Origin of the sequence: Synechococcus sp. A10-1-5-1 (assembly GCF_023115425.1) — a bacterium.
GTDB lineage: Bacteria > Cyanobacteriota > Cyanobacteriia > PCC-6307 > Cyanobiaceae > Vulcanococcus.
In genome coordinates this window covers 337,110-447,075 of sequence record NZ_CP096032.1, presented here as the reverse complement: position 1 = coordinate 447,075, position 109,966 = coordinate 337,110, and the positions used below count along the sequence as shown (strand labels likewise).

Sequence of the window (109,966 nt, the reverse complement as noted above, 5' to 3'; positions counted from 1 at the left end):
ATCGAGGTGAAAGGGCTCGAGCTTGTGTTTCCACCAATGGCCCCGTTTGCGGCCAACCAAATAGGGGGACGGCTTGGCCTTGAGCATCAAGCCTTCGGCTCCCTTCTCCCGCGCTTGCTCCCGCAGACTCTCGAGTTCACTCCAAGCCGTCAGGACTGGTGTCTCGGAGAGGCGTAGACGTGAGGCCCCCTCGCTGTCGGCTTCGCTCCAGTCCTTGACGAGTGCTTCCAACTGGCGACGGCGCTCCTGCAGTGGAATCTGGCGTCGATCGCTTCCCTCCACCTCCAAGAGGTCATAGGCCATGAAGGCTGCTGGACACTGCTTTTGCAGCGCTCGGCTGGGGGCCTTGCGCCCGAGCCGCCGCTGCAGGGTGGCAAACGTCTCAGGGGTTTCGGCGTTTGCCTGCCAGATCAGGACTTCCCCATCGAGCACCGTCCCCTGCGGCAGCGACTCAGCGAGGCTGATCAGCTCTGGGAAGGCCTCATTGATGAGGTCTTCTCCGCGGCTCCAGAGGCTGCAGCCACCACTGCGGTGAATCAGCTGACCGCGGATCCCATCCCATTTCCACTCCACTTGCCAGTGATCAGCTGGTGTCTGCTGGATCTGTTCGAGCTCGATCGGGCTGGCGAGAAAAAACGGAAAAGGACGGGCCGCCAGCGCATCGCCATCAGTGGCCGATGCCGTCAGAGCTGCAAAGGTCTCTGCGGATGGAGCAAAGCCACCCATCAAGCGATGGGCAATTAAGGCTTCATCGAGATCGGCGCTCCGTGCCACGCCCCGGGTCACCAGTCCCGTGGACACCCCGACGCGAAAGCCGCCGCTCAGCAACTTGTTGATCAGCAAGAGCTCTGCGTTAGGCAGGCTCTGCCAGCAGCGAATCACCGCGGCCTCCTGCTGCTCCCCCTCGGCTGCTGCGAGTTCTGGCAAGACCTGCACCATCCAGTCACTCAGGCTTCGCTCTGGGCTTCGCTCCACCGGGTCTGACTGCTGCTGACTCCACAGAAGCGAGACCGTCTCAGCGGAATCCCCCACCTGGTTGCTGCAGGCTTCAAACAACCAGTCGGGAAGCGAGAGGGCGTTGAGACAGATCTCCCGCAAGCGCCGACCACTGATCAGGCGTTTGCGGCGTTTTCCCAGCAGTAGGGCCAGGGCCCAGGCGGCATCGGCAGGGGGCGCGCTGCGGAAGTAGGCCTCGAGCGCCTCCAACTTGGCCGTGGTGCTGCTGGTGCCATCGAGTTCGGCAAAGAGCTGGGAGAAGGCCTTCATGGCGCCTCCTCCTCATCGAACCGTTCGGCTTCAAAGGCCCCCTCGAGGGGTTCAGCGTTGATGCCCTCCTCCTCCTTCAGATATCTGGAGAGCACGGCGCTTTGGCCATGGGTCACGTACACCTGCTGGGCTTGGCTCTCCCGCACGGTTCGAAGCAACCCCGTCCAATCGGCGTGATCGCTCATGACGAAACCGCGGCCGTAACCGCGCCGGCGGCGGGCTCCCCGCACCGCCATCCAGCCGCTCACAAAGCCGTTTTGTGCCTTCGCCAGTCGGCTCATCCCTCGGCTGCGATGGGCCGCGGGAGGCGCAATCACCAGGCGACCCGCCAGCGACTCATCCTTGGGTAACGCGGAGAGAGGCATCGTGGGGGGCATGGCGATCCCCGCTTCGCGATAGGGCCCCATCAGTCGATCGACGGCGCCGTGCAGCAGCACTGTGTCCTCGATTCCGAGTTGATGCAGCTCCGCCAGGACCCGCTGCGCCTTGCCAAAGGCATAGGAGAAAAGCACCGATGGCTTGTCTGGCGCAGCTCGCCACCAGGCCAGGATTTGACGGGCCACCTCCGCCCCACTCTCCCAGCGGTAGATCGGCAAGCCGAAGGTCGCTTCGCTGATGAAGACGTCGGCCTGCACCGTTTCAAACGGTGCGCAGCTGGGGTCATGGCAGCGCTTGTAGTCACCGCTGACCAGCCAACTCTCCCCGGCGGCCTCCAGGCGGATCTGGGCCGATCCCAGCACGTGACCGGCGGAGTGAAAGGAGACCCTGGCCTCGCCAATGCGGTTCAGGTCGCCGTAGCCCACCGGCAGCAGGTTGATCTCTGCTCCGAGCCGCTCCCGCAGGATTCCCTCACTGGAGGCCACGGCCCAGTACTCCCCACATCCGGGACGGGCATGGTCCGAATGGGCATGGGTAATCAGGGCCCTGGGGACTGGCCGCCAGGGATCAATCCAGGCACCAGCCGCCGCGCAGTAAAGCCCCTCTGGGGTGAGCTGCAGCAGGCCGCCTGGGGCGAGGGGCATGGGCGCTGGGCGGCGTGATCGGCCTGAATCATGACCACTCACCTTCCAGGAGTGCGTTTTCGCGCTAGCTAAGGGGTAGTCCCCCTCTGCGGATTCGATGGCATTGCAAGCGTTCCGCGATGAGTTGGCGAGTACTGCTGCGGCCTTGGCCGCCCCCGGGACAGGCCTGTTGGCTGCGGACGAATCCACCGGCACCATCGGCAAGCGCTTCGATGCGATTGGCCTGGAGAACAACGAAGAGAATCGGCGTGCCTACCGCACTCTTCTGGCCACCAGCGAGGGCCTTAGCGACCACATCTCCGGTGTGATCCTGTTTGAGGAAACCCTCTTTCAAAACAGCACCACCGAGGCCGGAGGGGCGCCGCTCGTCGACTTATTCAAGGCCCAGGGGATTGTCCCCGGGATCAAGGTGGATCAGGGGGTGGAGCCCTTGGCCGGCGGCTTGAGCGGTGAGACCTGCTGCACGGGTTTGAAGGGTCTTGCAGAGCGGGCTGCTCGTTACTACGAACGGGGGGCACGCTTTGCCAAGTGGCGCGCGGTGCTGCAGATCAGCTCCAACGGCTCGCCGTCTGAGCTCTCGGTCCGTGAGAACGCCTGGGGACTGGCCCGTTATGCCCGGACCGTTCAAGAGCAGGGGTTGGTGCCGATCGTCGAGCCGGAAATCCTGATGGATGGCGACCACGACGTCACCACCACCGCCGCTGTTCAGGAATGGGTGCTCCGCACCACCTATGAGGCTCTGGCTGTCAATGGGGTGTTTCTTGAGGGCAGCCTCTTGAAGCCTTCGATGACCTGCGCCGGGGCGGCCTGCCCGCAGCAGCCCAGTGCTGAGGAGGTGGGGGAATTCACTGTGCGCACCTTGATGCGCACGGTCCCCTCGGCGGTCCCCGCGATCCTCTTCCTGAGTGGGGGACTCAGTGAAGAAGACGCGAGCCTCTGTTTGAACGCAATCAATCAAGTGGCCGGGCCGTCAGCTGCTCCCTGGCATCTCGGCTTCTCCTACGGCCGGGCCCTGCAACATTCGTGTCTCAAGCATTGGGCTGGCCGGGACCTCAAGGCGGGGCAAGCGGCGCTTCTGGCCCGGGCCCGGGCGAATGGGGCCGCCAGCTTGGGCGCCTACATCCCCGGTTCTGAACCGTCGGATGACAGCAGTCTGTTTGTCGCGAACTACAGCTACTGAGCCCTGACTTAGCGGCTCATCTCCAGCATCTTTTGGATCGGAGCAAGGGCCCGCAGGCGCATGGTCTCGTCCATTTCGATGGCGGGGGCCATCTCCGTCAGGCACTGCCAGAGCTTCTCGAGGGTGTTCAGGCGCATGTAGGGGCAGGCGTTGCAGCTGCAGCCATCGGCACCCGGTACCTCGAAGAACTGCTTCTCTGGGACAGCCTTACGCATCTGGTGCAGGATCCCTGGCTCGGTCAGGACGATGAACGTCTGTGCCTCACTGGCTTCGGAACGCCGCAGCAGGGCGCTGGTTGAGCCAATGAAATCGGCGTGATCGAGCAGGTGCTGCTGGCACTCCGGATGGGCCAGCACTTCGGCACTGGGGTGATCGAGTTTCAGCTGCAGCAGGGCCTGCTCACTGAAGGTCTCATGGACGATGCAACTGCCGGGCCAGAGGGTGAGTTCCCGCCCGCTTTGGCTTTGCACCCAGCGCCCCAGGTTTTGATCCGGTGCAAACAAGATCGGTCGATTGGCTGGCAACTGCTTGACCAGATCAACGGCGTTGCTGCTGGTGCAGATCAGGTCGCTCTGGGCTTTCACCGCCGCTGAGCAGTTGATGTAGCTGACCACCAGGTGGTCGGGGTGATCGGCTCGAAACTGGGCGAACCCATCGGCGGGACAGGCATCAGCCAGGGTGCAACCCGCATCCATGTCCGGCAGCAATACGGTCTTGTCTGGACTGAGAATCTTGGCCACTTCGGCCATGAAGTGCACCCCGCAAAAGACGATCACGTCGGCGTCAGTGGCCGCCGCCTTGCGGGAGAGCTCCAGCGAATCGCCGATGAAATCAGCGATGTCTTGAATCTCAGGCTCTTGGTAGTAGTGGGCCAAGATCACGGCATTCCGCTGCCGTTTCAATGCGGCAATGGCCTCCGGCAGGTCCCGGTGGGGTGGGCAACCGGATGAGCTGTGCTGGGCTGCCGCGAAAACCAAGGCTCCGGACCCAAGTGGTGCAGGATGGCGCAAGCCTAGGCACCGCTTGGCCACCCTCCGCATCGCCATCGCTGGAGATCTGCATGGTCAGTGGGATGGCCTGGACGAGGAGGTCTTGTCCCAGCTGGCACCAGACGCCCTCCTGGTGGTTGGCGACCTGAGTGACGGTCAGCAGCTCATCCCAAAGCGGCTGACGCGGCTGCCCCTTCCTTTGGCCTGCATCCTTGGTAACCACGACACCGGTCGTGATGCCAGCGGTCGCACCCTGCAGCGCCAGCTGAATCTTTTGGGTGATCTCCATTGCGGCTGGAGCCTCCGGGAATTGCGCCCACCGGGGTTGGCCGTTGTGGGTGCCCGCCCTGCCAGCGCTGGCGGCGGTCACTACCTCAACCGTGCGGCTGAGGCCGTCTTTGGTCCGGTGAGTTTGGAGGAGTCAGCCGAGCGGATCAGTACGGCGGCCCTGCGCGCAGATCCAAGCTTGCCTCTGGTGCTCCTAGGCCATTCCGGACCGAGTGGCTTGGGGAGCGAGGCGGCCGATCCCTGCGGCCGTGATTGGAAGCATCCCGCCTGCGATTGGGGCGATCAGGATTTGGCCTTAGCGATCGACCGCATTCGCCGGAGTCGTCCCGTCCCACTTGTGGTGTTCGGCCACATGCATCACCGACTCAAACGCGGGCAGGGGGAGCGGCAGAGCTTCTGCAGGGACCGTGCCGGAACGACCTATCTCAATACGGCCTTTGTTCCTCGCCACGGGGAGGACGCCCAGGGCCGTCCCCTCCGGCATTTCAGCTGGGTGGAGTTCCAGGACGGTGTCCTCAAGGAGGTCTCCCATCGCTGGTTCAGCAGCGGGGGTGCGCTCCCCTATCGCCAGACCCTCTTTCGCGCTGAGACGGCCTGACCATGCTGCTGTACGTCTGCATCAGTGGCCATGGATTCGGCCATGGTTCGCGGGTGGCCTCTGTCTTGAGCGCCGTGCACCGCCAGGAGCCGAGCTGGCGCATCGTGCTCTCCACGCCCTTGCCCGCGAAGTTCTTGGCGCTGGCGTTTGCCGAGATCCCTTTTGAGCAGCGTCCGCTGCGCTGGGATGTGGGGGTGATGCAGGCCGATGCTCTGGGGGCTGATCCCTACGCGACCTTGGCCGCCTTGGAGGCCGTTGAGCAGCAGATGCCTGAGCAGATCGAGCAGGAGCTGGCCTGGCTGCAGAAGCAACGGGACTCGGTTCTGGTGCTTGCCGATGTCCCTCCGGCGGCCGCCCGCTTGTCGTCGGCCTTGGAGGCACCGCTGGTGTGGATGGGCAACTTCGGTTGGGACGCCATCTACCGGCCGATGGGTGGGGCTTTTACGGCCTGGGCCGACCGATCCCTCGAGCACTACCGCCAAGGCACGGCCGTGATTCGTTGTCCATTCGCGATGGAGATGGACTGGGGACTTCCCAGCGAGGACATCGGTTTGACCGCTGGTCGGCCGCGCCTGGATCCAGGCCGATTGCGTGACCGATTGGGCCTGACCTCGGCGCTGGAGCGGACTGTTCTGATGGGCTTCGGTGGCTTGGGTCTACAGCTGGATTTCAAGCTTTTTGAGCGCTGGCCCGAGCACCACTTCTTGGTCAGTGATCCAGGGCTGCACTGCGAGGCCGTCAATGTGACCGTGATTCCAGAGGACCTCAGACCCCTGGAGTTGATGCCCCTCTGCAGCCGGGTGATCACCAAGCCCGGTTACAGCACCTTCTGTGAAGCCATGGCCATGGGATTAGGGGTGCACCTGGTCCACCGCGATGGGTTTGCTGAGGCCCAGGTTTTGGAGGAGGCCCTTCAGCGCCATGCCCCCCATCGACTGTTGAGCCGTGGACAACTCGAGCAGGGGGACTGGCAGCTGGATCTCCCCCTGATGCCCGCTTCGGGAGCTGGATTGAGCCCTGATGGGGCTGAGCAGGCAGCTCGTTTCTTAAGCGCCCTGGCGGGCGAATAGGTGCGGATTGACGCAGATTTTCGATTTCTGTTCTTTTTGTGACCGCACATTCAGATCCAACAGTGAATTGAACCGCGCTTCGCAGTTTTTGATGCTTGTGGACGGTTATTGCACTGGCATGAATTACTTGCGTGATTGACGGTTAATTAGGCAATGTCATTGCATCCAATCGATTAGTTGTCTTTTTGACGCCGAATTGATTTCGCGTTTTTGTAGTCAGCTCTTTGATTTGGTGCGCTCGACGCCGCTTTCCATCGGAAAGTCTTGACTTGCGCTGTTCTCTGCTTTTGATGGTTTGTCCGCACAGATCTCCTCGAAGTTGACTGCTCCTTCGAGCTCTGCGCGTTCTCCTCTCTCCCTTTCGGCTGCAGCGTCACTTGGCCTGGGCTTGTCAGCTGTTCTGGCCCCCATGCCGGTGTTGGCCAATGTCGGTCAGTCCAAATTGCAGGCTCCCGAGGCCAGCAAGGTCAGCCTGCTGCCTGCGCTCCCGCCGGTTCCGCGGGCGCCTGTGATGCCTCGCTCCCGCCTGGCCAAGTTGGACGCCAGCGATGGTCAGATCGCCCCTGGTGGTCCCTTCCGTTACGCAATCACCCCAGAGCGCCGGGCTCTGTTGAACACCATTCGCTTTGCCGAAGGCACTTGGGCCCGCGGGGAGGACCTGGGCTACCGCGTGATGTTCGGTGGTGGCCTGATGGGAGGTCTAGATCGCCATCCCGACCGGGTGATCTACTCCGGTCGCTATGCCAGCGCCGCCGCCGGGGCCTACCAATTCATGCCCTTCACCTGGACGATGGCCAGCCGGAAACTGGGTCTGGCCGGATTTGGACCCCACGTTCAGGACCAGGCCGCCATCTTTCTGATTCAGCGCCGCGGTGCCCTCACCTTGGCCGATCGGGGTGAATTCACCCCTGAACTTGCCGCCAAGCTCGCTCCGGAGTGGGCGTCCTTCCCGACCCTGGCTGGCTACAGCTATTACGGCCAGCCGGTCAAGCGTTATGCGGCCTTGAAAGCCTTCTACGAACGGAGCTTGGCCCAATTGAAGGCCGTGGCTGAACCCGCGGTGCCTGTCGTGGAACTCCCGGCTTGCGAGCCGGTGGAGTCCCTTCGCTGTCGCCTGCAGGCTTTGGATCGGATCGGGCCCAAGCCCAAGAGCCTGGGCATCTAGATCAGGGTTCTCTAGCCCTGATCGCCTTCCTTCAGTCGGGTCTTGCCGATCGTGTTCTGGGCGATCAGATACGCAACTGCAATCGCTCCGACAAAGCCCAGGGCGTTTCGGAGCAAGGGCAGGAGATCAGAGGTGCGGGTGATGATCGGCGCAACACCGAAGACCCCAAACAAGATCACCCAGAGCGGTGAGAGCAGCAGAACCCAGGCCCACTCCACTGTGTGTTCCGGTTTACGGGGGTAGGCCGCAAACCCGACGATCAAACCACCAAGGATCGAGGTGGCCAGGGTGAGCAGCCATTGCTCTTGGGGCAGGCCAGGAACCACCTGGCAGCCGCCGATCTCCAGGCACCCTTTAACGGCATGGAGCGAGTCGAGCAGAGCCGCATCCTGACCGTGGTCACGGACGTAGTACTGGTTGCCAAAGCGGGTCTGCAGCTCCACCCAATAGGTGCGGGGCATCAAGGCAAAGAGGGCGTCGCCGACGTTGAAATTCAGCAGGTTGCCGCCGCGCTCGTCCGCGATGAGCAGCAGGGATCGCTCATCGAGGCCCCAGAAGTCCTTCACGGCGAGGCCTGGGGTGCGGTCGTACTGGGTCAGGACCCGCAGCTTCCAGCCACTGACGGCTTCAAAGTCGTTGATCTCAGCTTCCAGAGCAGCCCGCTGGTTGTCGGTGAGGATCTTCGCCAGGTCAATCACCGGGGTCGGGTGATCGGGCAGCAGGTCCGGATTGTCAAAGGCCCAGGCCGGAGCAGCCCCCCAGCCCAGCAACAGCGCCAGGCTGAGGGCTAGGCCCACCAGCCAGCCGCGGAGGGCGGAGGCGCTGTGGGCTGCACGCGGCTCGGTCATGGCACCTGCTTCAGTGGCCAGCATTCTCCCTGAGTCCTCCGCAGCGCCGTGAGTTCTGCTTCGTCCCCTCTGCATGCGGCACCCGACTGGCTGACGGAACGGTTGCAGGCTGCCGGTGGCTGGGTCGTCTTCAGTACCTACATGGACTGGGTTCTGCATGACCCAAGCCATGGGGCCTACGGCGCTGGACGCCTGCAGGTTGGGACCTCGGGAGACTTCGCTACCTCGCCGTCCCTGGGGCCTGACTTTGCGGAGCTCTTGCTGCCTCAGCTCCTGCAGTGGTTCGAGCAGCAGCCAGGCCATGGCCCCATGGCCTTGATCGAGACGGGCCCAGGGGAAGGCCACCTCGCCTTGCAGCTTTCTTCGGCCATTGCACGGGAGGCCCCGGAGCTCCTTGAGCGTCTGGAGTTGGTCCTGGTGGAGCCCAACCCCGGGATGGCGGAGCGTCAGCGCGCCCTCTTGGCAGAGGCGCCCCTGCGCTGCAGCTGGCAGTCCTTTGCCCAGCTCAAGGAGAGGCCCCGTGCCGGCGTGATGCTGGCCCATGAAGTGCTGGATGCCCTGGCGGTTGAGCGGGTGCTCTGGGACGGTCAGTGCTGGCGTCTGCAGGGGGTCTCGCTGGTGGGTTCCTCTGAATTGGAACTCGCGGCTGGTCCCCCGCTCAGCGAATCGCTTCGGCTCGAGCTGGAGGCCCTGATCCCTGGGCCCCAGCGTCCTGCCGGCTGGTGCACGGAGCTGCACGTGGGCGTCGGTCCCTGGCTTGAGCAGGCAGCCTCCTCCCTCAGCCATGGGCAGTTGCTCGTGATCGACTATGCCCATGAGGCTTGGCGCTACTACGCCCTCCAGCGCAGCAATGGCACCCTGATGGCCTACCGCCAGCAGCAGGCCAGTGATGACCCCCTGCAGGAGCCAGGCCAATGGGACCTGACGGCACATCTGTGTCTAGAGACCGTCGAACGTGCCGCCGCTGCCAGCGGCTGGCGTGTGCTCGGACAGCGGCGCCAGGGTGAAGCCCTGCTGGCTTTAGGTCTGGCCCAGCGTTTGCACGCCCTGCAGCAGGGATCACCGGCGGAGTTGGCCGATCTACTCAGTCGCCGCGAAGCCCTGCTGCGCTACGTCGACCCCTCGGCTCTCGGAGATTTTCGTTGGATTGCCCTGCAGCGTTCTGCCGAGGCCATGGCTCAGCCCCTGTTCTTGCAGGATCCGCCCCTGGGCTAGGCGCAGCGAGATAGGGCTGCCAGCACCTGTTCGGGCGCCACGTCACTGCGGATCTCCACGGTGCCGATCGCTGTGGGAAGCACGAAGCGCACGCGGCCATCGCGCACCTTCTTGTCCCCTTGGAGGCAGCGCAGGACCGCCTCTGGCTCGAGCTCGGGCCAGCGCATCGGCAGACCTGCCGCTTTGATGACGGCCCGTTGCCGGCGTTGGTCCTCGGCATTCCAGAGACCCAACTCCAGGCTGAGCTCGCCAGCGGCGACCATGCCGATCCCCACGGCCTCGCCATGGAGATAGGTGCCGTAGCCGCAGAGGGCCTCGACCACGTGGCCGAGGGTGTGCCCGTAATTAAGGATGGCCCGCAGGCCCCCTTCCCGTTCATCCGCTGCGACGACCTTGGCCTTGGCGGCGGCGGAGCGCTCCAGGATGCTGCTCAGCAGGTCTCCAGGCAGGGTCGCCATGGACGCCAAGTGTTCAGCGGCTTCCTCCAGTTCGCGGAAGAGCTCCGGGTCACCGATGACGCCGTACTTGATCACCTCGGCCATCCCAGCGCGGAACTCCCGCTCCGGCAGGGTGGCCAGGGTGGCTGGATCAATCAGGACCAGCTTGGGCTGGTGGAAGGCCCCAATCAGGTTCTTGCCTCCGGGGTGGTTCACGCCGGTTTTGCCTCCGATCGAGGCATCGACCATGGCCAGCAGGGTCGTGGGCACCTGGACCACGGCGATGCCCCGCAGCCAGCTCGCTGCGGCGAAGCCCGCCATGTCACCCACCACGCCCCCGCCGAGGGCGACGATCAAGGACCCCCGCTCCAACTTTTGGGCGAAGGCTGCGTCGTGAATCTGCGCGACGGTGTCTGGGGTCTTCTGGTCTTCCCCGGCCTCGATCACGAGGAGCTCAGCCTCGAAGCCCGCTGCCTGGAGGCTGCCCAAGGCCTTGGCCCCGTAGTGCTGATTCACCACGGGATTGGTCACGATCAGGACCTTGATGCCCGCTTTGATGCCCTGGCCCAGGATCTGCTGGCCGAGGCCCGAGAGCGCTCCGCGTCCGATCACCACGGGATAGGGATTCGCGCTGAGCGCCACCTCGATGGTGCGGATCGCGGCGGCCGTGGCGCTCATGGAACAACCCTGCAGTCGCTAGAGGCTATCCGTCGCTTGTTGCCGTCAGCACCTCCAGCAGTGCTGCGCCGTAGCGCTCCTGTTTGGCGTTGCCGATGCCGCTCACGCCTGCGAGTTCGCTGAGGGATCCGGGACGAAGCGCCGCTAACTCCACCAGGGTCCGGTCATGGAACACCACATAGGGCGGTACGCCCTGCTCACCCGCCTGCTCGCGTCGCCAGCTCTTCAGGGCCGCCAGCAGTGGGTCATCTTCTGCCACGGCCGCATCGCTCGTGATGCTGCGGCGCCGTTGCTCCTTCGCTGGCGGCGGCAGCACCAGATTCAGCTCCCGCTCGCCCCTCAGCAGCGGCTGAACCAGCTCGGGTGGACCGAAACACAGCCCCCCCTTGGCGTCCTCCGGGGAATGGAGGGCCCCAAGACTCACCAGCTGCCGCAGCAGAGCCCGCCACTGGCCCCGGTCCAGTTCCTTGCCGATCCCGTACACACTCAGCTGCTGGTGCCCCAGCGATCGGATGCGCTCGGTGTTGGCGCCGAGCAGCACGTCCACCACGTGGCCCGCTCCGAAGCGTTGGCCGGTCCGATACACAGCCGAAAGCCCTTTCTGCGCCGCGACGCGGCAGTCGCTGCGCTGCTTGGGTTCAAGGCAGCCATCGCAGTTGTTGCAGGGCTCGGCCAGCTCCTCGCCGAAATGGCTGAGCAGCACCTGACGCCGGCAGCCGCTGGCTTCGCTGTAGGCGATTAGGGCCTCGAGCTTCCCGCGCTCGATGCGCTTCTGCTCCTCACTGGCTCCTGAGTCATCGATGAAGCGGCGCAGCTGTGGGATGTCGCCTGCGCCGTGGGCCATCCAGGCCACCGCCGGTAGGCCATCGCGACCCGCCCGACCGGTTTCTTGGTAGTAGGCCTCGAGGCTTTTGGGCAGGTCCACGTGGGCCACAAAGCGCACATCGGGTTTGTCGATCCCCATGCCAAAGGCGATCGTGGCGACCACGACCACGCCGCTGCCAAGGCGGAAGCGCTGCAGGGCCTCCCGCCGTGACTCGGCGTCCATTCCGGCGTGGTAGGCGATGGCATCGATGCCAGCGGCCTTGAGTTCTGCGGCCACGCGGTCCACACGGTTGCGGGAGCGGGCGTAGACAATCCCCGATTCGCCGCGGTGCTCCGCCAGGAACTGCAGCAGCTGCGCATGACCGCCTTGTTTGTGGCGCAGCGTGTAGCGGATGTTGGGCCGATCGAAGCTGGCCAGAAACACCTCGCCCTGCTGCAGCTGCAGGCGCTCGCGGATGTCCAGCTGGGTGCGCGGGTCGGCGGTCGCGGTCAGGGCCAGCCGCGGCACCTGGGGAAAGCGCTTCGCGAGCTGATCGAGTTGGCGGTATTCAGGCCGGAAGTCATGTCCCCACTGCGAGACGCAATGGGCCTCATCGATGGCAAAGAGGGCCAGCGGCATGGATCCCAGTCGCTCCAGCACATCACCGCTGAAGAGTCGCTCCGGCGAGACATAGATCAGATCAAGCTCGCCGTTCCCGAGCTGCCGCCAGATGGTTTGGCTTGCGCCGACCTCGAGGCCGGAATGCAGGGCGGCGGCCGCAACACCGAGTTGCTGCAGCGCTTCCACCTGATCCTGCATCAGGGCGATCAGCGGAGAGACCACCACGGCCAGCCCAGGCGTGCAGAGGGCCGGTACCTGGTAGCAGAGGGATTTGCCGCCGCCGGTGGGCATCAACACCAACCCCGATCCGCCGCCGAGCACATGGCGCACGATCGCCTCTTGCGGGCCGCGGAAGCTGGCGTAGCCGAACACCCGTTGCAGCACCTCCAGCGGATCGCTGCTTGGCTGGGCCGGGCTACTCAGCATGGGGCGACTGGCTGATCGGAAAAGATCCACCACAATGGCGCGATCAAGGCTGGCTGCATGGCTGAGCGTTCCCTCCGTACCGGTGCTTCCTCCGCCACCGCCTGGTCCTTTCTGGCGCCGGCGCTGCTGCTGATTTCCCTCTCGGTGCTGATCCCAGCGGCGATGGCCCTGGTGATGAGCTTCACCCAGACCGGTTTGGACGTCTCTGAACCCCTCCGTTTTGTTGGCCTAGCCAACGTGCGGCGCCTGTTGGCGGATCCGATGTTCTTCAAGGTCCTGGGGACGACCTTGGCCTATCTCTTTGGGGTGGTGCCGCCGGTGGTGCTGGGGGCGCTCGCGTTGGCGGTCCTGGTGAACCGTCAGCTTCCAGGGATCCACTGGTTTCGGGCCGCCTTCTACACCCCGGTGCTGGTCTCGATCGTGGTGGCGGCGATTGCCTTCCGTTGGCTCTACGCCGAGAACGGCTTGATTAATGGATGGCTCGGCACGCTCTTGGGTCCTGGTTTTGAGCCGATTGGCTTCCTCACCAACCCATTGCTGGCGCTTCCGGCCGTGATGCTTGTGACCCTCTGGAAGGGCCTGGGGTATTACATGGTGATCTTCCTGGCCGGTCTCCAGGGGATCCCGGGCGATCTCTATGAGGCCGCGGAGCTCGACGGCAGTGAGGGTTGGCGTAAGCACCTCGACATCACGCTGCCCCTTCTGCGTCCCTACGTCACCTTGGTGGCGGTGATCTCAGCGATTGCGGCCACCAAGGTGTTTGAGGAGGTCTATCTGATGACCCAGGGGGGACCCGCGAACAGCACGAAGACCCTGGTGTATTACGTCTACGACCAGGCCTTCGCCGAGCTGGAGATCAGCTACGCCTGCACGGTTGGTCTGGCCCTGTTCGTGATCGTGCTGCTGTTGTCACTGGTTCGCTTCCTGTTTGCAGGCGATCGCGGCTTGACCTAGTGCATGCGACATTGAACGATTGGAGCTCAAGGCGCATGGGCCCTGCGATCGGCATCGTCGGCGGCGGGCAGTTGGCCTGGATGCTTGCCGAGGCTGCCCAGCGCCGGCAGATCGCCCTGCAGGTTCAAACCCCCTCCACCGATGACCCCGCCGCCGCCTTGGCCGCGGGGGTCGTGGAGGCAGCCGTTCGCGATGTGGCGGGCACGGCGGAGCTGGCGACACGCTGCTCGGCCATCAGCTTTGAGAACGAGTGGATTGATCTGGAGGGCCTGGCGCCACTGGAGGCCCAAGGGGTCCAGTTCGTCCCCAGCTTGAGTGCTCTGCAACCCCTGGTTTGCAAGCGCAACCAGCGGGAGCTACTGCGGCGGTTGAATTTGCCTTCGCCGCGCTGGTTTCCGCTCACCGCGGCCTGCCCGCCAAAGCCAACACCTGCCACGTCCGCTCCGCCCCGGAGCCAAGCGGTGTGCCCCGAGGGATTCAGCTTTCCCTTGATGGCCAAGGCTGCGACCGGCGGTTACGACGGCAAGGGCACCGCGATCCTTCAGGGTCTCGATGACTTGGCGGCCTTAATCGCTCGGGTTGATCCCGAAAACTGGATCGTTGAGGAGTTTGTCGCGTTCGAGCAGGAACTCGCCCTGGTGGCCGCTCGCGATCGCTTCGGTGAGGTGGTCTGTCTGCCGTTGGTTCAAACCCACCAGCATCAGCAGGTCTGTGATTGGGTGCTGGCCCCTGTGGAAGCCAGCCATGCCTTGCAGCAGGCCGCCCGCAACATCGCCGCATCCCTCCTGACCTCCCTGGACTACGTCGGGGTGCTCTCACTGGAGTTTTTCTATGGGCGCCAAGGATTGCTCATCAACGAGCTGGCCCCTCGGACCCACAACTCCGGTCACTATTCGATCGAGGCCAGCAGCTGCAGCCAGTTCGACCTGCAACTGCTCAGCGTGAGCGGTCAGGCCGTACCAGAACCGTCCTTGCAGGTTCCTGGTGCCTTGATGGTCAATCTCTTGGGCTTTGAGCGGCGTTCCGCTGATGACCCCGAGGCGGACTATGGCCGTCAGCGTCACGCTTTGGCGTCCCTGGACGATGCCCACCTTCACTGGTATGGCAAAAGGGGGTCCTCCCTCGGACGGAAGTTGGGCCATTTGACTGTCTTGCTGCGGTCCAGCGAAGCGCAACAACGCCGCCAGGAAGCGATGGAACGTCTGCAGCAGATCCGGGCGATTTGGCCCTTGCCGGAGGAGACAGTGGCTGCCTAGTGGGCCTAAGATTTCGACGGACTGCTGTGTTGGTCACTGCCTTTTACAGTTTTCTGATCTGACTCCCTTTTCGACTTGGGGCGTCTGTCGCGACAGTGCCGTAGACCGGCCTCGTAGCCGGAAACGAATCTTCGCTTTGACTCCCCTTCTGGTTTATCCAGGTCGGAATCTGGGGCAGAACGGCACAGCGGTTCACCCCCTTTGCAGCGCAGTTAATCTCGGGTTTTGTTGGATCCGATTGACTGACAAACTGACTGACACATTGACTGACAGCTGAGTGCCGTCTCGACGGGCTGCAGAGCCTCTCAGGTGGGTCGTTGATGCCTCCCCTAGACGTTCAACGCAGAAGGGGCCATGGGGGCGTTTCGAGACCTTGGGGGTACGAGAAATGGGTTCGGAAATTTTGCCGCGAATTCTGACCCCTTAGCGCTTGCCACCCACTTGCACCCCTGGCCGCTCGCTCGCCTTGGTTGAGAAGCACCCGCTAGGGCTAGACCAGAGGTAGGCAAGGAGAGGCTGATGGAACCACTCACTGACGGCATCCTCATCGCGCTGTTCCTTTGGCAACGGTTGCGATGATCAAGAAAGGGTCCTGGAAAAAGCCAGAACCGACTTGCCACGTGTACATCCGACAAGGCGACGACAAACCCGTGGCGGACTGCTGAGAAACACTCCCTACTACTAAGCAGTTGGTTGGGAGCTGTTGGCGCTACTCGTCTTTTTCGTCCCAACGTGAGCGTCGGTGAGCAGCGCACAGCTCACACCTGCAAGGCAACACAAAGTCGCCACCTATCCAGCAGTTGTAGGGGGTTTTTGGCCACAAAAGGGCTAAATCCTCATCGCTCGGACGGGCACTGAAACTCGTTTCCATTCCCGAAGCTTGCACATAGATCGGCGATCGCGCCGTCGACCTCTATGAACAGGGAGCCGTTGCGTGATAGCACTGGCGTTGCGGCCGAATAGAAGCGGTGGGAGCTGTTTCGCCGAGGCAAGCCTGGACTCACCCCACCTTGACGTGGTCCATTGCCCAACACTCCGTGGCGCCGCCTGAGAACAGGCAAACCATGGTCTGGTCAGGGTCAATGACTCTGTAGGTGGAACCATCCGCGAAGTTCTTGAGCCGTGCGTGCAAGTGGGCAAGATCGTGGTCGGGATGTTCTTCGGTTTGTCTCCAGCCTGTGCTGGTCAGTCTTTCGATGGAAAACACGAGCTTCTCAGTGGAGGGGATGCACAAGGTCGATCGGCGCCACTGACTTGGGTAAAAACAACGGAATCTCCTTGGGATCACGCCATGCACAGCGTCCCAGGAGGTATCGCCTTACACGGAACACTGCATGTAGTGGATACTTATTGGTCCCCAAGGGAAAGAGCCTGGGCAAGCGATATCAGCAACATGCGAACACCTGCAAAACACAAGGTGTTCAGCACGAGCTAAGCGGCACGCTTGTCTTCCCGTGAACCGCCCTTAATCCGTTGATCCACATCTGCTTGCGCCGAACTCTGGTAGTCGATGACCAGGTCACTGCAGCGGCGGGGAAGAGCAAAAAGGTCTGGACAGTCACGCAAAGCGAGTTGGCGCCTCTCTATGTCCGCGACGCTCAATTCAGAGCCTGGCGATGGCATACAGCCAAAGGTCGTAGTGCTGTGGAGATCGTCTCAAGCCTCGATTTACCTGCAAGCAATGTCTCCATTTGCGAATGAAGAAACTACAGGAAAACAACAGCTCATCCCACGCTCCCCTTGAGAATCCGAGTGAATCGTGAATCCCAAAGCAGATCGGTATTTCTCCTATCTCAACATGACGACGAGGCATCGTTATCTCAGGGATACAAGTCCGTCTGCACCATGGCTGTCTTGATCCAAAGCCGCTCCAGCACCGATGAGCCTTGGCAAGACGAGGGCAGCAAAAGAAATCATTTCAAGGCCTACTTGACAGCACTGGCGAAATCACGAGTCACAGGCCGCGTCTATCGACTGGTCACTAGCGACGGAGACGTCCTTGAGCAGATCGGCGAGCCTACCTGCGACGACAAACCTAATCGCAATGCTCAGGTGTACTAGTTCGCTAAAGCTTTAGAGCTGCCAGCTGCAAGCGCCGCCGCTCAAGAGGGACAAGGCGCAGCACGCAAACAATTGCAAAATCCGTATCATCTATATCAAGCTGGTCTCTTTCCGAGGCGGTAGGACTGGCTTCGGTTGCGAAAGTCTTGATGGATCTCCGATTCGTCCCGTCTGAACCAGCTCCAGGAAAAGGAACACTTCAACCTCTGGGGCGCAACGAATACCGCGTATGCGGTCCTGCTGGATGCACTGTCGTAAAGGGCTATGCCAACGCCCTGTACTTGAGCCGAAATGTTCCGGAGGCCGACGCCAACGGCGATGGAGACGAACAACTTCCTCCCTATTGGGGAAGTCGCGACGGGTTCCCCTTGCACTCCTGAACCAACTAAGGCCATAACCGCTGAGGACACGGTCCGAGAGAACCCCGTGATCCGAGACGGGGGAGTGCCAAGCTCCCCCACCTCAACACTCCCCGCTACTGAGCAGTGGGTCGGGGAGCTGTTGGCGCTTTTCGCGAGGCCGGCGGCCCGTTCATGTCAATATTTAGATTCTCTTAAGGGTCTAGACATGAGAAAAGTGGTGTCCCTGGCGGCTTTTCTTGGTTTTGCGCATGGCGTTTCGGCGCTTGCATTTCCATTGATCGTGCCTTCCAATCTTTTGTATACCAGCGAACATAACTTGCAGAGACGAGCTCAAATACTCACGCCAGGTTGGTAGCCGCGACTACATAAAGAGAGGAGAGTGAACCTCCCTTTTTATGGCTCACAACTCGACGCTCCACCAATCTCACGTCAATCCTTGGGCAATCGGTGGTGTCTTTATCGGCGTCTTTGCGCTGGTCTCATTGGCGGTTCAATTGGTCGGTAGCGGCTTGAAGACCACTACAGGCGGGGAGGCCACGGTTAGGAGAATCGGAAACCTCCCTCCATCAGCTCGTCAGGTCATGCAGTACCCATCAGGTGTCCCGACAGGGATTGGCGGCGGCAACGCGGGTGCATCGACAGACCCAGGTCTTGCTCGCTAGTCACCTGCACTTAGGTCAGCGCGTTCATCACTTCGTGCGGAGGTAGCCGCATCTAAGCCGCTGAGCGGCATTTGAGCCGCCGTTGGTATGTATCGGAGCTGCTGCTGGTATGCACACCTCGCCAGCTGCCTGAACTCGTCCTGCGGCGGTCCTCAGTCCCACACAAAACGTTCAGCCGGTTACAAACAGCACATCACCGCTTGAACGGCTGCCGGATGATCACTTCACGGCCTTCGGGTCGGGTAAGGGAGATAGACGAGGCGGGGTGGAATCCGTCTCTTTTTTTGCCTGATTGCTGCTGGATTGCATCAGCAGACGCTGCTGCCATTCCTGCTCCAGCTGGTCGTGGCGGGTAAGAGCGGCTGGGTTCATTGGAAGGTCGCCCAGTAACTGGTGAACGCTGGCACTACCTGCAGTGCTGCCGCCAGCTCATGCGAGCAAACGGACACCCGGTACGGGGGTATCTGGAGTCCTTGCTGGTACGTGAATTGGCCTCAGAAATCTGTGTTTGAACTATTCGTGTTCGTCTCTCGGCTTGAGGGTCATTTGCAGAGATATCGGTCAGTTATTTATTGCATGTCTAATTGCCGCGTTAGCTTCTGCGCCTAACGCGCACCTGGTGCAGCTGTGGTTTTTGCGTTAGTTGCCTGTATGTAGAGATTCCTTATCGATGCCGCACAGCTCACTGCCATGTTGCGCTCATCCGTAATCCAAACGAGAAGGAGATACGCAAAGGAGTCGCAATACCAAGCAGTCAGCACCGGCTCCGATACGACAGCCAACAGAAGATCCATGAGACCCACGCGATACTGCATGTTGGAGCAGATATGAAGGAGATCTATCTCGACAATGCAGTCTTAACAAGTTTGGAATCCATCGCCCTTAGGCTTGGCTCATCGGTGAGCAGGAGATTGGAAACATGTCATGGAGCGAACTTGCGCTTAGCTATGTATTCGTTGGCGGGCTCGTCGTTGGTCTACCTGTGATTTTCTTTGTGATTACTTTTATGCCTGGCTTGATGCGTACTAGCGGTGAAGTTATTGGCACCAAGCAGGAGCTGCCTGAGTGGAAGCACCAAGCTCCACAGCCTGTAGCGACTCACTCAACAGGCGCTACAGGTGTAGCGAAAAATCGGCGAGGGTGGCCTGCTCGCAATTTCGCGAATACACCCTAAGTGCATCACCCCATCATTGATCAAGGCAGTGACCCCTTTCCCCAATCTCCATACCGAAGGTCGGAGCCGCCAATAAAGCGACTGACACCTAAGCCGCTGAAGTGAGCTGTCGCCGATGCAATGTGATGCAAATTGATTCGTGAGGGAAACCTTTCAATGTCCCTCATAAGACCTTTTTGCGGCGTGGCTGCAACGGCTTTTGCGTTTGCAACCCTCCCTTCCGTTAACGCCGAGCCTGCCGTAGCTCAAGGGTCAGCAGAAGATCTGGGCGTGATGAGCATTCAGCTCAAGGACATCGTCAAACCGCAGGTCGGCATCCAAGGTCAAACCCAAGCCGCTGGCACCCCCAACCAAGCAGGTCTGGGTAGCTTCCTTCCACTGGTCGTCGGCAGCAACAGCGTCTTCTTTGCTGATGTCCTGGCGAATGCCAACTTCTCGGACTGGGGTAACAGCAGCAGCATCATCAATACGAAGGTGGCTGGTACCACCATCTCCACCTCATCGCGCCTGGGCTATCGCTGGCTCAATGGTGACCGCAGTTGGATGTATGGACTGAATGCGGGCTATGACACCCGACCAATGAGCACGGGTCCTGCTGATACAGGCATCCCTGTCTATGCCTCACGCACGGCTTTCTTCTAGCAGGCGGCTGTCAATGCAGAAGCGGTAAGCGATAAGTGGGCATTCAATGCTTATGCGCTCATTCCAACGGGTGACACCGAGCAACAGCTCAACACCGTCTATCAAGGCGGTGCACTGGACACCTATGGCTTAGATGCTGGTTACAACCTGACGCCAGGACTAAGAGCCTCTGTTGGTTACTACTACCAAAACGGTGATGAAGGTGCAGCCGATGGCTCTGGTGTCTTGGCTCGCCTCGCTTATGCCATCAACAACGGACTTACGGTTGGCACCAACCTGTCTTATGACAGTGCCTTCAAGTCACGCTTCTCGGCAGACATCAAGTGGCGCTTCAATACGAATGGCGGTCCTGGCAAAGAAACACCAAAAACAAATGCCGCTGTTAGCGCCATAACATCAACGCCTAGCAATAGGGATGTGCGGGTGCACGATACAAATCTTGGTGAGATATTTTTACAATCAATAGGAGCTGGTGGGGGCTGGATAGCTGCTGGTAGTCAATAACACGCATCCTAACCACCCAAAGCCTTTGCAACCGCAGGGGCTTTTTATTTCTTCAGTCACACCCATAAGCCAGCAAATCAGCCTCCAATACCTGGCACCATCGCTATCAACGCAGCTTGACTCATTACTCACACAGCACAACACTCAAAGCGACTGAAGATTGCTCATAATCGAATCTCTGGCGCTACTGGCTGAAAACAAATAATCCAACCACCCAGTCATAGTCAATTCAATCTCCCTTCTATTCACCAGCTCTAACCCAGTAATTCTTTGAAGACTGACCACTAACCGTTCAGGCATTCCATTCCGACTAAATAACCCATAACGGAGACGCTCCTCAGACATGCCTAGAAGCTCCTCTACGTGCGTCAAACCGCTTGCTTAAACCTGCATCATCGGGAGGCTTGGAAGCCTCTCCTGGGTTATTTACGAGGCAGTTAGTTGTTGCTAGCTGCTCCTGCTTGATCTGTCTGAAGCGATTGAGCAGCGCCTTCCGTTGATCGCTTGTGAGTGTGATGTAGATGGGAGTGGAGACAGCAATGCCGCTGGAGTGGATCTCTGTAGGTGAAACCTCTCCGTAGCGACTGATGGTCAGTGCCATTGGGTGTCTCCTTGGTTGAAGTCCAGTTCCAGCTGGATGGGTTTGGTTGGGGAGGGTTGAGGGAGAGTGTCTTCGACCCATCCCAGGTGAATAGATCCATTCTTAGTGATGAGTGTGAGTCGATGGTTGAGAGTTTCTGGTTGGTTGTTCATTTGATTGCGTTTATGTTCTGATAATCCATTCGCTAGCCATTGCTCTGGCTTCACGCTGGCGTCCTTGTTGAATCAGTGATTCGATCCGTGTTCTTGCAGATACTGAGATCTGCCCAGACTGCCAGTAGCGAATGTGTGGTGTGCATTTGTGAGTAATCTGCTTCTTATGCATGAGTGAGTTGCTGGGGTAAGTACTTCCAGTCGTCGACAACCTCGCTGATCTGACTCCAGGTGTACTCAACAGTGCTGAGTACTTCCATCGCTTCTTGGTTGTCCTTGATCATTGACCAGTCAATGCTTTGAACCAAATAGACAAGCTGTTCAGCCAGCTCGGTGGTGGTGGCTTCACGGCTGTCTACGGATGGTTCCAAAGGCATCAGTTCAGCAATGACAGAAGATTCGACTTCTACTTTTGGGCACTCAGAACCTTGAGGAAGTGCTGAGTTCGCCTTCTGATTGGTTCCTGGTTGCCTTCCGCGACCTGATCGTTGGCTTCTGTTCTCTGCTGGGTGCTGCCGCTGGAGCTTCTCAAGGTCTCGTACGGATAGTGGTTTTCCTATCTCGTGGTCGTAGCTACTACGTGCCTTTGCTTGACCTTTGTAATTCATCCTCGCCAGGTGGTACAGAGCTGTTACTCCATGACTATGGAGATAGACGATGTGCTCCTCGTTGTGTGCCTTAGCAGCCTCTGCAGAGTCAAACCAGTCTTGATAGGAATCGGATTGCCTGAACTGATCAGTCAGCTCTGCTGCTACGAACTCCCCTGCTGTGAGGAGCTTGGTGATCTTGGATGGCCTGAAACCAATCTCTTCCAGGCACTGACGCAGTCTCTTCTTAAAGCTTCTGCGTTGCCAAGGCTCCATCGTGATTTGGAAGAACGAAATGACAAGCGTTAGTCCGGCCTTCTCAAAACGTGCTTCGGCGTCATTGGTGTATTGATGAAAGGCTGCCAATTCGCTGACACACTTCTTGCCAGCCAGGTCAACGATTTGCCTTGCCAAGCCTGTGTAGCGGTGGTCGAGGCCGCCATCATCTCGAATTGGATTAATAAGTGTTGGTAAGTCCATTTTTTCAACGTTGAAATCTTTGGTGCCGCCTACTGGTCCCTTGTCCTGGTAGACGGTGATTGTCGATCGAGTGATAAGTACCTATCTGGGTATTTCACGGAGAGTCATCTTGGGTTGTGTTGTCTTAGGTTTTGCCTATAGCACCTATTCTGTTGTCCAGATATGTTCTTTGTCGAGTGATGGATTGCTCCTGTGTTCATTTAGGCTCCATTTCTGGAGTGCACTTAACTGCTTCTCTATACAGTTAACCCGTATATATCTTCAACTGGATGGTGCAAAGTGAAACTCGCCACTAAAAGTGGCTCCGCCTGTAGCTCAGCCCGTTTGAAACACAAAGACTTTCAGTGGTCTTGTCTGGATGACATGGACTCTGCTTCGTCTTCGCTACTGCCTTGGTCGGCAGTTGTTTCAAATGAACTGGCTACAGCCGGAGGCTTCTCTTTGACCTTCCAGTCGGTTCGTTAGTCCCGTCGTAACGCCAAGCGGCATTGCAACGGGCTTCAACTTGGAGAGGGTCCTCACGCCACCTCTCCAGGTGTCGCGGGCAAGCGTTGATTTGGCCGCTGCTAAGGGTGCCTGACGTCCTTAGTGCCTGGGTTCAACGAAACCGCAGAACGAGCTACTCCCCAATGGGCATTCGCAGCTCTGCCTTTCTTTAACCACGTTTCCAGGCGTGGAGTTTTTACGTCTTTGCTTTGACGGTCAGCGGCGACGGCCCAGGAACAGCGAGACGCCCTGAGGCGCCTTCCCTGTATTAGTGCGCCATTGCCCCAGCTCTCCCATTTAGGGCTTTAGCCAGGTGACTTCTCTGTATAAGTCCGCCATTACCCCAGCTCTCCCCTCTCAGGGATTCAGCTAGGGGGCTTCCCTGTATAAGTGTGTCATTAGCCAAGCTCTCCTATTTAGTGCTTTAACCAGGCGTCTCTTCCGTATAAGTGCGCCATTAACCCAGCACTCCCAGTGATGGCTTGAGCCAGATGCCTCCCCTATATAAGTGCGTGTTCGGTTAAACCGCCTGTGGGAACAGGCACTCCAGATTCAGCCTGGAACCACGGTTTCATTCCTCGCCAGGTCTGATTTTTCGACCTGGCTCTTGGAGACTGCTTCGTGGACTGCTCGGAACCCTCTCCTCTAAACGCCCGCTATCAACGCTTTCGCTATTTACGAGGCGGATCTGTCCCTCCCCTATGGGACCGTTACTACTTGTCTTCGTCGACGCCCGCTACTTCCTTCGTCTGTAGAGCCCAGACATCACCTTTCACAGCATCAGTCAATAAGCTCTACGACTTGCCTCAGCTCATCAGCAGTGGGTCTTACGTATTTGGTCGTCACTTCAGACATCCCTGGAACTCGGTGACCAGTCACATAGAAGGCGAAGTATGGGCTCACATTCGCTTTCGCCATCTGTGTCTCGACAATCCGTCTCAGGTCATGGCTGTTAAAGCCATAGCGGTCTTTGAAGCTGTCCCCATATCGATCACCCCAGCTCTCCTCACCTGCCTTGTACTCCTCTGGCCATAGAGGCCCGTCTTGGAACGCCGGAATCGCATTTAGGAGGAACGGCAGCAGGGTCCTGTGAATGGGGATGTGTAGCTCTTGCCCCCCTTTCAGCTTTCTGACCCTGCCCTCCTCCTCGTACTCCACGAAATGGATGAGCTGATTCTCGAGATCAATGTCTTGCTTCCTCAGTCCGCAGACCCCTTGTTTGCGGCAGCCAGTGAATCTTTGGATCAGGTACCTCAGGTCTGAATTCACAGCAGCTCGTTCGTCTGCCTTCGTGATCGTGTTCTTGTCGGGCAGTGAGCGCGGCTTGCTTGTTTCCAGGTTTCTTGCAAGCCCCTCCCAGATGTTGACCTTGGCGAACCCGTGCCGGGTTGCCCATTTCCAGGCAGCGCTTAGGTCTCGGATGTCTTTCGCCACCGTCGACTGCTTCGAGGTTCTCCCTTGTCTGTTGGTCCTGGTGAGGAGATGGCGCTTGTAGTCAGCAGCTGTTTTCTTCTCGACCCGTTCTGGGTACTCCTCTCTTGACCACCCGACAAACCTTTTAAGGACCGTCCTCCAACGCTTCTCAACAAGTGGGCTGACACCCCCTGACGTGACCGTTCTCTCGCTCAGCCACTCCTCCCAATGGTGAAGGCCTGCCTTGAGCGCCTCCGCTTCTTCAACGAGCCTCCTGTCTTTTCTGGAGAGTCTTCCTTCGGTGGGATCTATTGGGTCAGCCGTTGGCCAGACCGCCTCGTTGATCTCAAGCTCGAGTGACTCCTCTGCGCTCAGCTCCAAATCACTCGGCTCGATCCCCTTTGCCTTTTCCTCGGTTTCGATCTGCTGCCATTGACGGAAGCGAGCCCTTAGCTGTCCTTCGGGCGTTTCCTGCTCAAGCCGCTGGAACAGATCTCGAGCCTTGGACTGCTCCTCCCACAGCTTCTGCCGCGCTTCCTGAAGCGTGTCGCCAGCCTTCTTTTGGATGACTGACTTGCCGAGCGTTTTGCGGTGCTTCAGCGGGACTGTGATGTTCGTGTAGAACCCACGCCTGCCTTTGATTTGGATCAACCCAGAGGGCAGGGCCACGCTGGTTGACTGACAAACTGACTGACATATTGACTGACGGGACCATGTTGCAGCAAGCTTTCTTGGCAGGAACTGGGTTCTGGTCTGTCTCTGGTTTATTCAGGTCGGAATCTGGGGCAGAACGGCACAGCGGTTCACCTCTTTGCAGCGCAGTCGATCTCGGACCGGGTCACGTTCTGTCGCAAGTCCAACGGGACCTTGCTCTGTTCATCCCGAGCTCACACGGGATCATTGGAGTGGTGCAGCCCTAAGGCCTCATGAACCGCTTGTCCGCTGTCGTTGGGCTCACGCTGGCGCTGAGCTCTACTCAGGTGTTTCCTGTCATGGCTCAGCAGGTCTCGCAGCCTGGCTATTCCAAGACCAGCGAGTGTTTCAAGGATGAATATCGGGAGGAGTACGTCCCTGGAACCAAGGACTCCCCTGGCTACGTCAAGAAGTGGAGCGAGAAGGTCGAGATCCCCTGCGACTCCCCGACCGCAGTCGAGGGCACCAGCCAAGACCCGACGTCCTCTAAAAAGGTGGACGACAACAGCTGCATTGAAGGCTCGGTCATCGGTGGCCTTCTGGGTGCTGGCGCTGGAGCAGCCCTCTCCCGTGGCAATGGCCGCTGGATCGGGGTTCCTGTGGGAGCCGCAGCTGGTGCCCTGGTCGGCTGCCGAGTGGACGGCGGCTGACGGCTAAATAGGGTGTGAGAGAGGCAGTGAGCGTGACCCCACCCACCCGATCAAGCAACCACGCAAGAGCGGGTCTCCCCCTCACCTTTGAACAATAGTCATCAGCACCACTCCTTCCTTTCCTCGGGGCTGGGTCGCTGAACCGAACTGATTGAGGCTGTTCTCCACCTTTTGCGGATGGGGAGGACCTCTTAGACCGACGGGGCGTCTCTGGGACAGGGACCACTGAACCTCTGGGCGTAGAACACCAGCGTTTTTTTCTTGGCTAAGGGGGTCCCTCTTCCTTCTCTTGTTGTCCTGCGCTACAGCGCGGGAGCGAAAGTCTGCCTAGGTTCTCGCCATGATTTGGCAGCGGATTCGCTCTCTTCTGTCGTCGTCGCCCCGGCTGGAGCGCGATACCCCGCCGTTGCCCAGCGAAGAGATAACGGTTACTTCTCTGCAGACCATCGCCTTCTGGCGCTATCACGCCCGACTCAGTTTTCACACGCCCCTGACCTACCTCAAGCGAGACGGCGAGGTCCGAAGACAGCATCCGCCCGAGCTCCAACCGATGCAGCGCAGTGGCAAGGGATGCGGCGATTGGATTCCCTATCGATTCGATGGCTTTGTCGCCGTGGCTGAACTCAGCTCCGCTCAGATGGAGTGCTGGACCGCAGAGTCAGGCGTCCAACGTGAGCCGAAGCTCAGGCTTCTCATCCGCTTCCGCGAGATCTTCGAGAGCAAGGTCCTGCACGTGGATCAGAAACTCATGCAGATCTATGCCCTGGTTGATCAGGACGGCGCTCGGTCGGTGGCCTCCAGCCTGATGGGCGAGCACTTTCCAGACGATGTCTTTGTAGCTGAGCTGACCACACTGCGAGGTATTGGCCTTCAAAAAGCACTGCACCTTTGGAATGCCGGTCTTCGGACACCAGCCATGGTTCAAGCCGCCTCAGACGCCGAACTACGCGCGATTCGCGGCATCGGTCCCAAACTCATCGCTCAGATTCGTTCCCAAGCAGTGGCCTGAAGATCAGGGAAAAGAAGGTCGCTGCCTTGCTTCCCTCGCCCAACTCATTGCCAGCAAACCCAAGGGCTTCACGTTGATAGGCGGTTTCGTGCAGCGGGCGCCCTTGGCACTGCGTTTGCGGTTGGTTGGTTTTTTGAGTTCCTGGATCTTGGGTTGGGCCCTTAATTCGTTGTTGAGACGGGGTTGATCTGGGGTCATGGTGAAGTCCCAGTTGTTCTCGAAGACTGCCAGTTCTGCATCAGCTGACAAGGGTCTCACCTGTTTCCAGACTTCAGGGGGTCAGAACAGGATCCGCTCGATGACGCAGCGACTGTTAATTGCCCTCGGCTGCAGCCTGGGCTTGTTGGTCTCACCAGTGCTCGCGGAGATCAATCAACCCTCTTCGGCGGAGTCCCAAGAGCACCTCAGCGATTGGGAGCGCAGGGAGCTGGCCCGCCAGCACCGCAAACGCATGGAAGCCAGACGCTGCATTAGTGATTGGAGGCTCGGTCTCTGCAGTCGCTCTTACCGTTAGGGCTTCCTGAGCGAAGCCGCGGTGGGGGATGTCAGCGTCGTCTCAGTTGCGCTGATCGCGGCGGGGCTCAGTGCGACCTGGCTGGTGCTCTTTTACGGCTTCACGCGGACGACCCGTTACGAGAAGGAGCGCACGCAGATGAATCGCGTGCGCCGGCAAGTCATGAAAGCTCTGGCGGAGCGCCGGCCATAGCCGATTGTTGACAGCTCAGCAAAAGCCGGCTAGTACAGGTGTACTTGCGCCGGGTTGATGCCCCCTGTTGCTTCCCCCTACGCCACGTTTCGGGCTTCCGATTGGGTCTGGCCGGCCGCTTCAGTCGTCACGCCCCCATGCCAGGACACGGTTGGCTCCAAGATTCCGTCACGCTCGCGACCAAGCGCTTCCATCGCGACGAAAAAAGTTGGTCGCAAGACCCGATGGTCTTCGTCGATTCAGGGCGACCTTTTCCAGCTCAGCCCCCTTTGCTCCAGTCCCGTGACCACCTCCACCGAGACCAGGCAATTGAGCTTTGGCGGTCTCTCCTGAGGCGAGGTTGGGTTGAGGTGAGCCCCCAATGGGGCCAGGAGCTCGAGGTTTAGCTCACCTCGAAAGGACCTGCTGGATCCGCTCTTCCAGTTCCACAGCGCTCAGCCCTGTCACCACAAACACCTCTTGGGCGCTGCTTCCCCGTCGCGCGACCACTTTCCATCCACCACGAATCGGAATCGAGACCTTCAAGCGCAGCTCTGGTGCCCGTCCCTTGACCCGCGAGATGACCGCCGGAGTGATCGTGTCGATCTCAGGCTCCCGAATCAACTTCTTGAGGCAGGGAATGAGGCCCTCGAGGTAGGTGCTGTGGGTGATGACCAGCCGTCCCATGTCGAGCACCCTAGAAACTCAGACCCCGTAGCCGGATGCCGTCGCCGCTGCTAAAGATGCTGTCCCCTCGTTTTGCCGCATGGCAGGCCAGCAGGCTCCTGAGTTGCGCGAGCAGCTGCGTCAACGGCTCAGTGACGAGCTCGGTGGCGTCGCACAGTTGGTCAGTGTTGAGCGCAGTTCCGACAAGAGTGTCAAAGGTGTGGCGGTCTGTTCCGGCCGAATCCTGTCCTTCGTTTTGGATGCTGAACAGGAGCGTCTGCGGACGTTGCCGATGTTCGAACTGCTGCAACGGCGTTTCGCCTGATTTCCGTCTTCAGCCCCGTTCGACGGGGGCCATGGTCAGGCCCTCTCCGGCGAGGAGCTGGTGGTACAGCTCTGCCTGCTCCAGAGGCCCACTCCAGACCACAGCAGAACCTTGGGAGTCGATTTGATGGGCCAGCTCCCAAGCACGGTCGGAGTTCATGCCAGGAATGTGTCTCACCAGTACATCCACAACATGCTGGAAGGTGTTGTGGTCGTCGTTGAGAACGATGACCCGACCTGTCGGGTAAGGGGCCCGCACCTGTTGACGCTCCATGACGGCCTGGCCACCTGGCGAGGAGCTGATGGAGCGGATGGGTTGCATCTCGAGACAGCCAACAAATCAGATCCAGTTTGGGTCACAGCCCTGGTTACACTGACTCAAACGCTTGTCGCACAACGATGCTGATCACTGTGGGTTGGGCCGCTCTCGCCGCCGTCTTCACCTTCTCGATCGCCATGGTGGTGTGGGGCCGCAACGGCGACGGCACCATCAACTTCTGAGCTTGAGCTTCGGGTCACTCATCCGTGATTGAGTCAATCAATCTCAACAGTGTGCTGGCGGTGACCTCCGCCGCACTGTTGGTTTTTGTCAGTGGTGGAGTGATCTATCTCTCCACAATTGAATGGCGGGACAGGCGTCGTCGCCAACAACCCGTTCAATCCTCCCGCGCCCGCAAGTGACCGGCGAGCCGGGGGTTTTTGAACCTTGGGCCTGGAAGCGTTCCGTCGAGCTGTTGGTCACAGCTCCGGAGTCATCTGATTCTCAGGATTCTGTCCCCTGGACTCCAGGACTGCTCCAGCCCTTGCGGGCGGCCGTTCGGCTGAATCCCTCAAGCCCAGCTGCCTTGGCTGCGGCTGAGGTCCTGATGGCAACGACCAATGCCGCCAGCCTCCAAGAGCAGGCCGATGCCCTGCGGCAAGAGCTGGTGGGTGAGACGGTGACCTACGTGGTGAACCGAAATCTCAATTTCACCAATCACTGTGTACAGCACTGCAGTTTTTGCGCCTTTCGTCGTGATGCCGGTGCAGCTGGTGCCTACTGGCATGGCCGTGAGCTGCTGCAAGGCAAAGCCTCTGAAGCTGCAGCCCTTGGGGCAACCGAACTCTGTATCCAAGGGGGATTGAATCCGCAGGCCCGGACCAATGGTTCGGCCCTCACTTACTACGCCGAGCTTTTGGAGGCCCTGGCCGAGGCAGCACCTGGCTTGCATCTGCATGCGTTTTCACCCCAGGAGCTCCTGTTCATTGCGGAGCAGGACGGGATTCCCCTGCAGGCCGTGCTTGAGCGGCTTCGCGATGCAGGCTTGGCCTCGATCCCGGGCACCGCTGCTGAGGTTTTGAGTGAAGACGTTCGGCGTCAGCTCTGTCCCGAGAAAATCACGGCCCGGCAGTGGTGTGCCGTGATCCTTCAGTGCCATCGCACCGGACTCCCCAGCACCGCCACCTTGATGGCCGGTCACATTGAGACCAGCCGTGACCGTGCTCTTCATCTCCTCACCCTCGTTGCTCTCCAGCAGGAGGCCGAGCGATCCCAGCAGCGTGGTTTTTCCGAGTTTGTTTTGCTCCCCTTTATTGGCGCTCAAGCACCGGCAGCGTTGCGCCATCGCGTGGGACGGGATCAACCGGATCGAGCTGAGATGCTGCGGCTGACAGCTCAGTGTCGACTGCTGTTAGGGCCATGGTTTCCCAACCACCAGCCCAGCTGGGTCAAGCTCACCTTGTCTGGTGCTGCCGAGGCCCTGCGATGGGGCTGCAATGACCTCGGCGGGACGCTGATGGAGGAGAGCATCACCAGCATGGCCGGAGCCGAGGGGGGCACCTGCCAATCGGTTGAGGCCCTCCGTTCAGCTGCGCTTGAAGTGGGTCGGCCGGTGCGAGAGCGCACCACTCTCTACGGATCCTTGGCTTGATGAAGGGCATGCGCGCCACCCTGGGCCTCACCGCTCTGTTGCTCGCGCTACCGGCCTTGGCCTTGTGTCTGTTCCCCAGGGGATCTGCGCTCGGTCTGGATCGGCTTCTGCTTGAGGCGTCCCTCCTTCAAACCCATCGCTCACGCCCGGCCGATCCACCGCCCTCCCTTTGGATAGACCGCCTTGGTTCCCAAGCTGCTCCACTTTGGTCCGCCCGTCAGCAGCTCTGGTGGCAACTCTGGGGGTCCCATGGTTCATCGGGTGCGGTCCTGGTCCTCGAGGCACCCGCCCTATCTCCCTTACCGGCCCATGCCTTCCGCCATCAGCAGCTGACCTTGGTGGCTCCTAATGCCCTGGTTCGCCAACAACTGCAGGAGCGACTGACCTTGGAGCGCCCGTCGTTGCGCGGCCTGGAGCGCCGCTGCGCGCAGCAACTCAAGCGCAGCGATGCCGTCTATTGGAGTGCTGCGGGTTTGTCGTCATTGCTCGGTCCCCTGGCACCCCTGGCCGGCAGCTTGCAGCAGGGTTGCTTAGCCCTCTCCAGTGAAGGGTCCAGACTTCTCTGGAGTGGTGAGGCTGACTCGGCCCGCGGCAGCTTGGCGGCTGCCCCGCGCTTTGCGCCCAGATCCCGCGCGATTCCCCTTTCAGCCCCATCACTGCTTGAGCTTCAGGGGCCGAAGCTTGAACTCTTGCTCCGTGGCCTGCTCAGCAGTGGAGCTTTAAAGCAGGCTCTGGCTGAGCGCTATGGATTAAAGGCGGAGGCCCTGAAGCGGCTCTCTGATAGTCCCTTTGCGTTGCGACTGGTTGCCGTTGAACGGGGTCCCTTCTTGGCCGGCCTTCAAGTGCAACTCCTCCTGCGGGATGGCCGCTCTTTTTGGACGACACCCCTGGCCTCGTTGGAGCAGGCCCTGAAGGATCAGGGGCTGACCGTGGCGACTGGGTCCGGCGATCAACGCCTCTGGAGCCGGGATGGTGCGGCCCAGGGGGGCTGGCGCTGGCTGTCGGATCGTCAGCTACTGCTGTTCTTGGGGCCAGCTCCACGGGATCTCAAGACCGAAGCTTTGGCATCGGAGCAGGGGTGGTCCCTGCGGATTCGGCCGAAGCAGCTTCAGGCCAAGGGTCTGCTCCCCCCCCTGCTGCCATTGGTTGTTCGCCAAGCCCGGCAGCTGGAGTTCACCGGCATGAGCTCCAGTCCAGGCGAGGGGCAAACGGCCCTCAACGGCGAGCTGAAGCTCTAGTCCGCCGACTCGTGTTCGGCTTCAGCGCGTTCACGGCGACGACGCTCAGCGGCCACGGTCTCCTCCATCAGTTCCACCGCCTGGGTCATCTTTTCGATGTTCCCGGCGTAGAGGCTGAGATCCTTGTCGACCCGCGACTTGATCAAGCCCATCGCTTCGCCAATCTCGTGGGCGGCACTGCGGAGTGCCTGAGGATCAATGGCTTCAGCACCCTGGGCCCGTTGGAGAAGGCTGAGCAGACCGACGGCAACCAGCCTGGAGTAGTGGAAGTCTTCCCTTTGGACACCCTGCAACAAGCCGGCAATCGGAGCAGGGGCACCCTCCCCACGGTTGCTTAGCCAACCTTTGACCTCATCGAGGCTGTGGTGACCGACCTGGGTGGCGGCATCCGCTGCCATTTGACGGAAGGCCTCACCATCGAAACCGTTCGCGCTACAGAGCGCCAGGAAGAGCGGTTCACGTTGAGTGTCGGGCTTGTAGCCGTTGGAGAAGCTGTCGAAGACCTGGGTCAGCCCCACTGCGAACAGCCCATCAGGGTGGAAGCCCTTCTGGTGGCTCAGGAGGTGCAGCTCCACCAGCAACTCGTCCACCAAGCGGCGGTAGAGCGGGGCAATGACGTAGGGGAATGCCTTGTGAAAGGCCCGCTTGCTATCGGCAACGGTGAGGCTCGCACTCACGCTGGAACATCCATCAAGTTGGGGCGACCCTAGCTCGCTGAGAACGCTGAACAGGGCACAACCTCAGTAAGATCCGCCTACCTGCAGAACCTCCCAGTGACCATGATCCCGATCGTGATCGAAGAGTCGGGCCGTGGTGAGCGGGCATTCGATATTTATTCCCGTCTTCTGCGGGAGCGCATCGTCTTTTTAGGCGAGCCGGTGACCTCCGAGTCCGCCAACCGGATCGTGGCCCAGCTGCTGTTTTTGGAGGCAGAGGACCCCGAGAAGGACATCTTCCTCTACATCAATTCCCCGGGTGGCTCCGTCTATGACGGCCTGGGCATCTTCGACACGATGCAGCACATCAAGCCCGACGTGCAGACCGTCTGCGTTGGTCTGGCGGCCTCGATGGGTGCCTTCCTGCTTTGTGCTGGCGCCAAGGGCAAGCGCAGCAGCTTGACCCACTCGCGGATCATGATTCACCAGCCCCTGGGTGGTGCCCAGGGCCAGGCCAGTGACATTCGGATCCAGGCCGATGAAATCCTGTATCTCAAGAAGAAGCTGAACCAGGAACTCTCCGATCGCACTGGCCAGCCCCTGAGCCGCATTGAGGACGACACCGACCGGGACTTCTTTATGTCTCCCGCTGAAGCGGTTGAATACGGCTTGATCGACAAGGTGATCGATAAGCGTCCTGTTCGCCCTGTCTGATCGCCGACAAGAAGAACCATGCCCCGCGGCCGCGGTCAACGCAGCGGAGCGGTGGGCGGCCGTGGCCGACCACCAAGTGAACGCCCAAGCAAACTCTGTCCTGTTTGTCAGCGCCCATTCCAGTGGCGTAAGAAGTGGGCTTCAGTTTGGGAGCAGGTGATTTACTGCTCCGATCGCTGTCGCAATCAGGGTCTAGACAGCAAAAAGCCCGCGGGTTAACCGCGGGCTTTGTTGTGAACTGCTTGGTAGCCCTTAGGCCGAAGCCGTTTCAGCAGTGTTGAGCAGAGGAGAAAAACGCTCCTTCTCAGGGACGGTGGTGAATTCGCTGACGATCGCCCGGAATTCATCGCCATCGAGGCTCTCCTTCTCAATCAGGAGTTCCACGACCCGATCCATGCAGGCCCGGTGCTCGGAGACGAGCTTGACGGTCTCTTCGTAGCAGCTCTGGACGATCTTGCGAACGGAGGCGTCAACACGCGCCGCTGTGGCGTCAGAACCATCGCTACGGGTCATCAGATCACGGCCCAAGAAGACTTCCTGGCTACCTGCATCCAGGGAGCATTGACCTAGATCACTCATGCCGAAGCGCGTGACCATCTGGCGTGCAATGGATGCCACCTGCTGGATATCACCGCCTGCACCGGTGGTGACCTCGGCATAACCGAAGACCACATCCTCTGCGGCGCGGCCGCCCAGGGCACCCATGATGCGGGCGCGCAGTTGTGCACGGCTCACCAGCATCTGCTCCTCATCCGGCGAGAACCAGGTCAGTCCCTGAGCTTGGCCGCGGGGAATCAGGGTGACTTTCTGAACAGGATCGTGGGCTTTGACCAGCGTGCCGACGAGGGCGTGTCCGACCTCGTGGTAAGCGATCAGGCGCTTGCTGCGGCCATCGGTCAGAGGCTTGCCCTCCATCCCGGCAATGATGCGATCGACCGCGTCATCGATTTCGGCGAGGCTGGTGGCCTCCTTCCGGCGACGGGCGGTGAGAATCGCAGCCTCATTGAGCAGGTTGGCTAGGTCGGCGCCCGAGAAGCCAGGGGTCCGTCGTGCGATGGCCTCCAGGCTCACGTCATCGGCGAGTTTCTTGTCGCGGCAGTGGACCTTGAGTACTGCCAGTCGACCCTTGATGTCGGGGACATCGACTTGGACCTGTCGGTCGAAACGGCCCGGACGAAGCAGAGCCGAATCAAGAACATCAGCCCGGTTGGTCGCCGCGATGATGATGATCCCGCTGTTGCCCTCGAAGCCGTCCATTTCGGTCAGCAACTGGTTGAGGGTCTGCTCACGCTCGTCGTTGCCACCACCGACACCTGCACCACGTTGACGGCCGACGGCGTCAATCTCGTCAATGAAGATCAGACAGGGGCTGTTCTCCTTGGCACGCTTGAAAAGGTCACGCACGCGGCTGGCGCCAACGCCGACGAACATCTCCACGAACTCCGAGCCGGAGAGGGAGAAGAACGGAACGCCAGCTTCGCCTGCAATGGCTTTGGCGAGCAAAGTTTTACCCGTACCAGGAGGGCCCACCAGCAGCACGCCTTTGGGGATTTTGGCCCCAACCGAAGTGAACCGTTCAGGGGTCTTCAGGAAGGTCACGACCTCCTGGAGGTCTTGCTTGGCTTCCTCAACACCGGCGACGTCGTCGAACATCACACCGGTTTCAGCCTCCATCAGGAAGCGCGCCTTGGTCTTGCCAAATTGCATGGCCTGACCAGGGCCGCCTGGCATGCCGCCGCCACCACGGCGAGACAGCAGCACTAAACCACCAATCAACAGAAGGGGAAAGAGCAGATTGCCAAGCAGGCCGAGTGCCGGAGGCGCCGTGCGGGGGGGGTGGATGTCAAAGCTGATGCCTTGCTCCTTGAGGTTGTTGACCAACTCAGGGGCGAGACCTGGGAGATCCACCCGGAGACGCTGAACGCGGTTGTCCAGGTCCGGATCAACGGCTTCGACGACGGCGGTCCGACCACCATCGAAGATGTCCACGGCTGTCACACGGCCCGCATCGACGTAGTCAATGAAGCGTCCGTAGCTCATTCGAGCCACGGCAGCGTTGCGGGGGGCAACGGTTGTTCCGGAAGAAGGACTCACCCCACCGAAACCACCGCCCAGCACTTGCCAGCCGAGAAAGACGGCGACGCCAATGGGTAGGACCCAGAGGACGATCGTTCGCCAGCGTTGATTCATGGCCGCCTCAGGTGCAGATCTGAATGTTTAACAAGTGTAAAGCGAGCGAGGCCTGTTCTGGGCAGATCTCAGACGGCGCAGCACTTCATTCCTCTCATTCGAGCTGAAGTTCAGGCCGATTTCGGCCACTCAACCTCGAAATCGGTGGTGAGCTCTTCGGCCATAAAGCGCTCGAGCAGCTCAGGACCACCTAAGGAGTGACTCCAGATCTCGATTTCGGAGGCCGCCGGCGCCTCGAAGCCAAGGATTTCCACTGGAAACACCACGCGCTCCAAGAAAAACTGATCGGGTCCGATGCAGCGAAGGATCACCATCCGATCGCCGCGGTTTTGGTACCCACACTGGAGCTGGTTCAAAACCCTTAAGAATTCAGAGGGCCATTCACGCCGCTTTCTCCGACCTGATTTGTCGTCGATGAGACCTCAAAGGATTTTGCGGTTTCTTCTTTCGATTCTCTAAAGATTGCCTGAAATGGCTTTCCTTCAGAGGCTGCGGAGGGCCGTAATTGGGTCAAGTCGTGCAGCCCGCCGCGCTGGCAGCACCCCAAAGACGAGGCCGATAGTTCCCGAGAGGCCCATGGTCACCAGCACGCTGCTGGTGCCAATTGCTGCGGGTAGCGGGGTGATCGCCGCCACGATCGCAATGGCCGAAAGTCCCAGACCACTCCCGATTAATCCCCCCAGGGTGGAGAGCACCAAGGCTTCTACCAAGAACTGAGTCAGCACGTCACTGCTCCGCGCTCCAATCGCCTTGCGCAGGCCGATTTCAGAGGTTCGCTCACTGACCGAGACCAGCATGATGTTCATGATCCCGATGCCACCAACCAGGAGCGAGATCGCGCCAATGGCGCCCAGCATCAAGGTCAGCCCGCCGGTGATGGTGCTCACGATCGACAGGGCATCTTTTTGGGAGCGAACCGCAAAGTCGTCCTCACGAAGAATGTTGTGTCGTTGCCGCAGCAGGTTCGTGATCTGGAACTTGGCCGCACCGGTGCTGGCCTCATCGACGGCCTCCACGCTGATGAAGTTCAGGCTGACTCCGTAGGTGGGATCGCGGCCCGAGAGTTTGCTGACCATGGTGGTCAAGGGGATGTAGGCGGCTTCGTCTTGGTTCTGCCCGAAGACTGCCCCTTTGGGTGCCATCACCCCGATGACTTCAAAGCCCTGATTGCGTATTCGGATGCGCTGTCCGATCGCTGAACCGGATGGAAGAAGCTTTTGCTTAAGGTCGGGGCCGATGACGACCACGTTCCGGGCCCCATCCATGTCCCGCTGGTCGATGAACCGACCGCGTGCAACCTCAAAGCGCCGAACCGTCAGAAATGCGGGATTGATTCCAGAGACGGTGGCGCTGGCACTTTTTGCTCCCGCTTGCAGAACCGCGCTCAGGGTGATCTGTGGGACAACGCGGCGAACGCTCGGGACCTGCTCGGCGATGGCTTCGGCGTCCTCAAGAACCAAGGTCTTGGGGAAATCAATGCCGCGCCGGCGGCTGTCGTTGTTGCCTGGAACCACGAACAGGACATTGGCCCCAAGCGTGTTCAGCTGACCTTCAGCGAGGTTCTGTGCGCCGCGACCAACGCCTACCAAGGTGATCACGGAAGCATTCCCGATCACGATGCCCAGCATGGTGAGTAGCGAGCGCAGGCGATTAGCCCTGAGGGTGGCCAAGGCCATCCCGACGGTCTCACGCATGGGCAGCTTGGCGGGCATTGCCGGAACGGCCAGCTAAGGCCTGTTTTAAACGATGCTCGGGTTCAGCACGGTTCCCTTACCTACAACGCTGACCTTGACCAGGTCGGTCGAGCCGCTGACATCGGCAAAGGTACCGGCGGTTTGGATCACCAGATCACCTTCTTTAAGCAGGTTGGCCTCGGACGCCACTTCCATGGCGCGGTTAAACGTTGCTGCTGCGTTGTCCATGTCAGAAACCACGAGCGGTGTCACGCCCCAGACCAGTTGAAGTTGGGAGGCGACTTTCGTGTCGCTCGTGATGGCGAGGATCGGGGTACTGGGTCGGAACTTGCTGACGTTGCGCGCGGTGGATCCGCTCTTGGTCAGAGGGAGGATGGCGGCCGCCTCCAACTGGCTGGCAATGGAGCTGACGGCGTGGGAGATGGCGTTCGGCACGGTCGAAGCCAACTGACCGTCGCTGCTGCGGCTGGGGTAATCCCGCTCAATCCGACGGGCAATTTGGCTCATGGTGGCCACTGCCTCGACCGGGTAATCCCCCACGGCGCTCTCGTTGGAGAGCATCACGGCGTCGGTGCCATCGAGGATGGCATTAGCTACGTCGCTGACTTCAGCTCGGGTCGGTCTTGGGCAGCTCACCATCGAGTCGAGCATCTGGGTGGCGGTTATCACCGGAATGCCCAAGGTGTTGCACTTGCGAATCAGCTCCTTTTGCAGCAGCGGAACTTCCTCGGCAGGCATCTCCACCCCGAGGTCACCACGAGCCACCATCACGCCGTCGCACATCGGAAGCAGCGAATCCATCTGGTCGATGGCTTCAAACTTTTCGATCTTGGCGACCACCGGTGTGTTGTGGCCGTGGGAGCGAATCAGAGCCTTGATCTCCTCCATGTCCGATGGATTGCGGACGAAGCTCAGGGCGACCCAATCAACCCCTTGGCTGAGGCCGAACTCCAGATCCACCCTGTCCTTGTCGGTCAGTGCACGGATCGAGAGTTGAACGTCTGGGAAATTGACGCCCTTGTTGTTGGAGAGAACTCCGCCAACGGTGACGGTGCAATAAAGAGTATGGGTGGGCTTTTCAACCCGATCGACGACCATCTCCACCCGGCCGTCATCCAGCAAGATTCGGCTGCCGGGAACGACCTCATCAGCCAGCTTGTCGTAGGTGACAGTCGCGATGGTTTGGCAGCACTCGACGTCCCTGGAGGTCAGGGTGAAGGAATCACCCTTGGCAACGGTGATTGGACCGTCTTTAAAACGACCCAGGCGAATTTTCGGTCCCTGAAGGTCCTGCAGGATCCCGATATGAACGCCCATCTCAGCCGCAACTTGGCGGATGGTGGTGATCCGAGCCGCATGCTCGCTGTGATCGCCGTGGGAAAAGTTCAGCCGGAAGGTGGAGGCACCAGCTTCGATCAGACGCCGGAGCTGCTCCGGGGATTCAGTCGCCGGACCGATGGTTGCCACGATCTTGGTGCGACGCGTGAGATCGGGCAGGGCCATTCGGGGGCGCCAAAGGGGTGAAGTGACCCTATCATCGAGGCCCTCCAGCGCTGTTGTACCAATGGATCTCAACGCTTACCAGCAGGGCGCGAGGCAAACGGCGCGCTATCCCAACGTGGGTTCGAACCCCATCTACCCAACCTTGGGTCTGTGCGGAGAGTCCGGCGAGGTGGCCGACAAGGTCAAAAAGGTTCTGCGCGATCGCGGCGGTGAGTTCAGCGCAGAGGTACGGGATGCCCTGAAGCTGGAGCTCGGCGATGTCCTTTGGTATGTCGCTCAGCTGGCGAGCGAGTTGGACTTCAGCCTGGATGAGATTGCGCAGTCCAATCTCGACAAATTGGCCAGTCGCGCCGCCCGTAACGTGATCTCTGGAAGCGGCGACCACCGCTAGAGACCTGGAGCAAGGCTTGATGCAGACGCGCAGATCGGTTTCAAGCCGGATCGCCAGCGCCCTTGCGGGTTTGGCGTTGACGGTTGTGGTGCTCCTCGGCGCTGTTCCCGGGGCGTTCGCTGCTGGCCTAACGGTCCACGACGTGAGCTTGGATCCCTGTCCTGCCGAGGATGTTGGGGCGCAACCTCAGCTCAAACGTCCCAGCGGTGCTAGCTGCTTTGTCTTGCGGGGCAGCGTTGATAACCCTGGGCGAAAGACGGTCTTCGATACCGATGTCTTTGCACAGATCCTGGATGCCAGTGGAGAGCCTGTGCTGCAGAACCGCTCACGGGTGGGCTCGATTGGCGATGTGGAGCAGGGCACCTCGACGTTTGCCCTGCGTCTCGCGGTCCCAGCAGGAACTCCTGGGCCCTTCACCTTTTCCAACGTCAAGGCCCGAGGATTCAGTGCTCCCGTTCGGACCCGCGCTGGCGAATTTGATGACCTCCTCCCCCTGGAGCAGGCCGTAGCTGAAGCCGATCTTTCTTAGAAGAACGCTGGATAGAAGTAACCGCGGCTTTGCTCCAACAAGCCTTGGAGCAACTGCAGGGCCAGAAAAGCCACGATTGCGGAGAGGTCCAGGCCACCAAGGGGAGGGATGAGTCCCCGGAAAACATTCAGGTAGGGGTCGGTGATGGCGCTCACCGTCGAAAGCACAGGGTTGCCCCAATCGAGGTTGGGGAACCAGCTCAGCAGCACCCGGACAAACAAGACCAGCGTGTAGATCGAGAGGGTCTGGATGAGGACGCCGATCAGATCGCCGAGGATGGACATGGCTGCAGCTGCGTTGGAAGAACTCTATTGAGTGAATGCGGAGGCTGGGATTGGCCTACGCGGCCTGTTCCCATTCCTCATCGCTGACCGCAGGCGGATTGCTGGTCTCAACAGAGGGGCTGGCAGGAACCGGCTTCACGGCTTTGCGTTGAGCCACCAGCTCATCGGTCTTGACGGAGAAGGTGCGATGGAATTTTTCGCTGAGGCTTAACCAAAAGGAGCGACCTTCGCTTTGGCGCTTGCGCTCAATGAAGTTCTGAGCCAGCAATTCCTTGATGTGGTCGTAGGCCCCCGATCCGCGCAGATCGACCAGATCGGACTGCAGGATCCGCTTCTTGATCGCGATCGTGGCCAGGGTGCGTAGCGCTGCGGTGGAGAGATCGACGGGCAGAAGGTTCTGCACCAAATCCCCCAGGCCGTCTCGCAGTTGAAGGCTGTAGCGCCTGCCCTCCTGGCGAATCTCCAGGGCCGTGTCCCGATGCGCGTAGTCGGCCATCAGGGTGATCAGGCCCAATTCGACCTCATCACGACTGGCGCCAGAGATTTCAGCCAGCTCCCCCTGGGTCAGGGCCCTGCCTTTGAGATACAGGATCGCCTCTAAACGGGCGGGGAGGGAGTGGTTGCTGCTGGCCGGCTGAAGCGCAATGGCATCGCTATCAGCGGGGATCGGCTCCCGGGTTTCGCCTGTCATACCCCGTGCCGAACAGCGCGTTGTTGGCAAGTTATCCCACGCTCAGGCTGCCGGCCAGTTCACCGAGGAATAGGCGGTAGGCCGGGTTATCGGTTTCGTCGGCGTACTGATAGCCGAGGCCATCCAGGAAGCTTTGCCAATCGTTCATCTCCGCCTCAGGAACCTGAACGCCTACGACGATGCGGCCGACATCAGCACCGTGGTTCCGGTAATGAAAGATGCTGATATTCCAGTTGGGATGCAGGCTCGTCAGGAAGCGCATGAGCGCGCCTGGTCGTTCCGGGAATTCGAAGCGATAGAGCAGTTCACGGCCATGGCCAGCGGCTTCACCGGTGCTGGCCGGCAGGCGTCCTCCGACCATGTGCCGCAGGTGCAGCTTGGAGAGCTCGTCATTGGAGAGATCCAGGCAGGGGAAGCCGGCATCGCGCAGGCTGTGGATCAGTTCCTGTTCGTCGGAACTCCCACTGGTTTGGACCCCTACGAAAATGTGGGCCCGACTGGGGTCGGCCAGCCGGTAGCTGAATTCGGTCAGGCTGCGTTCACCCAGCAGGGTGCAGAACTGACGCAGGCTCCCGGCTTGCTCAGGGATCTCCACCGCCAACATCGCTTCGCGGTCTTCAGTGATCTCGGTGCGCTCAGCGACAAAGCGCAGTCGATCAAAGTTCATGTTGGCTCCGCAGGCCACAGCCACGAGGGTTCGCCCTTCGAGCTTCCGGCGGCTGATATCGGCCTTCATCCCAGCCACTGCAAGGGCTCCGGCTGGCTCAAGGATGGAGCGGGTGTCTTCAAAGACATCCTTAATGGCCGCGCAGATGGCGTCGTTGTCCACGGTGACCATGGCGTCAACGACGTCCCGTGCCAGGGCAAAGGTCTGGACACCGACCTCCCGAACGGCGACACCGTCAGCGAAGAGCCCGACTTGCTCCAGCTTCACCCGCTCCCCCAGAGCCAGTGAGCGGGTCATGGCATCGGCATCCACCGGTTCCACTCCGATGACTTCGACGCCAGGCCAAAGGCTTTTCACGTAAGCCCCCACCCCAGCGATCAGACCTCCTCCACCCACGGCGATGTAGATCGCATCGGGTGGCTCGGAGCATTGCCGAAGGATCTCCAGTCCGATCGTCCCCTGACCCGCGATCACCTCAGGGTCATCGAAGGGATGGATAAATGTCAGACCCCGCTCGTCGGCCAGGCGGTAGGCCTCAGCGCAGGCGGCGTCATAGGTATCGCCCTTGAGCACCACTTCGGCCCCACGGGCTGCCACGGCCCTGACTTTCATCTCCGGAGTCGTGACCGGCATGACGATCACCGCCCGGCAGCCAAGCCGCTGGGCCCCCAAGGCCACGCCCTGGGCATGGTTGCCGGCGCTAGCCGCGATCACCCCCCGTTCCAGCTCTGAGGGGCTCAGGCTGGACATCTTGTTGTAGGCGCCCCGCAGCTTGAAACTGAAGACCGGCTGCAGGTCCTCACGCTTCAGCAGAACGTTGTTCTTCAGCCGCCTCGAGAGATTGGGAGCGGGGTCGAGCGGGGATTCGATCGCCACGTCGTAGACCCTGGCCCGCAGGATTCGCTGCAGCATTTCCATGCCAGAGCTGGAGTTCAGGGCAGAGCCGGTGGCTGTCATTGCGACTGGAAGATCACACCAGTGTCGCAAGCCCCGCATATCGGTCTAGGGGGGTGCCGAATTCACCCCAGGTGGCGTCTTGCTGCGCGTAGGCTGAATCCAAATCTTGGCCGCAGGCATGCATCTCAGCGAGCTGACGCATCCCAATCAGCTGCATGGCCTCAGCGTCGCTGAGCTGGAAGGAATCGCCCGGCAAATCCGCGAGCGCCACCTCGAGGTGGTGAGCACAAGCGGTGGTCACCTGGGTCCCGGTTTGGGTGTGGTTGAACTGACCCTGGCCCTTTACCAGACCCTGGATCTGGACAAGGACCGCGTGGTCTGGGATGTGGGTCACCAGGCCTATCCCCACAAGCTGATTACTGGCCGATACAACGATTTCCACACGCTGCGCCAACAGAACGGCGTGGCGGGCTACCTCAAGCGCTGCGAAAGCTCCTTTGACCACTTCGGTGCTGGTCACGCCAGCACCTCCATCTCCGCTGCTCTCGGCATGGCTTTGGCCCGAGATCAACGGGGTGAAGACTTCAAGAGTGTGGCCGTCATCGGCGACGGCTCCTTGACCGGGGGCATGGCTCTCGAAGCCATCAACCACGCCGGTCACCTACCCAAGACTCGGCTGTTGGTTGTTCTCAATGACAACGACATGTCGATCAGCCCTCCTGTGGGGGCCCTTTCAACCCACCTGAATCGCATGCGGCATAGCCGCCCGCTTCAGTTCCTTCAGGACAACGCTGAAGAAGCGATCAAGCACCTGCCGTTCATGCATGGAGAGCTCCCGCCAGAGCTCAAGAACCTCAAGGAGAGCATGAAGCGCCTTGCTGTTCCCAAGGTTGGGGCAGTGTTTGAGGAGCTGGGCTTCACTTACATGGGCCCTGTCGACGGCCACGACATCGCTGGTTTGATCGATGTCTTTGAGCAGGCCCATGCCCATGAGGGCCCCGTCCTGGTTCACGTAGCCACCACAAAGGGCAAGGGCTATGCCTTCGCTGAGGAGGACCAGGTCGGGTATCACGCTCAGAGCGCCTTTGATCTGGCCACAGGGAAGGCTTACCCCTCCAGCAAGCCCAAGCCCCCCAGCTACAGCAAGGTGTTCGGCCAAACGCTGGTCAAACTCTGTGAGCAGGACCCCAGGGTGGTGGGTATCACGGCGGCCATGGCCACCGGTACTGGTCTGGATTTGCTGGAGAAGGCTCGTCCCAAGCAGTACTTCGATGTCGGGATCGCCGAGCAGCACGCTGTGACCATGGCGGCTGGCATGGCCTGCGAAGGCCTGCGGCCCGTTTGCGCCATCTACAGCACCTTCCTGCAGCGTGCCTATGACCAACTCATCCACGACGTTGGGATTCAGAACCTGCCGGTCACCTTTGTGATCGATCGCGCCGGCATCGTTGGTGCTGACGGCCCGACCCACCAGGGCCAGTACGACATCAGCTACCTGCGCTGTGTGCCGAACTTCACGGTGATGGCACCCAAGGATGAAGCTGAGCTGCAGCGGATGCTGGTCACCTGCCTGGACCACAACGGCCCCACGGCTCTCCGTATTCCCCGGGGTGAAGGGCAAGGGGCGCCACTGATGGAGGAAGGTTGGGAACCTCTGGAGATCGGTCGCGGTGAATTGCTGACCGACGGAGACGACCTGCTGATCGTGGCCTATGGCTCAATGGTTGCGCCGGCCATGGCTACTGCCGGTTTGCTCCAAGAACAGGGCGTCCGCGCTGCGGTGATTAATGCACGCTTCCTCCGCCCTCTGGATGAGGCGCTGATCCTGCCGATGGCAAGCCGGATCGGCAAGGTCGTCACCATGGAAGAGGGCTGCCTCGCTGGCGGCTTTGGTGCCGCTGTTGTCGAGATCCTCAATGACAGAGATCTGATGGTGCCGGTTCATCGGATTGGCATCCCTGACGTCCTCGTCGACCACGCGACCCCTGCCCAAAGCAAGGAAGCCCTGGGCCTCACTCCAGCTCAGATGACGGAGTCGATCCTGAATCGCTTCGGCACTCTGAAGCGTCAGACCGTGGGTGTCTGAGCCCATCCTTGATCAAACAATCTGGGATGTACTGATCGCTGGGGCTGGTCCCTCGGGATCTCGCTTGGCCCAGCAGTTGAGTGCAGCCGGGGCTTCGGTCTTGCTTGTTGACGCTCTCACTGATTTCTCTCAGAACGCCTTCAGCAGTGCAGCCTTACCCCTCAGCGCTGCTGAGGCTTGGCAGCTCCCAGAATCGGTGATTGCCTCCCGCTGGAGCCAGTGGCAGCTCTTGGGTCCAGGCGAACGTCGCCGTTCCTGGTCTTCCGCTTCCCCACTCGGGGTGGTTCTGGACTTCGCGGTGCTGCGCCGCTGGTTGGCTGATCAGGCCTGCTCCAGTGGTACGGAGCTGCGCCTTGGCTGGAGGGTGTGCGCGTCGCAAACGCTGGCCTCGGGTTTGGCCAGGACCCAGCTGCGCGGCCAAGGGGGTTGCGCAGCCTCCATCACCAGCCGTTTTGTGATCGATGCGACCGGCGAAAAGCGAGCCTTGCTGGGCGACCCTGAACCAGCCGGAGGCGCGCTCATCAGCGGTTCTGGGGTGGAGTGGTTGCTCCAGGTGTCTCCCGATCAGTGGCAGGACTGGGCAGGGCGCCTCAGTTTCATGCTGGGCAGCCGCTGGGTTCCCCAGGGCTACGGCTGGGTCTTTCCGATGCAACCGGGGCTTTTGAAGCTTGGTGTCTGCCGATTGCATGACAAAACTCGCCCTCAACCTCCGCTGCATCAGTTGCAGCAACAGCTGCTTCAGCGTCTGGAGCTTCAGCCTCAAGCGGTCGTTGATCGCCATGGCGGCTTGATTCGGAGCACCATCAGCAGACGTGAAACGCATCAACGCGGAGCCCTGGTGGGCTTGGGAGATGCCGTCAGTACAGGAAACTTGCTTGGTGGCGAAGGGATCCGTCATGCCCTCGCCAGTGCTGATGTGTTGGCGCCCCTCTTGCTCGCTGCCCTCGGAGGCCGGCCCAGGGCCTTAGCGGCATACCCGAAGCGGTTGCGCCAGCGGCTCGGATGGCGCTGGTCCTTGAGCGGCCGTCTGGCAAAACGCACCTGGTTGGGGCTTGCGGATCAACGGGCCGATGGCCGCTTGGAGCGGTTGCTGGAGGGCCTTCAGGCAACAGCCACTGCCGAGGCCCTTTCACAGCTCTTGTTTGAGTACCGCTTTGAGCGCTATGGCCTGCGGGCCCTTCCTTACTTAATAGGTCTGCGTTGAGTTGGCGATGATTACAAAAACAGCCCCCCTGGACCAGGAGGGCTGAAGAGGACAAGGACCACAGCAGAGTGGTCGGGAGGGAGTGCTTCAGACCACGCCGCGGGCGGCCAGGCCGAGGATCGCGCCCATGCCAAGGATGTGGCCAAAGGAGGTGGTGGCCAGCAGTGCGGCGTGGCTCATGCCGCCGAACATGGCGGAGTTGGGCAGTTGGGCACCCTCGTTGGGGTACTTGATGGTGGCCTTGCCGAGGCCGATGGCGATCACATTGGCGATGATCATCACCAGGCCCACCTTGGGAGACCAGGCCACGGAGGCGGGGGCGATAGCCAGCAGAGGAGCGAGCATCGAAATCTTTGGGTGACACCTCATCTTCCGAGGGCCTTTGGCCGATGGCGCCCTTCGCTTAAGACTTGTTCACCCCCTTCTCCATAAACCCAAGCAGGATCATCACGTTGCTAATGGTCAAAAACAGCTCGGCTCCGCCATGCAGCGGGTCCACATCCGCCAGCTGACGGCCGTAAAGCCCTTCAGCAACGATGGCGGCCGCAATGGTGATCAAGACAAAGATCAAGGTGAAGCCAAACCCCCAAAGAGCCAGCCTTGGAAAGCGCTTGGACTTCCAGGCCCACCAGAGAAACGCGAGGTAGGGGAACAGCGAGGCGGCGAAGAGGGGGGCAGGATCCACGGCTCCGAGTTGCCGCAGACCCTCATTGAGGGCTGGGATCAGGCCATTCATCCTGGGTTGACTCTTTTGCGTTGAAGATTCCAGGCCGCCAGCGCCATCGTTCCGTTGCCAAGGACCGTGCAGCCTGCCTGCAGCACCACCAATCCATAGAGCTCTTCAGCGTTATCAAACAGGTGCCAGGTGCAGGCCGCCATGGCGCTGATCAGGGCCGGAACCATCGCCAGAGCGAGCCAGTTCCATTCCGCTTCCCCTCGGCGTAGTCCCCAGCGTTGGATCGCAAGCATGGCCAAGCCCCATTCCAAGACGGAGGCCACATGGATCCACCAAGTGGGTAGAGAAAGGGCGTGCATCCGCTGTTTCTAGCCACCCCGTCTAGACGACGTGGGTACTGAGATGCTCAAACACCGTCTGCAAGACGCAGGCCATCTCGGCCTTGAGCTGGCAATCCGGCGTTGTCTTGGATGCCAGTAGCAGCAGAGCGCAGGCATCGACCAGCTGAGACGCTTCATCCGTCGTCAGGCTGATCAGATGCTCTTCCCCGCAGTGGGTGACGTTCAAACTGGCAGAAACGCGGTGTGTCTGTAGCGCAGGCTACAGAGAAGTTTCCTCTTGCTTCAAAGCACGAGAATGTCTTCGGTTTTGTTATCGCCGTTTACAGGGTTATTGGGCTCGGTGAACCTGAAGCTTTCACGGCGGTGAAAATCAGCTTCATCCGAACAGTGCTGTAGGGCCCAAAAACTCAAACCGAAATCTTTCTGTTCAACGACAGCGGTCAGACAGTATTCCAGTTCCCCTACGGCAACAAAGGTCTCTCCCAGATCGAGGCAGATTTCTGCTTCCAGACTGCATTCAGAATCCCCGACGCTCCGTTGGAAGCTGATCGCTTGAATCCCCATCCCTGTTTCGCGGGTCAAGCCTCGGCGGTAGTCCTCTAAGCGGTAGAGGTTCCAGTCACCACTGGGGCTGATGTTGAACTCCCAGTACTGAGTCAGACCAGGGATGCCAAAAAAGGCCTCCAGGCAGGTGGAATTCCACAGACCATCGAGCCGGCGTGGTTCAGCTGTCTCTGGCGGGCAGATCAGCTGGTCTTTGGGGCCTTTGAGTCTGAACTGGAGCTGGAGCTCTGAGCGACTCCAGCGCAGGGCAGCCTCAAGGGAGAGTCCATCCAAAGCTGGTTCGTCTTGGAAGGGGTGCAGGCGAAGCATCGTTAGGCCGCATCCAGCGCGGCTTTTGATCTGGTGGTCAGGCGGAGCAGGAGAGCTTGAAGCGCGTCCCATTGCTCTTCAATGCTCTGGGTTAGTGCAAATTGCACCCTGGCGCGCCTGAGGTTTTGCCCAGGTTGGCTGACCTTGAAATAGCGATCACCGTTGAGGTGGTCGGTGAAGAAGCGAAGCCCCAGTTCAAAGCTGATCAGGCGAGCGGATTCGGGGATAAAACGTCGATCTGATGCCGTCAGCAGGGAACCGGCAGCTTCGAGATACCCGCGCAAGATGGCCTCGGCCAAGACCAGGTCAAAGCGCACCCCCCTGAGGTCCGTGGTTTCCTCGCCAGCAGGGTTGCAGCACGAGCGCAAGCAATCGCCGATGTCGTAGTGCACCAGTCCTGGTTTGACGGTGTCGAGGTCGATCAAGGCAATGGCCTCGCCGCTGACGTTGTCGAGCATCACGTTGTTGATCTTCGGATCGCCGTGGATTGGGCGCTCCTGCAGTTCACCGCGAGCCTTGGCTTGCTCGAGGACTGAGCAGAACTCCTCCCGTTCTCGGATAAAGGCGATGCAGTAATCGGTATCATCCGAGGACTCAGCACGGGTTCGCACAAGCGCCTGGCGGTATTGATCCAGGTACCGCGGTGTGATGTGAAACCCCTCGAGGGTGTCGTGGAGCTCTTCGGCAGGCAGGTCACCGATCAGCTGGTGAAATCGCCCGAGCCCGAGACCAAGTTGATAGGCCTGATTCTCATCTTCGATCCGATCAACGCTGCGGGCATTGCCGATGAAGCTCATGCAGCGCCAGATTTCACCCTCTGGGCACCGGTGCCAGAGATCGTTTCCACCGGTTGCCGGTGCCAGCAAGCGGGGGTGCTCCCAGCGCGATCCACCTAAAGGGCGACCTTTGCGCTCAATGTGGGCTTCAAGGGTTTGCAGGTTCCGCATCACCTGCTCGGGGGCAGGGAAGACAGCGGTGTTGAGGCGCTGTAAGACGAAGGCTCCCCTGCTGGTCTGCACCAGAAAGGTGTCATTGACATTTCCGCTCCCCAGGGGGCTGACCTTCAGCACCGCTCCAGGGGGATGAAAGGCCTGGGCAGCGGCGAGGGGGGCTTGATCCATCAGCCTCCGTCACAGCTGTTTAGTCAAGCTGTCACGAAATGCTGGCCACAACAGTGTTCGAGGGTCAGCTGGTTGAGAGGTCTGACCTAGCTGGCGGGGCGCTCGCGCTGGATCTCCCGCTGGAGTTGATAGCGGATCTGATCGGGGGCCTTGTACTGACGGGGAAGGCAGTTATGGAGGGTCTCTAGCCGGCTCCAACAGAGGGTTTTCTCAATGCCAGCACTCGAGCGACCTTCCAGCAGGAGCTGCTTGAGGGCTTTGCGATAGAGGAAGTACTTGGATTCCAATTCGCCAATGGTTAGACCTTCCGAGCTTGCTGACATCTGAAGGTCCTGAACCAGAGTTCAACCTACGCGAACGCCCGGGTGTAACGGGTCACAACGTTGCAGAGCCAAATCAGGAACTTTTTGGCGAATTTCTGGTGGATCTCGCCTTGGCGGGTTCTCATGGACCCAACTTTGGGACTGCCGCATGCTTGCTGCTGTTGCCAACGCCGCGCTGCTGGTGCTGTACGGAGTCGTCGGACTTCAGATGCTGCGTGCGTTCCTGAGCCATCGCCGTCGGTTGCGCCAAAAGGCCAAGCGGCTGGTCCTCGAGCTGGCCTTCTCGTCAGAAGAGCGCTCAGGCGCCCGGGTTCGCCCAGACCGCGATCGCGACATGGCGGCTTAGGTCAGTTCGAGGGCTTTTTGCTGATAACGGCAAAAAAGGGATCACCTGGCTGTCCGAGTAGTCCCATGACCCCAGAGGCCTTGGTGGTTTCAGCGATCCGTTCGGCTTGCTGCCAGCCCTGGGCTTCAAGGACCTGGGCGACGTAATCGAGATGGTCCTGGTCACTGCTGTCGGTCCAGATCAGTGGGGCCTTGGTGAAGAACATTCGGTTGGAGAACGCCACGATGACCTGGCCGCCTGGCCGCGTCACCCGCAACAGTTCGCTGGCGATGGCTTCTGGGTATTGCAGGTACTGCCAGCCGGCCACGATCAAGGTGGCGTCCACGCTGTGAGCCGGCAATGGGAGCTCCTGGTTCTGGTTGAGGTTTTGCAGCCAGTAGCTGTCGAGCCGGGGGTTGGCGGCTAGTTCTTTCTCGTTTAAGCCGTGGCCAATCACCCGCTCAAAGGGTTTGTCCTCGGGCAGGTGGGAGACCCAGCTGGACATCAGATCCAGGACAACGGCGTTCCTGGGGATGCGTTCGGAGTAAAGGGACGTGAGGCGCGTCCTGAAGGCCTGATCGAGGTGATGCACGAGCCTCGGCTCGGCATAGAAGAGCACGTCATCCGATCCATCCCATTTGCGTCTCTGGGACTCCTCCAGCACCAGAACGGTCATGGCTGATTCATTGGTGTACGCAGTCTGCAACCTGAGTCCGAATGCTGTAGGCATGGGCGCAGCTGCCTTGAATCCGTGACGCGACCTGCAGGCTTGGTTCTTGCTGTTGCCCTTGCAGGACTCAGCGTTGCAGCCGGCGGGGTGGCTTGTTCCCCCCTGAATGCTCCTCAGACCGGCGCTGTAGCCCAGTCCGCACCGCGGACCTACCCAACGGTTCCGGCTGACGCAGGCACCATCGCTCGCCGTTTGGTTGAGCTGGAGAGACAGTTGCGAGATCCGGCGACCCCGCCGTCGCAACTCCCGGATTTGGCACACCAGCAGCAGGTGATCTACCGCGTGCTGTCCGCAGATCGCCAGCGAAGTGCCCAAGTTGTGCAACAGCTCCCCGCTCGTTGGCGTTCCGTTGCTGAACGCCACTTGGCCGCCAGGCGTGCGTTCTTGGCGATGAGCAAGCGCCGTCCCACGCGGGTTCCGGCCTGGCGAATCATTGCGCCAGAACCTCTTTCACAGTTGTTGGATCACTACCGCAAGGCCGAGGCGGCAACGGGAATTGAGTGGGAGGTCCTGGCGGCGGTGAACCTGGTGGAAACCGGGATGGGTCGCATTGACGGGGTCTCCGTTGCCAATGCCCAAGGGCCGATGCAGTTTCTGCCCACGACCTGGGCTGAGCCAGGGATCGGCAAAGGCGACATCCGTAACCCCTACGACGCAATCCAAGCCGCTGCCCGCTACCTCGTTCGTCGCGGGGGCCTGAAGAACATTCGCCGCGGCCTTTGGGGCTACAACAACAGTGATCTCTACGGCGAGGCGGTGCTGCTCTATGCCTCACTGCTGAAGGACGATCCCCAAGCGATCGTTGGTCTGTACCACTGGGAAATTCACTACAACGCCCAGCAGGGAGATCTGTGGCTTCCCGTTGGCTACGAGCAGCTGCAACCCCTGCCTGTGGAGCGCTACCTCCAACTGCATCCCCGCAGCGCCCCACCACAGACGGCAGGATGAGACTGCTTAAACCTTGAGCTGTGACTGTTTCACCATCTGGATTTCAACTCCCGTTAACGGAGCAGTCCCTTCGTCAATTGTTTACCAAGCCCTACGGCGCTCCAGCTCCAAGCCATGAGCAGTGGAAAGCGGTCTATGCCGCGGATGTTCATTTCGAGGATCCGACCCAATCCCGCGACGGCCTACTGGCCTACCTCGAGGCCCAAGACGGTTTGGTGAAACGCTGTGATGATGTCTACTTGGCGCCTCACGCTGTGGCCATGAGCGGCCAAACCGCCTTCATTGAGTGGACGATGGGGCTCAAGATCAAGGGCATTGAATTTGTCTATCCGGGTGCGACCCGTCTGCTCTTCAATGGTGAAGGATTCATTGTTGATCACCGCGATTATTTCGACTTCGTTGGCCCAACCTTTGCGCCTGTTCCCGTGATTGGCGGTTTTGTGCGATGGCTGTACAAACGCTTCGTTGATTAAGCCTTAGGCGCCGAGTTGCTCCTCGGCCAGCTCGGCCACCATCACTGCCTTGCAGGTCTGCTCCATGAGTTCCAGATATCTGGGGTCATCCGGACGCAGCTCAGCGGCTGTGGTCCAACAGTGAATCACTCCGGCGCGGACCGCGCGGCGCTTGATCAGACGGCGTTCGTCTTCCTGCACCGGAGATGTCTCGAGCCAGTCGTCGATGCAGCTGTGCATGGCGGCGAAGACGTCGACCATCCCTTGCTCTGCTCCCTTGGTGGCCACGAGGTCGTGGGCCACCAATTGCCCGGCGTGGATCCCGAGCCGATCACTGGCGGGGCTGTCGTGGCTGGTGGCCGGCCCGAAGCGCTGATCAAGCCATCGCCCCAGCTGGACACAGGTTCTCAGGCTGACGCCAGAGCCGAAAGAGAGGGTCATTGGATCGAACATCTGAGTAGGTCCTACCCGCGTTTGGAGCGCAGCCAAATCTCGAAGTCCATCGCGAATTTCTCCCGCAGAAACACTGAGAAGTCAGCGTCTGACACGCCGTCGAACGCCGCCTGGATCGGCAGGGTGGTTCGCTGCTGAATGGCCTCCTCCACCAGGATGGCAATGGCCTTGGAAATGGAATGGCGCTTCTCCTTGGAGAAGTCGCGCACCCAGCCTGCCGCGGTCTCACTGAGGATGACTTGGTGGCGTTCGCTGGCCAATCTGCGCCTAGGACCTACACGTAATATTACTCATTCTGTGTAGTTCATGCAAGGCGTGTAGCCGCTAGCTACTCGCCGATGTGTAGTGACGCAGGGCAAAGCGCCAGAACCAGCGGCTCGCCATCAGGCTGCAGGCCGCCATCAGCAAGGAGCCCATGGCCCACGGCCAGGAGCCTTCGCCCAGCAGAGCCTGTGATGGAACGGTGGTCATGAACGCCACCGGAAGAACAAAGACGAACACCAGGCGCAGAGCTGGCGGGTAGGCGCTCACCGGATAGCGTCCAGCCACGAGGGTGTACCGAAGAACCTCGGTGGCATTCCAGACTTTCACGAACCAAATCGAGAGAGCCGCCAGCGAAAACCAGAGGCTGTAGAGGATCGCGGCGCCGCTCAACAGCAGTGCTCCCCCAAGCAGTAACGATTCGGCTTGGATGAGAACAGCACTGCGCTGAAGGCCCAGGACAACAAGGACGCAGCCCGCCACCAGGGCTGGACATCCCCAAGGAGAGAAACACCGCAGGGAGAGCCAGAACTGACTGTCCACCGGTTTCAGCAGAACGAAATCGAGGGTTCCCTCCTGAACATGGTTGACGATCTTGCTGAGGTTCGGCTGCAGTAGGCAGCTCGTGAATCCATCAAGCAGGGTGTAGAGCCCCAGCACGATCAATGCTTCATTCCAACTCCAGCCCCCAAGGTTTGACTGACCTGAGAAGAGCAGCGACAGCACGAAGACACTGCCCGCCAGATTTCCGGCGACCGCCAAACACTCGAGCAGCAGATTGAGCTGGTATTCGCTCTCAGCCTCCAGGGAGCTGCGCCAGCACTGCAGCAAAGTACTCAAGCTGCGGGAGCGCCTCATGCCCCCATCGCTCCGTAGCGCCGCACCCCTCGACGCCAGCCCCACCAGCAGAGCGGTCCGAGGATCAAGAACCAGATCAACAGGCTGAGGAATCCGCCAGCCAGATCCACGGGCAGACCCGACAAGAGGCGTGCGGGAAAGTCGACCATCGCCGGAAAGGGGGTGGCCAGGGCGAAGCTCTTGATCGCAGGAGGGAAGGTGTCCAGCGGTGCCACTAGACCCGAGAGAAAGAGATAGGGAATGACCAGGAGCCGATCCAGCGCCGCGGCTCGCTCACTCCAGAAACAGAGCATGCTGCTGAGGGTCTGCAGTAGAAACCGCAGGACGAACGCGCCCCAGATGGCCGCGATGCCCAGCACGAGGTTCTCCAAGCTGGGCCTCCAGAGCAGCCCAGGATTGATCCAGGCCAAACCCAGCAGCATCAGGGCAACAAAGGGAATTCGCGTGCCCTGCTCAGCCAGGTGTGCCGCGAAGTAACGCCACAGGGGCTGGAGCGGTTGCAGCAGAAATGGCGAGAGCTTTCCGCTGACGACGTCCTCTTCAAAGACATGGATCAGCCAAACGACGCTGAATTGACGGACCAGGAACGCGGCCACGAAGTAGTGGCGTAGTTGCTCTTGGGTCCATCCCGCCTGGCTCGCCGCTCCACTGTTTTGCCAGACCCCGAGCATGATGAGGGGCAAGACACCTGAGAGAGCCCATAGCGCGATCTCGGCGCGGTACTCCAGCATGTAGGCGTACTGCGTACTCAGCAGTGTGCGCGCGATTCGGATCGCGGTACCGGCGGAGCGCACGTTTAGGTCCTCCCTGCCTGTTGAAACAGGCTCCGCATCAGCTCCTCGATCGGTGGGTCACTGACCTCTAGGTCCAGAACCTCAAAGCGGGTCAGGAGTGCAGCAACCGTCTCAGTTAGTTGATCCCTTGGCACCAAGAGTTGAACTTGATGGTCTTGATGGGATTCAACGGTCCCGAATGCTTCAAAGACGCCACGGGGTTGGGCCTGATGCAGCTCCAACCGGACTTGTCGATGGGGCGCCAGTTTGCTGGTCAGCGCGTCGAGGGGCCCGTCATGAAACAGCGCCCCCTCATGGATCAGCAGGACCCGCTCGCAGAGAGCAGTGATGTCTGCCATGTAATGGCTCGTGAGCAGGATTGTTGCGCCTGTGCGCTGGTTGTAGGTGGCCAGAAAGTCGCGAACCCGCCCCTGCGCCGTGACGTCCAAGCCCAGGGTTGGCTCATCCAAGAACAGCACCCTCGGCTCGTGAAGCAGTGAAGCCAGGAGCTCAGCTTTCATCCGTTGGCCAAGGGAGAGCTTGCGGACTGGCCGATGCAGTTCTTCTCCGAGTTCCAATAAATCGGCTAATTCGCTGACTCGCCGCTTCATCTCCCGATCAGGGATGCCATAAACCGCCGCATTGACCCGGATCGAATCCCACGGCGGTAGGTCCCAGATCAGCTGCTGTTTGTTCCCCATCACCAAGGTGATGTCCTGCAGAAATCGTGCCTGTCGGCGCTGGGGCTGCGACCCCGCCACCAGTAGCTCACCGGCGCTTGGGTGAATGAGCCCGCTGAGCATTTTCAAGGTGGTGGTTTTGCCCGCACCATTGGGCCCCAGAAAGCCCACCATCTCCCCTTCTTGGATCGAGAAGCTGACGCCCTTGACCGCATGGAGGTCGCGGTAGCGCCGTCGCAGGAGGTGACGAACAGTTCCGCGTAAACCCGGTTGTTTCTCGGCAATCCGATAGGTCTTGCTCAGGCCTTGAGCGGAGACGATGGCTGGTGACGTGCAGGTCAATCTCAGTCGGTGATGCAGGCCTGGGCTTGCTCCTGGCGTAGCTCGCTGGGCTCAACGCCGAGCTCCGACTGCAGCTCCTGGACTTGGCGAACCCGCTCGCAGGCCAGGTCATTTTCGCCGCGGTTGAACAGATCCTCCGCTTCTGTGCTCAGGGTTTGGAGTCGTTCTTCCTCTTCCTGGCGTTCCTTTTGGGCCTCCCTCGAGGGGCCTTGTTCGGACTCCCGTTCAGGACTGACCTGCCCAGCGGGGGGCCCGCAGCTCACCAGCAGCACGCCCAGGGCCATGAACCCAGTCGCTGTGCCCAGGAGCTTGCCCACCTGCTTCATCAGAACTGCATCTATCCCAGCACCTTGGCTTGCTCAGCCGTGAGTCGCCCGGCGTCGAGCAGGGCTTTGGTGATCCGCTCAATGTCCATGACCGCGTGGAAGTCATAGCCCTTGGCCTTTAGCCGCTCGCGCGCACTCTGATCGCGCTGCCCGCCGTGATCGATGAAAACAACGACGTCTTTCACCTCAAGGCCGGAGCGCTCCAATTTGGCAATGCCCTCCAGCACACTGCCTCCGCTGATCAAGATGTCATCGACAACGATCACGCGATTCCCCTCCTGGAAGTCCCCTTCGATTAGGCGTCTGGCGCCGTGCGCTTTGACTTCCTTACGGGGATAGATCAGCGGCTTGTGCAGTTGTAGGGCCAGCCCGGTTGCGGTCGGCAGAGCTCCATAGGGAATGCCCGCAATCCGGTCAAAGTCCAGCCCCTCCATGAGTTGCGCGTAGCCATGCAGCACGCGATGGAAGAGGTTTGGGTCCGAAATGATTTGCCTGAGGTCGATGTAGTAGTTGAACACCGCTCCCGAGGCTTGGACGTACTCGCCAAAGAGGAGGCATCCGATATCGAAGAGCTCAACGATCAGCTCGGCCATCGGGTCGGCCGTGCTCTTGGCATCCGTTTGGTTGGCAAGCCAAAGTTCGCAGGTCTCGGCTTTCTCGGAACGGTGCTGTTCCATCCAGCTGGTGCGCCGCCGGTTGATTCGACCTTTGAGAGCCTCGGCTTGTTCGGATAGGTCGTCTTCAACCAGGAGGTTTTGGGGCATGGGAATCAGCAGCCCGTCCCCTGAATTGCTCAGGCCGGCTTCAAGCAATCCATCCACGCGCTCCTCTTCACTCCAGATGGAGCGGAGCATCAAGACCCGTTCTGGGGCCGCTTGCCTCACCTGTGAAAGCACCTTCGGATCACTGGTGCCGACTTCCAGTAAGACCTGATCGGGTGTTCCCCAGAGTTGGCTTTCGCGAACAATCTGGAGGAAGAGTGGATCGCTGTCGTTGGGGTGGTACTGGATTCGTTTGGCCGCCGGGTTGGAGCTGCGGCAGGTGATCACCACGGCCTTGTCCCGATAGAGCAAGAACGGGGCGGCGATGTCCTGTCCGGCGAGGGGCGAGAGGGTGACCGCATCGACCCCCAAGTCCTTGAACAGGTAGTGGGCTAAGGCCGTGGAGGAATTCAGATCGCCATGCTTGGCATCAATGATGAGGGGGAGATCGCGCGGCACCAGGTCGCGCACCTCAAGCAGCAACTCCAGGCCAAGGGGGCCAAGGGCCTGATAGAAGCCGAGGCTGGCTTTGATGGCACAGACATGGGGACTGGTCTCCTCCACGACGGCCTTGATCCAATGGCGGGCCTGGCTGAGGAACGAGCGATTCCCCATCCCTCGGCTCAGAGCCCAGCTCTGGAGCATCTCTGGGTTGGGGTCGAGTCCCGTCATCAGCAGGGACTGACGCTCTGCGATGGCTTCAGTGAGTTGAACGAAGAAGCCCATCGCCCGATGGCGGCTTGAGTCGTTGTTAAGGGATCAGCGGCGTTCTGGGAAAGGGCATGACACAGCTCGTTGCAAAAAAGACCAGTCTCATGTGCCCATCAGGGGCCAAGCGTTGCTCTGAACCACGGGAGGTTCAAAGGGCTTCTCGCGACAGAGGCGGAGCCGTTGAGCCTCAGGAGGCTCGCGAGACTCGTGGCCAACATCTGGCTTCCGGCCTCTGGCTTTGCGATGGTTTGGAACCCGGTGAAGCGTCATGAGCTGGCAAGAACTCGAGCGCTTGGTCGACGAAGCGGAAGCCCGACCGCATCTGCGGCGTTTGCTGTGCCACTGCAGTGATGACAACGCCCTGTTGCTTCAGGCTCGTCTCTTGGGTTACCGCATTACCCGGGTGGATCTGCAGCAGGCCTGGCTCCAGCATTGTCAGGAAGAGGAGCTCAAAGCCCTGCAAGGTTGAGAGGGCTAGCTGCGGATCTGACCACCAGCGCTGGATGGTGCTCACGCCCCACGGTTCGATCCGATCGCTGCACCCCATGCGTGAATCTCGAGTTCGATCGACGTTGTTTGGAACTGGCGGTCGCGGACCTCATACACCTCCCCAGCCAGGATCGAGTGATGGCCCTTGGCCACTTACGCGCCATCGATGCAGCCCTGGCGGAGAAGCTGGCCCTAGAGCTCTTGCTTGAGGGCAGCTAGGTCATTGCAGTCTCTCGAGGCCAGGATCGGAGCCTGACCTTTCCCGTCCCGCCCGATCGGCTGTGGATCGAAATCATCGGCGCTGATGTCAAAGGTGCCGCTGTTGCACCACAGAGTGAGTTGACGTTCGGTGTAGCTGCCTAGGGCACGCCCCTTTCCCTGTTGCATGGCCATCCCAACGCACTGGTCTTGGCTGCCCCAAACGCAGCTGGCCGCGCCCAACAACCCGCCGATCAGGTTCGTGGCAATTTGTTGGCCCCGTTCAATCTCAAAGCGCCGGACCTCGTAGCGGCGCGCTCCAAGTGGTGCATCCCCTGGCTCCTCAGGAAGTCGACGGCTGAAGGTCTCGGAGGTGTCGACCGTCCATTCCCCAATGGATTGCCCTGGTTGGAGTTGGGAGCTCAAGCCCCGGGTCAGCGCCCTAAACCGGTCCTTGGGGTAGCCATGGTGCTGGCGTGAGATGCGCTCGTAATCCCCCATCTCAAACAGAAGATTCGCGGTCTGTGAGAAGTCATCAACCTTCAGGGCGCCAACGTTCATGAGCCAGCCGAGAAAGACACCGGTTCGCCAGTCGGCGGCAAGTTCCTCTTGTTTGACGGTCAGTCCCATGCCGCCACTAAAAGGACCTAGCCCCTTCTCACGGTTGACGTGATGCCCCCATTCATGAGCTAACACGGCGAGATCGAGCAAGAGCAGTGAGGCATCACTGAGTCCCTTGGCAGACCTGACGCTCCTGCGGAGCTCGAGGGCCATGGCGATCTGTTTGCTCGGGGGGCAGTAGAAGGCCATTGGATGCTGGACCCGCTTGATGCCACAGCCATTGGCCGTGTCGCCGGCAAAGAGCAGCTCCGGCTTGACCTGGGTGCCCCAATGGCGATGGAGCAGGTCATGGGCTGCCTTGAGGTAGAGCTTTCGCTGCCCCCCTTCGCGCATCGCATCCACGTTCTGGGCTTCTTTGGCGCTGGCCGGCTCGAGCACAGGCGGCGGCTCCATGCCCGGTGCCCAGGGCTGCGCTGAGGCCCCAAGGCCCATGGCGCTCACCAGGGCGGAAACGCCAAGCCACTGGGGTATGGATTGCCGACGCTTGGTACCTGTCATGGTCTTGATCGCGAGACCGCTGCAGCGGCGAGTAGTCCTCCGGTAAATCCGCCTGCGTGGCCGATCCAGCTCACACCTGCTGGTGTGAACAGTGGCAGCAAGCTTGGCAGGACTCCTCCGTAGAGCACGAGGGTGCTGACGGAGAGGAGCATGCTCAGGGGTCTGCGCTCAAGCCAGCCAATCAGCAAGAGATATCCGAGTAATCCATAGATCACCCCCGAAAGCCCGTGGCTTCCATTGCGCCACCACAGCCAGACCGGGATGGTCGTGATCAATACACCAAACCAGACCGCGACGTAATCGCGCTTGCTTTTGAAGCAGACCAACCAGGAGAGCGGTAAGAACATCGTGCTGTTCGCCAGCAGGTGTCCCCAGCCGCCGTGGCTGAAGGGAGCGGTCAGGATCCCTAGGGCGGAACCGCCGGGAAGCATGGGCAAATTCCACTGCCCTCTGAACAGGATCTGATCGATTCCTTCCTGCAGCCAAGCGATCGCAAGCAGGACCACTGGGATGAGCAGGGCCGCTTTCAGCTCCTGGCCTAGGGGGCGTTCGCTCGGGGTCACGGCCTGAGGAACTGGACATCCATGACGGCCAGGGCTTCATCGGGAAGGCCCAGAAAGGCATTCAGCCAGCCGTCTTGGCAGGGGGAAATGGTGGCCACGCCCACCAGGCGACCCCTGCCCTCGTCATTCAGTGGTTGCCCCTGGCTCCGGTGCCGCCGGCCATGACTGGTGCCGCTGGTCAACGCCGTTTCCACGATGAGATCGGACGCTTGATAAAGGGGGCGACTGGCTGGTCCCAGGGTGAAGCGAAAGCGAGAGCGGAAGGTCAGGTTGACTTCGCCACTGCTGGGGTTCAGGACGCCTTCCAAGCGGTCTGGCTGGATCTGCACGCTGATGCCCGGTGGCAGGGGGACCCCGAAGAGGCGTGCAGTCTGGCTATCGAGTGGGGGAATGGTCAGCCCTTCACAAGGAACCCGCAGTTGCTGTACTCCATGAGCATCCGCTGGTGAGTGGAGAACGAGCCCTCCGCCGCGGGAGGCGTCGTAGTCGAAGGGGGGAAAGCGTCCAATGACCAGCTGACAACGTGCCCCTGTTCGGAGCTGCCAGGTGCTGGTGTCAGGAGCCAGTGCGGAAGCGCTCAAGTTTTCCTTGGCCGTGCCAGTCAGCAAGGTCCTCGTATCCGCCGATCATCGTCCCCTCAATCCAGATTTGGGGCAGCGAACCTGCTTCGGGAGCGGCTTGCTCGAAGGGAATTCCCAGACTGCGGAGCATCCGCATGGCCCGGCTGGACCAGGGGCAACCCTCTGCAACCGCAAGCTTGATGCGCGGTTGTCCCGGGACGGTCGGGCTTCCGGGTTTGTTGGAGCGCTTGAGGAGGCCCACCAACACATCGGCACCCCTCAGGACTTCGCTTCCATGCTCGAGGTGGCCGCCCCACACCTGGCAGTCACCATCGGAGAAGCTCAGATGCAGGTGGACGCCCTTGGGGGAGACGGTTCCTTGCAGGGTGATGATTTCCAGCTCACCGCTGAGCACAGTGGGTTGATTGCTTCCAGGGCAGGCAAACGCTGCTTTGCTGAGGTTGCCGACAACGCTCAGGACAAAACCTTCGGCTAGCTCTTCCTGGGCCAACGCCTCAAGGCTTTTGCGAAGGTCGGCACCCGGACCCAGGTGAATCGCTTTGGGCTCCATGCCGTTCAGGGCTGCACTCAGGCGCCGATTTTTTCACTCGGAACCCACTGAGCCAGGCGCTGTTCATGGCGCACGAGCTGGTAGCGGTTGAAATCCGTCGGAGAGTGGCCGTAGCGGAGCTTGAGCTCGTGCAGTTCTTGGCGCATCGACTGCAGGACGGGGTTGTTTTCGTTCACTCCCAGTGCTCAAACCTAAAATCAATCTTAAGGGTCTTTCTTGGGATGCGCTAGTCCCCCTTGAGACGACTGTGATCAGGTCGCTCTGCCGTGGCTAGGGGTGGGGTTGGACCGTACCCAATGGAGCCCTGTGGAGATGGAACAAGCTTTTTCCGTTGTGACGCATCCCCAGGCGCTGGTTGCGGCTGGGGGTCTTGTTGTTCTGATCACGGCCTTAACCATTGAGCTAACGCTGTTGGCCCGTTTGACCCTCCAGCGATCAGCCGAACCCAAGCCCAATGCGTTGTCGCCTGCGAGCCCTGAATCCTTCGATTGGATGTACGAGTAGTCAGATTGGACCTGTGGCCAAGGGGGGTTGGGTCAAGATGACCAGCCATTGGGGATCACTGTTTCCAACGTGTTTCCCGCTTGGTCGAGGGTGGTCTCCCGTTCGGCACTGTGGCCCTTGGCATCGGTCCTACAGATTCCATTGGCGTGACATCACCGAGAGACGATTCCTGGTCCGTTGATGCGCTGGCTTCAGACGATCGCCGCAGGGTGGTCGATGCCCTGCGCTACGTCGGCCGTGATCTCCACCACCGCTCGTTTTCCGTCACCTCTGAACGAAGGGAGCTCCTTTGGAACGAGATGGATGCGTGTTTGCAGCTCGCCGAGCGCTTGTCTTCCAGCTCTGATTCGCTGGCATCGCTCGAGCAATTTTCCGATCCTGCTGCCTGTCCCTGCACGCTGATCACCGGCGCCTCCAGTGGGATTGGCGCGGCGTTGGCTCATTCCTTTGCCCAGCGCTCAGGGGTCCTGGTGTTGGTGGCACGCCGACAGGAGCGTCTGGACCAATTGGCCGCTGGTCTGGAGCAGCGCTTTGGCATCCGGGTTGTCGCCATGGCCTTGGATCTCAGTGGGCCCAGGGCCGTTGAGCAGCTTCTGGCTCGTGTGGCCGCCCATGGGCTGTGGGTGGAGACCTTGGTGAACAACGCTGGTTTTGGTCTGCGCGGGACCTTCGAGGCTTCTCCCTGGCTGCAGCTTGAGGCCATGCTTCAGCTGATGGTCCAGGTGCCAACGGAGCTGACGCGTCATCTCCTGCCTGAGATGCAGCGGCGCCAGCGGGGAACAGTTTTAAACGTCGCGTCCCTTGCGGGTTTGATTCCTGGACTGCCCGGAAGCACGCTCTACAGCGCGGTGAAGGCCTATCTGATTCGTCTGTCCCAATCCCTCGCGGCGGAGAACGCCGGTTCTGGGGTTCGGGTGATGGCGCTCTGCCCGGGATACGTCCACACGGAATTCCATTCCGTCCTTGGGGTCGAAGAGCGGATGCAGCGTCTACCGGGCGTGTTCTGGATGACGGTTGATCAGCTCGTGCAGCTGACGGAGCGTGGCCTCCAAGACCAGCGTGTTGTCGTCGTCCCAGGACGGCTGAATCGCTTGATTGCAGCCGTGGCTCAGTACCTACCCCTGCCGTGGGCGAACGCTCTCAGTGCGAGCTTCTCTCGGCGGTTTCGGAGTCGTCCTTGAGCATCCCTGAGCTCTGGATGCAGCTGGGGTTGCTGTCTGTCGCGCTGCTGGCCAATGCCCTCTCTGCTCTTGCGGGAGGTGGGGCTGGTTTGGTGCAGTTGCCGGCGCTGATTTTGCTGGGTTTGCCCTTCCCAGTGGCCTTGGCTACCCACAAGGTGGCCAGCGTCTCCCTTGGTGTGGGTGCCAGCCTGCGCCATGCCCGAGAGAGCACCCTGAATGCGCGCCTTTCGGCGCTGATCCTGCTGAGCGGTTTGCCAGGGGTTTGGTTGGGGGCTCGCGCCGTTCTCGCCCTGCCTGCCCAGCTGTCGACAGTGTTGCTCGGGCTCTTGACCATTGCCTTGGGGGGCTATTCCGCTTCTCGCCCGCAACTGGGAGCCAGCTCCCGCGAGTTCCGTTGGACGAGACAGCGAGTGGGTCTGGGCGCGCTCGTTCTCTTTTTGATTGGTTTCCTCAACGGCTCGCTGACCTCGGGGACGGGTCTCTTTGTCACGCTCTGGCTCGTGCGTTGGTTCGGCCTGGATTACGGCAAAGCCGTTCCCCACACATTGATCTTGGTGGGGTTGTTCTGGAACGGAACCGGCGCTCTAACCCTGGGGGTCCAGGGGCAAATCGCTTGGGGCTGGCTTCCCATGCTTTTGCTTGGATCCCTGGCTGGCGGTTACCTGGGGGCCCACTTGGCGCTCAGGCAGGGGTCCCAGCTGGTCAAGCGCGCTTTTGAGCTGCTGTGCTTGTTGATGGGGCTGTCGTTGTTGCTGAAGGCTCTGGCCTGAACTCAGGTCAACCCGTTTGGTTCATCGAGGTTGCCTTCAGCTTCCATGGGATCGCGCCCCTTGCCGGCCATCACCTGGACTTGGCATGCCGGGAACAACTCCTGGGCTGCGATCAAGGCCTGTGCATGGCTCTGGGCATGCATGACCATGCTGGTGACGCCGGCGCAGCCGGTATTGACGATGAGTCGACAAAGAAATCCCAACGGGACCCAGGGTGTGGACGAATGTGCAATCGTCACACTAGCGAGGTTTAACCCCCAAGGGCGGTCAGCAAGCCGACGCTGCAGCTGGTCAGACTTACGGCAATCAGAGGTCGGATCCAATCGGGCATGGCCACTGCTCATGACTCAGCCACAGTCGCTGACCCATCCCAGGCTGTCGGTACGTGTCGCTACCGACCTGTGTTGATTCCTCGTTGTTGTCGATGACTGCGCCTGCGCTCCAATTGATTGATCAAGACCTGTTCGATCAGGTGGCGCTGCGCTCGCGCCAGAGCGATCGCCAACGGATGAATTTCAACCTGCACCAGGAGAGCGATCTGGTGCAGCGTTTCTTGAACGTCATGCAGCCCGGTACTTATGTCAGGCCGCATCGGCACAGCCGTCAGGGAACAGGGGAGGGCTTTGAGTGTTTTGTGGTGCTTCAGGGCTCAATCGGTGTTCTGCTGTTTGACGACAACGGAGTGTGTACTCAGCGCCACCGGCTCGATGCCGCGGGCCCAGTTCGTGGCTTGCAACTCAGCGAGGGATCGTTCCACTCCCTGGTCGCCTTGACGGCCGATACGGTCATCTTTGAGCTCAAACAAGGTCCTTACCAGCCCCTGGCCGACAAAGACTTTCTGGTTGGGTTTCCCCAGGAAGGCGAGCTTGAATCGGTGAACCAGGAAGTCGAGTGGAGGAGCTTGTTTGATGTCTGAGCTCTCGGCCTTCCTGGAATGGAATACGCCCGACCTGCTTGCCGATGACGTCCGAGAGGCCAGCTGCCACTGGTTGGTTCTAAAAGGCCTGGAACTCGACCCGGGTCCCTCCAAGCCCAATGTCGATCTTCAGTCCCTTGTGTTGCCTCTGAAGAGTTGGCAATTGGCGATTTCTACGGCGGCGTTCTACAGCTCAGCCGACCAGCTGAAGCCAGGCACGGTTCAGTTCCGTATCCCCGGTGGTGAGGCCACCACCTTGTTGTTTGCTTTGTTGGGGGAGAGCACTTCTGCTCCGACCAATCCCCTTGAGCCAGCGCAATGGCTGTTTTGGCTCGTCCCCACCGCGAAGTTGCATCCCGATCGCCAATCGATTGGCTTGAACCCCCTGAAGCGTGCCTTTGGTGAGGGTCTGACTTTTGATGCGTTACTGGCACGGCTGCAACCGAAGCGACCGGTGTTTCGCATCGTTCTTGATGGGCAGGACGCCAATCCGCACCCAAGCGATCCCATTGCGGGGCAGGACTTCGAGAGTTACGACGCGGCCTATGACGTCCTTGAGCGCTACTACGCCGATCTTTGTTGCTCCGACGAGCGCAGTTATTACCGCATTGTTGAGCGTCCCCCGGCTTGATATCGGCCTAGGGCTTCCAGTGTTGATTCGGCCAGGGGGCGAGAGGTCTGCAGTTTCGAGCTGAACCCTTGGCCCGACTCCAGAAGCTCCGGTGGGAACAGAGCCAGGTCCTGCCCCTCCATCAAGTCCAGCCGGCAAAGCGGTATCTGCAGAGGTGCACGGAAGACATGACGGATTTTGCTGGGGCTGCGGGAGACGTACCAAGGCTCCACGGAGCCCACCTCCAGCCGGATTTCTTCCCAGAGTTCCCGGCGCAGCGCTTGTTCTGGGGATTCCCCTGGATCGAGGTGACCACCAAACAGACCCCAGCAGCCAGGGGCAACGATTCCTGCAAGGTCATCGCGCAACTGCAGTAGCCAGCAGCCGTCTTTCTCAAGAACAGCCAGTGCGACCTCCACTGGAGCGTCGTGTTGGAGGGAAGAGGACGGGGTGCCGATCGCAGTCATGCCCCGATGATGGAGAGCGGATCGCGGCTGCGCCTGTGTTGAGCTTCCAGTGGTTTCAGCGGCTGAGCCTGGCCCTGCTCGCCGCCGCCTCTCTCCCCTTCACGGCAGCGCCAAGTCGCGCGATTGAAGAGGTTCTGATCGAGCTGCCCCTCTTGCAGACGAGTTTCAGCGTTCGGATCAGCGAGCTGAAAAGCCCCCATGCCCTGATGGCTGGTCGCAGCGACTTGGCGGAATTGGACCGCGCCTCCAATGGCGCAGTCAGCCAGGCCCTGCTTCAGCTGCTTCAGCGGCCAATTCCGATCTCCCTCACCCGATTGGCGGATGGCTCCGTTGGATCACCGCTGTTGGAGCAGGCCCTTCTGGTGGTGTCATCCCTTGGGACCATCGAAGGCCGTCGTCCTGATCTCACCGGCAATACTTTTCGGATGGCTCTGGAGCAAGCCATGGCCAACTCCAACAGTGGTGTTCCAACCCTGGTGGAGCTCATTGAGGCGCTGCCTGGTCAGCGTGTTCGCTTCAACCTTGGACAGGTGCGCACAATCTTGGGCCGGATGCTGGCTCAGCGCGCCCAGGCCAACAGTTTTTTTGCGCAAGCTGATCCCCCTGTTCTGCCTATGGCTCCTGCAAAGGAGACATCTCAATCCGCACGGCAACGTCAGGTTCGTCTTCAAGTCAACCACCGCCCAGAACCGCTGGATGTGCTGCTGCTCGAACCCACTCAACGGCGCAATGGACGCTTGGTCCTGATCTCCCACGGTCTTTGGGACAGCCCAAGGAACTTCGCCTCTTGGGGCACTGTGCTGGCTTCCCGCGGCTACACAGTGGCCTTGCCCCGCCACCCCGGCAGCGACAACAAGGAGCAGGTGCGCATGCTCACCGGCGCCGTTCCACCGCCCAAACCCGTTGAGTTGGGCCTGCGCTTTCGCGACCTCAGTGCTTTGACCGATGCTGTAGCGGCCGGTCAGCTGTCGGGTGTCTCTGGGGTCAACGCCGATGCGGTGGTCGTCATTGGCCACTCATGGGGAGCGACGACGGCGCTGCAGCAGGCGGGATTGGTGCCGCAAGCCGCAAAGCTAAAAAGCCGTTGCCCACAACTGGATGATCCCCAGCGCAATCTGAGTTGGACTCTCCAATGCAGCTGGTTGGATGGCGTGGACCAGGCGGCACTCCAGGATCAACGCGTTGTGGCGGCGGTGGCTGTATCGCCCCCGATGTCATTGCTGTTTGCGATGCCGGAACTGCGCGCCACTAGTGCCCGTCTCCTGGTTGTCAGCGGCACCCATGACTGGGTTGTTCCTCCCGATCCGGAGGCGATTACGCCGATGCGTCAGGCGGTGCCCTTCGGCCACCAGTTGGTCTTGGCCAAGGGCGGCGACCATTTCAACCTGCGGCCTGGTGAACAGGTCAATGGTGGGGTGCTGGGTCCATTGCTCCTGGCCTGGGTCGATGCTGTTTACCAGGCTGGTTCAACGCTCGTTCCACGCCCCGGCGCTGAACCTCTCCTTGGCGCTGGACCCTGGGGCAATGACTCCATTCCGCTGAAGGACATCAGCCCTACCCTTCGCTAGGAACGGTTGAGTTGTTCTACCCATCGCCTGCTGAGGTTGGCTCCGGTTCTATGGCAGCGAAGCCTCCTCACACAGCCCTGACCGGGCTGTTTTTTATGGCTTGATCCCTAGCGGTTTTGATTGCGGTACAGCCTGGCGCCATCCCCCCTGCTGAAGAACAGCAATCGGTGTCTCAAAACAATCACTGAGGCCTTTGCTGGTGAGTCGATCCGCCGCAGCACCATCCGCAACGATGGAGCCTTGCTTGATAAGAACTGCCCGTTGGATCTCCGGAATGACGGCATCCAACTGATGCGTCACCAGCAGCAGTGTGGTGCCCTGCTGGCTCAGCGTTCTGAGTGTTTCAAGCAACTGATGCTTGGCTTTGAAGTCGAGTCCGTTGGTTGGCTCATCGAGAACCAGAACCTCGGGCCTGTGAATCAGTGCCCGGCCTAAGAGCAACCGACGCCGCTGGCCATCCGAGCATTCACCAAAAGGACGACCACAGAGATCGGCTAGACCGATGGCCTCGAGTTGGTTAAACGCCTGTTCCCATTGCTGGCGGTTCGGTTGTTGGGGGCGTCCCAATCCGATCGATCCAAAGAGCCCAGAGAGAACGACCTCTTCAGCGGAGACGCTCGGGATGTATCCAGCTTGAAGATCGCTAGAGACAAAGCCAATCCTTTGGCGAAGTGCCCAGAGATTGACGGTGCTGCTGCCAAAGATGTGAAGCGATGACCCCGGCTTGACCACCGGATAGAGGCTGCGACTGATCAGCTTGATCAAGGTGCTTTTCCCGGCACCGTTGGGACCGAGTAGCACGGTGGGCTCCCCCAGTCGCAGGGTCAGATTCAGGCCGTCGAAGATTCTGCGAGAGCCAAGCCATGCCTCAACGGCGATGGCTTCGAAGTAAGGGACCGCAACCATCTCCTCAGCATCGGCCCTGGAACGACCGATAGGGTTGGTGCCTGGGGAATCTGGAATGCAACCTTTCTTCCTGCTTGAGCCCGGTGATGGTCTGGTGCTCTGCGGGGCGAATGGCCAAGTCAGCCATGTGGATCGCACCGCAATGCATCGCCTGGGGCATCAGTCCCAGGAGTGGTGTGGCCAATTCATTCGCGATTGCTGGCCTCAGCTGGCCGATCTGATCTTCCAAGAACACCGGCGCCTCACGGAGGGACCGCGGGACCATGTCCTCCCTCTCCCCCATCCCACCGGCGTTGAGTTGGCCACTCGAATACGGCTGTTTGCTTGTGACTCTGGTTTTGGTGTTGGCGTGTTGCGGCGTCGTGCCCAGCGTCTTGATGCCTCCCCCGAAGAAACCAACGAAGACGCCTATCGGCGTTTGCTCGAGGGTGTCCTCGACACGGCCCAAGACGCCGTTCTCGTGACCCTGGCCGAGCCGTTGGATGCGCCTGGACCGGTGATTGTTTATGCCAATCAATCGCTCTTGGAGCAAACGGGCTACGCACTCCATGAGGTCCTTGGCCGGAGTCCGCGTTTGTTCCAAGGACCTGAGACATCGCGGGACAGTACGGCTGCCCTGCGGGCGGCCATGGATCAGTGGAAGCCGGCCACCATGCAGGTGATTAATTACCGGCGTGATCAATCCACCTGTTGGATCGAGCTCAAGGTCTCGCCCTTGGCTGATTCCACCGGCTGGTACACCCACTGGGTTTCCGTGCAACGGGATGTCACCGACCGCGTGCTGCTGGAGCGCCAGCTCGCTCAAGAGGCAAGGGCTTTGGCCGACAAACTCGATACCAAGCAGGAAGTGACTGGTCTCAATGCGGATCTCTCGCCCTAGAGCCAGCTGCGGCAGGGCCGATCCCTGACCTGACACCTGCAAGCTGAGTCCTGCTTTACGTCTCTTTACAATTGAGACACTGGGTTTGGTCCTTTGCTGTCCCGCGTCGCGATTGATTTCGTCAGCACGGTCTTTGGCCTGCCCTTGCGTCAGCTGGTGCTGGCCTGCAGCTTTGCCCCTGCCTATCTGCCGGTTCCCGTTCTGCGTTGACATCCCCCTGATTGCGGCCATCGTTGCGGCAGCGATTCGCCAGGGAGATGCACAGCCTTCCATTTTTGGGTGACGAGCGCGTCAAGGTCACCTGCGATATCCGCCGCGTCCACTTAGCTCGCCTCGACGCACTGAAGGAGGAATGGGGTTTGCCATCTCGGGCGGCTGCATTGCAACGTCTTCTCGATGTTTGTTTCTTGGGTGAGATCAGCTTCGATCAATGCCTCTAAGTTTCTGAGGTTGCAGCAGACGACATGGCGTTAACGGTCCTCAAGTTCAGTTCCGAGGATTGCGGCACATGCCATCGGATGAGCCACTACGACGCGAAAGTGGTCGAAGAACTGGGTTGCATCTTTGTCAGTGTGATGCTGCAGGACACCGAGACCTATCGGAAGTACCGCAAGATTCTTCTGGCGCAGTACCCGAATAAGGAGGGCATGGGCTGGCCGACCTATCTCCTCGTGGAGAATCTCGAGGCCGAGTTCACGATCCACGGGGAGCTGAAAGGAGGGATGCCCAAAGGGGATTTCAGAACTCGTCTTTCAGCACTGTTGCCCAACCTTTGAAATTTCTTCCGTTCTGGCGGTTGTGCCTCGGATCGGCTGACGCTCTAGTGACGTAGGTCCTCATGGCTGAATGTCGGATTTACAGCAGATCCCTGCTTGGATTCATCGGGGGTGCCGTATCGCTCTTATGGCCCATCCCCAACAACCCCATTGCTTTGAAATCCGTCACAGCAGTGGCTTGTTTTTGGGAACAACCGCATCGCTTGATCATGCGCGTGAATTGATCGATCAGGAACTTCCTTTGCTGCGTCAACGGCTTGTGGCAGCGGCCTAGGCGATTTCCATCGATGCGAAACTGGTGATCGCGCGATGCAGTGGTGTGCCCCAGTCTGTTTTGCTCTGCGGCTACTACGGCGAACACAACCTGGGGGATGACGCACTCCTGCAGGCGCTGCTGGGAGAGCTTCCTGAGTCCCTAACCCCCGTTGTCACGGCCTTTGATGAAGTCGAGGTTCAGCAACGGCATCGCGTTGAGACCGTCCAACGGCGAGATCTGAAGGCTGTTCTCGCTCGTCTGCGCTCCTGCCAGGCACTGGTGTTAGGTGGCGGCAGCCTGCTGCAGGACAGCACCAGCTTCAACAGCCTCCTTTATTACGGCGCCTTGCTCACGGCGGCGCGCCTGCAGGGGAAACCTGTCGTCCTCTGGGCCCAGGGCCTGGGTCCGCTCAAGCGCAGACGCAGTCGCGCGTTGGTCCGTCTGCTTTTGCGGATGACCACTGCCGTTAGTTGGCGTGATCCCGAATCGGCAACCTTGGCTCGCGGTTTGGGCTGTGATGCCGAGCATGCTGGCGATGCGGTTTGGTTGCTGCCGCCGCAGCAATGGCTTGGCCGTGGCGGTCCGATCGTTGTCTGTTGGCGTCCGACCCCCCTGCTCCAGGGGACCGATTGGAGTCCCTATCTCGAGGCCCTCGATCAGCTCGCTTCCCAGGCGGATCGCGAGGTGCTCTGGCTTCCGTTCCACCGCGAGCAGGACGGTTCGCTTCTGGAGCAGCTGCGCAGCGAAGGGTTGATGCCTGAGGGGTTATCCCGGCGTAGCCGCCAACTCAGCGCTGGCCATCCCAGGGAGGCGATGGCGGTGTTCCGCTCTTCTGGCCTAGTGCTAGCGATGCGGCTGCATGCCCTGATCTTGGCTGCCCTCTCCGGTGCTCCAGTCAGTGCTCTGAGCTATGACCCCAAGGTCAAGGCCTGTGCTGATCAGTTGCGTTGCGATGCCTTGGATGTGGCCTGTAGCAGGTCGGCATCCGAGTGCCTGCAGCAGTGGAGCCGAAGCTTGGATCAACCTCCAGCGAGCTCAGTGATTGCCTCGATTCGCTCGACCTTGGAGCTGCATCGGCGGATTCTGAAGAGCGCCCTATGCCGCTGATCCTCTGTCTGGCTAGCGCCAGCAGTGCCTGCTTGCTGCTGTTGTTGCTGGCCCTCGAGCTGCAACTGGGCCGCGCACCGAGGCTGGGCGCGAGTGGCTCGCAGGAACGGCCCAGCGGCTGTAGCTGGTTGCGGATCCTGGTGCCCGCCTACAACGAGCACGACAACATCACGGACTGTCTCGGAGCCATCGTCGCTGCACTACCGCCTGATTGGCCGATCGAGCTGGTGGTGATCGACGATGCCTCTAGCGATGACACCCAGGCCTTGGCCGACTCGGCGCGCCTGGCCTGCCTGCGCACGGATTTGAGCTGGAGAGTCGTGCAAGCCGGACCACGTCCCGGCGGTGAGCGTTGGTCGGGCAAAAACTGGCCGGCAAGCGTGGGGGCTGATTTGTCTTGGCCCGGCGGCGATGCCTCCAGCCAGTGGTTGCTTTTCCTGGATGCCGATGTGCGTTTACGCCCGGGTGTCATCGAGGCCGCCCTTCAAGAGGCCTGCTCGCAAGGCAGTGACCTACTGACCCTGGCTCCGCGCCTGGAATGCAGTTGTTTGGCGGAATGGTTGGTCCAGCCAATCGTGGCGACGTTGCTCGGCCTTGGCTTCCCGATTCGCCGCAGCAATGACCCCGACGATCCAACCGCTTTTGCGGCGGGGCCCTTCATGCTCTTTCGCTATTCCAGCTACCTAGCCATTGGTGGTCACCGTGGAGTGGCCTCGGAAGTGGTTGAGGATCTCGCCCTGGCGCGCAAGATCAAGCAAGCGAATCTGCGCTTGCGGTATTTGCTGGGTGTGGATCTTGTCGACCTGCAGATGTATCGCTCGCTGGCTGCCCTCTGGGAAGGCTGGACCAAAAACTGGTTCTTGGGGGTGGATCGCAATTGGTTCAAGGCGGCAGGGAGCGTAGGCGTCGTGCTTCTTTTGTTCGCGGGGCCTTGGGTCGCTGCTGCTCTGTTGCTTCTCCAGCAACTGTTGGGGGGAGCAGTGATGCCGCTCACGGCCATCACTGTCGGGGCGTCATTGGTTTTGGTTTTGGCGATTCGTCTTTGGAGTTCCTGGCGCTTTGGCACGCCGATCCGCTTTTGGTGGCTTAGCTGGCTGGGTGCGTTCTTGATTGCAGCCATCGTTCCGGCCAGCATCTGGAAGACGACCACGGGCCGTGGCTGGACCTGGCGGGGACGTTTGCTCGAGGGCTAGGTGTCAACGGATGTGCGCGTCTCTGGTGCACTCCAGTTGTTCCCCCTTCGGCCGTTCGCACAACCGCCATCGGTTGAGTCGAAGCACCTATGGCACGGGCTATCCAGCCGAGCCACTCTCTGCTCGTTCCTCCTGCACACCCATGGCCCAGTCCCCTGTGTTGGTTGATCCTCAAGGTGGAGCCATCTACCAACTGCGCTCCAGCGAAGGAGATCTCTTCCAGGTTTGCTTCGAAGGAAGCTGCCTCTACTGCGACAGCCTTCCTGTTGGCCAGGCGCATCTGCGCTTGATGGAGGAGAAGCACTCTCGATTGTCTGTTGGCTGAGGGACTCAGCTTTTCGCTTGAAGTTGCTCCAAGCGTTCGAGGATCTCCCTGCTGTGACCCAGTGGCCTGACTGCGAGCCAGGTTTCTTTGAGTACCCCCTCTGGGTCAATGAGGAACGTGTGCCGTTGGGAGAAGGGAGGAATCCAGCTGCCATAGCGCTTGCTGATTTGGCCTCCGGGATCCGAGAGAAGCGGGTAGGTGAGGGCCTCACTGCCGCAGAACTCCTTGTGGGAGTCCGTGTCGTCGGCGCTAATGCCGACGACCTCGGCATTGAGAGCGTGGAACCGCTGAAGATCCCGTTGAAACCCTTTGGCTTCAATCGTGCAGCCTTCGGTGAAATCGCGGGGATAGAAGTAGAGGACGAGCCACTGGCCTTGGAAGTCCCTCAGGCTTCGCTCCGCTTCGATGGCGCCGTCGCCGCCGGGGACCACTCCTGAGAGCATGAAATCTGGAGCCGGCTCACCAAGATCCGGCAGGGTGCCACCCATTGAAAAAGCCTGTTGGGGTCTTCCCAACAGGCCGAGGGCCGCAGCACCGAAGGAGAGGAGCAGATCGCGGCGGTTCAAGAGCATCCTGAGGAACTCTCAGGATTGAAGCTCAGATCTTGGCCAGGTTGATGCCCAGCTGCTTGGCATAGGCGCCCAGACCCTTCTTCTGGATGGTCTTCAGGGCGCGGGTGGAGACCCGCAGCTTGACGTAGCGGTTGCCTTCGGCCCACCACAGCCGGCGCTCTTGCAGGTTGACCTGCTGAAGCTTCTTGGTGCGGATGTGGGAGTGCGAGACGGCCATGCCGTTGTTGGCGCGCTTGCCGGTGAGTTGGCAGACCCGGGACATGACCGTCTTCTAAAAACACAACATTGGGCATTTTGCCCAAGCGCCGATCATAGCAAGTGGGGTCACACCCCAGTCTCCAAAGCGTTGTGCAGGTGCAGGGTCTGGGTCGGGAAGGCAAATTCAATGCCCTCCTTGGCGAAGCGCTGAACAATGTCGAGATTGATCCGTTGCTGCGCTTCCATCGCCTGGATGTAGTTGTTCGAGGGAACGAAATACACCAGCTCAAAATCGAGGCTGCTGCTGTTAAACGCCACAAAATGGGCCCGGTCGAAGCGGGCATCACCGCCCTGCTCAACGATGGCTTTCAGAAGGCCTGGAATCCGCTCCAATGTGGAGTGGCTGGTGTCATAGGTCACCCCCAATCGATAGATCAGCCGCCGCTCTTGCATTTCCCCGTAGTTCGCCACCACCGAACTGGTGAGCGCGCTGTTGCTCATCACGATGGCTTCACCGTTGACGCTGCGCAGACGGGTGGAGCGAACCCCGACCCGATCCACCGTTCCCCAGACCTCGCCCACGTTGATGAACTGCCCGGGTTGGAAGGGCTTGTCCAGCAGGATCGTGATGTACTCAAAAAACTCAGAGACCGGCTGCTTCAAGGCCAAACCTGCTCCGATGCCACCAGCGCTGAGCAGGGCCCAGATCGCAGCCATCTGGACGCCAATGTTCTGCAGATAGAGAACAGTGCCGATGCTCCAGACCAGGGCGCGAAGCATTGGGGCAAGCGCCCGAAGCATGTTTCCGACTGCAGGATCTCCGCTGTGAACAGCGGAGCGTTGCAGCAGGCGCAGGCTGATGCGGTTGACCAGCCGCACCAGGAAGATCACGAGGATCAGCTTGGCGATCGTGAAGACCACTCGATCCGCCTCGGGAGGCGTTGGCACGAGCCACCAGGCCCAGCTGGCGCTGATCACCCAGCCCAGGATCGGGATGGTGTCAACGATGACCTGAACGATGAAGTCGTCGGTTTCACTCCTCGTTTTTCGTGTCAAGCGACCGAAAAATGCTCCAAAGACCCGGGCGGCGAGAAGCGATAGCAGCCCCCCTCCAAGCAGAGCCGCCAGGGCAGGCGCGAGTGTCCACAACGAGGTCATCAGCAGCAGCGACGTCATGCGATGGCACCACTGTCTCGTGCTGCGTCAACCCCCTGACAGATCCACTGAGTACCCGTAAGAGTGGGGAAACCCTTTTGCCTGTGTCCGAGTCCTATCTCTTAGCTCTCGATCAGGGCACCAGCAGTTCCCGAGCGGTTCTGTTTAACGCCCGAGGTGAGTCGGTCGCCTCGGCCCAAGTGCCCCTTGCGATCCACTACCCGGACGACGGCTGGGTGGAACAGGACGCCTCAGCGATTTGGCAGAGCCAGCTTGAGGCCATGGCTCTGCTGGAGCAGCGTTTGAGCCCGCAGCAACGCCGTTCTGTTCAGGCCTGTGGCATCACCAACCAACGGGAAACCACCACCCTCTGGCGCCGCAGTACTGGAGAATCCTTTGGTCCTTCCCTGGTCTGGCAAGACCGGCGGACCGCCGCGATCTGTGCCCGTTGGAAGAGCGAGCCAGCCGCAGCGCGCTGGCAGAGCCAGACAGGGCTTGTGCTCGATCCCTATTTCAGCGCCAGCAAGGTCGCGTGGATGCTTGAGGCCCATCCTCAGGCCCAGCAGGCCTTAGAGGCGGATGACCTCTGTTTTGGCACGGTCGACAGCTGGCTGCTGTGGCACCTAACCGGAGGAACGCGTCATGCCACGGACATCAGCAATGCCAGTCGCACCCTTTTGCTGGATCTGGAGCAGTTGAGTTGGCTGCCTGAGGCAGTCCAGCGTGTTGGCCTGACCACCGCTGCACTTCCTGATCTGTTGCCGACCCGCAGCGCCTTCGGGGTGATTGCCGATGGGCTGCCCTTTGGCGGTGTTCCGATTACGGCGATGCTCGGTGATCAGCAGGCCGCCAGTTACGGCCAGTTCTGCCACCAACCGGGTCAGGCCAAATGCACCTACGGCACCGGTGCTTTTCTTGTAGTCAATTGCGGGCAACAACCGCAACGGGCCTCAGGAGGTCTCCTGAGCACCGTCGGTTGGAGCAATCGCGATGGCAGCACCACCTACTGCATTGAGGGCAGCCTCTTTAATGCCGGGACGGTGATCCAGTGGCTCCGTGATGGTCTCGGGATCATCAGCGAGTCCGCGGAGGTTGATGCCCTGGCTTCGCAGGTTGCAAGTGCTGGTGAGCTGATGCTCGTGCCGGCCTTCACCGGCTGGGGATCACCCCACTGGGATCCCAATGCCCGGGGGTTGCTGATTGGGATGACGCGCGACACCGGTGCTCCGCAGATTGCCAGGGCCGCCCTGGAGGGGATCGCCTTGGCTGTGACCGGTTTGTTGCGGGGGGCCGCGGAGGCCCTGGGAGCTCCACTGCAAACGATTGCCGTTGATGGGGGAGCCGCCGCTTCTGCGGTTTTGCTCCAAGCCCAGGCCGACAGTGCAGCTGTTCAGGTGGTGAGACCGGCCAACCTGGAATCCACGGCCCTTGGGGTGGCGCTGATGGCCGGTGAGTGCGTCGATGTCGTGAGTGATCTCGAGTCCATCGCCGCGACCATCCGCAAGTCCTCAACCCAAGTGAACCCGCAGAGAACCGAGGCCGAGCGGGAGCGCTGGCGACGCCGTTGGGATCAGGCGGTTGAGCGTTGTTTGGAGTGGCATGGCGATGGAACGGTTTGATCTCTTGATCATTGGCGGCGGCAGTAGTGGCGCCGCCCTGGCCTATGAGGCCGTGCGTCGTGGCTTGCGCGTGGCGTTGCTCGAGGCTGGCGATCCGGGCCAGGGCACGAGTTCCCGCAGCACCAAGCTTCTGCATGGGGGTGTTCGTTATCTCGAGCTGGCCTTTAAGCAACTCGACGCAGCCCAGTTGAAGTTGGTGCGGGAGGCCTTGGCTGAGCGGCAGTACTGGATCGATCAAGCTCCCTTTTTGGCCCAGTCCCTGCGCATAGCCCTGCCCACTCAGGGGCCCTTGGAGCAGGCCTACTTCCGAGTGGGGTTGGGGATGTATGACCTATTGGCTGGCTCAGCTGGTCTTGAGCCCAGCAGTGGTGTGGACCGCCAGCAGCTGCAACAGGTCCTGCCTGGCCTGAATTCTGATCGCCATAGTGCTGTGCTTTACAGCGATGGTCAATTCGACGATGCACGACTGAATCTGCTGTTGCTGCTGACGGCCCAGGCAGCCGGTGCAGTGGTCCAACGGGACTGCGCGGTCGTTGGTTTTGAGCTGGAGCAGGGCAAGGTGGTTGGCGTCACGGCCCGTCAGCCCGATGGCTCCACGAGCCACTGGTTGGCTCGCTGTGTGGTCAATGCCACGGGTATCCAGGCCGACAGCCTCCGTGCCCTGGCGGAGCCCAACTGCCAGCCGCGGCTGCTGGTGAGTCGTGGTGTCCATTTGGTTCTCGAAGAGCAGTTCTGTCCAAGCGGTGTCGGCCTGCTGATTCCCAAGACCAGTGATGGTCGTGTGATGTTTGTGCTGCCCTTCCAAGGCAGAACACTGGTGGGTACCACCGATACCCCCTGCAGGGTTGCGGAAGCGACCACGGTCTCCGATGCCGAGGAGGCGTTCCTGCTGGATCACCTCCGGCGCTGGTTCCCGGGCCAAACCAACTTGACAGTGACCAGCCGGTGGGCCGGTGGTCGGCCCTTAATCCAGCCGGACTCCGAGCGCGGCAGCAGCAAGGTGGTTCGTGAACATGAAGTTGAGCAGCTTGATTGCGGTCTGATCAGCCTTCTTGGTGGCAAGTGGACCACCTGCAGAGTTTTGGCCGTTGATGCCCTGAAAGCCATCGCTGGCCAGCTGGGGCAGACGCTTTCTGCTCCCGACCCCATGCCGCTCCTGGGAGCTGCCCAATCCCCAGAGCAAACCACGGCTGATCTTTCAGACCTGCGCGCGCGGCTCGAGTGTGTGGTGCCGCGTGGTGCGCTCCAACATCAGCAAATCGACCATCTGATCGCCAATTACGGCCTGCAAGCCGAGCAGGTGCTCCAGCAGGGACTGGATGCCTCTGAAACGACACCCCTCAGCCCCGTGGTGCCCATTTGTGTGGCGGAGTGGCGCTACAACATCCAGTTTGAATGGGCGAAGACAGCAGCTGATCTGCTCAATCGGAGAAGCCGGATTGGCTTTCTCGATCAGGCCGAAGCGGAACGGCTCACGCCGGCTGCAGAGTCACTGTTGCTGGCGAGTTCCATATCCCCGATCAACCACCAGCCAAAGCCGTAGGCCTGCAGGTAGACGAACCAATCACTCGAGGCTTCTGGGAATTCACACCCCCAGAGCAGTTCGCGGATTCGCTCCCCTTCCCAACGACTGAGGTCGATCTCGGTTGAGGCACCAGTGCCACTCAGATTGACGGCGACGAGCACAGTCATGGCCTCACAGCGGCGAATGAAGCTGACCACGCTCGGGTGATGGCTGGGCAGCAGTTCAAAATCGCCATGCTTCAGGGCCGGCAGCAGCTTGCGGCTCACCAGCATGTGCCGATGCCAATTGAGGAGCGACCCCTTAAGCGACTTCTGAACCTCAACGTTGATCACGCGGTAGTCGTAACCAGGCGCGGTAATCGGCGGCAGCACCAGAAGTGGATCAGGGGCTATGGAAAAGCCACCGTTGCGATCCGGACTCCAGGCCATGGGAGTGCGATTGGGGTCCCGGTCTCGCAGTCCTGGCCAGTCCCCCATTCCGAGCTCATCGCCGTAGTAGACGCATGGCATACCCGGCAGGCTGTAGAGCAGGGCATGGAGCGCCATGTTGGGCCTGGTATCTCCGTTCAAGAGTGGTGCCAGCCTGCGATTGATTCCCCAGTTCAGCCAATGGCCATGGGCGGCGGGCAGCCCATGGCGCACCCAGTGAATGACCTCCTCAGGTACGAGATGGCCATCACCAAGCCACAGTTCATCGTGGTTCCGGAGCGGAAGGGCCCAGCCCCGGCCGCAGTCCAGGTTGCTGATTTCCTTGAGAAATCGGTTCAGTCCCTTGGTTTCGCCATGGGCTACAGAGGCGAAGAGATGGGCGGTGAGGGCGAAATTAAACGCCGCATGCAGTTCCCCGTCTTCGAGGTACGGCATCGCTTCATCGACCGGCTGAATCGCTTCAGCCAACAGAAGAATGTCGCGCCCAGGGTTCGCCCCGCTGTAGGCATCTACCCTTTGGCGCAGGGTTTTTAAAAAGGCATGGGTTTCCGGTAGACCCTCACAACGGGTTCCTTCTCGCTCAAAGAGAAAGGGAATGGCATCCAGCCGAAAGCCATCGATCCCACGGGCTAACCAGAAGTCCACGACCTGAAGCACCGCTTCCTGGACGGCGGGGTTGTCGTAGTTGAGGTCCGGTTGGTGATGCAGGAAACGATGCAGGTAGTACTGCTGTGCAATCGGATCCCAGGACCAATTGGAGTCCTCGAAGTGGCGAAAGAGGACAGGCGCATCCTTGTAGCCGTCGGGATCGTCTCGCCAGACATAGAAGTCGCGATCGGCGCTGCCCCGTTCAGCAAAACGTGCCCGTTGAAACCAGGGGTGAAGCTGACTGGTGTGGTTCAACACCAGGTCAATGACCACCCGGATCCCATGGGCATGGGCGGCTTCGATAAAGCGATGAAACGCGTCGAGGTCCCCAAGCTCCGGATGGATATCGGTGAAGTCGGTGATGTCGTACCCCCCATCCCGCAGGGGAGACGGGTAGATCGGGGTCATCCAGATCGCATCGACCCCGAGCCAGCGCAGGTAGCCCAGACGTTTGGTGAGACCGCCGAAATCCCCGATCCCATCCCCATCGGAATCGCTGTAACACCGGGGGATCAGTTCATAGATAACCGCCCCATCCCACCAGGGATGTTGCCCCGGTGCTGGGGGCCAGGTTTGTGTCCTGCTGGCCCCCTCTGGCATCAGAACGAACGGTGACTACCCCTGGGATAGGCCGTTCTGGAGCTGCTGTCAGCCCACGTCTTTAGAAGACGTTGCTTGCCAGTCCGTTGAACCACTGGACATAGGCCCGCGGTCCCCCTGGCACCAGGACATCCAGCTGTAGGGGATCCTCTGGATCGCTCAGACCTCTGAGCTCTGGATCCTGAAGGCTGGGGCGATCCAATTCGCCCCCACTGCTGTCCACCAGGACCACCCGGTTGGTTCTTCCGAACGCCCGGCCGATTTCTTGCAACAGAGTCAAGAAGCCTCGATCGCTTCCGCCTCGTCTCCAACACTGTTGATTCCCATCCATCAGCCTCTCGGAGGTGATGGTGTCGGCAATGCCGACCAAGGTCGGCATCTCCTCTGGCGCAATGCTCTCTTGTGCCAAGGCGAGCAGGGCCTCGGCCGATCTGGGGGCCGTTCTGACATTGAAGTCAGCCCCCAGGGGGGCGCGGCCGCTTTGCCTAGCGATGTGTTGGTTCAGCAGCACCAAAAGTCCGGCTTCCTTCACGGCTCCGCGGAGCATGAATTGGAAGTCACTGGTGCCGCGATGCTCACGGCTCGCCCATTTGAGCAATTCCTTGCCGTCTTGGCTGCCGAGATTGGGGGCGAGGTGTAGGAAAAAGGAGTCGCCGAGACCCTGCTGCTGCGCTTGCCTCTCGATGGTCTCAAGCAGCTGCAGGCTCAGCTCTTGCAGTTGACGCTGCTGATCGGGCTCTGGGCACAGGCCAGCAAAGAGAACGTTCAGGTTGAGGGTTGGTGAGAGTTCGTTGTCGAGAACAGCTGCTTGGCTCAGCTGCTCGAGCTCCTCTGCTGCGCAGCTGGGGCTGATCTGTTCAATGATTTGACGCACCCCGTTGCCAAGCTGGGCAGTGACGGTCTGCAGAAACTGCAGTTCCGCCTGACTCACCCCTGGATGGCTGATCTGGCCGTGGCCTGTTTGCGATTGGACCCCCCCCGCCGCTAACCCCGGTAGATAGAGCCCCTCGGTGGCGGGATCTCGCCTCGGTCCGAGGGCCTGCTCCACCAGCCGGTTCACCCCGCGGGCACCACTGTGTTCGCCATTGGTCAGGACGCGAAATCGGTCGCCTAATCTCGCTACGGCTTCGATGTACTGAGGCGGAAGGACCCGAGTGAGCGGGTCGCGCACCAGCGGCATGCAAACGCCATCGAGGTCTTGGATGAGCAGGATGTCGCGGTCGGCGCTGATCTCCTCCTGTAGTTCGTTCAGGGAGAGACGCGCCATGGATTCGCCGTCGAGCTGCCCTACACCCTCCCATGGGTCCGCCTGGGCCGTCAGGATGGGTGGAGGCCAAGTTGTGATCTTGCAGAACGGTTTTTTCGAATCCAACCTTGACCCTGAACGGATCCGAAGGCGCCTGATCGCGCTGGAAGAGGGAAAGGTGGGCTTCTACAGCGTTGGGCTGTATCCAGCCTCGTTGGCGTACAACTGCGCGATGCAAACCGATGGGTCTCGGTTGCTCTTGGCTCCTCGTGCTGGTCGTCAGATCCTTGGGGCGTTCAAGGCCGAGGAGCTCTCAGGGATGGACCCGGAGCATCGCGCCACCATGGAGCGCATGGGTACCCATGCCCAGGCGGGTCACCAGATTCCAAATGACCTTGGTCATTTGATTCAGCACTGCGAGTTGGTGGTGCTCAGCGCCAACAGCAACCACATCGAGGAAGACCTTCAAGAGGCTCTGCGACTGCGGGAGGAGCTGGGTCGTGAGCACGTCGTCTTGGCTTGTCTGGCCGGTTCTTTCACCCACGATCCGATCTCGAATGAGGCCTATGTGTTGTGCCAAAAAGCCCCGAACTTGGGCTTTTTCACGGGGTTTCACCGGCATGGAGCCCTGCGCAATCCGCTTGATAGTTTCACGGCGAATTTCTGTCATCCCAATGCCCTGACGGCACTCCTGGGTGCGCGTCTGCTGGATCGCCTCTCCCCCAACCTCCAGGTCTCCGCTGGGGTGCACAACATTGAAGGGCAATACATCAAGGCCGCCAAAAACATGGCCTCGATTTTTGCGGGATTTGGCTACACCTTTCACAGGGATAACCCTGGGGTTCTGCCCACATTGTTGACCCTGCTGCTCGAGCAGTGCCTGGACCAGGCGGCAACCGTGTCAATGGCTCGCACCGATCGCCAACGCCTCTATCACCGTCAGCCGATTGCATTGACTGAACTGGGCTATGGGGTCCAGCGAATCGAGGCTGCCCTGGTCAGGGATGGCGACATGGAGAAGGTCCGTGACCACACCTTTTCGCAATTGACGGCCATGGTTGCCGATGTGCGCGGCAGCATGATGCTGCCAACCGCCGGCAGTCCGACCCGGAATTTCCAAGCGGGTGCTGTGCTGGCCACTCGCATGCGCGAGTGCGGCCGCTGTCCGGCGAATGTCGAAGAGTTCGAGGCCTGGTGCGATGAGGCAGGTTTATCGAAGGGGGGCCTCGAGGGCCTGCGTTCTTTGCGCTACTGGCCTCAGATCGTTCGTCAGTACGGCATTCCCCTGCATGACGCCTCACTGATCAACTTGCTCTATATGGCCATCTTTGGCCGTCAAAACTCCAAGCAATCCGCCTTCTCTGTGATGACGGAGAGCCGTGAGCTCAGCAACTACTGCCAGGAGTCTGTCCGCCCGACCCACAGCCGGCGCTATGCCGAAGCGCTGCAAAACCTCGACAATCCCGCAGCGGTTGATCTGGTGGTGAGTGCGGTCGTTGCTGACCTGGCGCGTCGATCGGGTAGTGGTGACAGCTTTGTCGACGACGAGTCCGCGACGAGCGATGACATTCCGGCCTACCTACAGGCGATGAACGTGATCGAAACGGTCTGGGATTAAGGCGCTCCTTAGCGGAGTCGCCGACCGCTGGATTGCTCGAAATGGAGCTCATCCTCCCGTCTCCAGCGCAATTGGAGCCGGCGGTTGCTTTCTTGTGCCAGTTCTGCGCTGCTGCTTTGGGCATCGGAGAGAACCTTCACCCTGGTATCCCGCACTCTCCAGTGGCTGATGACGCGATCCCCAAGCCACTCCAAGTGCTCGCGATGGGCATCCACTGCTGCGTACGTGCTGCTGAGGGGGGTTGAAGCATCGGCGACCTCAAGATGCTCAGGCCTCAGGCCAACCAATTCACCAGGATTGAGCGGTAAAAGGTTGATCGAAGGACTTCCAAGGAAACTAGCGACGAATTGGTTCTGTGGGTTTCGGTAGAGCTCTGCGGGGCTGCCGACCTGTTGCAGCTCCCCTGCCTTCAAGACGGCGATACGGTCCGCTAGCCCCATGGCCTCGTGTTGGTCATGGGTCACGTAGACCACCGGTGCACCGGTGCTGCGCAGAAGACCGCGCAATTCGCCTCGGAGGTCCTCTCTGAGCTGAGCATCTAGGTTGCTCATGGGCTCATCGAGCAAAAACAAGGCGGGTTTACGCAAGAGTGCTCGAGCCAAGGCGACCCGCTGCCGTTGCCCCCCCGAGAGCTCTGCGGGCTTGCGGTCCCTGCAGCTTTCAAGCTGAAGTAGGGCCAGGACCCGTTGTAATTCTCCCTCGATCTCTGGTCTGGGGACTCGCCTGAGTTCGAGCCCCAGGCTGAGGTTCTTGGCGACGCTCAGATGGGGGTAGAGGGCGTAGCTCTGGAAGACCATCGCCACATTCCTTTGGGCAGGCGGTAGCGGTGTGATGGTCACTCCAGCCAGTTCAATGTCTCCGCCACTCACGGGATCCAGGCCTGCGATTAAGCGCAGGGTGGTGCTCTTGCCACAACCACTCGGCCCCAGCAATGCCAGAACTTCGCCGGGGGCGACCTCGAGGCTGAGGTTCTGCAGCAGGGTCTGCTGCCCCACCCGGCGGCAAAGCTGGCTCAGAACAAGACCAGAGCGAGCAGGGCTGGAGGAGGTCATCAATGGGCGAAGAGAACGTGGTCGAGCTTTGGTTCAGGGCTATCCCTTAATGGCCCCTTGGGTGAGGCCGCTGATGATCTGACGTTGAAATAGCAACATGATCAGCACCAACGGCACACTGCCCAGCACGGTGGCGGCGGCAAAGGCTCCATAGGGAACAGAGAAGATCGAGGAGCCGGCAATGCGGGCAATGGCTGGGGCCAGGGTGAGTAGGTCGGCCCGACTCAACCAGGTCAGAGCGATCGGATATTCGTTCCAGCAGAAGATGAAGATCAGCAGTGCTGCACTGGAGATGGCTGGGGCCATTAGTGGAAGGAGCACCCAGCGCAGGCGTTGCCAGAGGTTCATGCCCTCAATCAGGGCGGCCTCTTCCAGATCTACGGGGATATCGCGGAAGGCTGCCTGCAGCAGCAGGATCGCCAAGGGCAAGCACAGCCCGGCATAGGGAAGGCTGAGGGCCAGGAGATTGTTCGACAGATGGAAGTCGCGGGCCACCTCCAGAAGCGCCAAGAACAGCAACACGGCTGGGAATGCCGCTGCAGCAGCCACCAGGACGCTGATGTTGCGAGCACGATGGGCCTGCATACGGCTGAGGGCGTAAGCGCAGGGGATCGCCAGAAGGAGCGTCAAGAGTGTGCTGCTCAACCCGACGATCCCACTGTTGAGGAGATAGGTCAAAAACGGTGGTTCACCGTTGAGGAGCTGCCTGTAGTGATCGAGGGTCCAGCCTCCACTGCCTGAGCCAGTCAGGGCCGCGGTCGGCCGAAAGGAGGTGTAGAGCTGCCAGAGCATCGGGCCCAGGCTCCAGATCAAGAGGGCCAGGCGTGCCACTAAAGGTCACCTCCTGTCATGGCCTCGCGCCCGCTGCTGAACCACCAGAGCCCCGCGAGTCCTGCGCAGAGCACCAAGAGTCCGGCGAAGGCGCCGAGCATGACGGTGGCGCTGTAGCCAAAGTCCAAGAAACGCATCGCATTCAGGTAGGCGTAGAGCGCCAGACTTTCCGTGCTGCCCGCTGGACCTCCTCCCGTCAGCACTTGCACCAAGTCGAACACTCCCAGCGCTTGGGCGAGGCGAAAAACGAGTGCAATGAGTAGATAGGGCGTCAGCAGAGGCACCGTGATCCTCCAGAGGGATTGCCAGGCCGATGCCCCCTCCAACTGCGCAGCCTCGTAGAGATCGCGGGGAATGTTCTGCAGGCCCGCCAGCAGAAGTAAGGCCACAAACGGGGTCGTTTTCCAGGTATCGGCCCAAACCGTGGCGATCCAGGTGATTGATGGGTTGGCCAGAAAGGCCACGGGTTCCATTCCTACCCAGTGCAGAGCTTGATTAATCGGGCCGTATGGATCATTGAAGATCCAGCGCCAGCCCAAGGCCATCACCGTTGTTGGCAGAGCCCAGGGCAAGAGGCTGATCATTCGCAAGCTGCTCTTGCCTCGCAACGGCTGGTTCAGGAGCAAGGCGATCGCCAGCCCTAGGACCATTTCTGTGCTCACCGAGAGACCAGCAAAGCGAAGGGTTTGCCAGGCGTCCTGCCAGAAGCGGCTGTCGTTCCAGAGCCGGACCCATTGGGCGGTCCCCGCAGGAATGGGTTGAAGTTCTGTCAGCACCGTCTGGGTCTGGGTGCTTAACCAGAGGTAGTGACCAATGGGCACCAGGAAGATCAGGCTGAGCAATCCCAGGGCCGGCAGCAGGAGCCAGAACTGTTGGCGCCAGCGGATCATTTACTGCACTCCTCGTGTGGAACGTTCCAGCTGAAGGCTGTTGCGCTGAAGGTTGTCCATGGCCGGCGCCGCTGCGATCTCACCGGTGATCACGGTGTTCACCTCGCGGTAGAGCAGGTCACTGAGTTGGGCATAGATCGGTGTCAGCGGTCTGAGTACGGCATCGGCCAGTGCTGATTGCAATTCCGGCAGGATCGGATTGGCGCGGACCAGTTCTGGGTCGTTGAAGACACTCAGGCGCGTTGGTGTGTAGCCCCAGTTCAAGTTGAGTTGTTTTTGGGCGGCGGTGCTGGTCAAAAACTGCAGTGCCTCGATGGCGGCTTGCTTGTGTTTGGAGCTTGAAAGGACGGAGAACCCCCAGCTGCCCTGGGTTGCGACATGGGGTTCATTCGGGAGGCTGACCATGGTTGTGATTCCGACTTTCCCAGCCAGCGCAGAACCCTCCTTGTTGAGTTCGGCCCAGGCGTAGGGCCAGTTCCGCATCAAAGCGGCATCACCACTTTCAAAGACCTGAAGCGCTTGCGGTTCGGCCATGTTGGCTACGGAAGGAGGCGTAATGCCCTGATCGACGAGTTGGCGTAGCCATTGGCTGGCCTTAATCGCGGCTTCACTGTTGAGGTCCGGTGAGCCATCGCGGAGCCAGCGACCGCCGAAGCCCCGTAGAACCTCCAGATAGGTGCAGCTCAACCCCTCGTATTGACGGCCTTGCCAGACGTAGCCCCAGCGGACTTGCCCCTTTTCTTGAAGAGACCGGCTGATGGCTTCGAGTTCGGCGGGTGTCCTGGGGGGGCTGTCCATCAGGTCGGTGCGCCAGAACAGCAGGCCCATGTCGGCCACGAGGGGGAAGCGCCAGAGGTGGCCGTCAAAGCTGTTGCCCAGTTCGGCTCCAGGGGCGAGATCGACCAGGGCGTCGGCTCCGAGCCAGGCTTCCAAGGGCTCAAGCCAGCCAGCCCTGGCATATTTCGGTGTCCAGGTGACGTCCATCAGCAGGACGTCGTAGGGACTGTTGCCCAGCAAGAGGCTGCTGATCGCCAGGTCTGAGACTGCTTCTGTCTCTAGAGGTCCACGGGTCACCGTGAGGGCAATCTCTGGGTGCTCGCGATTGAACTCCTCAACGAGTTCAGCCGTGGCATCGGCAAATGGAGCCGGCATCAGGATCGAAACGGGCTCCCGTGCTGGTTTGGCCCAAAGCCCCAGCACCAGCACCAGGCTGCCCAGCACGCAGGCCAAACCCAGCAGCCAACGGCGCTGGTTCATCACTGCGATTCAATCGCCTCCAGTTGTTCTTTGACCCAATGATCAACGCTGAGTTGATCCACCGAAGCCGCCATCGATGCCATTCGTTGCTCCTGATCCTGAAGCGAGAGGCCTAGGGCCTTGTCGATCGCCTCATCCATGCGCCTGTGGGAGTAGGGATTGGTGAGAACGGCTCCCTTCATCACTACGGAGGCACCGGTGAATTCCGAGAGCACCAACGTTCCGCCTCTTCCCTTGCGGGCCGCCGCATATTCCTTGGCTACCAGGTTCAGGCCATCCCGCAACGGCGTGATCCAACAGATGTCCGAAGCAGCAAACCAGGCCACCATCTCCTCGTAGGGAATACGTTGCGTTGTGAGACGAATGGGGACCCAATCGATCTTGCTGAAGCGGCCATTGATCCGGCCAACGGTTTCCTCAATCCCGCGCTGCGTGTCTTCGTAGACCTTCATTCCGGTGTTGGCGGCTACACAGGCCAGGACCAACACCACCTGGCCGTGGATCGCCTCATTGCGCTCCAGCAGTCGCTCATAGGCTCGAAGCAGTTCTTCGTTGCCTTTGGTGTAATCCACTCGGCTAGCGGAGAGGATCAAGGTCCGGCCGCGCTTGGTGTTGGTCTCAATCTCTTGGATTAGCTCCTGGACGGGCTTGGAATCCCTGAGCTCGCGAATCACATCTGGACTGGTGCCGACCGGCGTCGAGACGAGCTTGACGCGATGGCCGTTGTGCTCAAGCCATGGCGTGGCGTCGGGCTGGGCCAAGGCGCTGCCACAGGGCATGAAGTGATCGGCAATCTCCGATTTGGGGCCCTTCTTGACCGGCAACAAGCTGGAGGCCGCCCGGGCGAAATTCTCGGCGTAGCGGGGAATGTGAAAACCCACCGCATCGCAGCAAAGAAGACTCTCGATGATCTCTTCCCTCCACGGCAGGATGCTGAAGACATCGCTGCTTGGGAAAGGGGTGTGGTGAAAAAAGCTGATCTTGACATCCGGTCGTAGGGCCCGAATAAAGCCCGGTGCCAACCAGAGGTTGTAGTCGTGAATCCAGATGGACGCCCCTGGAGCCGCTTCGTTGCAGGCCGCTTCGGCGAACCGCTGGTTGACTTCACTGAAGGTCTGCCAGTCGGCGTTATTGACCTCAAAAAAACTAGGGAAGCTGTGAAGGATTGGCCAGATCGATTCCTTTGAAGTGACGTGATAGAAACTGCCGATCTGCTCCTGGCGAAGCGGAATCCGTCTCAAACGGATTTGGATCGGCTCATCAATTGTCAAGGTTTCGTCTTCAGCAGCGGGATCCTCGTTCTCACGCCAGGCAATCCAGGTGCCGGATGGATGGGAGCGAAACAGGTTTCGCAGCGTCGGAATGATGCCGTTTGGGCTCTTCTGGTCTTGCCACTGCCTGGTGCCGTCCTCGCCGATGACCTCGTCAAATGGAGAGCGGTGATAGACCAGGACGAAAGAGCTAGGCACACGGAATCGGCAGGGAACGCCTGTCCCTAAGGCCGTGCATACCGGTGAAGGCCAGCAAGATCGGCCCTGGGCTGCGCGAGGGAGGTCTCCCTCGGGATGGGATTAGCCAACCCAGACAGGCAATCTCCACCATCCCCCAGAGCCCTGGGGATGTCAAACCCAGGGCCCCTGAACCGTGGCTTTAGAGACCGCGTTCCATCAGCTGGCCCATCAGGTCACAACTGCGTTGCTGGAAACCTGCCAATTCGTTGGGCTCCAGACCACCCACGGCCAAGCGAGCCATCTCATAGAGATGGCGGCTGAGGTTGTCCGCCAGCTCTTGGCTCGGGCTGGAACCTGCGCCTGTGATCACCGATCCTGCCGAGAGCTTGATCAACCCTTCGACCAAACGGTGCTTGCGATTGACCAGCAACACGTGGTGATCAGGCAGACCGGGTAGCCGCTGTTCCATCAAGGCCCCCATATCGTTCATTCGGCGCATTTGCTCTGGAAGCAGAATCAATGCGGCCGGAGCGTTGTCGCCTTTGAGGGCTTGAACCTGGATGGTGACCTTGTCGTTAGAGAGGGCTGCCTTAAAGAGATCCCGCAGCTTCTCTGAGCTGTCTTTGCCCTCCGCGTCGCTGATTTCGCTTTCTTTCTCCTGGAGCGAATCGTCCAGTTCGCTATCGACCCGTTGGAACTTCAGCTCCTCATGGCGGTACTCCAGCCAGGGAATGAATTGGGTATCAATAAAGGTGTCAGCCAAGAGCACCTCTGCACCCTGGCTTTTCCACAGGGCGAGAGCCCCGGCCTGGCCTGCCTCGTCGGTGCAGTAGAGGATTCGCTTGTCGTTGTCGCTGCCAAGGCGTGAGCGATAGCCGCCCAGGGTGGTGAAAGCCTTGCCTGCTTCAGCAGCGACCGGATCAGCGTTGTCTCCCTCGGCCGCTGCAGCTGTGGTGCCAAACAGCACCAGCTCGGCCACCTGGTCGGCGAACTTCTCGTCTTCCATGGCGCCGATCTTGATGAAGGGAGCCAGCGATTCCCAGATCTCGGCGTAGCGCTTGGGTTCGTCTCTGTGAAGTTCCTTCAGCCGGTCACCAACCTTCTTGGCGACGAAGTTGCCTATGGAGCGGACCCGTCGATCCGTCTGCAGGGCTGAGCGGCTGACGTTCAGCGGAATATCGGGTGAGTCGATCACGCCCCGCAGGGGCAGCAGGTAGCGGGGCACAACCTCCTTGATCGAGTCGCTGACGAACACCTGGTTGCAATAGAGCTTGATTTCACCCTTCTCCCAGTCCGCACGGCCCGTGGATTTCGGGAAATAGAGGATTCCCTGCAGGTTGTAGGGGTAGTCGGTGTTGAGGTGAACCCAGAGCAGTGGGTCACCCTGGAATGGATAGAGGTAGCGGTAAAGCTCGATGTAGTCCTCATCGCTGAGCTCGCGGGGGCTCTTGCGCCAGGGGGCTTCCCGTTTGTTGACGGTCTCGCCTTCCAGCTGGACCTCCACCGGCATGAAGTCGCAGTAGGTGGTGATCAGGGTCCGGATTCGTGCCGGCTCGATGTATTCCTCCTCTTCCTCCATCAGATGGAGGATGACGTCGGTGCCGGGCTCCGAGCGTTCGGCGGCCTCCAGGCTGAAGTTGGGGGAGCCATCACAGCTCCAACGAACGGCCTCGGCATCGCCGCGAGCGGAGCGTGTCACCAGCTCCACCTGTTTGGCGACCATGAAGCTGGAGTAAAAGCCCAGGCCGAAGTGGCCAATGATGGCGTCGGACTCTTGCTTGTATTTCTCGAGGAAGTCCTCGGCGCTGGAGAAGGCGACTTGGTTGATGTAGCGCTTCACCTCATCGGCGGTCATGCCGATCCCGTTATCGGAAATGGTGAGCGTCTTGGCTTCGCGGTCGATCCGGATGCTGATCGTCCCCTCGGGCCCTTCACTGCAATCACCAGCCATCGAGGCCATACGGCGCTTGCTGATGGCATCGACGCCATTGCTCACAAGCTCCCGGAGGAACACTTCGTGGCCGCTGTAGACGGCCTTTTTGATGATCGGAAAGATGTTCTCGGTGTGGATCTGAATTTGACCCTGTTCCGCCTGAAGCACCACGGCTCTGATCACAACGTGTTGTCCAGAATCCCTCTAGCCAGGGGCTCACGCCAAGGGGGAACGGTGGGCAGGAAACCGACCCCCAGAAGCTCCACCCCTCGCAGCGCCAGAGCACAAGCCTTAGTTTCCGCAGCCCAACCTCAGGCGATTCCATGGCCAGCCAGTGGGCCAACTTTCTGCTCAACCTTGGTGAGTGGCGCGGCAGCTTTTGTGGCTTCGCCCCCGATGGCTCCATCGCCGACACCACCCCCTCGATCTTGAGCCTGGAGGCCGGGGACAGCGAGCGTCTGGTCCACTTCAGGCTGCGTCGTTACGGGCCAGAAGGTCTCGACGGTGAGCCCATCCATGAGATGGCGCAGGACTACCGCAACCTCGGTAAGCAAGTTGTGTTTTTTGCCAATGGGACCTTCTGCAAGGGGTCAATGCAGGTTTCTCCTTGCGCTGAGTTCGGTGGCGAATTCGGCTTTGTTGATCAGGACCGGCGCCACCGCATGGTGCAACTGCACGGCACGGACGGGACCTTTAGCAAGCTGGTCTTGATCCGCGAATTCCGCAATGGGGGAGCTGGAGAAGAGCAACCTCCCGCCAGCCTCGATCGGCTGAGCGGTCAATGGAGCGGTGAGGCCTCCACCATTAATGCGGAATGGCTTGAACCCACCATTGAGCAGGCCTCCTTTCAGATCTGTAGGGACGGCGAACAGGGGTTTTCCTGGTTGACGCAGATCGGCAACCAGGTTTCTGAGCTCAGGGGAGCACTAGAGAGCACGTGCTTTGGCCGCACTATCGGTGCCCAAGAGCAATGTCTTCAGCTTTTGCCGGATGGAGGTTTCAACCTGCGGCCTGTGCGGGTCAACCACCGTGCTGCCTTCCAGATGGAGGCGGGCTGGATGCCGTCTCCAGGCAGGATGCAGCGCTTGATTCGTCGCTACGACGCTTCTGGAGCTTGGGTGTCAGCGACCCAAATCCTGGCCACCCGCTCAGAGGGCTGAGGACGCCGCGGAGGGCTGGGCTGCACTGCGATCCAGAGCAAGGTGATCAGTGGTACGACGAAGCCACTGATCACTAGAACCGCCGCGAGCTGACTGCCCCTGACATAGGGCTGCTGAATCAGAGGATCACCGCAGTAACCGCAGTGGGGAGCTCCGCTGGAACCTTGGATGGCCCGGGTCGGCCGAGGAGCGCAGTAGGGGCAGTGGTACTCCCCTGGCTTTGTCCTGCTCACCCTTTTCGCCACCGTGTTCCCATTGCTGACGCTGCTCGTCCCCTAACGCGCGGCTTGGCTTCTCCAAGTGCAAAACAGGGGTTCCGGCGACCGCAGCGTGCGCCAGTCCCCGGATGCCGTTGCCACTTCAACGCCGACGGGGTGTTCAACGGGATTGATGCTGCTGTTCTGCAACCAGCCGATGGCATCGTCGAGGGCTGATTCCAAGCTGGGGTATAGGGCGTCTAGTTGGCGATGGGGTTCGCAGAGTCCATCGATCAGGCGGTAGAGCTTCTGCTTCAGGACCTGGGGTTGGTTCAAATTTCGCCAATTCATATTTCTCTCCCCGAAGGAAATTCCACTTTGAGGAGGGTTTGAGGGAGTGGATCAACTCCTCACACTGTCTTAACCAACGGAACTGGCTTGATCCAGGTCGCTGAGGTTGACCGTGAATGTTGAGGTATGGGCTTGAACAAGGGGCCAAGGCCGCACCCAGGCGGAGCCGCTCGCCTCATCCAAATTGACCAGCTGCAAGACACAGTCTGGGTTCTGACTGAGTGTGACCAGAGCGCCTGGTTGAAAAGACACGGCTGAACCACCGCAGATTTCTCCACTCAAGCGCAACGACGGGCGCAATACCAAAGAAATTCTTAAGCCCTGACCAATGGGTTCAGCTGGCCCGCTGGAGTTCAGGCTTTTCTTCGGGAATGATCGCTCCTGCCACTGGGCAAACCTGCAGGCAGATCCCGCAGTCAATGCAGGTGTCGAAATCGATCCAATAAAACTCCGTTCCTTTGGCATTGGCCCCGCTCCCGGGGTTGATGCAGGCCACGGGGCAGGCATCAACGCAATCGGCCACGCCTTCGCAGACGTCGGTGACGATTGTGTGGGCCATCAGCAGTGCCTTAACGGAGCTGGGATCCTAAGGACCCCATGGTCCAGGCGCTGCTCTAGCCGATCCAGATCACCTCTCGACAGCCGCGGGCTTCTGCTTGCGTTCTCGCATCCGCCTCTGAGGGGCAGGGCTGATGCAACAGCAAACAGGGTTGCCCCTGTTGGTGCTGTGCGGACTGGGCCGCCAGGGCGGCCGGCAGATGAGTGGCGTCCTTAAAACTGACCAACGTCACGTTGGGACGTTGGGGGGCTGTCTTCTCGGTGCCGAGCAACGTTTGGATGGCTTCTAGATCGAAGCTGAAGCCCAGCCCTGAGGCTTCGCCGCCAAAGCGTTCCACCAGGGCGTCGTAGCGACCGCCACTGGCGATTTCCACTGGTGCGTCCACGCCCTGGCAGACCAACTTCAAAACAAGGCCGTCGTAGAGATCAAAGTGCGGCTGGAAGGTGGGGTCGAGCTGCAGTTCCACATGCCCCTGAGCTGCTTCCGGTGCCACGACTTTGAGGCAGTCCGCGAGTTCGTCGAGAAGGCGAGACGGGCCAAGCAACGTCTGCAGTTGCGCCAGCACCATCTGGGGTGCCCCACGCAACCGCATCAATTGCTCGAGTGACTGGCGTTGCTCGTTCGGGAGCTCAAGGCTGGCCAGGGCCAGGGGATCAAAGCTAACGAGGGCTTTGCGCACGGCAGTGCGCTGCGCAGCTGGGACTTGGTCGAGCAGGGCCGAGAGCACACCGTGATGGCCCAGCAGCAACTTCGGGCGCTGTTGGGCGCCGATGCCGACCTTCTCGATGCAGGCCAGCAACAGGCGCAGGAGCTCGGCATCGGCGACGCTCGCGCTGCCGTTGGCTAGAGCGAAGAGTTCGACACCGCTCTGCAGTTGCTCTTCGAGGCGTTGCTGACCGGTATCACTCTGGACGCTGCGGAAGACCCTGCCGCAACTCCAAAGACGCAGTGGCCGGGGAAGTTGCGCCATCCGTGTGCAGGCGGCCCGGGCAATGGAGGCCGTCATCTCTGGGCGCAGACCCAGGGGGTCATCACTGGCGAGACGAACCAATTCGCGGTCGTTGATCCGTCCGCCGGCCTCCAGGGTTTCTAGGCGTTCGACGCTGGGAGGACTGACTTCGACGTAGCCCCAGAGGCGATAGACCTGGCCGAGTTGCTCCGACAGCCAACGGTTGCCATCCACCTCGCGAGGATTCAGATCCCTGGTTCCGGCCGCCGGTTGAAGAGCCATCGCAAGGCCAGGTCGAAGTGGGGCGATCCTATGGACTGGGCTGATCCAGCTCCGGGGCGCCGAAACTTGCCCCCGTCAGCGGCCTGCAGTTCCCCAGGCCCTCGATCAAGGCCTGCTCCAGCCCAGGTGTGCAAGCGATTAACCGACCAGTCGCGAGCTGCGCCGGGGATCCGTCGTAGGAACAGACCACGCCACCGGCCTGCTCCACCAGGGCCATGCCAGCGGCCAGATCCCAAGGCGAGAGCCCCCGCTCCCAATAGCCGTCCAGGAGTCCCTGGGCTACGAATGCAAGGTCCACAGCAGCAGCGCCGCCGCGACGCACGCCCCGCGTGCGATGGGTGAAATACGCGAATTCGGCGTAGTTGTTGTCCAAGCGGTTGTGCCGGTCGTAGGCAAACCCAGTCACCAGGAGGGAATCTCCGAGGTTGTTGCAGCCGCTGACAGTGATGGCGGCATCGTTGCACCAAGCACCCAGCCCTGGCGCGGCCCAATAGAGCCGATCGAGTGCTGGAACGGCCAGGGCACCCAGGAGGGGCTGCCCGCGCCAGGTCAAGCCAATGGAGGTTCCAAAAAACGGATAGCCATGCGCATAGTTCGTCGTCCCATCGAGGGGATCGACACACCACTGCAAGTCGCTCCCTTGGCCTTCCTTGCGGCCGCTCTCCTCTGCGAGGACCCCTAACTCAGGTGTCTCCTCGCTCAGGACCTGCAGGACGGCCTGTTCAGCGGCCACATCGGCCTCGGTGACGAGGTCACCGGCGCGGCCCTTTTCGCGGATGCGCTCCAGTCGCCCGAACAGGGCCTTGAGTTGACTGGCACCAGCCGTCGCGGCTTGACGGGCGATGCCACTGAGCCGCTCCAGATCAGCGTGGCTTAAGCCGGAGTGCTGGGCGGCCTGGTCGGTGAGACGTGGGTTCATTCCGGTGCTTACTCCTCATCCAACGGCAGGCCTGCGCGCACCTTGCCACGACCGAAGTGGCGGCCGAACTGCAGCTCATACACCTCGTCCTCGTCCTGGGTCTCTACTTCCAGAGGACCGGTGGCCCGAGCGACGCAGAGCAGCCCATAGCCGCGGCTTCGGATCTCCTTGGAGAGGCCAAGGGCTTCGCGCTGGTCGATCTCTCCATCGAGGACGCGAACGGCGCAGGCGGTGCAGCAGCCATTGCGGCAGCTGAAGGGCAGGGGCTCCCCCTGTTGTTCAAAGCTCTTGAGGATGTACTCGCCTTCGGGCACGTTCAACTGGATCGTGCGGTTCTCTTGGCGCCAATGAACCGTGATCGGGTGACTGTGCATGGAGCAGCAATCCAATGGGGGAGCAGTGACTGCTACATTCTCGTCGTTGCCCCCGCGCAGCCGCGACGCCCACTGATCCCTTCAAGGTTCGGAGGCGGAGCTGCGAAAAGCCCCTCACGGAGAGGTGGCCGAGTGGTCGAAGGCGCAGCACTGGAAATGCTGTATAGGGGCAACTCTATCGAGGGTTCGAATCCCTCCCTCTCCGTTTGAAAAGCCGCTCTTTGAGCGGTTTTTTTGTGGGAACTTTTGGCCGGACGAATTAACCGAAGCGACCCGTCACATAGTCCTGGGTGGCCTGCTCTTTGGGGGCGTTGAAAATCTGTTCCGTTTCAGCAAATTCAACCAGCGTTCCAACCTTGCTCTCGCGGTCGCTGCGTTGACTGACGTTGAAGAAACCGGTGTAATCGCTCACCCGGACGGCCTGCTGCATGTTGTGCGTGACGATCACAATTGTGTAATTCTTCTTGAGCTCATGCATCATCTCCTCGATTTTTAATGTCGAGATTGGATCGAGCGCAGAGCAAGGCTCATCCATCAAGATCACTTCAGGCTCGATCGCAATGGTCCGGGCAATGCAGAGCCGCTGCTGTTGACCGCCGGAGAGGGCATAGCCGCTCTCTTTAAGCTTGTCCTTGGTTTCATCCCAAAGGGCTGCTTTCCGCAGGGAGCGCTCCACGAGCTCATCCATGTCGCCTTTGTAGCCATTGACCCGAGCGCCAAAGGCAATGTTCTCGTAAATACTTTTGGGGAACGGGTTGGGTTTCTGAAACACCATTCCAATGCGTCGGCGGACTTCGACCGGGTCGACGTGCCGGGCGTACAGATCCTGTTCATCAAAGATCACCCGACCCTTAATCGAACAGCCGTCGATCAGATCGTTCATGCGATTCAAGGCCCGAAGCACGGTGCTCTTGCCGCAACCCGAGGGGCCGATGAAGGCCGTGACTTGACCGCGAGGAATATCCATGTAGACGCCCCGTACTGCTTCCTTGCTGCCGTAGCTAATCGAGACGTCCTGAAGGGACAGGCAAACCCCGTTGCTGCTGGAAGAGGAGCTGGCCTGGGGAGAGGAGATCACGATCGAGTCGTTCGGGCTTGGTTGAGAAAGCGGGCGCAGGGAGGAGATCAGGCGCGGGAGAGGCGGCCGATCCATCGGGCCAAGAGATTGGCCAGCAGGATCATCATCACCAAGACAAAGGACGCCGCCCAGGCCAGGGAGATCTGGGCCTCGTAGGGCATGATCGCGTAGTTGTAGATCAGCACTGACATTGAGGCGATGGGGTTGAGAACCCCATCAGCCCAGAACGGTGAAAACAGTGCGGTAAAGATCAGCGGTGCGGTCTCACCCGCCGCCCGAGCAATCCCCAAAACCACACCGGTGGCGATCGGTGCGAAGGCGGCTGGCAGGGTCACGCACGTAATGGTGACCACCTTGGAAGCCCCGACACCCATGGCCCCCCAACGCAGCTCCTGGGGCACCAGCTTGAGGCCTTCATCCGTGGTCTTGATGACCGTGGGGATCATCAGAACAGCAAGGGCCATGCCACCGGCAATCGCGCTGTAGCTGTGACCAGCAATCGCTCGGGTGCTGACGATCAGGCCATAAATAAAGACACCACAGATAATCGACGGCACACCCGAGAGCACGTTGGTGCCGAAGCGCACGAACTGAGCAAAGCCACCCGAGCGGGAGTACTCCGCCAGATAGATGCCACCGCCCACACCGATAGGAATGGCAATTGAGCTGGCGAGAACAGTGATCAACAAGGTCCCAACGATGGCGTTACCAATGCCGCCACCATCGAGGCCAGGCGGTGGCGGCAACTCAGTGAGGAGCTGCCAGTTGATCAGTGCTCCGCCCTTAATCAGCACATAGACCAGGACCAACACCAGCGGCAGCACGGCAAGTCCTGTGAACAGGGCAGCGATCGAGGTGAAGACCCGGTTCCAGATGTTCCTCGAGAGGCTGCTGCGGTAGCGGAGGGAGCCGCGCTTCGAAAGGGTCATGGCTCAGTACTTCAGGCTCAGTCGCTTCACGACCTGCTGGGCCAAAAGGTTCACCAGCAGGGTCATCAGCATCAGCACCAGTGCCGCGTACATGAGTGCTGAGACCTGGATGCCATCGGCTTCACCGAATTGGTTGGCCAACATTGACGAAATCGTGTTCGCTGGAGCCAGCAGGCTGAAGCTGAAATTGTTGGAGTTGCCGATGATCATGGTGACGGCCATGGTCTCGCCCATGGCACGACCCAGCGCCAACATCACCCCGCCGGTGATTCCAGAGATTGCGGCGGGAAGCATGACCTGAAGGATGGCCCCCCAGCGGGTGGTTCCAATCCCATAGGCCGCCTGCCTCAGCCCATCAGGCACTTGTCTCAAAGCGTCCCGAGAGATCGCCGTGATGATCGGCAAAATCATCACAACCAAGATCAAGGAGGCCGGGGCCATCCCGGGGCCCTGAGGTTCTGTCGAGAACAGCGGAATCCAGCCCAGATAGCGATGGAGGTCCGACAGGAAGGGGCGCAGAAATGGCTCCATCACAACGATGGCCCACAGTCCCAGAACCACGGAGGGAATGGCTGCGAGCAGCTCCACCATCACGCCCAACACTTCCCTGATGCCCTTGGGGATGATGTTCTCGGTCAGAAAGATTGCCGTGCCAACGCCAAGGGGCACAGCGATCAGAAGAGCCACCCCTGAGCTCACCAACGTGCCGTAAATCGCGGTGAAGGCGCCGTAGTGCTCGCTGATCGGATCCCAGTCCGACGTGGTGATGAAGGACAGACCGAAGGTCTGGATTGCCTCCCAAGCACCGGTGAAGACCGTCAGCAGGATGGCGAAGACCAACAGGCCAACGGCCCCTGCCAGGGCAACGGCAAGTTGCTGAAAACCACGGTCAGCAGCCCGTTCGGTGGCCGACCGACGCCGCAAGGCGAAGAGCTCAAGGCGCGGACTCCTGGCCATGGGGTTCTTAACCTCCTAGGAATCTATCCCTCTGCCCCATTGCCGTTAGCTTTGGGGCACGACGTGGATGGCCCCAGGGCGCAGGAACGCAGTTGGCACGGATCGTTGGAATCGACCTGGGAACCACCAACTCCGTGGTTGCGGTGCTGGAGGGTGGTCGGCCGCAGGTTATTGCGAGCGCGGAGGGCGGTCGCACGACCCCTTCAGTGGTCGGCTTCAGCAAAGACCAGGAACTCCTTGTCGGTCAGCTGGCCCGTCGCCAGCTGGTCCTGAACCCGCGGAATACCTTCGCGAATCTCAAACGTTTTGTTGGCCGCCAGTGGGATGAGCTCGATGACGGCAGTCTGGCCGTTCCCTACACCGTGCGCGCCAACGACCAGGGCAATGTGCGCGTGGTCTGTCCAGCTACGGAGCGGGAGTACGCCCCTGAGGAACTGGTAGCGAGCGTGTTGCGCAAGCTGGTGGATGACGCCAGTACCTACCTCGGTGAGCCCGTGGAGGCCGCGGTCATCACGGTTCCGGCTTACTTCAATGACGCCCAGCGTCAGGCCACCCGTGATGCCGGCCGCCTGGCCGGGATTGCGGTGGAACGGATCCTGAACGAACCCACTGCAGCAGCCCTGGCCTACGGATTCGACCGAAGCACCGTGAAGCGCGTGCTGGTCTTTGACCTTGGCGGTGGCACGTTCGATGTCTCGATCCTTCGGATCGCCCAGGGGGTTTTTGATGTCAAAGCCACCAGCGGTGATACCCAACTGGGTGGCAACGACTGGGATCGCAGAATCGTGGATTGGTTGGCTGATGCCTTCCAAAAAGAGCATGAGATCGACCTGCGGCGGGATCGTCAGGCCCTGCAGCGCCTGACTGAGGCGGCCGAGAAGGCCAAGATCGAACTCAGTGGTGTTCAGAGCACTCCTATTTCCTTGCCCTTCATCGCCACGGGCAAGGACGGACCGCTCCATATCGAGACGACTCTGGAGCGCAGCACCTTTGAAGGGCTCTGTCCGGACCTGCTCGATCGTCTGCTTCGCCCGGTGCAACGGGCTCTGCGCGACTCCGGATTTGCCGCTGAGGACATCGACGATGTGGTCCTGGTGGGTGGCTCGACCCGGATGCCGATGGTCCAGCAGATGGTTCGCACCTTGATTCCTCTGGAACCCTGCCAGTCCGTCAATCCCGATGAGGTCGTTTCGATTGGCGCCGCTGTCCAAGCCGGAATCCTGACCGGCGAACTGCGGGATCTGATGCTCAATGACGTGACCCCGCTCTCCTTGGGATTGGAGACCATCGGCGGGGTGATGAAGGTTCTGATCCCTCGCAACACCTCGATACCGGTGCGGAAGAGCGATCTCTTCAGCACGTCTGAAGCCAACCAAAGTTCTGTTGAAATTCACGTGCTCCAAGGGGAGCGTCAGATGGCCGATGGCAACAAGAGCCTTGGCCGCTTCAAGCTCTCGGGCATCCCCCCTGCACCCCGGGGCGTCCCCCAAGTCCAGGTTTCCTTTGACATTGACGCCAACGGACTCCTCCAGGTGTCGGCCACAGACCGCACGACGGGTCGGCAGCAGAGCGTCAGCATCCAGGGCGGATCCAACCTCAGTGAAGAGGAGATCAAGACCCTGATTGCGGAGGCCGAAGAAAAGGCCAGCGAGGACCGTCGCAAGCGGGCGGAGATCGATCGACGCAACCGCGCCCAAACCTTGGTGGGTCAAGCCGAGCGTCGGCTGCGGGATGCGGCCCTGGAATTGGGTCCCTACGGCGCCGAGCGCCAGCAACGAGCCGTTGAGATCGCCATGCGCGATGTGCAGGAGATGTTGGCCGATGGAGATCTCAGCGAACTCGACATCAGCGTCAGTCAGCTGCAAGAGGCCATCTATGGCTTGAACCGGCGTCTGGCCAGCGAGCGCAAGCAGGACTCCAATCCGATCCAGGGAATCAAAAACACCTTGGGCTCGCTCAAGGATGAACTCTTTGCTGAAGACGATTGGGATGACTGGGATCGCCCGGGCCGCTCCCGCGACCCCTGGAGTGAACCGCGTCTCGGTGGTGGCTGGCAGGAGGACCGCTGGGATCGCCCGAGCCTGGACCGATTTGATGCCCCGCGTCCGAGTTGGGATCGGTCGATTGAGGCCCCACCCCGCTGGGATCAATCGCCTCAACCCCGCAACCAGCCCTGGGACGAGCCCGCTGATCGCTACGGCCGAAGCGAACGGGAATTCGAGCCGGCCCCCCGCTACGGGGAGTTCGATCGCTACCCCGATCGCGATGACGCCCGCTACGACGATCGCTATGAGGAAGGGGTGGATCAGCTCCGCGAAGCCCGCGTTGTCGAGCGGGGCAATGCCCCCCGTCCCAGAACGGCGACACCGGCCACACCCGATCACGGCTCCTATGAAGGAGATCCCTGGGCTGAGGACTGACGGAGGTGAGTCCTGTGATGTCCGAGACGGGCAGCATCAACCATTGGGCCGTCCTCGGCCTTGATCCCGGCGCGGATGCTTCGTCCCTGAAGCGAGCGTTCCGGCAACAGGCTCGCCGCTGGCATCCCGACTTGAACGGGGATGACCCCCACGCAGAGGAGCAGTTCAAAGCGGTCAACGAGGCCTACGCCGTCCTCAGTGACCCCCAGCGGAGGCAGCAGTGGGAGGCCAGTCTCGATGAATCAGTCGCCGCAGCGGCCGGGTTGGATCCCTTCGCCACTGGTTTCCCCGACTTTGAGGACTACCTGGACGTGGTCTTTCACCGGGAGCGGAGGCGTTCCCCTCGACACGTCTCCGATGACGGCTTCATCCCTCAGGAACCAGAGCCGTTCGAGGAGGACTCCTCCCCCGCCGGCGGGGTGACCCCACCTGTACCGCCCCCGCCCCCCCCGGTGGTGGCCAGTGAAGAGCTGGAATCGTTGGTGGAGCTCACCCCTGAGCAGGCACTCGAGGGCGTCCGTGTGGAATTGGAACTGCCCGATGGAACAGCCATTGAGGTCTGGACGCCAGCCATGGCAGGAGATGGCTGGCGTCTCCGCCTTGCTGGGGTCGCCCCAGGCGGGCGCGACCATTTCCTTCAGCTTCGGGTTCGCACCGATGCTGGATTGCGCATTGATGGTCTGCGGGTTCACTACCAACTGGAGTTGTCCCCCGCTGAGGGGGCGCTGGGTTGCACCGCCGTTGTGCCGACGCTGGATGGTCCGGTGCAATTGCGTATTCCGCCTGGCTCCTCGAGCGGCCGCCTCTTGCGTCTTCGCTCCCGAGGCTTGAGCCATCGCGAGCAGCGGGGTGACCAGTTGGTTGAGATCCGTCTCGTCGTTCCCCAAGGGCTCAGCGAAGCGGAAGAAGCGCTGTACCGCCGGCTGCAACAGCTCGCTGAGGAAATTGACGGCGGGCGTGATGGCGTGATCAATCAGTGAGAGACTGGTGATTGACCCGTGCGTGCTGGATGTCGGTTCACGTTCTGCTCTTTGACGCTGGCAGCGAGAACGAGGGCATTCACTCCCTGGAGTTAAACGGCTCCACCGTGGTCCTTCTCTTTGAGGACCGTGACGACGCGGAACGTTATGCCGGCTTGCTGGAAGCGCAGGACTTCCCGATGCCGAGTGTTGAAGCGATCGAGCGGCGTGAGATGGAGGAGTTTTGCTCCAGTGCTGGCTATGAAGCCCGTTTTGTTCCTAGCGGCTTTTTGCCCCAAACCGCTGAGGAGCGCCTGCTGATCGCCCCTCCTGAAAAGAACATGGATGTGACCACCTGGCGCGATCAACCGGAACCGGGTCAGGAAGCCACACAAACAGCCGAAGCCCCAGTCGCTCCAACGGAGGAGCCCATCAGCACCGGTAATAACGAACTGGAAGATTTCCGCCGGCGTCTCGAGGGATTGCTGTGAGTCCGTCCTCTTTTGAGGATGTGCAGCGGGGACATCTCCTGACCGAACAGGTCAATCCGGCGAGCGCCGAATTGGATGCATTGAGCACGGAAGACCTGGTTCAGGTCTTCGTTGCCGAGGATCGCAAGCCCCAGGAAGCTGTTGCGGCTGCCTCAGCCGCGCTGGCCCAGGCCATTGATGCCATCGCCGAGCGTCTTCAGGCCGGTGGGCGCCTGTTTTATTTAGGCGCTGGCACATCAGGACGCCTTGGGGTCCTCGATGCAGCGGAATGCCCACCAACCTTCTGCAGTCCTCCGGATTTGGTTCAGGGTGTCCTGGCCGGTGGTGCGCCCGCCTTACTGCGCAGTTCCGAGGGACTCGAGGACCTTTCTGAAGCCGGCCGAGCCGATCTCGAAGCAAGGGGGTTTAGTGCGAAGGATGCCCTGGTGGGTATTGCTGCAGGGGGGACCACCCCCTATGTCCACGGCGGTCTGACCTACGCCAGCTCCATCGGTGCCCTGGCCATTGCCCTGGCCTGTGTTCCGGCGGAGCAGGTGCCGATGCCCTGCGCGATCGACATCCGCTTGATCACCGGCGCGGAGGTCTTGACGGGATCCACCCGCCTCAAGGCCGGAACGGCCACCAAGATGGCGCTCAACATCCTGAGTACCGGCGTGATGGTCCGCTTGGGGAAGGTCTATGGGAATCGGATGGTGGACGTCGCGGTCACCAACAGCAAGTTGGAGGATCGAGCCCTGCGGATCATGTCCGATTTGGCCGGCCTCAGCCGCGTCCAGGGGCGAGCGTTGCTTGAGGCCAGCAAGGGTTCCGTCAAGCTGGCTTTGGTCATGGCCTGCCACTCCCTCGAGATCTCCGCAGCTCGGGAGCTTCTCGAGAGTTGCGGCGGCAACCTCAGGAAAGCTTTGCGCTCCTGAGGAGCTCTAGCCCTTGAAGGTCCCCCAGTAGGACTTGGTGAACAAGTTCAGCTTGCGCCGAGTCGCTGCCGGGACCTGATCAGCGGGAGTCATCAGTGCATACTGCAGGGCGTGGTGGGCCGCGCTGGCTGGTCTCAGCGCTGCGATCCGCTCGGCCGTGGTTTTGACAATCTCGGTTGCGAGGGCTGCATTGGCTTTGAGATTGCCGATGACCATCTCCACGGTCACGCTGTCGTGGTCGGCATACCAGCAGTCGTAATCGGTGGCCATGGCCAGGGTTGCGTAGGCGATTTCGGCTTCCCGGGCGAGCCTGGCTTCGGTGTGGTTGGTCATTCCGATCACTGAACAACCCCAGCTGCGATAGAGGTTCGATTCAGCGCGTGTTGAGAAGGCGGGGCCTTCCATGCAGAGGTAGGTCCCGCCGCGGTGCAGGGTCCGTCCCTCTGGCATCAGGCTGTCGGCCACGTCCGCCAGCACGCGGCTAAGACTTGGGCAGAAGGGATCGCCCAGGGCGACATGGGCCACGGCACCTTCGCCAAAAAAGCTTTTGGGGCGGTCCCGCGTCCGATCAATGAACTGATCGGGGACGACCATGTCCAAGGGGGCAATCTCCTGCTGGAGAGATCCCACGGCAGACGGGGAGAGGATCCAGCGCACGCCCAGGGAGCGCATCGCCCAGATGTTGGCTCGGTAGGGGACTTCCGTCGGCAGGAAGGTGTGATGGCGCCCGTGGCGTGCCAGGAAGACCACCTCCATGCCCCCCAATCGGCCTAAGCGCAATTGGTCCGAAGGGGAACCAAAGGGAGTCTCGATCGTGAGTTCTTGGATCTCTTCCAATCCCTCCATCGCGTAGAGCCCGCTGCCGCCCAGCACTCCAAGGCGGGCTTGGCTGAGGTCAACGGAATGGGGGACGGACATCACCACTGATCAGGTCCCATCACTTCTACCGGAGCGCCCATACTGAGGCGGTTTGCTGACGATTTCCCCGTGACCAAAGCCGTGATGGAGACCGACGCCGGCACGATCGAACTGGAGCTGTTCGAAGCCGACGCGCCCAACACCGTGGCCAACTTTGTGAAATTGGCCAAGGACGGCTTCTATGACGGCCTGGCCTTCCACCGTGTAATTCCAGGTTTCATGGCCCAGGGCGGCTGCCCCAACAGCCGTGAGGGTGCCCGTGGCATGGCCGGCACCGGCGGCCCTGGCTACCAGATCGATTGCGAAATCAACGCCCAGAAGCACCAGGCCGGAACGCTGGCCATGGCCCATGCAGGCAAGAACACCGGCGGCTCGCAGTTCTACATCTGCCACGAAGCACAACCCCACCTCGACGGAGTTCACACCGTCTTCGGCCACACCGGGAACATGGACGTGGTCTTGGCCCTGAAGAACGGGAGCAAGATCAGCAAGGTCACGATCCAAGGTTGATTGCTTAGGGGCTGGCCGCAGCCCCTTCCGATCAGTCTCCTTTCGTTCCCCTTAGAGCCCTGTTGCGCTTAACACCAGCGCAGCAGGGCTCCGCTTTCGAACGCAACACCCGCCTGACCCGACTGCAGTTCCTGCAACGGCCGTCGTTGGGCCTCCAGGGTGTTGCTTGGGTGTGAGCTGCGCTGGGCATCGGGTGCAAGCAGCAGGCTGACGCTTTGGGTCTGCGGCCAGTCCGCCATGGTTTGCAGGATTTGGCGAAGACATTCAGCGGTGCCCCCATTGACCAGAACGGCCAGTTCCGGTTGATCCATCAGGGCCAACACCCGTGAGTGCTCCTCGCGCTCCAGTTCCAGCCCCTTCTGTTCTGCCCAGCCGGAGAGCGCCTGGAACAGCTTGGCGCTGCCCGCTTCGTCGTGGCCGGAGCTCGGATTCCACGCCAGGACTGCCGCCGGCCCCCGTACCCCAGTGGGATCCATCAGGTGTCCCAACTTCGCCTGCTTGGTTTGCAGGTAATTGACGTTGTGCTGGCCTGGATCCATGACCAGCGGAACTCGGTCCACCACTTCGAGGCCATAGCCCCCAAGGCCGGCGATCTTGCGCGGGTTGTTGGTGATGAGCTTCAGGCGGTGAATCCCCAGATCACTGAGGATCTGGGCCCCCACTCCATAGTTGCGGAGGTCGGCCGGGAAGCCCAAGCGTTCGTTGGCCTCCACGGTGTCCAACCCACCGTCTTGGAGGGAGTAGGCCTTCAGCTTGTTGATCAGGCCGATGCCCCGACCTTCCTGACGGAGGTAGACCACGACACCCTCCCCCGCGTCCTCGATCATCCGCAGCGCCGATTCCAGTTGGGGCCGGCAATCACAGCGCAGGGAGCCGAAGGCATCTCCAGTTAGACATTCGCTGTGCACCCGAACCAAGACGGGTCCGGACGATTGTTCAGGGTTTCCCTTGACGATGGCCACATGGTCGGAACCATCCAGTTCATTGCGATAGCCGATCGCTCGGAACTGGCCAAAGGCGCTGGGCAGCATTGCTTCGGCCTGTCGCCGAACAAAGCGCTCTGTATCCAGCCTGTAGCCGATCAGATCGGCAATGTTGATCAACCGCAGGCCATGGCGTTTGGCGTACTCCGCCAGTTGAGGTAGCCGGGCCATCGACCCATCAATGTTCTGAATTTCACAGATCACGCCAGCTGGGTAGAGGCCTGACATGCGGGCCAGATCCACAGCGGCCTCGGTGTGACCGGCACGTTTGAGGACGCCGCCTTGCTTGGCCCGTAGCGGGAAGATGTGGCCTGGACGTCGAAGATCACTGGGACGCGTCCCAGGGTGAATCGCCACCTGGATCGTGCGAGCACGGTCTTCAGCGGAGATGCCGGTCGACACACCGTTTTCGGGGCCGGCGTCCACACTGACTGTGAAGGCGGTCTGGTTGCTGTCGGTGTTTCGATCCACCATCAATGGGAGATCGAGCGCATCCAGGCGTTCCCCTTCCATGGCCAGACAGATCAGGCCCCGCGCTTCGGTGGCCATGAAGTTGATCTGCTCAGGGGTTGCGAATTGAGCGGCGCAGATCAGATCGCCTTCGTTTTCCCGGTTTTCATCGTCCACCACCACGACCATCTCGCCGTTGCGGATTGCGGCCAGACCGTCGGCGATGGAATCAAAGCGAAACGAGTCCTGAGTCAGGGGCTGGTTCAGGGAAGGCGGGCCCTACGGCCAGGTGGACTGACACTTTTATAAAGCCCGGTACGATCTGACGTCCCCCTGTGCATGCCATGGCAAGTCAGCGCGTCGCCGTGATCGGGGCCTCGGGCTATGGCGGTTTGCAGACGCTGCGATTGCTTCAGGGGCATCCCGAATTCATCGTCAGCTTTCTTGGGGGTGAGCGCAGTAGTGGCAAGCGGTGGAGTCAACTCACCCCGTTTTTGCCGCTCCCCGGTGACCCGGTGGTGCAAAGCCCGGAGGTGGATGCCATTGCCGAGGCCGCGGACTTTGCGGTCTTGAGTCTTCCAAATGGTCTGGCCTCACGCCTCGCACCCGAACTGCTCGAGCGTGGAGTCAAGGTTGTCGACCTCTCCGCCGATTACCGCTACGGCTCTCTGGATCAGTGGAAGGAGGTCTACAGCGCTGAAGCACAGGAGTTTCCGCGCGATGACACGGCTCTCTGCCGGGAAGCTGTTTACGGCTTGGTGGAGTGGGAGCACGAGAAGATTGCCCAAGCGCGGCTGGTAGCAGCACCGGGTTGTTTCCCCACCGCAAGCCTTCTGGCTCTCACTCCCTTCCTGAAGCAAGGCCTGATCGAAACCAGCGGAATCATCATTGACGCCAAGACCGGTACCAGTGGCGGCGGACGTGCGGCGAAGGAGCATCTCTTGCTCGCGGAGGCCTCTGAGGGCATTTCCCCCTACGGCGTTGTCGGGCATCGCCATACCAGTGAGATCGAACAGCTCTGCAGCCGCGCTGCGGGCACCAGCATCCAGCTCCAATTCACCCCTCACCTGACCCCGATGGTGCGTGGTCTGCTGGCCACGGTCTATGGACGCCTGCGCGACCCCGGACTGACCGCTGAGGACTGCACCACCCTGCTGGAGGCTGCCTACCGACATGCGCCCTGCGTTCAGGTGTTGCCGGCGGGGACTTACCCTTCGACCAAGTGGGTTCGCCAGACCAATAAGGCGCTGCTGTCGGTCCAGGTGGACCAGCGCACCGGTCAGCTCATCGTGATGAGCGCGATCGACAACATGGTCAAAGGTCAGGCGGGCCAGGGCGTGCAGTGCCTGAACCTGATGGCCGGGTTACCTGCGGAAACCGGGCTTCCGCTGCTGCCCTTCTACCCCTAAGCCATTAGCCCTAATCGCTTGGCTGCCAGTGCCACGGCGAAGGGCAGGATTTTGTGTTCCTGGCGATGGATGCGCTCCGACAGGGTTGCTTCGCTATCCCCCTCAAGAACGGGAACAGCGGCCTGCACAAGGATCGGCCCTTTGTCTACCTCCACTTCCACGAGATGGGCCGTGCAGCCGGTTAGCTGGACACCAGCCTCCAGTGCTTGGCGGATCGCTTGCGCTCCACGAAAGCTCGGCAAGAGTGAAGGGTGGATGTTGATGAGCCGCTCGGGATAGGCCCTGATCAGTTCTTCGGTCACGATCCGCATCCAACCGGCCATAACCACGAGGTCCACCTGGGCGGCCTGAAAGCAGGAGATCAAAGCGTGATCCAAGGCCTCCCTGGAGTCGTAGAGGCGATGGTCCAGCACTTGTGCGCTGATGCCCAGTCGCTTGGCGCGTTCGAGGGCCCCAGCTTCGGAGTTGTTGACGATCAGGAGGCTCACCTCTGCACCAAGTCGACCCGCTTGGCAGGCCTGCACTAAGGCCTCGAAGTTGGTGCCTGAGCCGGAGGCCATCACGCCCAAGCGCAGGGGATGTTTGGTGACGATGGCTTGCTCTGGTGGCAACGGCCACTGGACTGCGAGTCCACCCCCGCTAGGGTCTGAAAAAGTGGAGTCCTGGCCATGTCCCATCTCTCCATCCTGCCAACGGTCCTCGACGACGAGAGGCTCCTGGCCCAGGCTCTTCAGGAGCTGGGTTATGCGGTCCACTGGGGCGGCCAGCTCAACGGTTTTGCGGACCAACGCGAGTCGGTTGCGCTCTGGGTGCAGGTGAACCCTGAGCAGCAGTTGGGGTGGGCCCGTCAGCCCAACGGCCGCTTGGCGCTTGTTGGCGACCTTCAACGCCTTGGCCGCTCCCACTCTGTTCAGCAACTGGTCGGTCAGATCACGCGCAGCTACGCCGCACTGCATGCCCTGAAGACGGCCTCAGAAGAGCTGGGCCACGCTTCAGTTGAATTGATCAGCTGACTGCAAAAGGATGTCGGGAATGGTTCAGGTCCATCTTGATCTGAGCAACCCTCAGACCCATCTGGTCGATGTACGCGTTCAGATTGAGTCGCCCCATCAGCACCAGAAGGTCTCGCTGCCCGGCTGGACGCCTGGGTCGTACCTGATCCGCGACTACGTCAAACAACTCGAAGGCTTCAAGGCCTGCCAGCAGGGGCTTGAGCGGCCATTCAACCGCTCTGCTCCCAGTACTTGGCTGATCGATGCCGATCCGGATAGGGGACCCTTGACCCTGACCTACTCGGTGATGGCCACGGAGCTCACGGTCCGCACCTGCCACCTTGATCAGGATCACGGTTTCTTAGCCCTGGCGGCTGTCGTCCTGGAGGTCGATGGACACCGCTGGCAGCCCCACCGCCTGACCTGCGTCTTACCTGAGGGGTGGAACGCTTTTGTTCCGTTGCCAGAGGACAGCACTGGTTGTTGGCTGGCGGCGGATTTGGATCAACTGATTGACAGTCCGATCGAAGCCGGCCCCCATCAGGCGCACCGTTTTTCGGTCTTCGGTCTTCCCCATCGCTGGGTGACCTGGTTCTCGGATCCCGCCGATGAGGCCTGGTTCTTCGATCGTTTTCCTCGATTTTTTGAGGATGTGGAGCAGGTCTGTCTGGCCTGTTGCCGATTGATGGGCCAAAGCGCACCGGCCTGTGCCGACTACCTCTTTGTCCTTCATCTACTGGACGAGGGCTATGGCGGTCTAGAGCACGACGACAGCACGGTTCTTGTCTATGGCCGCCGCAACCTTGAAGCAAGTCATGGCTACCGCAAGCTGCTGCAGCTCATTGCCCATGAATACTTCCACCAATGGAACGTCCGGCGCCTGACTCCTGCGGAGTTGAGACCGATCGACTACCAGCACGCCACGGTGGTCCCCACCCTTTGGTTTGCCGAAGGCGTCACGAGCTACTTCGATCAGCTGCTCCCACTGCATGCCGGGTTGTGCTCAGCCAAGGACTACCTCAACGACCTCGAGGAGGACCTCAGTCGCTACATGCTGAGCCCCGGTCGGCAGGTGCAGACCCTCAGGCAGAGCAGTGAGGAGGCCTGGGTCAAGCTCTACAAAGCGGACGCTTATTCCGCCAGTAACCAAATCAGTTACTACCTCAAGGGGGCGGTCGTGGCTCTCTGCCTGGATCTGCACCTGAGGTCCCATCAGAGCTGTTTAGCCGCCGTTGTTCAACAGCTTTGGCACAGCCATGGACGGCACCGGCGCGGTTATCAGGAATCAGATCTATTCAGCGCTTTTGAGGCGGCTGCACCGGGTCTTGGTGCGCGTCTGCAGCAATGGCTGACGGAGGTCGACGATCCAGATTGTTCTGGCTACCTGTTGGATGTAGGCCTGGCGCTGGAGCCGGAGATGTCCACCCATCCATGGACAGGGATGACAACGCGGCTCGATGGCGGCCGGGTCCTAGTGCAGCGCGTCCAGCGCCATAGCCCAGCGGAGCGCGCCGGCCTGATGGTGGGCGATGAGCTCATTGGCGTGGCGGGACAACGGGTTGCCCAGCCAGATCAGATTTCACCGCTGCTTCGCGCCGAAGAGAGCCAACCGCTTTTGATGGCACGGCGTTCAGCCCTACGGGAGCTAGCGCTCCGGAGCGACCCGCCGAAGCCCAAGCGCTACAAGCTGGTCCCTGTGTCTAATCCGACGGCTTCCCAACAGGCTGGCCAGGACGCCTGGTTGCAACAGCGCGCGGGCTAGCCATGGTCCGACTCGTTCCGCAGCAGCACCTTCGAGTCCCCTATCGACGGGCGATGGGCCTCGCTTTGATTGCGCTGGCAGCCCTGGCCTCAATTCCCCTTTGGCAGCGCGACTCTCAGCCAACAAAACGCCTGCTACCCGGGCTGCCCAATGCCCGCCCCGCTCCGGTCCCCCCAGCGCAGGCCGCCTGGATCAGTCCGCTGCAGAAGCAGTGTGAGGTCAATGATCGTGCCCTTGTGGCTCGACTCAAGACGCAACAACAGGGCTATCGCTCCGCGCTCAAACGCGTGAGGATCGATCCGTCTAACTATTCCCAGCGTGTTCCTTACGACGCCTTCGGCAATCCACTGGAAACAACGCCGTCACTTGTGGTTCTGCACGAAACGGTGTTCGGTCTCCAATCAGCGCTGAACACTTTCATTAAGCACAACCCCAGGGATGAAGACCAGGTCAGCTATCACCTCTTGATCGGTGAGAACGGCGACGCCGTTGAAGCCTTGCATCCCCGCTTTCGTGCCTATGGAGCTGGCTTTTCAGCCTTTGATGGTGAATGGGCAGTGCTGAACCCAGATTTGCCCGGCTCCACGAACAATTTCGCTTTACACCTCAGCCTGGAAACACCCCTGGACGGGGAGAACAATGCTCAAGCCCACAGTGGTTACAGCTCTGCGCAGTACGACGCTCTCGCTGTCGCCCTAGCCGACTGGATGAAGCGTTATTCCATCCCGGCGGAGCGGATTACAACGCACCGGCATGTGGACCTCGGCGCGGAACGTGCCGATCCACGCAGTTTCAACTGGACGGCCTTGCAGCAACGCTTAGCCGCCCTGGGGATGCTCTGCTGACCGCTCTGCTCAGATCAGTGGGGGCATCGGCTTTTTCGTTCTCCCGTAGACGATTCCGTGGAGTTCTGGATCTTGCATGTAGCGCAGGATCCGAGCCGGATAGTCCAGCTTGCCGTTATGGAGATAGGCCAAGGTCGCTACGGTTTTGGCGTGGCGATGGGAGCGACTGACGTTGTTGGTTTCTCTGGCTTCGCGCTCCAGCAACTTCAAGAGGCGCATCATCTTTCCGGCCAAGAGCTCAACATTTCGCTCTGGATGGAGGAGCTGATTGCGGGCATCCTGGATTTCAGTGGGACTGGCATTGGGGCGCAACAGCCCTTGTTTCTCCATCTCGCTCAGCCCCAACTGGGCCGGTCCATGGGTGCTGAACAGTCCCGAATGGGCTGCTAACGGGTGGTCCTCTCCGGGCTTGGCGTGCTGCATTTCATCAAACAAAATGGCCGCCAGGAGCATTGGATTCAGCCCAGTACGGCGGCTTTGCTGCTGAATGACGGGCTGCAGTGACTGCAGCCGCGAGACCGTGTGGTTCCGCAAGGGGGTGAACTGGTCGACCCCTTTGGTGAACAGGCGTGCCAACGGTGGTTGAGGACCATGAACGCCAAAACGGCGCTGGAGTTCCTGGAGTTCCTCTGGACTAAAGCTTGTCGGATCCGAGTGGCTACTGCTGTCGATCCGATCAACGGCAACGCCGTTGCCGGAACGCAAACTGGATTGAACAAACGGGTAGGCAGCCAAGCTGGCCAGGGCGGTGGTTGCCGCCCCAAACCACGCCAAGAGATTGCGCCTGGTGCGATGGGGCCGAAGCCGCTGGCTGTGGCGCTTGATGTGAGCCAGAACCCGCTGAACACTGTCTTTTCAGCCTAATGCGCTGTTTCAGTGATGACAGCTCAATCAGGCCTTGGATGCTTGCGTCCACAAGATCGCGATCTGGACTCGCTTCAATGCGCAGAAATAGCCAAAAAAGGTATCCCTGATTGGATTTCACGGATAGGTTCGACCTGCGGTGCCCTCCATTTCGGCCTGATGTCTTCCTCCCCCTCTGCTCCCGCTCTGGATCCCGCAAGCCAGTGGCAGAGGTTTTGCAGCCAGCTCTGGCACAACCAGACGCTTGGATTCTGGTTGGACGTCAGTCGCATGGGCCTCGACGAGCCCACCCTGGCGTCCTTAAGACCCCGGTTTAGTCAGGCCTTTGAGGCCATGGCGGCTCTGGAATCGGGCTCGATCGCCAACGCCGATGAGCAGCGCCAGGTCGGTCACTACTGGCTCCGCAATCCTGACCTTGCGCCCGACGCTGCCAGTGGTCAACACATCCAGGCTGAGGTCGATCGGATCGAGTCCTTTGGTCGTGATGTCCTCAGCGGTGCCATTGGCAATGGTTCAGGGCAGACCTTTACCGATGTGCTCTGGATTGGGATCGGTGGTTCTGGCCTCGGCCCCCTGCTGATGATTCGGGCCCTTCAGGACCCCGGGGCCGGACTGCCGTTCCACTTCTTTGACAACGTGGATCCCGACGGCATGCGCCGGACCCTGGCTTCCCTTGGTGGGCGCCTGAAAACCACCCTGGTGATCGTCGTCAGCAAGTCCGGCGGCACCCCGGAACCCCATATCGGCATGCTCCAGGCTCGCCGGGCGGTGGAGACCGCTGGTGGCAGCTGGTCTCAGCAGGCGGTTGCTGTGACGATGGTGGACAGCAAACTCGACCGTGAGGCCAAGGATGCCGGTTGGCTGGCCCGCTTCGACATGTTCGATTGGGTCGGTGGACGCACCAGCATCACCAGTGCGGTTGGCTTGCTTCCGGGCGTCCTGATTGGCTCGGACATTCGCGAGTTTCTTGCTGGTGCCGCTGAGATGGATGCGGTCACCCGCGTTGCTGACTTCGATCAAAACCCCGCGGCGCTTCTGGCCGCCGCTTGGTACTCGGCGTGTGGTGGCAAAGGGCTGCGCGACATGGTGGTCCTCCCTTACCGCGATCGTCTGGAGGTCTTCAGTCGCTATCTCC

At 60.7% G+C, this 109,966-nt stretch carries 120 protein-coding genes, 1 tRNA gene, 1 other RNA gene and 1 pseudogene (2 of these 123 only partly in view); 58 read left to right on the top strand and 65 right to left on the bottom strand.

Annotated elements, in window-relative coordinates; genetic code table 11:
- Together MY494_RS02335 and MY494_RS02330 are read right to left on the bottom strand one after the other, a co-directional pair.
- Positions 1-1,266, bottom strand: the 5' portion of a protein-coding gene (locus MY494_RS02335; protein WP_247911127.1) for an ATP-dependent DNA ligase. It extends 369 nt beyond the left edge of the window; only the first 1,266 of its 1,635 coding nucleotides appear in the window; its start codon is at positions 1,264-1,266; its stop codon lies beyond the left edge, outside the window.
- On the bottom strand, positions 1,263-2,288 hold the full coding sequence (locus MY494_RS02330) for a ligase-associated DNA damage response exonuclease (protein ID WP_247911126.1): 1,026 nt from the start codon (positions 2,286-2,288) through the stop codon (positions 1,263-1,265). Before MY494_RS02330 ends, MY494_RS02335 begins: the two co-directional genes overlap by 4 nt.
- Before the next feature lie 97 nt (positions 2,289-2,385).
- Between MY494_RS02330 and MY494_RS02325 the strand changes: the two genes are divergently transcribed.
- The gene (locus MY494_RS02325; protein ID WP_247911125.1) at positions 2,386-3,468 is read left to right on the top strand and encodes a class I fructose-bisphosphate aldolase; all 1,083 of its coding nucleotides are present in this window, start codon (positions 2,386-2,388) and stop codon (positions 3,466-3,468) included.
- 8 nt (positions 3,469-3,476) lie between these two features.
- Here MY494_RS02325 and nadA read toward each other — a convergent pair whose 3' ends face one another.
- On the bottom strand, positions 3,477-4,445 hold the full coding sequence (nadA, locus tag MY494_RS02320) for a quinolinate synthase NadA (protein ID WP_247911124.1): 969 nt from the start codon (positions 4,443-4,445) through the stop codon (positions 3,477-3,479).
- Between the two features lie 46 nt (positions 4,446-4,491).
- On the opposite strand from nadA, the gene MY494_RS02315 reads away from it, so the two are divergent.
- The 3 genes from MY494_RS02315 (at position 4,492) to MY494_RS02305 (ending at position 7,578) form a co-directional block, all read left to right on the top strand.
- Positions 4,492-5,343: a TIGR04168 family protein gene (locus tag MY494_RS02315; protein ID WP_247911123.1), complete on the top strand. Its 852-nt coding sequence runs from the start codon at positions 4,492-4,494 to the stop codon at positions 5,341-5,343.
- Between the two features lie 2 nt (positions 5,344-5,345).
- Positions 5,346-6,413, top strand: coding sequence for a hypothetical protein (locus tag MY494_RS02310; protein WP_247911122.1), 1,068 nt, complete (start codon positions 5,346-5,348; stop codon positions 6,411-6,413).
- A gap of 409 nt (positions 6,414-6,822) precedes the next feature.
- Positions 6,823-7,578, top strand: coding sequence for an endolysin (locus MY494_RS02305; protein ID WP_371820703.1), 756 nt, complete (start codon positions 6,823-6,825; stop codon positions 7,576-7,578).
- A gap of 11 nt (positions 7,579-7,589) precedes the next feature.
- Here MY494_RS02305 and MY494_RS02300 read toward each other — a convergent pair whose 3' ends face one another.
- Positions 7,590-8,426, bottom strand: a complete 837-nt coding sequence (locus MY494_RS02300) for a TPM domain-containing protein (RefSeq protein WP_247911120.1) — start codon at positions 8,424-8,426, stop codon at positions 7,590-7,592.
- Between the two features lie 48 nt (positions 8,427-8,474).
- Between MY494_RS02300 and MY494_RS02295 the strand changes: the two genes are divergently transcribed.
- Complete coding sequence (locus MY494_RS02295) at positions 8,475-9,641, top strand: class I SAM-dependent methyltransferase (protein WP_247911119.1); 1,167 nt, start codon at positions 8,475-8,477, stop codon at positions 9,639-9,641.
- Here the strand turns inward: MY494_RS02295 and aroB are convergent.
- Together aroB and recQ are read right to left on the bottom strand one after the other, a co-directional pair.
- Positions 9,638-10,756 carry a 3-dehydroquinate synthase gene (gene aroB / locus MY494_RS02290; protein ID WP_247911118.1) on the bottom strand — a complete coding sequence of 373 codons (1,119 nt, stop codon included), beginning with the start codon at positions 10,754-10,756 and terminating at the stop codon, positions 9,638-9,640. The two genes, MY494_RS02295 and aroB, sit on opposite strands and share 4 nt — an antisense overlap.
- Positions 10,757-10,781: 25 nt before the next feature.
- Positions 10,782-12,608 (bottom strand): DNA helicase RecQ, encoded by a 1,827-nt coding sequence (gene recQ / locus MY494_RS02285; protein ID WP_247911117.1) that lies wholly within the window; start codon positions 12,606-12,608, stop codon positions 10,782-10,784.
- A 57-nt stretch (positions 12,609-12,665) separates the two neighbouring features.
- Between recQ and MY494_RS02280 the strand changes: the two genes are divergently transcribed.
- The 4 genes from MY494_RS02280 to MY494_RS02265 all read left to right on the top strand — a co-directional run bounded on the left by MY494_RS02280 (position 12,666) and on the right by MY494_RS02265 (position 16,879).
- On the top strand, positions 12,666-13,562 hold the full coding sequence (locus MY494_RS02280) for a carbohydrate ABC transporter permease (protein WP_247911116.1): 897 nt from the start codon (positions 12,666-12,668) through the stop codon (positions 13,560-13,562).
- 35 nt (positions 13,563-13,597) lie between these two features.
- On the top strand, positions 13,598-14,818 hold the full coding sequence (locus MY494_RS02275) for a 5-(carboxyamino)imidazole ribonucleotide synthase (RefSeq protein WP_247911115.1): 1,221 nt from the start codon (positions 13,598-13,600) through the stop codon (positions 14,816-14,818).
- Between the two features lie 15 nt (positions 14,819-14,833).
- A non-coding RNA gene (gene ssrS, locus MY494_RS02270) (6S RNA) lies at positions 14,834-15,016 on the top strand.
- A gap of 1,647 nt (positions 15,017-16,663) precedes the next feature.
- Complete coding sequence (locus tag MY494_RS02265) at positions 16,664-16,879, top strand: hypothetical protein (protein WP_247911114.1); 216 nt, start codon at positions 16,664-16,666, stop codon at positions 16,877-16,879.
- A gap of 1,243 nt (positions 16,880-18,122) precedes the next feature.
- On the opposite strand, the gene MY494_RS02260 is transcribed toward MY494_RS02265, so the two are convergent.
- Positions 18,123-18,275 (bottom strand): hypothetical protein, encoded by a 153-nt coding sequence (locus MY494_RS02260; RefSeq protein WP_247911113.1) that lies wholly within the window; start codon positions 18,273-18,275, stop codon positions 18,123-18,125.
- Between the two features lie 958 nt (positions 18,276-19,233).
- Here MY494_RS02260 and MY494_RS02255 point away from each other — a divergent pair.
- Positions 19,234-20,223 (top strand): annotated as a pseudogene (locus MY494_RS02255) (carbamoyl-phosphate synthase L chain).
- A 917-nt stretch (positions 20,224-21,140) separates the two neighbouring features.
- Here the strand turns inward: MY494_RS02255 and MY494_RS02250 are convergent.
- Positions 21,141-22,043: a hypothetical protein gene (locus MY494_RS02250; RefSeq protein WP_247911112.1), complete on the bottom strand. Its 903-nt coding sequence runs from the start codon at positions 22,041-22,043 to the stop codon at positions 21,141-21,143.
- 1,266 nt (positions 22,044-23,309) lie between these two features.
- The gene (locus MY494_RS02245) at positions 23,310-24,611 is read right to left on the bottom strand and encodes a hypothetical protein (protein WP_247911111.1); all 1,302 of its coding nucleotides are present in this window, start codon (positions 24,609-24,611) and stop codon (positions 23,310-23,312) included.
- 323 nt (positions 24,612-24,934) lie between these two features.
- On the opposite strand from MY494_RS02245, the gene MY494_RS02240 reads away from it, so the two are divergent.
- From MY494_RS02240 to MY494_RS02220, 5 genes are all read left to right on the top strand, one after another.
- Entirely contained in the window at positions 24,935-25,285 is a 351-nt protein-coding gene (locus tag MY494_RS02240; protein WP_247911110.1) for a glycine zipper 2TM domain-containing protein, read from the top strand.
- A gap of 340 nt (positions 25,286-25,625) precedes the next feature.
- Positions 25,626-26,294: a helix-hairpin-helix domain-containing protein gene (locus MY494_RS02235; protein ID WP_247911109.1), complete on the top strand. Its 669-nt coding sequence runs from the start codon at positions 25,626-25,628 to the stop codon at positions 26,292-26,294.
- A gap of 298 nt (positions 26,295-26,592) precedes the next feature.
- Positions 26,593-26,808 carry a hypothetical protein gene (locus MY494_RS02230; RefSeq protein WP_247911108.1) on the top strand — a complete coding sequence of 72 codons (216 nt, stop codon included), beginning with the start codon at positions 26,593-26,595 and terminating at the stop codon, positions 26,806-26,808.
- Positions 26,809-26,829: 21 nt separating this feature from the next.
- Positions 26,830-27,000 (top strand): hypothetical protein, encoded by a 171-nt coding sequence (locus MY494_RS02225; protein ID WP_247911107.1) that lies wholly within the window; start codon positions 26,830-26,832, stop codon positions 26,998-27,000.
- A gap of 137 nt (positions 27,001-27,137) precedes the next feature.
- A complete protein-coding gene (locus MY494_RS02220) occupies positions 27,138-27,386 on the top strand; it encodes a DUF1651 domain-containing protein (protein ID WP_247911923.1) in 249 nt (82 codons plus the stop codon).
- Position 27,387: 1 nt separating this feature from the next.
- On the opposite strand, the gene MY494_RS02215 is transcribed toward MY494_RS02220, so the two are convergent.
- Positions 27,388-27,666, bottom strand: coding sequence for a DUF2103 domain-containing protein (locus MY494_RS02215; protein WP_247911106.1), 279 nt, complete (start codon positions 27,664-27,666; stop codon positions 27,388-27,390).
- Between the two features lie 79 nt (positions 27,667-27,745).
- On the opposite strand from MY494_RS02215, the gene MY494_RS02210 reads away from it, so the two are divergent.
- Positions 27,746-27,970, top strand: a complete 225-nt coding sequence (locus tag MY494_RS02210; RefSeq protein WP_247911105.1) for a hypothetical protein — start codon at positions 27,746-27,748, stop codon at positions 27,968-27,970.
- Between the two features lie 9 nt (positions 27,971-27,979).
- Here the strand turns inward: MY494_RS02210 and clpS are convergent, their stop codons facing one another.
- Positions 27,980-28,291, bottom strand: a complete 312-nt coding sequence (gene clpS, locus MY494_RS02205) for an ATP-dependent Clp protease adapter ClpS (RefSeq protein WP_247911104.1) — start codon at positions 28,289-28,291, stop codon at positions 27,980-27,982.
- Positions 28,292-28,368: 77 nt separating this feature from the next.
- Here clpS and petN point away from each other — a divergent pair, with 77 nt between their 5' ends.
- The 4 genes from petN to MY494_RS02185 are packed head-to-tail and all read left to right on the top strand — an operon-like array spanning position 28,369 to position 31,117.
- Positions 28,369-28,470, top strand: a complete 102-nt coding sequence (petN, locus tag MY494_RS02200; RefSeq protein WP_247911103.1) for a cytochrome b6-f complex subunit PetN — start codon at positions 28,369-28,371, stop codon at positions 28,468-28,470.
- A gap of 24 nt (positions 28,471-28,494) precedes the next feature.
- Positions 28,495-28,650, top strand: a complete 156-nt coding sequence (locus tag MY494_RS02195; protein WP_247911102.1) for a hypothetical protein — start codon at positions 28,495-28,497, stop codon at positions 28,648-28,650.
- Positions 28,647-29,879 (top strand): 7,8-didemethyl-8-hydroxy-5-deazariboflavin synthase subunit CofH, encoded by a 1,233-nt coding sequence (gene cofH, locus MY494_RS02190; RefSeq protein ID WP_371820656.1) that lies wholly within the window; start codon positions 28,647-28,649, stop codon positions 29,877-29,879. Before MY494_RS02195 ends, cofH begins: the two co-directional genes overlap by 4 nt.
- Positions 29,880-29,887: 8 nt before the next feature.
- Positions 29,888-31,117: a hypothetical protein gene (locus tag MY494_RS02185; protein WP_247911100.1), complete on the top strand. Its 1,230-nt coding sequence runs from the start codon at positions 29,888-29,890 to the stop codon at positions 31,115-31,117.
- On the opposite strand, the gene psb29 is transcribed toward MY494_RS02185, so the two are convergent.
- The gene (gene psb29, locus MY494_RS02180; protein WP_247911099.1) at positions 31,114-31,794 is read right to left on the bottom strand and encodes a photosystem II biogenesis protein Psp29; all 681 of its coding nucleotides are present in this window, start codon (positions 31,792-31,794) and stop codon (positions 31,114-31,116) included. The two genes, MY494_RS02185 and psb29, sit on opposite strands and share 4 nt — an antisense overlap.
- Before the next feature lie 102 nt (positions 31,795-31,896).
- Between psb29 and clpP the strand changes: the two genes are divergently transcribed.
- On the top strand, positions 31,897-32,487 hold the full coding sequence (clpP, locus tag MY494_RS02175) for an ATP-dependent Clp endopeptidase proteolytic subunit ClpP (RefSeq protein ID WP_247911922.1): 591 nt from the start codon (positions 31,897-31,899) through the stop codon (positions 32,485-32,487).
- Between the two features lie 18 nt (positions 32,488-32,505).
- Positions 32,506-32,706 carry a DUF2256 domain-containing protein gene (locus MY494_RS02170; RefSeq protein ID WP_247911098.1) on the top strand — a complete coding sequence of 67 codons (201 nt, stop codon included), beginning with the start codon at positions 32,506-32,508 and terminating at the stop codon, positions 32,704-32,706.
- A 33-nt stretch (positions 32,707-32,739) separates the two neighbouring features.
- Here MY494_RS02170 and ftsH read toward each other — a convergent pair whose 3' ends face one another.
- From ftsH to pyk, 4 genes are all read right to left on the bottom strand, one after another.
- A complete protein-coding gene (gene ftsH / locus MY494_RS02165) occupies positions 32,740-34,677 on the bottom strand; it encodes an ATP-dependent zinc metalloprotease FtsH (protein WP_247911097.1) in 1,938 nt (645 codons plus the stop codon).
- Between the two features lie 110 nt (positions 34,678-34,787).
- Entirely contained in the window at positions 34,788-34,991 is a 204-nt protein-coding gene (locus MY494_RS02160; protein ID WP_247911921.1) for a DUF1830 domain-containing protein, read from the bottom strand.
- A gap of 168 nt (positions 34,992-35,159) precedes the next feature.
- Positions 35,160-36,389 carry an ABC transporter permease gene (locus MY494_RS02155; protein WP_247911096.1) on the bottom strand — a complete coding sequence of 410 codons (1,230 nt, stop codon included), beginning with the start codon at positions 36,387-36,389 and terminating at the stop codon, positions 35,160-35,162.
- Positions 36,390-36,416: 27 nt separating this feature from the next.
- Positions 36,417-37,874, bottom strand: coding sequence for a pyruvate kinase (pyk, locus tag MY494_RS02150; protein WP_247911095.1), 1,458 nt, complete (start codon positions 37,872-37,874; stop codon positions 36,417-36,419).
- A gap of 61 nt (positions 37,875-37,935) precedes the next feature.
- Here pyk and MY494_RS02145 point away from each other — a divergent pair, with 61 nt between their 5' ends.
- Together MY494_RS02145 and MY494_RS02140 are read left to right on the top strand one after the other, a co-directional pair.
- Complete coding sequence (locus MY494_RS02145; protein WP_247911094.1) at positions 37,936-38,265, top strand: nucleoside triphosphate pyrophosphohydrolase family protein; 330 nt, start codon at positions 37,936-37,938, stop codon at positions 38,263-38,265.
- A gap of 19 nt (positions 38,266-38,284) precedes the next feature.
- Positions 38,285-38,794, top strand: a complete 510-nt coding sequence (locus tag MY494_RS02140) for a hypothetical protein (protein WP_247911093.1) — start codon at positions 38,285-38,287, stop codon at positions 38,792-38,794.
- Here MY494_RS02140 and MY494_RS02135 read toward each other — a convergent pair.
- Genes MY494_RS02135 through ilvA form a run of 3 tightly spaced genes read right to left on the bottom strand, consistent with a single transcriptional unit; the run spans position 38,791 to position 41,393 of the window.
- Complete coding sequence (locus MY494_RS02135; RefSeq protein ID WP_247911092.1) at positions 38,791-39,078, bottom strand: YggT family protein; 288 nt, start codon at positions 39,076-39,078, stop codon at positions 38,791-38,793. The genes MY494_RS02140 and MY494_RS02135 overlap by 4 nt on opposite strands.
- Positions 39,079-39,133: 55 nt before the next feature.
- Positions 39,134-39,769 carry an SMC-Scp complex subunit ScpB gene (scpB, locus tag MY494_RS02130; RefSeq protein WP_247911091.1) on the bottom strand — a complete coding sequence of 212 codons (636 nt, stop codon included), beginning with the start codon at positions 39,767-39,769 and terminating at the stop codon, positions 39,134-39,136.
- A 31-nt stretch (positions 39,770-39,800) separates the two neighbouring features.
- Positions 39,801-41,393, bottom strand: coding sequence for a threonine ammonia-lyase, biosynthetic (gene ilvA / locus MY494_RS02125; protein WP_247911090.1), 1,593 nt, complete (start codon positions 41,391-41,393; stop codon positions 39,801-39,803).
- A gap of 118 nt (positions 41,394-41,511) precedes the next feature.
- Between ilvA and dxs the strand changes: the two genes are divergently transcribed.
- Both dxs and MY494_RS02115 read left to right on the top strand, forming a co-directional pair.
- Positions 41,512-43,419 carry a 1-deoxy-D-xylulose-5-phosphate synthase gene (gene dxs, locus MY494_RS02120; RefSeq protein WP_247911089.1) on the top strand — a complete coding sequence of 636 codons (1,908 nt, stop codon included), beginning with the start codon at positions 41,512-41,514 and terminating at the stop codon, positions 43,417-43,419.
- Positions 43,412-44,623: an NAD(P)/FAD-dependent oxidoreductase gene (locus MY494_RS02115; protein ID WP_247911088.1), complete on the top strand. Its 1,212-nt coding sequence runs from the start codon at positions 43,412-43,414 to the stop codon at positions 44,621-44,623. The genes dxs and MY494_RS02115 overlap by 8 nt, the downstream gene beginning before the upstream one ends.
- 87 nt (positions 44,624-44,710) lie before the next feature.
- On the opposite strand, the gene psaK is transcribed toward MY494_RS02115, so the two are convergent.
- The 7 genes from psaK to MY494_RS02080 all read right to left on the bottom strand — a co-directional run bounded on the left by psaK (position 44,711) and on the right by MY494_RS02080 (position 47,957).
- Positions 44,711-44,968: a photosystem I reaction center subunit PsaK gene (gene psaK / locus MY494_RS02110; RefSeq protein WP_247911087.1), complete on the bottom strand. Its 258-nt coding sequence runs from the start codon at positions 44,966-44,968 to the stop codon at positions 44,711-44,713.
- Positions 44,969-45,026: 58 nt separating this feature from the next.
- Positions 45,027-45,359 (bottom strand): DUF3593 domain-containing protein, encoded by a 333-nt coding sequence (locus MY494_RS02105; RefSeq protein WP_247911086.1) that lies wholly within the window; start codon positions 45,357-45,359, stop codon positions 45,027-45,029.
- A complete protein-coding gene (locus MY494_RS02100; protein WP_247911085.1) occupies positions 45,356-45,658 on the bottom strand; it encodes a DUF2499 domain-containing protein in 303 nt (100 codons plus the stop codon). The genes MY494_RS02105 and MY494_RS02100 overlap by 4 nt, the downstream gene beginning before the upstream one ends.
- A 22-nt stretch (positions 45,659-45,680) precedes the next feature.
- Positions 45,681-45,866: a hypothetical protein gene (locus MY494_RS02095; protein WP_247911084.1), complete on the bottom strand. Its 186-nt coding sequence runs from the start codon at positions 45,864-45,866 to the stop codon at positions 45,681-45,683.
- A 56-nt stretch (positions 45,867-45,922) separates the two neighbouring features.
- Positions 45,923-46,513 (bottom strand): DOMON-like domain-containing protein, encoded by a 591-nt coding sequence (locus MY494_RS02090; protein ID WP_247911083.1) that lies wholly within the window; start codon positions 46,511-46,513, stop codon positions 45,923-45,925.
- A gap of 2 nt (positions 46,514-46,515) precedes the next feature.
- Positions 46,516-47,634 carry a phosphotransferase enzyme family protein gene (locus MY494_RS02085; RefSeq protein ID WP_247911082.1) on the bottom strand — a complete coding sequence of 373 codons (1,119 nt, stop codon included), beginning with the start codon at positions 47,632-47,634 and terminating at the stop codon, positions 46,516-46,518.
- A gap of 86 nt (positions 47,635-47,720) precedes the next feature.
- The gene (locus MY494_RS02080) at positions 47,721-47,957 is read right to left on the bottom strand and encodes a DUF3136 domain-containing protein (RefSeq protein WP_247911081.1); all 237 of its coding nucleotides are present in this window, start codon (positions 47,955-47,957) and stop codon (positions 47,721-47,723) included.
- A gap of 148 nt (positions 47,958-48,105) precedes the next feature.
- On the opposite strand from MY494_RS02080, the gene MY494_RS02075 reads away from it, so the two are divergent.
- Positions 48,106-48,303, top strand: coding sequence for a hypothetical protein (locus MY494_RS02075; RefSeq protein WP_247911080.1), 198 nt, complete (start codon positions 48,106-48,108; stop codon positions 48,301-48,303).
- A 1-nt stretch (position 48,304) separates the two neighbouring features.
- Here MY494_RS02075 and MY494_RS02070 read toward each other — a convergent pair whose 3' ends face one another.
- Complete coding sequence (locus tag MY494_RS02070) at positions 48,305-48,958, bottom strand: class I SAM-dependent methyltransferase (protein WP_247911079.1); 654 nt, start codon at positions 48,956-48,958, stop codon at positions 48,305-48,307.
- A 75-nt stretch (positions 48,959-49,033) separates the two neighbouring features.
- Here MY494_RS02070 and MY494_RS02065 point away from each other — a divergent pair, with 75 nt between their 5' ends.
- Both MY494_RS02065 and MY494_RS02060 read left to right on the top strand, forming a co-directional pair.
- Positions 49,034-49,960: a transglycosylase SLT domain-containing protein gene (locus MY494_RS02065; protein ID WP_247911078.1), complete on the top strand. Its 927-nt coding sequence runs from the start codon at positions 49,034-49,036 to the stop codon at positions 49,958-49,960.
- 20 nt (positions 49,961-49,980) lie between these two features.
- Positions 49,981-50,433, top strand: coding sequence for a nuclear transport factor 2 family protein (locus MY494_RS02060; RefSeq protein ID WP_247911077.1), 453 nt, complete (start codon positions 49,981-49,983; stop codon positions 50,431-50,433).
- A 3-nt stretch (positions 50,434-50,436) separates the two neighbouring features.
- Here MY494_RS02060 and MY494_RS02055 read toward each other — a convergent pair whose 3' ends face one another.
- The 7 genes from MY494_RS02055 to MY494_RS02025 all read right to left on the bottom strand — a co-directional run bounded on the left by MY494_RS02055 (position 50,437) and on the right by MY494_RS02025 (position 55,592).
- Positions 50,437-50,865, bottom strand: a complete 429-nt coding sequence (locus MY494_RS02055) for a hypothetical protein (RefSeq protein WP_247911076.1) — start codon at positions 50,863-50,865, stop codon at positions 50,437-50,439.
- A gap of 11 nt (positions 50,866-50,876) precedes the next feature.
- Complete coding sequence (locus MY494_RS02050; protein WP_247911075.1) at positions 50,877-51,125, bottom strand: hypothetical protein; 249 nt, start codon at positions 51,123-51,125, stop codon at positions 50,877-50,879.
- Positions 51,126-51,189: 64 nt separating this feature from the next.
- A complete protein-coding gene (locus MY494_RS02045) occupies positions 51,190-51,984 on the bottom strand; it encodes an ABC transporter permease (RefSeq protein WP_247911074.1) in 795 nt (264 codons plus the stop codon).
- Positions 51,981-52,778 (bottom strand): ABC transporter permease, encoded by a 798-nt coding sequence (locus MY494_RS02040; RefSeq protein ID WP_371820655.1) that lies wholly within the window; start codon positions 52,776-52,778, stop codon positions 51,981-51,983. Before MY494_RS02040 ends, MY494_RS02045 begins: the two co-directional genes overlap by 4 nt.
- A gap of 2 nt (positions 52,779-52,780) precedes the next feature.
- A complete protein-coding gene (locus MY494_RS02035; RefSeq protein WP_371820654.1) occupies positions 52,781-53,779 on the bottom strand; it encodes an ATP-binding cassette domain-containing protein in 999 nt (332 codons plus the stop codon).
- A gap of 2 nt (positions 53,780-53,781) precedes the next feature.
- Positions 53,782-54,105, bottom strand: coding sequence for a hypothetical protein (locus MY494_RS02030; RefSeq protein ID WP_247911073.1), 324 nt, complete (start codon positions 54,103-54,105; stop codon positions 53,782-53,784).
- Between the two features lie 11 nt (positions 54,106-54,116).
- The gene (locus tag MY494_RS02025; RefSeq protein ID WP_247911072.1) at positions 54,117-55,592 is read right to left on the bottom strand and encodes a bifunctional orotidine-5'-phosphate decarboxylase/orotate phosphoribosyltransferase; all 1,476 of its coding nucleotides are present in this window, start codon (positions 55,590-55,592) and stop codon (positions 54,117-54,119) included.
- A 253-nt stretch (positions 55,593-55,845) separates the two neighbouring features.
- Between MY494_RS02025 and MY494_RS02020 the strand changes: the two genes are divergently transcribed.
- Positions 55,846-56,046, top strand: coding sequence for a Nif11-like leader peptide family natural product precursor (locus tag MY494_RS02020; protein WP_247911071.1), 201 nt, complete (start codon positions 55,846-55,848; stop codon positions 56,044-56,046).
- 80 nt (positions 56,047-56,126) lie between these two features.
- Entirely contained in the window at positions 56,127-56,285 is a 159-nt protein-coding gene (locus tag MY494_RS02015) for a hypothetical protein (RefSeq protein WP_247911070.1), read from the top strand.
- On the opposite strand, the gene MY494_RS02010 is transcribed toward MY494_RS02015, so the two are convergent.
- From MY494_RS02010 to MY494_RS01990, 5 genes are read right to left on the bottom strand one after another with little or no spacing between them, the layout of a single operon-like run.
- Positions 56,259-57,383 (bottom strand): neutral zinc metallopeptidase, encoded by a 1,125-nt coding sequence (locus MY494_RS02010; protein ID WP_247911069.1) that lies wholly within the window; start codon positions 57,381-57,383, stop codon positions 56,259-56,261. The two genes, MY494_RS02015 and MY494_RS02010, sit on opposite strands and share 27 nt — an antisense overlap.
- The gene (locus MY494_RS02005) at positions 57,380-57,946 is read right to left on the bottom strand and encodes a rhomboid family intramembrane serine protease (RefSeq protein ID WP_247911068.1); all 567 of its coding nucleotides are present in this window, start codon (positions 57,944-57,946) and stop codon (positions 57,380-57,382) included. Before MY494_RS02005 ends, MY494_RS02010 begins: the two co-directional genes overlap by 4 nt.
- Positions 57,943-58,527: a hypothetical protein gene (locus MY494_RS02000; protein ID WP_247911067.1), complete on the bottom strand. Its 585-nt coding sequence runs from the start codon at positions 58,525-58,527 to the stop codon at positions 57,943-57,945. Before MY494_RS02000 ends, MY494_RS02005 begins: the two co-directional genes overlap by 4 nt.
- Positions 58,502-59,077 carry a PCC domain-containing protein gene (locus tag MY494_RS01995; RefSeq protein WP_247911066.1) on the bottom strand — a complete coding sequence of 192 codons (576 nt, stop codon included), beginning with the start codon at positions 59,075-59,077 and terminating at the stop codon, positions 58,502-58,504. The genes MY494_RS02000 and MY494_RS01995 overlap by 26 nt, the downstream gene beginning before the upstream one ends.
- A gap of 17 nt (positions 59,078-59,094) precedes the next feature.
- Positions 59,095-59,253, bottom strand: a complete 159-nt coding sequence (locus MY494_RS01990; protein WP_247911065.1) for a hypothetical protein — start codon at positions 59,251-59,253, stop codon at positions 59,095-59,097.
- A 136-nt stretch (positions 59,254-59,389) separates the two neighbouring features.
- On the opposite strand from MY494_RS01990, the gene MY494_RS01985 reads away from it, so the two are divergent.
- The 3 genes from MY494_RS01985 to MY494_RS01975 all read left to right on the top strand — a co-directional run bounded on the left by MY494_RS01985 (position 59,390) and on the right by MY494_RS01975 (position 61,532).
- Entirely contained in the window at positions 59,390-59,581 is a 192-nt protein-coding gene (locus MY494_RS01985) for a hypothetical protein (RefSeq protein WP_247911064.1), read from the top strand.
- Positions 59,582-59,727: 146 nt separating this feature from the next.
- On the top strand, positions 59,728-60,762 hold the full coding sequence (locus tag MY494_RS01980; protein WP_247911063.1) for an SDR family oxidoreductase: 1,035 nt from the start codon (positions 59,728-59,730) through the stop codon (positions 60,760-60,762).
- Positions 60,763-60,779: 17 nt separating this feature from the next.
- The gene (locus MY494_RS01975; protein ID WP_247911918.1) at positions 60,780-61,532 is read left to right on the top strand and encodes a sulfite exporter TauE/SafE family protein; all 753 of its coding nucleotides are present in this window, start codon (positions 60,780-60,782) and stop codon (positions 61,530-61,532) included.
- A 2-nt stretch (positions 61,533-61,534) separates the two neighbouring features.
- Here the strand turns inward: MY494_RS01975 and MY494_RS01970 are convergent, their stop codons facing one another.
- Positions 61,535-61,735: a hypothetical protein gene (locus tag MY494_RS01970; RefSeq protein ID WP_247911062.1), complete on the bottom strand. Its 201-nt coding sequence runs from the start codon at positions 61,733-61,735 to the stop codon at positions 61,535-61,537.
- Positions 61,736-61,956: 221 nt separating this feature from the next.
- Between MY494_RS01970 and MY494_RS01965 the strand changes: the two genes are divergently transcribed.
- On the top strand, positions 61,957-62,448 hold the full coding sequence (locus tag MY494_RS01965; protein ID WP_247911061.1) for a WbuC family cupin fold metalloprotein: 492 nt from the start codon (positions 61,957-61,959) through the stop codon (positions 62,446-62,448).
- A complete protein-coding gene (locus MY494_RS01960) occupies positions 62,441-63,079 on the top strand; it encodes a hypothetical protein (RefSeq protein ID WP_247911060.1) in 639 nt (212 codons plus the stop codon). Before MY494_RS01965 ends, MY494_RS01960 begins: the two co-directional genes overlap by 8 nt.
- On the opposite strand, the gene MY494_RS01955 is transcribed toward MY494_RS01960, so the two are convergent.
- The gene (locus MY494_RS01955) at positions 63,049-63,525 is read right to left on the bottom strand and encodes an NUDIX hydrolase (protein ID WP_247911059.1); all 477 of its coding nucleotides are present in this window, start codon (positions 63,523-63,525) and stop codon (positions 63,049-63,051) included. The two genes, MY494_RS01960 and MY494_RS01955, sit on opposite strands and share 31 nt — an antisense overlap.
- A 38-nt stretch (positions 63,526-63,563) precedes the next feature.
- On the opposite strand from MY494_RS01955, the gene MY494_RS01950 reads away from it, so the two are divergent.
- Positions 63,564-65,093, top strand: a complete 1,530-nt coding sequence (locus tag MY494_RS01950; RefSeq protein ID WP_247911058.1) for an alpha/beta fold hydrolase — start codon at positions 63,564-63,566, stop codon at positions 65,091-65,093.
- Between the two features lie 93 nt (positions 65,094-65,186).
- Here MY494_RS01950 and MY494_RS01945 read toward each other — a convergent pair whose 3' ends face one another.
- The gene (locus tag MY494_RS01945; protein ID WP_247911057.1) at positions 65,187-65,999 is read right to left on the bottom strand and encodes an ABC transporter ATP-binding protein; all 813 of its coding nucleotides are present in this window, start codon (positions 65,997-65,999) and stop codon (positions 65,187-65,189) included.
- Positions 66,000-66,054: 55 nt separating this feature from the next.
- Between MY494_RS01945 and MY494_RS01940 the strand changes: the two genes are divergently transcribed.
- The 6 genes from MY494_RS01940 (at position 66,055) to MY494_RS01915 (ending at position 70,536) form a co-directional block, all read left to right on the top strand.
- Positions 66,055-66,879: a PAS domain-containing protein gene (locus MY494_RS01940; RefSeq protein WP_247911056.1), complete on the top strand. Its 825-nt coding sequence runs from the start codon at positions 66,055-66,057 to the stop codon at positions 66,877-66,879.
- 257 nt (positions 66,880-67,136) lie between these two features.
- On the top strand, positions 67,137-67,319 hold the full coding sequence (locus tag MY494_RS01935; protein WP_247911055.1) for a hypothetical protein: 183 nt from the start codon (positions 67,137-67,139) through the stop codon (positions 67,317-67,319).
- Positions 67,320-67,343: 24 nt separating this feature from the next.
- Complete coding sequence (locus tag MY494_RS01930; protein WP_247911054.1) at positions 67,344-67,655, top strand: thioredoxin family protein; 312 nt, start codon at positions 67,344-67,346, stop codon at positions 67,653-67,655.
- Between the two features lie 319 nt (positions 67,656-67,974).
- Positions 67,975-69,018 (top strand): polysaccharide pyruvyl transferase CsaB, encoded by a 1,044-nt coding sequence (gene csaB / locus MY494_RS01925; RefSeq protein WP_247911053.1) that lies wholly within the window; start codon positions 67,975-67,977, stop codon positions 69,016-69,018.
- Positions 69,009-70,211, top strand: a complete 1,203-nt coding sequence (locus MY494_RS01920; protein WP_247911052.1) for a glycosyltransferase family 2 protein — start codon at positions 69,009-69,011, stop codon at positions 70,209-70,211. Before csaB ends, MY494_RS01920 begins: the two co-directional genes overlap by 10 nt.
- A gap of 142 nt (positions 70,212-70,353) precedes the next feature.
- Positions 70,354-70,536 carry a hypothetical protein gene (locus MY494_RS01915; RefSeq protein WP_247911051.1) on the top strand — a complete coding sequence of 61 codons (183 nt, stop codon included), beginning with the start codon at positions 70,354-70,356 and terminating at the stop codon, positions 70,534-70,536.
- Positions 70,537-70,541: 5 nt separating this feature from the next.
- On the opposite strand, the gene MY494_RS01910 is transcribed toward MY494_RS01915, so the two are convergent.
- From MY494_RS01910 to MY494_RS01900, 3 genes are all read right to left on the bottom strand, one after another.
- A complete protein-coding gene (locus MY494_RS01910; RefSeq protein ID WP_371820702.1) occupies positions 70,542-71,102 on the bottom strand; it encodes a peroxiredoxin in 561 nt (186 codons plus the stop codon).
- A gap of 31 nt (positions 71,103-71,133) precedes the next feature.
- Complete coding sequence (gene rpmB, locus MY494_RS01905) at positions 71,134-71,370, bottom strand: 50S ribosomal protein L28 (protein ID WP_010317109.1); 237 nt, start codon at positions 71,368-71,370, stop codon at positions 71,134-71,136.
- Positions 71,371-71,432: 62 nt separating this feature from the next.
- Positions 71,433-72,464, bottom strand: coding sequence for a mechanosensitive ion channel family protein (locus MY494_RS01900; RefSeq protein ID WP_247911049.1), 1,032 nt, complete (start codon positions 72,462-72,464; stop codon positions 71,433-71,435).
- A 101-nt stretch (positions 72,465-72,565) separates the two neighbouring features.
- On the opposite strand from MY494_RS01900, the gene MY494_RS01895 reads away from it, so the two are divergent.
- On the top strand, positions 72,566-74,080 hold the full coding sequence (locus tag MY494_RS01895) for a glycerol kinase GlpK (protein ID WP_247911048.1): 1,515 nt from the start codon (positions 72,566-72,568) through the stop codon (positions 74,078-74,080).
- Complete coding sequence (locus tag MY494_RS01890) at positions 74,040-75,623, top strand: glycerol-3-phosphate dehydrogenase/oxidase (RefSeq protein ID WP_247911047.1); 1,584 nt, start codon at positions 74,040-74,042, stop codon at positions 75,621-75,623. Before MY494_RS01895 ends, MY494_RS01890 begins: the two co-directional genes overlap by 41 nt.
- On the opposite strand, the gene MY494_RS01885 is transcribed toward MY494_RS01890, so the two are convergent.
- Positions 75,533-77,281, bottom strand: a complete 1,749-nt coding sequence (locus MY494_RS01885; protein WP_247911046.1) for an alpha-amylase family glycosyl hydrolase — start codon at positions 77,279-77,281, stop codon at positions 75,533-75,535. The genes MY494_RS01890 and MY494_RS01885 overlap by 91 nt on opposite strands.
- Positions 77,282-77,342: 61 nt before the next feature.
- Positions 77,343-78,548 carry a glucosylglycerol 3-phosphatase gene (stpA, locus tag MY494_RS01880; RefSeq protein ID WP_247911045.1) on the bottom strand — a complete coding sequence of 402 codons (1,206 nt, stop codon included), beginning with the start codon at positions 78,546-78,548 and terminating at the stop codon, positions 77,343-77,345.
- A 55-nt stretch (positions 78,549-78,603) separates the two neighbouring features.
- On the opposite strand from stpA, the gene MY494_RS01875 reads away from it, so the two are divergent.
- Complete coding sequence (locus MY494_RS01875; protein WP_247911044.1) at positions 78,604-80,145, top strand: hypothetical protein; 1,542 nt, start codon at positions 78,604-78,606, stop codon at positions 80,143-80,145.
- Positions 80,146-80,153: 8 nt separating this feature from the next.
- On the opposite strand, the gene MY494_RS01870 is transcribed toward MY494_RS01875, so the two are convergent.
- The 6 genes from MY494_RS01870 to htpG form a co-directional block, all read right to left on the bottom strand.
- Positions 80,154-81,197 (bottom strand): ABC transporter ATP-binding protein, encoded by a 1,044-nt coding sequence (locus MY494_RS01870; protein ID WP_247911043.1) that lies wholly within the window; start codon positions 81,195-81,197, stop codon positions 80,154-80,156.
- 39 nt (positions 81,198-81,236) lie between these two features.
- Positions 81,237-82,028: a carbohydrate ABC transporter permease gene (locus MY494_RS01865; protein WP_247911042.1), complete on the bottom strand. Its 792-nt coding sequence runs from the start codon at positions 82,026-82,028 to the stop codon at positions 81,237-81,239.
- On the bottom strand, positions 82,028-82,918 hold the full coding sequence (locus MY494_RS01860; protein ID WP_247911041.1) for a carbohydrate ABC transporter permease: 891 nt from the start codon (positions 82,916-82,918) through the stop codon (positions 82,028-82,030). The genes MY494_RS01865 and MY494_RS01860 overlap by 1 nt, the downstream gene beginning before the upstream one ends.
- Complete coding sequence (locus tag MY494_RS01855; protein WP_247911040.1) at positions 82,919-84,175, bottom strand: ABC transporter substrate-binding protein; 1,257 nt, start codon at positions 84,173-84,175, stop codon at positions 82,919-82,921. It abuts the gene before it with no gap.
- On the bottom strand, positions 84,175-85,644 hold the full coding sequence (gene ggpS / locus MY494_RS01850; RefSeq protein WP_247911039.1) for a glucosylglycerol-phosphate synthase: 1,470 nt from the start codon (positions 85,642-85,644) through the stop codon (positions 84,175-84,177). The genes MY494_RS01855 and ggpS overlap by 1 nt, the downstream gene beginning before the upstream one ends.
- A 181-nt stretch (positions 85,645-85,825) precedes the next feature.
- On the bottom strand, positions 85,826-87,727 hold the full coding sequence (gene htpG, locus MY494_RS01845) for a molecular chaperone HtpG (RefSeq protein WP_371820649.1): 1,902 nt from the start codon (positions 87,725-87,727) through the stop codon (positions 85,826-85,828).
- Between the two features lie 155 nt (positions 87,728-87,882).
- Between htpG and MY494_RS01840 the strand changes: the two genes are divergently transcribed.
- Complete coding sequence (locus tag MY494_RS01840; RefSeq protein ID WP_247911037.1) at positions 87,883-88,719, top strand: DUF3598 family protein; 837 nt, start codon at positions 87,883-87,885, stop codon at positions 88,717-88,719.
- Positions 88,720-88,994: 275 nt separating this feature from the next.
- Here MY494_RS01840 and MY494_RS01835 read toward each other — a convergent pair whose 3' ends face one another.
- The 5 genes from MY494_RS01835 to MY494_RS01815 form a co-directional block, all read right to left on the bottom strand.
- Entirely contained in the window at positions 88,995-89,252 is a 258-nt protein-coding gene (locus MY494_RS01835) for a hypothetical protein (RefSeq protein ID WP_371820648.1), read from the bottom strand.
- 349 nt (positions 89,253-89,601) lie between these two features.
- Positions 89,602-89,826, bottom strand: a complete 225-nt coding sequence (locus MY494_RS01830; RefSeq protein WP_247911035.1) for a ferredoxin family protein — start codon at positions 89,824-89,826, stop codon at positions 89,602-89,604.
- Between the two features lie 55 nt (positions 89,827-89,881).
- On the bottom strand, positions 89,882-91,057 hold the full coding sequence (locus tag MY494_RS01825; RefSeq protein WP_247911034.1) for an ATP phosphoribosyltransferase regulatory subunit: 1,176 nt from the start codon (positions 91,055-91,057) through the stop codon (positions 89,882-89,884).
- A 28-nt stretch (positions 91,058-91,085) separates the two neighbouring features.
- On the bottom strand, positions 91,086-91,976 hold the full coding sequence (locus MY494_RS01820) for an inositol monophosphatase family protein (RefSeq protein WP_247911033.1): 891 nt from the start codon (positions 91,974-91,976) through the stop codon (positions 91,086-91,088).
- An 8-nt stretch (positions 91,977-91,984) separates the two neighbouring features.
- On the bottom strand, positions 91,985-92,350 hold the full coding sequence (locus tag MY494_RS01815; RefSeq protein WP_247911032.1) for a 2Fe-2S iron-sulfur cluster-binding protein: 366 nt from the start codon (positions 92,348-92,350) through the stop codon (positions 91,985-91,987).
- 118 nt (positions 92,351-92,468) lie between these two features.
- Between MY494_RS01815 and MY494_RS01810 the strand changes: the two genes are divergently transcribed.
- Positions 92,469-92,555 (top strand) — tRNA-Ser (locus MY494_RS01810).
- 54 nt (positions 92,556-92,609) lie between these two features.
- On the opposite strand, the gene pstB is transcribed toward MY494_RS01810, so the two are convergent.
- The 3 genes from pstB to pstC are packed head-to-tail and all read right to left on the bottom strand — an operon-like array spanning position 92,610 to position 95,314.
- Positions 92,610-93,428 (bottom strand): phosphate ABC transporter ATP-binding protein PstB, encoded by an 819-nt coding sequence (gene pstB / locus MY494_RS01805; RefSeq protein ID WP_247911917.1) that lies wholly within the window; start codon positions 93,426-93,428, stop codon positions 92,610-92,612.
- 47 nt (positions 93,429-93,475) lie between these two features.
- The gene (gene pstA / locus MY494_RS01800; protein ID WP_247911031.1) at positions 93,476-94,357 is read right to left on the bottom strand and encodes a phosphate ABC transporter permease PstA; all 882 of its coding nucleotides are present in this window, start codon (positions 94,355-94,357) and stop codon (positions 93,476-93,478) included.
- A 3-nt stretch (positions 94,358-94,360) separates the two neighbouring features.
- A complete protein-coding gene (pstC, locus tag MY494_RS01795) occupies positions 94,361-95,314 on the bottom strand; it encodes a phosphate ABC transporter permease subunit PstC (RefSeq protein WP_247911030.1) in 954 nt (317 codons plus the stop codon).
- Positions 95,315-95,406: 92 nt separating this feature from the next.
- On the opposite strand from pstC, the gene dnaK reads away from it, so the two are divergent.
- From dnaK to murQ, 4 genes are read left to right on the top strand one after another with little or no spacing between them, the layout of a single operon-like run.
- On the top strand, positions 95,407-97,734 hold the full coding sequence (gene dnaK, locus MY494_RS01790) for a molecular chaperone DnaK (protein WP_247911029.1): 2,328 nt from the start codon (positions 95,407-95,409) through the stop codon (positions 97,732-97,734).
- A gap of 17 nt (positions 97,735-97,751) precedes the next feature.
- On the top strand, positions 97,752-98,714 hold the full coding sequence (locus MY494_RS01785; protein WP_247911028.1) for a DnaJ domain-containing protein: 963 nt from the start codon (positions 97,752-97,754) through the stop codon (positions 98,712-98,714).
- Positions 98,715-98,743: 29 nt separating this feature from the next.
- On the top strand, positions 98,744-99,184 hold the full coding sequence (locus MY494_RS01780) for a DUF3110 domain-containing protein (RefSeq protein WP_247911027.1): 441 nt from the start codon (positions 98,744-98,746) through the stop codon (positions 99,182-99,184).
- Positions 99,181-100,098: an N-acetylmuramic acid 6-phosphate etherase gene (gene murQ / locus MY494_RS01775; protein WP_247911026.1), complete on the top strand. Its 918-nt coding sequence runs from the start codon at positions 99,181-99,183 to the stop codon at positions 100,096-100,098. The genes MY494_RS01780 and murQ overlap by 4 nt, the downstream gene beginning before the upstream one ends.
- A gap of 6 nt (positions 100,099-100,104) precedes the next feature.
- Here the strand turns inward: murQ and MY494_RS01770 are convergent, their stop codons facing one another.
- Positions 100,105-101,016, bottom strand: coding sequence for an S-methyl-5'-thioadenosine phosphorylase (locus MY494_RS01770; RefSeq protein WP_247911025.1), 912 nt, complete (start codon positions 101,014-101,016; stop codon positions 100,105-100,107).
- 69 nt (positions 101,017-101,085) lie between these two features.
- On the opposite strand from MY494_RS01770, the gene MY494_RS01765 reads away from it, so the two are divergent.
- Complete coding sequence (locus MY494_RS01765) at positions 101,086-101,526, top strand: peptidylprolyl isomerase (protein WP_305852209.1); 441 nt, start codon at positions 101,086-101,088, stop codon at positions 101,524-101,526.
- A 68-nt stretch (positions 101,527-101,594) separates the two neighbouring features.
- Here the strand turns inward: MY494_RS01765 and ribBA are convergent, their stop codons facing one another.
- Complete coding sequence (ribBA, locus tag MY494_RS01760; protein WP_247911912.1) at positions 101,595-103,184, bottom strand: bifunctional 3,4-dihydroxy-2-butanone-4-phosphate synthase/GTP cyclohydrolase II; 1,590 nt, start codon at positions 103,182-103,184, stop codon at positions 101,595-101,597.
- 119 nt (positions 103,185-103,303) lie between these two features.
- Here ribBA and argC point away from each other — a divergent pair, with 119 nt between their 5' ends.
- Positions 103,304-104,368 (top strand): N-acetyl-gamma-glutamyl-phosphate reductase, encoded by a 1,065-nt coding sequence (gene argC, locus MY494_RS01755; RefSeq protein WP_247911024.1) that lies wholly within the window; start codon positions 103,304-103,306, stop codon positions 104,366-104,368.
- Here the strand turns inward: argC and purN are convergent.
- Positions 104,365-105,045: a phosphoribosylglycinamide formyltransferase gene (gene purN, locus MY494_RS01750; protein ID WP_371820647.1), complete on the bottom strand. Its 681-nt coding sequence runs from the start codon at positions 105,043-105,045 to the stop codon at positions 104,365-104,367. The two genes, argC and purN, sit on opposite strands and share 4 nt — an antisense overlap.
- Here purN and MY494_RS01745 point away from each other — a divergent pair.
- Genes MY494_RS01745 through MY494_RS01735 form a run of 3 tightly spaced genes read left to right on the top strand, consistent with a single transcriptional unit; the run spans position 105,037 to position 107,967 of the window.
- Entirely contained in the window at positions 105,037-105,381 is a 345-nt protein-coding gene (locus MY494_RS01745) for a DUF1257 domain-containing protein (RefSeq protein WP_247911022.1), read from the top strand. The genes purN and MY494_RS01745 overlap by 9 nt on opposite strands.
- Before the next feature lie 19 nt (positions 105,382-105,400).
- Positions 105,401-107,122 (top strand): M61 family metallopeptidase, encoded by a 1,722-nt coding sequence (locus MY494_RS01740; protein ID WP_247911021.1) that lies wholly within the window; start codon positions 105,401-105,403, stop codon positions 107,120-107,122.
- 2 nt (positions 107,123-107,124) lie between these two features.
- The gene (locus MY494_RS01735; RefSeq protein WP_247911020.1) at positions 107,125-107,967 is read left to right on the top strand and encodes an N-acetylmuramoyl-L-alanine amidase; all 843 of its coding nucleotides are present in this window, start codon (positions 107,125-107,127) and stop codon (positions 107,965-107,967) included.
- 9 nt (positions 107,968-107,976) lie between these two features.
- On the opposite strand, the gene MY494_RS01730 is transcribed toward MY494_RS01735, so the two are convergent.
- The gene (locus MY494_RS01730; RefSeq protein WP_371820646.1) at positions 107,977-108,741 is read right to left on the bottom strand and encodes a helicase DnaB; all 765 of its coding nucleotides are present in this window, start codon (positions 108,739-108,741) and stop codon (positions 107,977-107,979) included.
- A 249-nt stretch (positions 108,742-108,990) separates the two neighbouring features.
- On the opposite strand from MY494_RS01730, the gene MY494_RS01725 reads away from it, so the two are divergent.
- Positions 108,991-109,966 carry the 5' portion of a glucose-6-phosphate isomerase gene (locus MY494_RS01725; protein WP_247911019.1) on the top strand. Its footprint extends 626 nt past the window's final position, so only the first 976 of its 1,602 coding nucleotides appear in the window; the start codon lies at positions 108,991-108,993; the stop codon falls past the right edge of the window.

Coding starts and splice junctions, on each gene's coding strand:
- argC (WP_247911024.1), top strand. CDS start 103,304: ATGGCAAGTCAGCGCGTCGCCGTGATCGGGGCCTCGGGCTATGGCGGT.
- MY494_RS02020 (WP_247911071.1), top strand. CDS start 55,846: ATGAGCTGGCAAGAACTCGAGCGCTTGGTCGACGAAGCGGAAGCCCGA.
- rpmB (WP_010317109.1), bottom strand. CDS start 71,370: ATGTCCCGGGTCTGCCAACTCACCGGCAAGCGCGCCAACAACGGCATG.
- MY494_RS01885 (WP_247911046.1), bottom strand. CDS start 77,281: ATGCCAGAGGGGGCCAGCAGGACACAAACCTGGCCCCCAGCACCGGGG.
- MY494_RS02105 (WP_247911086.1), bottom strand. CDS start 45,359: ATGAATGGCCTGATCCCAGCCCTCAATGAGGGTCTGCGGCAACTCGGA.
- psaK (WP_247911087.1), bottom strand. CDS start 44,968: ATGCTCGCTCCTCTGCTGGCTATCGCCCCCGCCTCCGTGGCCTGGTCT.
- recQ (WP_247911117.1), bottom strand. CDS start 12,608: ATGCTGAGTAGCCCGGCCCAGCCAAGCAGCGATCCGCTGGAGGTGCTG.
- MY494_RS02070 (WP_247911079.1), bottom strand. CDS start 48,958: ATGACCGTTCTGGTGCTGGAGGAGTCCCAGAGACGCAAATGGGATGGA.
- stpA (WP_247911045.1), bottom strand. CDS start 78,548: ATGGCGCGTCTCTCCCTGAACGAACTACAGGAGGAGATCAGCGCCGAC.
- MY494_RS01995 (WP_247911066.1), bottom strand. CDS start 59,077: ATGGAGCCCAAAGCGATTCACCTGGGTCCGGGTGCCGACCTTCGCAAA.
- MY494_RS02305 (WP_371820703.1), top strand. CDS start 6,823: ATGCCGGTGTTGGCCAATGTCGGTCAGTCCAAATTGCAGGCTCCCGAG.
- MY494_RS01960 (WP_247911060.1), top strand. CDS start 62,441: ATGTCTGAGCTCTCGGCCTTCCTGGAATGGAATACGCCCGACCTGCTT.
- MY494_RS02300 (WP_247911120.1), bottom strand. CDS start 8,426: ATGACCGAGCCGCGTGCAGCCCACAGCGCCTCCGCCCTCCGCGGCTGG.
- MY494_RS02045 (WP_247911074.1), bottom strand. CDS start 51,984: ATGAGGCGCTCCCGCAGCTTGAGTACTTTGCTGCAGTGCTGGCGCAGC.
- MY494_RS01860 (WP_247911041.1), bottom strand. CDS start 82,918: ATGATCCGCTGGCGCCAACAGTTCTGGCTCCTGCTGCCGGCCCTGGGA.
- MY494_RS01975 (WP_247911918.1), top strand. CDS start 60,780: ATGCAGCTGGGGTTGCTGTCTGTCGCGCTGCTGGCCAATGCCCTCTCT.
- MY494_RS01875 (WP_247911044.1), top strand. CDS start 78,604: ATGGGTGGAGGCCAAGTTGTGATCTTGCAGAACGGTTTTTTCGAATCC.
- MY494_RS01940 (WP_247911056.1), top strand. CDS start 66,055: ATGCAACCTTTCTTCCTGCTTGAGCCCGGTGATGGTCTGGTGCTCTGC.
- MY494_RS02085 (WP_247911082.1), bottom strand. CDS start 47,634: ATGGATCAAGCCCCCCTCGCCGCTGCCCAGGCCTTTCATCCCCCTGGA.
- MY494_RS02235 (WP_247911109.1), top strand. CDS start 25,626: ATGATTTGGCAGCGGATTCGCTCTCTTCTGTCGTCGTCGCCCCGGCTG.
- MY494_RS02055 (WP_247911076.1), bottom strand. CDS start 50,865: ATGTTCGATCCAATGACCCTCTCTTTCGGCTCTGGCGTCAGCCTGAGA.
- pstC (WP_247911030.1), bottom strand. CDS start 95,314: ATGGCCAGGAGTCCGCGCCTTGAGCTCTTCGCCTTGCGGCGTCGGTCG.
- MY494_RS01855 (WP_247911040.1), bottom strand. CDS start 84,175: ATGAACCAGCGCCGTTGGCTGCTGGGTTTGGCCTGCGTGCTGGGCAGC.
- MY494_RS02135 (WP_247911092.1), bottom strand. CDS start 39,078: ATGTCCATCCTCGGCGATCTGATCGGCGTCCTCATCCAGACCCTCTCG.
- MY494_RS01915 (WP_247911051.1), top strand. CDS start 70,354: ATGGCCCAGTCCCCTGTGTTGGTTGATCCTCAAGGTGGAGCCATCTAC.
- MY494_RS02140 (WP_247911093.1), top strand. CDS start 38,285: ATGCAGACGCGCAGATCGGTTTCAAGCCGGATCGCCAGCGCCCTTGCG.
- MY494_RS02030 (WP_247911073.1), bottom strand. CDS start 54,105: ATGAAGCAGGTGGGCAAGCTCCTGGGCACAGCGACTGGGTTCATGGCC.
- petN (WP_247911103.1), top strand. CDS start 28,369: ATGCTGATCACTGTGGGTTGGGCCGCTCTCGCCGCCGTCTTCACCTTC.
- MY494_RS02220 (WP_247911923.1), top strand. CDS start 27,138: ATGCCAGGACACGGTTGGCTCCAAGATTCCGTCACGCTCGCGACCAAG.
- MY494_RS02025 (WP_247911072.1), bottom strand. CDS start 55,592: ATGGGCTTCTTCGTTCAACTCACTGAAGCCATCGCAGAGCGTCAGTCC.
- MY494_RS01735 (WP_247911020.1), top strand. CDS start 107,125: ATGGTCCGACTCGTTCCGCAGCAGCACCTTCGAGTCCCCTATCGACGG.
- MY494_RS01920 (WP_247911052.1), top strand. CDS start 69,009: ATGCCGCTGATCCTCTGTCTGGCTAGCGCCAGCAGTGCCTGCTTGCTG.
- MY494_RS01820 (WP_247911033.1), bottom strand. CDS start 91,976: ATGAACCCACGTCTCACCGACCAGGCCGCCCAGCACTCCGGCTTAAGC.
- MY494_RS02160 (WP_247911921.1), bottom strand. CDS start 34,991: ATGGTGATCCTTCGCTGCATCGGACCCGATCAGTTTTTCTTGGAGCGC.
- clpS (WP_247911104.1), bottom strand. CDS start 28,291: ATGCAACCCATCCGCTCCATCAGCTCCTCGCCAGGTGGCCAGGCCGTC.
- pyk (WP_247911095.1), bottom strand. CDS start 37,874: ATGGCCCTGCCCGATCTCACGCGTCGCACCAAGATCGTGGCAACCATC.
- ftsH (WP_247911097.1), bottom strand. CDS start 34,677: ATGAATCAACGCTGGCGAACGATCGTCCTCTGGGTCCTACCCATTGGC.
- ilvA (WP_247911090.1), bottom strand. CDS start 41,393: ATGACAGCCACCGGCTCTGCCCTGAACTCCAGCTCTGGCATGGAAATG.
- MY494_RS02265 (WP_247911114.1), top strand. CDS start 16,664: ATGGCTGTCTTGATCCAAAGCCGCTCCAGCACCGATGAGCCTTGGCAA.
- MY494_RS02275 (WP_247911115.1), top strand. CDS start 13,598: ATGGGCCCTGCGATCGGCATCGTCGGCGGCGGGCAGTTGGCCTGGATG.
- MY494_RS02250 (WP_247911112.1), bottom strand. CDS start 22,043: ATGGACTTACCAACACTTATTAATCCAATTCGAGATGATGGCGGCCTC.
- MY494_RS01745 (WP_247911022.1), top strand. CDS start 105,037: ATGTCCCATCTCTCCATCCTGCCAACGGTCCTCGACGACGAGAGGCTC.
- MY494_RS02090 (WP_247911083.1), bottom strand. CDS start 46,513: ATGCTTCGCCTGCACCCCTTCCAAGACGAACCAGCTTTGGATGGACTC.
- pstA (WP_247911031.1), bottom strand. CDS start 94,357: ATGACCCTTTCGAAGCGCGGCTCCCTCCGCTACCGCAGCAGCCTCTCG.
- MY494_RS02145 (WP_247911094.1), top strand. CDS start 37,936: ATGGATCTCAACGCTTACCAGCAGGGCGCGAGGCAAACGGCGCGCTAT.
- MY494_RS02330 (WP_247911126.1), bottom strand. CDS start 2,288: ATGCCCCTCGCCCCAGGCGGCCTGCTGCAGCTCACCCCAGAGGGGCTT.
- MY494_RS02080 (WP_247911081.1), bottom strand. CDS start 47,957: ATGTCAGCAAGCTCGGAAGGTCTAACCATTGGCGAATTGGAATCCAAG.
- MY494_RS02215 (WP_247911106.1), bottom strand. CDS start 27,666: ATGGGACGGCTGGTCATCACCCACAGCACCTACCTCGAGGGCCTCATT.
- MY494_RS01870 (WP_247911043.1), bottom strand. CDS start 81,197: ATGACCTCCTCCAGCCCTGCTCGCTCTGGTCTTGTTCTGAGCCAGCTT.
- MY494_RS02100 (WP_247911085.1), bottom strand. CDS start 45,658: ATGCACGCCCTTTCTCTACCCACTTGGTGGATCCATGTGGCCTCCGTC.
- MY494_RS01740 (WP_247911021.1), top strand. CDS start 105,401: ATGGTTCAGGTCCATCTTGATCTGAGCAACCCTCAGACCCATCTGGTC.
- aroB (WP_247911118.1), bottom strand. CDS start 10,756: ATGAGCGCCACGGCCGCCGCGATCCGCACCATCGAGGTGGCGCTCAGC.
- clpP (WP_247911922.1), top strand. CDS start 31,897: ATGATCCCGATCGTGATCGAAGAGTCGGGCCGTGGTGAGCGGGCATTC.
- MY494_RS02210 (WP_247911105.1), top strand. CDS start 27,746: ATGGCAGGCCAGCAGGCTCCTGAGTTGCGCGAGCAGCTGCGTCAACGG.
- MY494_RS01965 (WP_247911061.1), top strand. CDS start 61,957: ATGACTGCGCCTGCGCTCCAATTGATTGATCAAGACCTGTTCGATCAG.
- MY494_RS01945 (WP_247911057.1), bottom strand. CDS start 65,999: ATGGTTGCGGTCCCTTACTTCGAAGCCATCGCCGTTGAGGCATGGCTT.
- MY494_RS01770 (WP_247911025.1), bottom strand. CDS start 101,016: ATGTCCGTCCCCCATTCCGTTGACCTCAGCCAAGCCCGCCTTGGAGTG.
- MY494_RS02170 (WP_247911098.1), top strand. CDS start 32,506: ATGCCCCGCGGCCGCGGTCAACGCAGCGGAGCGGTGGGCGGCCGTGGC.
- MY494_RS01830 (WP_247911035.1), bottom strand. CDS start 89,826: ATGGCCCACACAATCGTCACCGACGTCTGCGAAGGCGTGGCCGATTGC.
- purN (WP_371820647.1), bottom strand. CDS start 105,045: ATGGGACATGGCCAGGACTCCACTTTTTCAGACCCTAGCGGGGGTGGA.
- MY494_RS02010 (WP_247911069.1), bottom strand. CDS start 57,383: ATGACAGGTACCAAGCGTCGGCAATCCATACCCCAGTGGCTTGGCGTT.
- dxs (WP_247911089.1), top strand. CDS start 41,512: ATGCATCTCAGCGAGCTGACGCATCCCAATCAGCTGCATGGCCTCAGC.
- MY494_RS01825 (WP_247911034.1), bottom strand. CDS start 91,057: ATGGCTCTTCAACCGGCGGCCGGAACCAGGGATCTGAATCCTCGCGAG.
- MY494_RS01930 (WP_247911054.1), top strand. CDS start 67,344: ATGGCGTTAACGGTCCTCAAGTTCAGTTCCGAGGATTGCGGCACATGC.
- MY494_RS01935 (WP_247911055.1), top strand. CDS start 67,137: ATGCACAGCCTTCCATTTTTGGGTGACGAGCGCGTCAAGGTCACCTGC.
- MY494_RS02310 (WP_247911122.1), top strand. CDS start 5,346: ATGCTGCTGTACGTCTGCATCAGTGGCCATGGATTCGGCCATGGTTCG.
- MY494_RS01785 (WP_247911028.1), top strand. CDS start 97,752: ATGTCCGAGACGGGCAGCATCAACCATTGGGCCGTCCTCGGCCTTGAT.
- MY494_RS02230 (WP_247911108.1), top strand. CDS start 26,593: ATGACGCAGCGACTGTTAATTGCCCTCGGCTGCAGCCTGGGCTTGTTG.
- MY494_RS01815 (WP_247911032.1), bottom strand. CDS start 92,350: ATGCACAGTCACCCGATCACGGTTCATTGGCGCCAAGAGAACCGCACG.
- MY494_RS02325 (WP_247911125.1), top strand. CDS start 2,386: ATGGCATTGCAAGCGTTCCGCGATGAGTTGGCGAGTACTGCTGCGGCC.
- MY494_RS02075 (WP_247911080.1), top strand. CDS start 48,106: ATGCTTGCTGCTGTTGCCAACGCCGCGCTGCTGGTGCTGTACGGAGTC.
- MY494_RS02185 (WP_247911100.1), top strand. CDS start 29,888: ATGCGCGCCACCCTGGGCCTCACCGCTCTGTTGCTCGCGCTACCGGCC.
- MY494_RS01840 (WP_247911037.1), top strand. CDS start 87,883: ATGGCCAGCCAGTGGGCCAACTTTCTGCTCAACCTTGGTGAGTGGCGC.
- MY494_RS02280 (WP_247911116.1), top strand. CDS start 12,666: ATGGCTGAGCGTTCCCTCCGTACCGGTGCTTCCTCCGCCACCGCCTGG.
- MY494_RS01780 (WP_247911027.1), top strand. CDS start 98,744: ATGTCGGTTCACGTTCTGCTCTTTGACGCTGGCAGCGAGAACGAGGGC.
- MY494_RS01955 (WP_247911059.1), bottom strand. CDS start 63,525: ATGACTGCGATCGGCACCCCGTCCTCTTCCCTCCAACACGACGCTCCA.
- MY494_RS02240 (WP_247911110.1), top strand. CDS start 24,935: ATGGCTCAGCAGGTCTCGCAGCCTGGCTATTCCAAGACCAGCGAGTGT.
- MY494_RS02155 (WP_247911096.1), bottom strand. CDS start 36,389: ATGCCCGCCAAGCTGCCCATGCGTGAGACCGTCGGGATGGCCTTGGCC.
- MY494_RS01900 (WP_247911049.1), bottom strand. CDS start 72,464: ATGACCTCGTTGTGGACACTCGCGCCTGCCCTGGCGGCTCTGCTTGGA.
- MY494_RS02260 (WP_247911113.1), bottom strand. CDS start 18,275: ATGAACCCAGCCGCTCTTACCCGCCACGACCAGCTGGAGCAGGAATGG.
- scpB (WP_247911091.1), bottom strand. CDS start 39,769: ATGACAGGCGAAACCCGGGAGCCGATCCCCGCTGATAGCGATGCCATT.
- MY494_RS01985 (WP_247911064.1), top strand. CDS start 59,390: ATGGAACAAGCTTTTTCCGTTGTGACGCATCCCCAGGCGCTGGTTGCG.